83 protein-coding genes and 1 riboswitch are annotated in these 86,185 nt (G+C 67.0%); of the genes, 52 read left to right on the top strand and 31 right to left on the bottom strand.

Annotated features, from left to right (window positions below; genetic code table 11):
- Positions 1-303 precede the first annotated feature (303 nt).
- The 3 genes from HYG95_RS17080 to HYG95_RS25190 all read left to right on the top strand — a co-directional run bounded on the left by HYG95_RS17080 (position 304) and on the right by HYG95_RS25190 (position 3,520).
- Positions 304-1,608 carry a hypothetical protein gene (locus HYG95_RS17080; RefSeq protein WP_181698919.1) on the top strand — a complete coding sequence of 435 codons (1,305 nt, stop codon included), beginning with the start codon at positions 304-306 and terminating at the stop codon, positions 1,606-1,608.
- Positions 1,605-2,933 carry a PQQ-binding-like beta-propeller repeat protein gene (locus HYG95_RS17075; protein WP_181698918.1) on the top strand — a complete coding sequence of 443 codons (1,329 nt, stop codon included), beginning with the start codon at positions 1,605-1,607 and terminating at the stop codon, positions 2,931-2,933. Before HYG95_RS17080 ends, HYG95_RS17075 begins: the two co-directional genes overlap by 4 nt.
- Positions 2,934-3,178: 245 nt before the next feature.
- On the top strand, positions 3,179-3,520 hold the full coding sequence (locus HYG95_RS25190; protein WP_370465828.1) for a DUF2510 domain-containing protein: 342 nt from the start codon (positions 3,179-3,181) through the stop codon (positions 3,518-3,520).
- Positions 3,521-3,751: 231 nt separating this feature from the next.
- Here HYG95_RS25190 and HYG95_RS17065 read toward each other — a convergent pair whose 3' ends face one another.
- Positions 3,752-4,330, bottom strand: a complete 579-nt coding sequence (locus HYG95_RS17065; RefSeq protein WP_181698917.1) for a GNAT family N-acetyltransferase — start codon at positions 4,328-4,330, stop codon at positions 3,752-3,754.
- A gap of 113 nt (positions 4,331-4,443) precedes the next feature.
- On the opposite strand from HYG95_RS17065, the gene HYG95_RS17060 reads away from it, so the two are divergent.
- The 3 genes from HYG95_RS17060 (at position 4,444) to HYG95_RS17050 (ending at position 7,100) form a co-directional block, all read left to right on the top strand.
- A complete protein-coding gene (locus HYG95_RS17060; RefSeq protein ID WP_181698916.1) occupies positions 4,444-5,004 on the top strand; it encodes a TetR/AcrR family transcriptional regulator in 561 nt (186 codons plus the stop codon).
- 304 nt (positions 5,005-5,308) lie between these two features.
- Entirely contained in the window at positions 5,309-6,403 is a 1,095-nt protein-coding gene (locus tag HYG95_RS17055) for an asparaginase (RefSeq protein WP_181698915.1), read from the top strand.
- A 211-nt stretch (positions 6,404-6,614) separates the two neighbouring features.
- Positions 6,615-7,100 carry a hypothetical protein gene (locus HYG95_RS17050; RefSeq protein ID WP_181698914.1) on the top strand — a complete coding sequence of 162 codons (486 nt, stop codon included), beginning with the start codon at positions 6,615-6,617 and terminating at the stop codon, positions 7,098-7,100.
- 160 nt (positions 7,101-7,260) lie between these two features.
- Here the strand turns inward: HYG95_RS17050 and HYG95_RS17045 are convergent, their stop codons facing one another.
- Positions 7,261-7,827: a TetR/AcrR family transcriptional regulator gene (locus HYG95_RS17045; RefSeq protein WP_181698913.1), complete on the bottom strand. Its 567-nt coding sequence runs from the start codon at positions 7,825-7,827 to the stop codon at positions 7,261-7,263.
- Between the two features lie 39 nt (positions 7,828-7,866).
- Between HYG95_RS17045 and HYG95_RS17040 the strand changes: the two genes are divergently transcribed.
- The 3 genes from HYG95_RS17040 to HYG95_RS17030 all read left to right on the top strand — a co-directional run bounded on the left by HYG95_RS17040 (position 7,867) and on the right by HYG95_RS17030 (position 10,792).
- Positions 7,867-9,111: a KasA/KasB family beta-ketoacyl-ACP synthase gene (locus HYG95_RS17040; RefSeq protein WP_181698912.1), complete on the top strand. Its 1,245-nt coding sequence runs from the start codon at positions 7,867-7,869 to the stop codon at positions 9,109-9,111.
- 245 nt (positions 9,112-9,356) lie between these two features.
- Positions 9,357-10,523, top strand: coding sequence for a hypothetical protein (locus HYG95_RS17035; RefSeq protein ID WP_181698911.1), 1,167 nt, complete (start codon positions 9,357-9,359; stop codon positions 10,521-10,523).
- Positions 10,520-10,792, top strand: a complete 273-nt coding sequence (locus HYG95_RS17030; RefSeq protein ID WP_181698910.1) for a hypothetical protein — start codon at positions 10,520-10,522, stop codon at positions 10,790-10,792. Before HYG95_RS17035 ends, HYG95_RS17030 begins: the two co-directional genes overlap by 4 nt.
- A gap of 4 nt (positions 10,793-10,796) precedes the next feature.
- Here HYG95_RS17030 and HYG95_RS17025 read toward each other — a convergent pair whose 3' ends face one another.
- Positions 10,797-11,441 carry a VanZ family protein gene (locus tag HYG95_RS17025; protein ID WP_220139519.1) on the bottom strand — a complete coding sequence of 215 codons (645 nt, stop codon included), beginning with the start codon at positions 11,439-11,441 and terminating at the stop codon, positions 10,797-10,799.
- Positions 11,442-11,565: 124 nt separating this feature from the next.
- Here HYG95_RS17025 and HYG95_RS17020 point away from each other — a divergent pair, with 124 nt between their 5' ends.
- Together HYG95_RS17020 and HYG95_RS17015 are read left to right on the top strand one after the other, a co-directional pair.
- Positions 11,566-11,739, top strand: coding sequence for a CsbD family protein (locus HYG95_RS17020; RefSeq protein ID WP_181698909.1), 174 nt, complete (start codon positions 11,566-11,568; stop codon positions 11,737-11,739).
- Between the two features lie 86 nt (positions 11,740-11,825).
- Positions 11,826-12,662, top strand: a complete 837-nt coding sequence (locus HYG95_RS17015; protein ID WP_181698908.1) for a DUF1206 domain-containing protein — start codon at positions 11,826-11,828, stop codon at positions 12,660-12,662.
- Between the two features lie 174 nt (positions 12,663-12,836).
- On the opposite strand, the gene HYG95_RS17010 is transcribed toward HYG95_RS17015, so the two are convergent.
- Entirely contained in the window at positions 12,837-13,529 is a 693-nt protein-coding gene (locus HYG95_RS17010) for an NAD(P)-dependent oxidoreductase (RefSeq protein WP_181698907.1), read from the bottom strand.
- Between the two features lie 151 nt (positions 13,530-13,680).
- Positions 13,681-14,493, bottom strand: a complete 813-nt coding sequence (locus HYG95_RS17005) for an SDR family oxidoreductase (RefSeq protein WP_370465827.1) — start codon at positions 14,491-14,493, stop codon at positions 13,681-13,683.
- A gap of 584 nt (positions 14,494-15,077) precedes the next feature.
- On the opposite strand from HYG95_RS17005, the gene HYG95_RS17000 reads away from it, so the two are divergent.
- Positions 15,078-15,470, top strand: coding sequence for a VOC family protein (locus HYG95_RS17000; RefSeq protein WP_181698906.1), 393 nt, complete (start codon positions 15,078-15,080; stop codon positions 15,468-15,470).
- Positions 15,471-15,681: 211 nt separating this feature from the next.
- Here HYG95_RS17000 and HYG95_RS16995 read toward each other — a convergent pair whose 3' ends face one another.
- From HYG95_RS16995 to HYG95_RS16985, 3 genes are all read right to left on the bottom strand, one after another.
- Positions 15,682-16,848, bottom strand: coding sequence for an MFS transporter (locus HYG95_RS16995; RefSeq protein WP_181698905.1), 1,167 nt, complete (start codon positions 16,846-16,848; stop codon positions 15,682-15,684).
- A gap of 58 nt (positions 16,849-16,906) precedes the next feature.
- On the bottom strand, positions 16,907-17,359 hold the full coding sequence (locus HYG95_RS16990; RefSeq protein ID WP_255495439.1) for an Rrf2 family transcriptional regulator: 453 nt from the start codon (positions 17,357-17,359) through the stop codon (positions 16,907-16,909).
- 270 nt (positions 17,360-17,629) lie between these two features.
- Complete coding sequence (locus HYG95_RS16985; RefSeq protein WP_370465826.1) at positions 17,630-19,216, bottom strand: DHA2 family efflux MFS transporter permease subunit; 1,587 nt, start codon at positions 19,214-19,216, stop codon at positions 17,630-17,632.
- Positions 19,217-19,300: 84 nt separating this feature from the next.
- Here HYG95_RS16985 and HYG95_RS16980 point away from each other — a divergent pair, with 84 nt between their 5' ends.
- Complete coding sequence (locus HYG95_RS16980) at positions 19,301-19,771, top strand: MarR family winged helix-turn-helix transcriptional regulator (RefSeq protein WP_181698904.1); 471 nt, start codon at positions 19,301-19,303, stop codon at positions 19,769-19,771.
- A gap of 64 nt (positions 19,772-19,835) precedes the next feature.
- Here the strand turns inward: HYG95_RS16980 and HYG95_RS16975 are convergent, their stop codons facing one another.
- Positions 19,836-20,315, bottom strand: a complete 480-nt coding sequence (locus tag HYG95_RS16975; RefSeq protein WP_181698903.1) for a MarR family winged helix-turn-helix transcriptional regulator — start codon at positions 20,313-20,315, stop codon at positions 19,836-19,838.
- Between the two features lie 101 nt (positions 20,316-20,416).
- Between HYG95_RS16975 and HYG95_RS16970 the strand changes: the two genes are divergently transcribed.
- Positions 20,417-20,842: a Rid family hydrolase gene (locus HYG95_RS16970; protein WP_181698902.1), complete on the top strand. Its 426-nt coding sequence runs from the start codon at positions 20,417-20,419 to the stop codon at positions 20,840-20,842.
- A gap of 133 nt (positions 20,843-20,975) precedes the next feature.
- Here the strand turns inward: HYG95_RS16970 and HYG95_RS16965 are convergent, their stop codons facing one another.
- Entirely contained in the window at positions 20,976-21,368 is a 393-nt protein-coding gene (locus HYG95_RS16965) for a MerR family transcriptional regulator (protein ID WP_220139517.1), read from the bottom strand.
- Positions 21,369-21,415: 47 nt separating this feature from the next.
- Here HYG95_RS16965 and HYG95_RS16960 point away from each other — a divergent pair, with 47 nt between their 5' ends.
- The gene (locus HYG95_RS16960) at positions 21,416-22,504 is read left to right on the top strand and encodes an alkene reductase (RefSeq protein WP_181698901.1); all 1,089 of its coding nucleotides are present in this window, start codon (positions 21,416-21,418) and stop codon (positions 22,502-22,504) included.
- Positions 22,505-22,588: 84 nt separating this feature from the next.
- On the opposite strand, the gene HYG95_RS16955 is transcribed toward HYG95_RS16960, so the two are convergent.
- From HYG95_RS16955 to HYG95_RS16945, 3 genes are all read right to left on the bottom strand, one after another.
- Complete coding sequence (locus HYG95_RS16955) at positions 22,589-23,077, bottom strand: STAS domain-containing protein (RefSeq protein WP_181698900.1); 489 nt, start codon at positions 23,075-23,077, stop codon at positions 22,589-22,591.
- A gap of 293 nt (positions 23,078-23,370) precedes the next feature.
- Positions 23,371-24,963: an MFS transporter gene (locus HYG95_RS16950; RefSeq protein ID WP_181698899.1), complete on the bottom strand. Its 1,593-nt coding sequence runs from the start codon at positions 24,961-24,963 to the stop codon at positions 23,371-23,373.
- A 133-nt stretch (positions 24,964-25,096) separates the two neighbouring features.
- Complete coding sequence (locus HYG95_RS16945; protein WP_181698898.1) at positions 25,097-26,110, bottom strand: NAD(P)/FAD-dependent oxidoreductase; 1,014 nt, start codon at positions 26,108-26,110, stop codon at positions 25,097-25,099.
- Positions 26,111-26,202: 92 nt separating this feature from the next.
- On the opposite strand from HYG95_RS16945, the gene HYG95_RS16940 reads away from it, so the two are divergent.
- Together HYG95_RS16940 and HYG95_RS16935 are read left to right on the top strand one after the other, a co-directional pair.
- A complete protein-coding gene (locus HYG95_RS16940) occupies positions 26,203-26,814 on the top strand; it encodes a helix-turn-helix domain-containing protein (RefSeq protein WP_181698897.1) in 612 nt (203 codons plus the stop codon).
- A gap of 467 nt (positions 26,815-27,281) precedes the next feature.
- Positions 27,282-27,926, top strand: a complete 645-nt coding sequence (locus HYG95_RS16935) for an HD domain-containing protein (protein WP_181698896.1) — start codon at positions 27,282-27,284, stop codon at positions 27,924-27,926.
- Here the strand turns inward: HYG95_RS16935 and HYG95_RS16930 are convergent.
- On the bottom strand, positions 27,914-28,381 hold the full coding sequence (locus HYG95_RS16930; RefSeq protein ID WP_181698895.1) for an NUDIX hydrolase: 468 nt from the start codon (positions 28,379-28,381) through the stop codon (positions 27,914-27,916). The two genes, HYG95_RS16935 and HYG95_RS16930, sit on opposite strands and share 13 nt — an antisense overlap.
- A gap of 10 nt (positions 28,382-28,391) precedes the next feature.
- Positions 28,392-29,162 carry a hypothetical protein gene (locus HYG95_RS16925; RefSeq protein WP_220139516.1) on the bottom strand — a complete coding sequence of 257 codons (771 nt, stop codon included), beginning with the start codon at positions 29,160-29,162 and terminating at the stop codon, positions 28,392-28,394.
- 124 nt (positions 29,163-29,286) lie between these two features.
- On the opposite strand from HYG95_RS16925, the gene HYG95_RS16920 reads away from it, so the two are divergent.
- The 5 genes from HYG95_RS16920 (at position 29,287) to HYG95_RS16900 (ending at position 33,254) form a co-directional block, all read left to right on the top strand.
- The gene (locus HYG95_RS16920; protein WP_181698894.1) at positions 29,287-30,180 is read left to right on the top strand and encodes a radical SAM protein; all 894 of its coding nucleotides are present in this window, start codon (positions 29,287-29,289) and stop codon (positions 30,178-30,180) included.
- A complete protein-coding gene (locus HYG95_RS16915) occupies positions 30,173-30,742 on the top strand; it encodes an AAA family ATPase (protein ID WP_181698893.1) in 570 nt (189 codons plus the stop codon). The genes HYG95_RS16920 and HYG95_RS16915 overlap by 8 nt, the downstream gene beginning before the upstream one ends.
- Positions 30,729-31,400, top strand: a complete 672-nt coding sequence (locus tag HYG95_RS16910) for a bifunctional 2-polyprenyl-6-hydroxyphenol methylase/3-demethylubiquinol 3-O-methyltransferase UbiG (protein WP_181698892.1) — start codon at positions 30,729-30,731, stop codon at positions 31,398-31,400. Before HYG95_RS16915 ends, HYG95_RS16910 begins: the two co-directional genes overlap by 14 nt.
- Complete coding sequence (locus HYG95_RS16905; RefSeq protein ID WP_181698891.1) at positions 31,400-31,954, top strand: class IV adenylate cyclase; 555 nt, start codon at positions 31,400-31,402, stop codon at positions 31,952-31,954. Before HYG95_RS16910 ends, HYG95_RS16905 begins: the two co-directional genes overlap by 1 nt.
- 325 nt (positions 31,955-32,279) lie before the next feature.
- Positions 32,280-33,254, top strand: coding sequence for a hypothetical protein (locus tag HYG95_RS16900; RefSeq protein WP_220139515.1), 975 nt, complete (start codon positions 32,280-32,282; stop codon positions 33,252-33,254).
- Positions 33,255-33,561: 307 nt separating this feature from the next.
- Here the strand turns inward: HYG95_RS16900 and HYG95_RS16895 are convergent, their stop codons facing one another.
- Positions 33,562-34,476 (bottom strand): helix-turn-helix transcriptional regulator, encoded by a 915-nt coding sequence (locus HYG95_RS16895; protein WP_181698889.1) that lies wholly within the window; start codon positions 34,474-34,476, stop codon positions 33,562-33,564.
- Positions 34,477-34,638: 162 nt separating this feature from the next.
- Between HYG95_RS16895 and HYG95_RS16890 the strand changes: the two genes are divergently transcribed.
- From HYG95_RS16890 to HYG95_RS16870, 5 genes are read left to right on the top strand one after another with little or no spacing between them, the layout of a single operon-like run.
- On the top strand, positions 34,639-35,889 hold the full coding sequence (locus tag HYG95_RS16890) for an MFS transporter (protein WP_181698888.1): 1,251 nt from the start codon (positions 34,639-34,641) through the stop codon (positions 35,887-35,889).
- Positions 35,890-35,930: 41 nt separating this feature from the next.
- Entirely contained in the window at positions 35,931-36,431 is a 501-nt protein-coding gene (locus tag HYG95_RS16885) for a cyclophilin-like fold protein (protein WP_370465825.1), read from the top strand.
- 34 nt (positions 36,432-36,465) lie between these two features.
- Entirely contained in the window at positions 36,466-36,654 is a 189-nt protein-coding gene (locus tag HYG95_RS16880; protein ID WP_220139514.1) for an SDR family NAD(P)-dependent oxidoreductase, read from the top strand.
- Between the two features lie 23 nt (positions 36,655-36,677).
- Positions 36,678-37,703, top strand: a complete 1,026-nt coding sequence (locus HYG95_RS16875) for a zinc-dependent alcohol dehydrogenase family protein (RefSeq protein ID WP_181698886.1) — start codon at positions 36,678-36,680, stop codon at positions 37,701-37,703.
- 31 nt (positions 37,704-37,734) lie between these two features.
- Positions 37,735-38,853: an alpha/beta hydrolase gene (locus HYG95_RS16870; RefSeq protein ID WP_181698885.1), complete on the top strand. Its 1,119-nt coding sequence runs from the start codon at positions 37,735-37,737 to the stop codon at positions 38,851-38,853.
- A 137-nt stretch (positions 38,854-38,990) separates the two neighbouring features.
- On the opposite strand, the gene HYG95_RS16865 is transcribed toward HYG95_RS16870, so the two are convergent.
- A complete protein-coding gene (locus HYG95_RS16865) occupies positions 38,991-41,168 on the bottom strand; it encodes a malate synthase G (RefSeq protein ID WP_181698884.1) in 2,178 nt (725 codons plus the stop codon).
- Positions 41,169-41,433: 265 nt separating this feature from the next.
- Between HYG95_RS16865 and betT the strand changes: the two genes are divergently transcribed.
- Genes betT through HYG95_RS16850 form a run of 3 tightly spaced genes read left to right on the top strand, consistent with a single transcriptional unit; the run spans position 41,434 to position 46,635 of the window.
- Positions 41,434-43,560, top strand: a complete 2,127-nt coding sequence (gene betT / locus HYG95_RS16860) for a choline BCCT transporter BetT (protein WP_181698883.1) — start codon at positions 41,434-41,436, stop codon at positions 43,558-43,560.
- Between the two features lie 10 nt (positions 43,561-43,570).
- Entirely contained in the window at positions 43,571-45,085 is a 1,515-nt protein-coding gene (locus HYG95_RS16855; protein WP_181698882.1) for an aldehyde dehydrogenase family protein, read from the top strand.
- A complete protein-coding gene (locus tag HYG95_RS16850) occupies positions 45,082-46,635 on the top strand; it encodes a GMC family oxidoreductase N-terminal domain-containing protein (RefSeq protein ID WP_181698881.1) in 1,554 nt (517 codons plus the stop codon). Before HYG95_RS16855 ends, HYG95_RS16850 begins: the two co-directional genes overlap by 4 nt.
- Before the next feature lies 1 nt (position 46,636).
- Here HYG95_RS16850 and HYG95_RS16845 read toward each other — a convergent pair whose 3' ends face one another.
- Positions 46,637-47,095 (bottom strand): helix-turn-helix domain-containing protein, encoded by a 459-nt coding sequence (locus HYG95_RS16845; protein ID WP_181698880.1) that lies wholly within the window; start codon positions 47,093-47,095, stop codon positions 46,637-46,639.
- An 84-nt stretch (positions 47,096-47,179) separates the two neighbouring features.
- On the opposite strand from HYG95_RS16845, the gene HYG95_RS16840 reads away from it, so the two are divergent.
- The 4 genes from HYG95_RS16840 (at position 47,180) to HYG95_RS16825 (ending at position 51,231) form a co-directional block, all read left to right on the top strand.
- Entirely contained in the window at positions 47,180-48,409 is a 1,230-nt protein-coding gene (locus HYG95_RS16840; protein ID WP_370465824.1) for an MFS transporter, read from the top strand.
- Positions 48,410-48,665: 256 nt separating this feature from the next.
- Entirely contained in the window at positions 48,666-49,208 is a 543-nt protein-coding gene (locus HYG95_RS16835) for an HNH endonuclease (protein WP_067489111.1), read from the top strand.
- A complete protein-coding gene (locus HYG95_RS16830; RefSeq protein WP_067488664.1) occupies positions 49,205-49,450 on the top strand; it encodes a WhiB family transcriptional regulator in 246 nt (81 codons plus the stop codon). Before HYG95_RS16835 ends, HYG95_RS16830 begins: the two co-directional genes overlap by 4 nt.
- A gap of 113 nt (positions 49,451-49,563) precedes the next feature.
- Positions 49,564-51,231: a substrate-binding domain-containing protein gene (locus HYG95_RS16825; RefSeq protein ID WP_181698879.1), complete on the top strand. Its 1,668-nt coding sequence runs from the start codon at positions 49,564-49,566 to the stop codon at positions 51,229-51,231.
- Here HYG95_RS16825 and HYG95_RS16820 read toward each other — a convergent pair whose 3' ends face one another.
- The gene (locus HYG95_RS16820) at positions 51,232-51,813 is read right to left on the bottom strand and encodes a TetR/AcrR family transcriptional regulator (protein ID WP_181698878.1); all 582 of its coding nucleotides are present in this window, start codon (positions 51,811-51,813) and stop codon (positions 51,232-51,234) included.
- A 122-nt stretch (positions 51,814-51,935) separates the two neighbouring features.
- On the opposite strand from HYG95_RS16820, the gene HYG95_RS16815 reads away from it, so the two are divergent.
- Positions 51,936-53,693, top strand: coding sequence for an ABC transporter ATP-binding protein (locus tag HYG95_RS16815; protein WP_181698877.1), 1,758 nt, complete (start codon positions 51,936-51,938; stop codon positions 53,691-53,693).
- Positions 53,690-55,405 carry an ABC transporter ATP-binding protein gene (locus tag HYG95_RS16810; RefSeq protein ID WP_181698876.1) on the top strand — a complete coding sequence of 572 codons (1,716 nt, stop codon included), beginning with the start codon at positions 53,690-53,692 and terminating at the stop codon, positions 55,403-55,405. Before HYG95_RS16815 ends, HYG95_RS16810 begins: the two co-directional genes overlap by 4 nt.
- 48 nt (positions 55,406-55,453) lie before the next feature.
- Here the strand turns inward: HYG95_RS16810 and HYG95_RS16805 are convergent, their stop codons facing one another.
- On the bottom strand, positions 55,454-56,305 hold the full coding sequence (locus HYG95_RS16805) for a virginiamycin B lyase (protein WP_220139513.1): 852 nt from the start codon (positions 56,303-56,305) through the stop codon (positions 55,454-55,456).
- A gap of 156 nt (positions 56,306-56,461) precedes the next feature.
- A complete protein-coding gene (gene gcvP, locus HYG95_RS16800; protein WP_181698875.1) occupies positions 56,462-59,272 on the bottom strand; it encodes an aminomethyl-transferring glycine dehydrogenase in 2,811 nt (936 codons plus the stop codon).
- Positions 59,273-59,424: 152 nt separating this feature from the next.
- Positions 59,425-59,524: riboswitch (glycine riboswitch) on the bottom strand.
- A 158-nt stretch (positions 59,525-59,682) separates the two neighbouring features.
- Here gcvP and HYG95_RS16795 point away from each other — a divergent pair.
- From HYG95_RS16795 to HYG95_RS16775, 5 genes are all read left to right on the top strand, one after another.
- Positions 59,683-60,900, top strand: a complete 1,218-nt coding sequence (locus HYG95_RS16795) for an acyl-CoA dehydrogenase family protein (RefSeq protein ID WP_181698874.1) — start codon at positions 59,683-59,685, stop codon at positions 60,898-60,900.
- Complete coding sequence (locus HYG95_RS16790; protein WP_181698873.1) at positions 60,897-62,333, top strand: LLM class flavin-dependent oxidoreductase; 1,437 nt, start codon at positions 60,897-60,899, stop codon at positions 62,331-62,333. Before HYG95_RS16795 ends, HYG95_RS16790 begins: the two co-directional genes overlap by 4 nt.
- A 61-nt stretch (positions 62,334-62,394) precedes the next feature.
- A complete protein-coding gene (locus HYG95_RS16785) occupies positions 62,395-63,777 on the top strand; it encodes a styrene monooxygenase/indole monooxygenase family protein (RefSeq protein ID WP_181698872.1) in 1,383 nt (460 codons plus the stop codon).
- Positions 63,778-63,817: 40 nt separating this feature from the next.
- A complete protein-coding gene (sfnG, locus tag HYG95_RS16780; RefSeq protein WP_181698871.1) occupies positions 63,818-64,933 on the top strand; it encodes a dimethylsulfone monooxygenase SfnG in 1,116 nt (371 codons plus the stop codon).
- On the top strand, positions 64,933-66,162 hold the full coding sequence (locus tag HYG95_RS16775) for an SfnB family sulfur acquisition oxidoreductase (RefSeq protein WP_181698870.1): 1,230 nt from the start codon (positions 64,933-64,935) through the stop codon (positions 66,160-66,162). Before sfnG ends, HYG95_RS16775 begins: the two co-directional genes overlap by 1 nt.
- A 94-nt stretch (positions 66,163-66,256) precedes the next feature.
- Here HYG95_RS16775 and HYG95_RS16770 read toward each other — a convergent pair whose 3' ends face one another.
- The 6 genes from HYG95_RS16770 to HYG95_RS16745 form a co-directional block, all read right to left on the bottom strand.
- On the bottom strand, positions 66,257-66,814 hold the full coding sequence (locus tag HYG95_RS16770; RefSeq protein WP_181698869.1) for a MerR family transcriptional regulator: 558 nt from the start codon (positions 66,812-66,814) through the stop codon (positions 66,257-66,259).
- Positions 66,815-66,981: 167 nt separating this feature from the next.
- Positions 66,982-67,455 (bottom strand): bifunctional nuclease family protein, encoded by a 474-nt coding sequence (locus HYG95_RS16765; RefSeq protein ID WP_067488679.1) that lies wholly within the window; start codon positions 67,453-67,455, stop codon positions 66,982-66,984.
- 173 nt (positions 67,456-67,628) lie between these two features.
- The gene (locus tag HYG95_RS16760; protein ID WP_084476286.1) at positions 67,629-68,384 is read right to left on the bottom strand and encodes a MerR family transcriptional regulator; all 756 of its coding nucleotides are present in this window, start codon (positions 68,382-68,384) and stop codon (positions 67,629-67,631) included.
- Between the two features lie 70 nt (positions 68,385-68,454).
- On the bottom strand, positions 68,455-68,940 hold the full coding sequence (locus HYG95_RS16755) for an FHA domain-containing protein (protein WP_067488683.1): 486 nt from the start codon (positions 68,938-68,940) through the stop codon (positions 68,455-68,457).
- Between the two features lie 108 nt (positions 68,941-69,048).
- Positions 69,049-69,447, bottom strand: a complete 399-nt coding sequence (gene gcvH / locus HYG95_RS16750; protein WP_067488684.1) for a glycine cleavage system protein GcvH — start codon at positions 69,445-69,447, stop codon at positions 69,049-69,051.
- A gap of 42 nt (positions 69,448-69,489) precedes the next feature.
- Positions 69,490-70,125 (bottom strand): CDP-alcohol phosphatidyltransferase family protein, encoded by a 636-nt coding sequence (locus tag HYG95_RS16745; protein ID WP_181698868.1) that lies wholly within the window; start codon positions 70,123-70,125, stop codon positions 69,490-69,492.
- A gap of 123 nt (positions 70,126-70,248) precedes the next feature.
- Between HYG95_RS16745 and HYG95_RS16740 the strand changes: the two genes are divergently transcribed.
- From HYG95_RS16740 to HYG95_RS16730, 3 genes are all read left to right on the top strand, one after another.
- Positions 70,249-71,646 carry a DUF2252 domain-containing protein gene (locus HYG95_RS16740; RefSeq protein WP_181698867.1) on the top strand — a complete coding sequence of 466 codons (1,398 nt, stop codon included), beginning with the start codon at positions 70,249-70,251 and terminating at the stop codon, positions 71,644-71,646.
- Positions 71,647-71,778: 132 nt separating this feature from the next.
- Entirely contained in the window at positions 71,779-72,660 is an 882-nt protein-coding gene (locus HYG95_RS16735) for a nuclease-related domain-containing protein (RefSeq protein WP_243749953.1), read from the top strand.
- A 22-nt stretch (positions 72,661-72,682) separates the two neighbouring features.
- Positions 72,683-73,333 carry a phosphatase PAP2 family protein gene (locus HYG95_RS16730; RefSeq protein ID WP_356983194.1) on the top strand — a complete coding sequence of 217 codons (651 nt, stop codon included), beginning with the start codon at positions 72,683-72,685 and terminating at the stop codon, positions 73,331-73,333.
- Here the strand turns inward: HYG95_RS16730 and HYG95_RS16725 are convergent.
- Positions 73,248-75,179, bottom strand: coding sequence for an acyl-CoA dehydrogenase (locus tag HYG95_RS16725; RefSeq protein WP_181698865.1), 1,932 nt, complete (start codon positions 75,177-75,179; stop codon positions 73,248-73,250). The genes HYG95_RS16730 and HYG95_RS16725 overlap by 86 nt on opposite strands.
- Before the next feature lie 101 nt (positions 75,180-75,280).
- On the opposite strand from HYG95_RS16725, the gene HYG95_RS16720 reads away from it, so the two are divergent.
- From HYG95_RS16720 to HYG95_RS16710, 3 genes are read left to right on the top strand one after another with little or no spacing between them, the layout of a single operon-like run.
- A complete protein-coding gene (locus HYG95_RS16720; RefSeq protein WP_181698864.1) occupies positions 75,281-75,928 on the top strand; it encodes a TetR/AcrR family transcriptional regulator in 648 nt (215 codons plus the stop codon).
- Positions 75,929-75,930: 2 nt separating this feature from the next.
- Positions 75,931-76,848: an ABC transporter ATP-binding protein gene (locus HYG95_RS16715; protein WP_181698863.1), complete on the top strand. Its 918-nt coding sequence runs from the start codon at positions 75,931-75,933 to the stop codon at positions 76,846-76,848.
- Entirely contained in the window at positions 76,845-78,476 is a 1,632-nt protein-coding gene (locus HYG95_RS16710) for an ABC transporter permease (protein ID WP_181698862.1), read from the top strand. Before HYG95_RS16715 ends, HYG95_RS16710 begins: the two co-directional genes overlap by 4 nt.
- A 35-nt stretch (positions 78,477-78,511) precedes the next feature.
- Here the strand turns inward: HYG95_RS16710 and HYG95_RS16705 are convergent, their stop codons facing one another.
- A complete protein-coding gene (locus HYG95_RS16705; protein ID WP_181698861.1) occupies positions 78,512-80,008 on the bottom strand; it encodes a sugar transferase in 1,497 nt (498 codons plus the stop codon).
- Positions 80,009-80,494: 486 nt separating this feature from the next.
- On the opposite strand from HYG95_RS16705, the gene HYG95_RS16700 reads away from it, so the two are divergent.
- From HYG95_RS16700 to HYG95_RS16685, 4 genes are read left to right on the top strand one after another with little or no spacing between them, the layout of a single operon-like run.
- Positions 80,495-81,736: a class I SAM-dependent methyltransferase gene (locus tag HYG95_RS16700; protein ID WP_181698922.1), complete on the top strand. Its 1,242-nt coding sequence runs from the start codon at positions 80,495-80,497 to the stop codon at positions 81,734-81,736.
- A complete protein-coding gene (locus tag HYG95_RS16695; protein WP_181698860.1) occupies positions 81,733-82,509 on the top strand; it encodes a glucose-1-phosphate cytidylyltransferase in 777 nt (258 codons plus the stop codon). The genes HYG95_RS16700 and HYG95_RS16695 overlap by 4 nt, the downstream gene beginning before the upstream one ends.
- Positions 82,506-83,156, top strand: a complete 651-nt coding sequence (locus tag HYG95_RS16690; RefSeq protein ID WP_370465823.1) for a PIG-L deacetylase family protein — start codon at positions 82,506-82,508, stop codon at positions 83,154-83,156. Before HYG95_RS16695 ends, HYG95_RS16690 begins: the two co-directional genes overlap by 4 nt.
- Before the next feature lie 2 nt (positions 83,157-83,158).
- Positions 83,159-84,193, top strand: a complete 1,035-nt coding sequence (locus HYG95_RS16685; protein ID WP_181698920.1) for an NAD(P)-dependent oxidoreductase — start codon at positions 83,159-83,161, stop codon at positions 84,191-84,193.
- On the opposite strand, the gene rfbC is transcribed toward HYG95_RS16685, so the two are convergent.
- The gene (gene rfbC, locus HYG95_RS16680; protein ID WP_181698859.1) at positions 84,171-84,734 is read right to left on the bottom strand and encodes a dTDP-4-dehydrorhamnose 3,5-epimerase; all 564 of its coding nucleotides are present in this window, start codon (positions 84,732-84,734) and stop codon (positions 84,171-84,173) included. The two genes, HYG95_RS16685 and rfbC, sit on opposite strands and share 23 nt — an antisense overlap.
- A gap of 14 nt (positions 84,735-84,748) precedes the next feature.
- Here rfbC and HYG95_RS16675 point away from each other — a divergent pair, with 14 nt between their 5' ends.
- Entirely contained in the window at positions 84,749-85,831 is a 1,083-nt protein-coding gene (locus tag HYG95_RS16675; protein WP_181698858.1) for a methyltransferase domain-containing protein, read from the top strand.
- 144 nt (positions 85,832-85,975) lie between these two features.
- Here the strand turns inward: HYG95_RS16675 and HYG95_RS16670 are convergent.
- Positions 85,976-86,185: hypothetical protein (locus HYG95_RS16670; RefSeq protein ID WP_181698857.1), on the bottom strand; the 210-nt coding region annotated here is incomplete at its 5' end.

Raw genomic sequence — 86,185 nt, 5'->3', positions numbered from 1 at the left:
GCTCCGACCCGCCCACCCTCGGACGGCCGCGCGAAATCCCATCCGGTGCCACCGAACTCCATTGCTCCCACCCAACCCAGGCTAGTGACGTCCACGACCACCTGGTCGGTCCACCCGATCGCCGATCCCCGCGACGGACTCCTAGCCGGCACCGCACAAGGCGGATGCGCAGTTGCCACAGACCTCGATCACCTGCGCCTGTACGAACTCCTGGGGCTCGGGCGGGAAGAACCGAGATCTTCTACGCTCTGAGCCATCCGGACAGCGCCCGCGTATTGTCCGAGCCGTTCCCGAGGAGGCCGGATGCCGGACAAGATGCCGACGCGCGCGATTACGGGGTGGACCGTCGCACTGTGGAGCTTCACGGCGGTGGCCGGTGGGGTGATCGTCGGAGGGCTTCTGCACGAGCCGGAACCCGAGCTCACCACCGCACCGCCAACCACCACCATTTCCGTCACGCCCGAGGCAGAGCCGCCGACGCCGGTCCGGGTTCGTCCGTCCGTGACGTTCCCGACGCAGATTCCCGGCTGTTCGAGCGTCGAAGCACCGTCGTCCGACGAGACGTATGGCGCAGTCTTCGGTCCCGGCGAATACGACAACCCGGCCTATCCGTGGTTCTCCGGAAGGAAGGCCGTCGCGATGTCGACGGCGCTGCGTGCCGCGCTACCGACCGATGTGACGCTCGAATTCGGGCCGCCCGACCGATCACTGCTGTTCACACCGATCCTCGGGGAACCCGACAGCCCGTTCGGTGGATACACCGATGCATGGGCGGACCTGCGGCGCGGCGCAGGTGCCGGGACGCTGTCGGTGACCGTCGAACAGTCCGCAGAACCGGTCCCGGCGTGCACGGCGGGTTGGCTCGACGAGCGCCGGACCATGCCGGACGGTTCGACCGTCGACCTGCACGACACCTGGGAGGAGCTCGACGGTTTTCGCACATTGTCACGCAGCGTCATGGCCTATCGCCCCGATGGCAGCCGGATAGTGGTCCGCTCCACCGATGCTCCGTCGGTGTCGATGCCGACCGGGACCGTGCCCCTCACCAGAGACGAGATGATCGCGATCGCACTCGCCGACGGGCTCGGTGTCGGCGATCCGATTCCGCCGGGCACCATCGAACCGCCGCCGCCTTGTCATGTGCGCGTGGACGCTTCGCCGACACTCGGCGAAGCGGTGGCAGCGCGGGTGAACGCGGCGCTGGCCGGCGCGCTCGACGGGGTGAGCACCGACCGCCCGCTCGGCGACGTACGACCCGACGATTTCGGTATGGGCCTGTGTCAGGCGGTTCGGGTCACGACGCCTGGGCAGCCGTCCACGCTGACCGTGTCGATCGCCGCAGGTCAGCCGATGCCGAACACTCAACCGAAGTATGGCGGTTCCGCACGGACCAGCGCCGACGGCACCCTGATCGAAACCCGCGAGGAATACCTCACCACCGCCGATCAATCCGGGCGCACCGCCGAAGAATTCATGCGGACCGTCGTTCTCACCAAACCCGACGGCACGCGTATCGACGTCACCTGTAGAGCGGAAATGCCGTCGTCACCGATGCCGTTCGAGCAACTCGAAAAGATCGCTCTTGCACCAGGTTCGGTGACGCCGTGACGACGCCGGGCCTACGTGGGCTGATCGTCGCCGCTGTCGCCGCGCTCGTCACCGGCGTCGGGGCGGTGGTGGTGTTGTCGCAACCGACCGACACCACTCGCAAGATCACCGGAACCAACAGGGCCGCACCGGGTCTGGCCTGGTCGGTGAGCGCGGCCGAGTTGTCCGGGTCGGCAGATGCGGTCTTCCGCTCGCCGGTATTCGGCACCGAATTCGATTCCGGTAGTTCCGGTTTCGTCGCGACCGACGAAATCCTGGTGACCGTGGTCGGCACCGGGGACGCCTCGACCCTGTACGGCATCGATGCATACGACGGGAGCATCCGCTGGCGTGCGCCCGCCGCCAATCTCGGTGGCTGCGCCGACGTGCCCGTCGACGGGCACCTGGTGTGCTTCACGGGGTTCAGCGCCGACGGTACGGCCGTTGTCGGCTACGACCTGTCCACGGGACAATCGACACGCACCCCGATCGACTGGTCTCCGTTCGCGATCGCGGCCACCGAGGACCGGGTGTATCTGGTGGAGGGCAATGCGGAAGACGATGACGTGCGCGTGCGAGCGGGCACGCTGCAGGACCCGGATCGGTTCTGGACCACGCAGTTCGCGCTGGGCGGCGCCTGGGAGGACGTGCTGATGGACATCATCATCGACGTCACGCACGGCCAGGGCGTGCTCGCGCTCAGCAGTGACCTGGCAGGCTTCGCCCTCGACACCGGTGCACCCACCTGGACCGCCACCCGCACGGGCTGTGGCTGGTCGAGCGCCCTCGCGGGGGCGCTGGTGCGGCGTGTCTCCTGTGACACCGGCACCGACATCCTCGACCGCACCGGCAAGCCACTGGCGACGACCGAAACCCCCGGCCGCACCCTGCTCGATCAGCCCGCCGACGACACGATTCCCGTCGTCCTCGGCAACCACGCCTACGACCGCCGCACGGGCGCCACCGTGTGGACCTCCCCCGACCTGGAGGCCACTTCCACCTCGACCCTCGTGGCCGTCGTCGATGACACTGCCCTCCTGGCCGACCCGGAAGCCCAAACGCTGACAGCCCTCGACATGCACACCGGCCACCGCCGCTGGCAACACCCCCAGTACACCCTCATCGAAACCGTCGCCACCACCACCGACTCGATCGTCATCACCCACCCCAGCGGCCTCACCGCCCTCGACCCCACCACCGGCGAACCACTCTGGGACATCCCCTTCCGCGCCGTCCACCCAGACCCCCACGCCCTCACCGCGGACGGCACGCCACTCCCCCAGCCCGACGACCGCCTCGTCTACGTCAGCGCCCGAACAGCCATCGGCCTACGCCCACTGCCCTGACAACACAGATCCGAAGCGAGCAGGGTCGCGGGTGGTTGCAGCTGTCGGGTCACGCCGCGCCCGATCAGTCGCCGGGTCGCGCCGAAGGACGAAACGCGGGCATGGTTATGAATTCAGCAGGTTTGCGCCAACTCGTTCCCGGGTGCAGTCGAAATCCGTATGCTGGCCGCCTGCCGTAAGCCGGGTCATACAAGGGGCCAACCATGTTCGAGCAAGGACCACAGCCGCCCACGCACCCGCGATATGTGTCAGCACCACCCAACGCACCGAACCGGAATCCCTGGTGGGCGGCCGTACTCATCGGTATGTTCGCCATCTTCGTGCTCACCCGCGACGGCAGCAGTACGAGCGGCGCGCTGACCGCAATGCTCATACTCGGTGTCCCACTCGTCCTTGTGGTGCTGATCGTGCGCGCGCTGTATCGAGTAGGCGAACCACGGCCTGCACCAATTACTTTCGTCACACCCTCCGTGCCACCGGGCACCCGGTCCGCACCGCCGCCGGGTTGGTACAACAACCCGGACGGTGCCGACGAACGCTGGTGGGACGGGCGCGACTGGACCGCACACACACGTCGGCCGAACTAGGGCGACCTCGGCAGGGACGACCCGAACTCTGCGCCGCGGATTTCCATGACAGATGAATCACTAGAACTCGGAGGCCTTCCTCGGCTACCTCCCGGCCGCGACAGCAGGGGACGTCGGCGACACCATCCCGCGCCGAGCCGCCCTATCGGCGGGTCGTCGCCCAAGCGAGCTTGGTTCCGCTCGGCATGCCGCGATCCGTATTACGACGTCGGCCGCGCCTGACACGGCTCGCTAGGTCTCGCGGCGGTGCATTCGCCATACGGACAGGCCACCGTCGAGCGTGATGTGGTCGACCACCGAGAACCCGAACCGTTGGTACAGCGGGAGGTTTCGTTCGGTCGAGGTATCCAGCCAACAGGCGTGCCGGGCTCGATCGAGTTCGGTCAGGCCATGTTTCATCAGCGCCGTGCCGAGGCCGGTTCCCCTGGATTGTGGTGTGGTACCGATGGTGGCCAGCAGCCAGGCGCCGTCGGGCACCGGCAGCGTCGACAGTCGTTCCTCGGCCACCATCAGGTGATCCAGGCGGTCGCCGTGCAGGTCCGCGATTTCGGCCGACACCGATGCGCTCGGCGCTGGGGTGTCGGGCGGTAGGAAAGCGATCACGCCGTGGCCGGTGCTGTCGATGTAGGCCCTCCCGTGCGGAAGCGCCATGTGCTCGAGATAGATGCGCTGTAGCGATGAGATGCGTTGTAGGTGATCATCTTTCGCGACGCACCAATTCGTCCAGGGATAGTCGACGAAGGCCTCGCCGAGTACTTGCGCGGCACGGTCGAGGTCTGGGGTGGACAAGGTTCGGATTGCAGTGGGCACAGTCAATTTGTACCCATGTACAAATTGGCTGTCCAGTCTATTTCCCGCACGCGTACGATCGCACCTTGGCGTTCGGTGTCCGAGGCCGAACGAAACGTGCGTTGGAGAGATCGATGGCTTATCTGGCCCGCGCCGCGCGCCGTCATTCGATCGTCGAGGCGGCAGCCACGGTGGTGGCACGAGACGGACTGAGCGCGGTGACGGCGCGCACCGTCGCGAGCGAGCTCGGCGGCTCACAAGGACAGATTCACCATCACTTCTCCTCGACCGATGAACTCGCCGCCGATGCGTGGCGGCAGTACGCGGCCCGCGAGATAGCCACCTACCAGCACGCGGCCCTCGACCTCGAGCCGGCGGCCGCGCTTGCACTGTTCTTCTCCGACCTGGTCGGCGACGGCGAGGGGCACGCACTGGCTCGTTGGGCCGAGGCCGGCGCGCACGCCCAACTGCGCGGCCCGGTCGCGAGCAGCTATGTCGAAACCCTCACGCAATTGACCGACGTCCTCACAGCCGTGATGTCCCGTGCCGTCGCCGATGCGACCCAGGCGCGCGCGGCTGCCGCTCGCCTGTTGATGCTCGGTGTCGGCCTCGCCGGAATTACCCGGATCACCGATGACCCGCCAGTGCCGATCCGGACGGTCATGGCTTCCGCGATTCGCGCCGAAATCCCCTGACGGATACCTCGAGGCGTCGCCGTTAGGGGCTCCTGTCCGTCGCGAGTTGATGTGACGCAGTGACTTGGTCGTTGAACTGGGATGCGTCAGGTTTGTGGCAGCTATTGCCGTCGGCGTTCTGCCAGATTGCTGGCGGTTGGTCCCGTCGATGCGGTGGTAGCGCCCAGTAGTCCTTCACGGACGAATCCGCAAGCGTTGCAGACGGTTTGAGAGACTGTGTTGCCGAGGCCGTACCTCGGTATCGGATCGAGGTACCACCGGGGGATGATGCGCTCGCGGACGGGGCGTTCGTAGCCTGACTCGCATGTCCACAGTCTCGAGGATCGCCGCGGTGATCGCTCTCGTCGGAGCCGTCACCGGCACCGGCATCGTGCTCGGCTCAGCAGGTTACGCGCCCGCGCAGACAATGCAGCGGGTAGCGGTGATCGGTCTCGGCGGCACCATCGCCGGTACTTCCGAGCGGCGCACGGATTTCGAAACCTATCGGCCCGGCACCCGCCCGATCGCCGAGCTCGTCGACTCGCTCCGTCCCGAGGTCGGCGATCTCGCAATGCTGTCGACCGAGGATTTCGGCCAGAAGGGGTCCGGCGACTACACCGTGGGCGACCTCTACGATCTGGCGCGGCTGGTCGAACGCCGTCTCGGAGATCACGACTCCGCCGTAATCAGCACCGGTTCGGCCACCATGGAGGAACTGAGCTACTTCCTCGACCTGACCGTCCGCAGCACGAAACCGGTCGTGGTGACCGGCGCGATGCGCCCCTGGTCCGCGCTCGGTAGCGACGGTCCGGCCAACCTGTACAACGCGATTCGCCTGGCGGCGAGCAACCGGACCACCTGTTTCGGCACGGTCGTCACCCTCAACGATCAGATCTTCCCGGCCCGCGACGCCACGAAGACCGATTCGGCGCGGGTGAACACCTTCACCACCCGCGAGTACGGCGACCTCGGCACCATCGACCAAGCGGGTATCCGCCTGCAACGCGCCCCGGCCCGCGTCCGACACTGCGCCGATCCCGCCGACTGGGCCACGCCGTTCGACCTGACCATGATGGACGGCGACACCCTCCCCCGTGTCGATATCGCCCACAGCTATCTCGGTGCTCCCGCCGCACCCATCACCGCGGCCGTCGCGGCGGGCGCCAAGGGCATCGTCTTCGCGGGCACGCCCGCACCCGACCAGGCGACCGCTGCGATGGCGACCCAGGGCGTCGCTTTGGTCGCCACCAACGCCTACGGCTCCGGCGCGGTCACCGTCGACCCGACGCTCGGCGTCGTCAGCGGTGGCGACCTCGCCCCCAAAAAGGCGCGCGTACTGCTCCTGCTGATCCTGGCCAGGACTGCCGACCACGACCAGATCACGGCCTGGTTCCACGCGTACGGCAACCAACAGTTCTGAGCGCCTCCGGGAATGGAGTTCCTCGGTCGGTCGCTACCTGGTTCCGGAGGACGCCTAATCACCTGTCGGCTCGGTTCGGTGACCGGCTTTGTCGGTCGTCGTCACCAGCGGCAAAAATTGACGTCATAGCGCATCTGGTCTCGGCCCCGTAGGCCCGTGTGGGACACGAAATCAAGCTGCGTTTCGATGAGCCGGCTGACAGGATGCCAGGATGGCGGATCTGCAGTGGGACGAAGTCAAGAACTTCTTCGACCCGCACCTGATGGGGACACTTCCGGACGTGTCCGTCGCTTCCACCTCGGCCGAGGATTGGCAGGCGGTGTTCGACATGGTCCGGTCGGAGGGCTGGGCCTGGGAGTACTCCGAGGGCGATATTGCGCGGCGGTTGCCGTCCGGCGCTGAACTCTTATCGCGCCCTGCTGATGCGGAGATAGCCCAACTGCGTGTCTGGCCCACCCCAGATGTGCTGGTGATCTTTCGTCCGTGGTCTGCGACGGAGATCGACTTCGACGTCGACCTCCGCCAGCTGCAGGGCCAGACGGGAGTGGACACCCTGTGTGGCTTCCTGTGCGCGGTCGGCCGGCGACTGGGCAAACCGGTGTTGATGAGCGCAGAGGGCGGCTCCCCACCTCCGGTGCCCGGTTTCGACCCGGCCGCCGATCGCGTAGTACTGCTGGCCGATCCAGAGTTCACCTGAACTTCGTTCTGCACGAACCGGGTTCACGCACACGAATCAGTTCACCGCAACAGAGATTCCGACGTCAGCATTTCATCGATCAGTGACGTCGCAGATTACCGACCACCCGGTTCTGGCGGCGCTCGTGGTGGCAGATGTGGTGGTCACCGCAACCCACGACCTATCGGTCGGACGGCAAGACCGCGTTGATCAGGGCGCGGGCTGCGTGGCCAGTGCGTTCCCGGTCGCCCGTGATCACACGGTCTTGAATGATGCCCCGCAGTCCCGAGACCAGAAGCGTCGCCACCACTTCAGGCTCTCGAGCCAATCCGGTCCTGCGCAGCGCCGCTGCGAGTTCGCCGACAAAGGTCGCGATCGCGGAATTCGCATAGTCCTGGTACGGCGATTCCGGCGCACACGCGGCACCGAGCACCTGCAACAGCACCCGCACGCTGTCTGCCTCCGCGCCGTCGGAATTCAGGTCGAAGAAGCCGACGAGCCGATCGCGTAGCTGCGCGGGTTCGACCACATCGGCGAATACCGCGGCCAGGTCTGGTCGCTGTGTGGCCAGAGCCTGGACCAGTAATTCTTCCTTGGTGTCGAAGTAGTAGATCAGCATCCGCGAACTGGTCCCGAGCGCGGCGGCCAGCGGGCGCAGGGACAGTTCGGTCAAACCGTGCGAAGCGATATACGCGACGACACCGGCCAACAGCTCAGCGCGTTTGCGGTGGTCGAGGGGGCGGGCCATAGGTTGACTGTACCGACTGCTACAGGTATTCATGACAGCATGAATGTACCGATCGCTTCAGAAACCGCGGAAGGCGTGGTGGTGACCGCGTATGCGGCAACCACCGCACTCGCCGACACCATGGACGAGACCTGGTCACGTCTGCTGCGCGGCGAGAGCGGAATCCGTGCACTGCCTGCGGAGTTCCTCACCGAGCACGATCTGCCGGTGCGGATCGGCGGACCACTGGTCACCTCACCCGATACCGAGCTGACGCGAATCGAACAGCGTAGGAATTCCTACGTCGAACGCATGGCTCTCGTCCTAGGAAGGCAGGTCTGGCAGGCAGCGGGCGCCCCGGAAGTCGACCGCGAGCGCCTCGCTGTCGCCATCGGCACCGGCCTCGGCGGCGGTGACGCGCTGATCGATGCCGTCGACGCGATGCGGGCTGGCGGCTACCGCAAGGTCTCTCCGCTGGCCGTACCGATGGTGATGCCCAACGGTCCTGCCGCCACCGTCGGGCTCGAAATAGGCGCGCAGGGTGGTGTTTTCGCACCGGTCTCAGCCTGCTCGTCGGGATCGGAAGCGATCGCGCACGCATGGCGGCTGATCCGCACCGGTGAGGCCGACGTGGTGGTCACCGGTGGCGTCGAAGGACACATCGACCCTGTCCCCATCGCGGGCTTCGCGATGATGCGGGCGATGAGTACCCGCAACAACGAGCCCGAGTGCGCCTCCCGGCCCTTCGACCGCGACCGTGACGGCTTCGTCTTCGGCGAAGCGGGCGCGCTGCTCGTGCTCGAATCCGAGCGGCACGCGAAAGCACGAGGCGCGCAGATCCATGCCAAGGTGCTCGGTGCCGGCATCACCTCCGACGCCTTCCACATCGTCGCCTCCGACCCGGCAGGCACCGGAGCCGCACGGGCGATGCGCAAAGCGATTCACTCTGCCGGACTGCGTGTTTCCGATATCGACCACGTGAACGCGCACGCGACGTCGACACCGATCGGTGACGCCTCCGAAGCAGCCGCTATCACCGCCGTCACTCCTGATGCGTCGGTGTATGCACCGAAATCAGCGCTAGGGCATTCGATCGGCGCGGTCGGCGCGCTCGAATCGGTCCTCACGATCCTGACCTTGCGTGAACAGATCGTCCCGGCCACCCTGAACTTCGAAAATTCCGACCCGGCGATCGATCTCGACATCGTCGCGGGCGCGCCACGACCGCAGCGAATCGACTACGCACTCAACAACTCATTCGGCTTCGGCGGCCACAACGTCGCGCTCGCATTCGGCAAACCATAGTGGAAGTGGGCGTGGTGGCTGCGCCGCCCAGCGTCGTGTCGATGTCGCGCAGCCTTTCGACCGTGCTGACCGAGTAGATGATCTGTTCGAGCCGGACCATTCCGCGGCGGTCTCGCGTCGGACCGGAGTGCGGGTGCGCTATCGCTGTCAGGCGAGCCGTCGACCGATGGCGTGCAAGCTGACCCGGGAAGTCAGGGAAACCCGGTTCCAAGTGAATGTTCTTGCCGCGCATGTACCTTCGGGGCATGGGGAGTAAAGCCGGAGCGGTGCGCCGGTTACGCGGTCCGCTCACGGTGGTGATCGCGACGGTGGTCGCGATTTCGGTGGTGTGTGTGCTGCCGGGATGGTGGTGCGGCAGGGACGCGGACGGGTGGTATCGAGGTGACACCGCGTTGCTGCGCGGACTCGCCGAGGAGATGGTGGCGTTCGAAGCCGCCGACGATCATCGGCGAGCCTCCGGCGGAGGGGACGGGATCGCCGGCATGTGGGGGTTGCTCGCCCATCAGATGACGGCACAGGGTTTGGCACAAGCGTGTCTGGAACATCCCGAATGGCGGGAGCGGTATGCCCCGGTCATCACTCGCGCTGCGGTCAAAAGCCTTTTGCCCCAGATGCGTTCGGAGTTCACGTCGGCATGGCACGGCCGCGACGGACTCGCCGATCTCGACAGCGCCGACGGTCACGCCTATCTCTCCTATCCGGCCCTCGCGCTCGGGATGGCCCGGTGGATCGATCCAGCCTTTCCTGCCGACCTTGCCGTTCAGCACGATGCACTGATCACCGCCCTCGAGCGGCGGCTGCTCGCTTCGCCGACCGGGCTGCTCGACACCTTTCCCGGCAGGGCGTATCCCACCGATGTCGCGGCGGTCGCGGCGGCGATCGCGGTGCACGGCAGGGTGACGGGCGTCGATCACACGGCGGTCATCGCGCATTGGGCGCGCCAGGTGCGCACGGTTCAGATCGATCGGGACACCGGACTGGTGATCCAGCGTATGGGCACCGACGGCCGGGCCCAGGACGCACCACGCGCTTCGGGAACCGGTTTGGCGGCCTATTTCGCCGGCTTCGCGGACCGGTCGCTCGCCCAAGAATTGGCAGCAGGGCTGTTCGGGCAGGAAAGAACTGTCCTCGGATTCAGCGCGATCGATGAGTACGGCGATGGCTACAGCGGCCCCGGCGACATGGACAGTGGCCCCTTGATACTCGGAATATCGGTGTCGGCCACCGGTTTCGCCCTCGCTCCCGCCCGCGCCTTCGGCCACCGCGAGACCTTCACCCGCCTGTTCCGCACAGCCGACCTCTTCGGACTATCGCTACAGAGCGGAACCCGCACGCGATTCGCGACCGGCGGCGTGATCGGCAACGCGCTCATGCTCGCGTTCCTGTCTTCGGGACCGGAGCTGGCCCGATGAAGGTCCCGCACGCAGTGTCGACCGTGTGGCGCCTGTTCCGCATTCCGCTGGTCCTGGCGGTGGTCTACCCCCCTCTGCATGCGGCTCTGGCGGCGTCGTCGGCTCGGCACGGGTATGGGTCACCCGATGGCCTCGGCGCAGACTTCGTAGCCCTCGCCGTCGTCGTGGTAGCGCTGCGCTTCGTGCTGATCATCGTCGTCCCAGCGGTTCTCGCCTACCGCGTCGTGACACTGGTCCTGGCAGAGATCCAGCCACTCGACACGCGATAGGTGGCTACGGGGTCCTTCGCCAGGATCTCGAAGCGACGTCATCATCCGTTGCGACAACCCCTGCCTCTGTCAGCGGGTTGTCCGCCGGATCGGGTCGGTGCGGCGGCAGCACGAGGGACCGAACGCTCCACGATTTTCTGCCCAGCGTCAGCAGATGCGCACCGATGCCGGCGCCGACCGCGTTCATCAGCACATCGTCGACTGATGACACCCGTCCGATATTCAGGACATATTGGGCGAGTTCGAGTGTCGCCGACAGCGCGGCACCGAGTACGAGCATCCGCCCTATGCCGGTGAAGCGGGGAAATCGCAAGGGCAGCAGGAAACCCAGTGGGATGAATATCGCGGTGTTCGCGCCGATCTGCACGATGGTGTCGAAGGAGAGCTCGCTCAGCGTCGCGGCGAGATCGCGCAGCGGAACCACGCTGACCGTCCTGGTGCCGCCGGTCGGTGTCAGGATCATCCACACCCAGGGCAGCGTCCCGGCGACAATCCCCACTTCGGCCAGGCTGCGCAGCAACGCGATCGGCCGTTCGATTCCCGCACGGGCCCGCCACCGCAGCAGCAGCGCCACGATGAGGGGAATCGCTGTGACACCGATCCCCCATGCCACCAGCACCGGCCCCCAGGCCTCCCATACTCGCCCCACACACGAAACTTACGTGGTTGCCATGGTCTCGCCTCGGCCGCCTAGATCTCCATATCGAAGATCAACATCGTTGACACCTGCGGGACTACGGCGTTGACTTGGTTCATACAGCGAGGAAACTGCCATGAGTACGAGTAAGAAGATCGCGAATTCCGTCGAGGCCACCAAGGGGCGGATGAAGAAGGTGATCGGGCGGGCTACGGGTAACCGGCGGCTCGAGGCGCAAGGGCGGGCCGAGCAGGTCAAGGGGAACCTGAAGCAGTCCGGTGCCAAGATCAGGGACGCCTTCAAGAACTAGTTGCGCCGAACGAGACCTCGCAGTAGATCCTGCGCCGACCGTCGCGGAACGACCTCGACGGATCAACGACACGCAGGGTGATCAGCATGCCGAACCACACCGACTCATCGTCGTACGAGAATTCGTCCACTGCCGTGGCCCGGGTGGCCCAGAACAGTATCTTCGAACGATTCGCCCGCGCGGGGTTGGTGATGAGCGGCATCGTGCACCTGATCATCGGCTACATCGCCATCCGGCTCGCCCTCGGTGGCGGGGCGGGTACGGCCGATCAATCGGGTGCTATGACCGAACTGGCTGCCAAGCCGGGCGGTGTTTTCGCGCTCTGGGCCGGCGTCGTCGCGTTCACGCTGATGGCGTTGTGGCGGCTGGCCGAAGCGGCGCTCGGCAGCTCGTCCCAACCTGACTCCGAGAGCAAGAAGTCGGAGGCCGTCAACAGAGTGAAGGCGTTCTCGTTGGCGGTGGTCTATCTCGCTTTCGCCATCTCCGCCTTCGGATTCGCGCGGGGCGCAGGCACATCCAGTAGCGCACAGAGCACCGGGATCACAGCTGAGATGATGCAATCCACCGTGGGCACGGTTGCTCTCGTCATCGCCGGGCTGATCATCATCGCGATCGGCGGCTATCACATCTACAAGGGGGCGACCCAGCGCTTCCTCGCCGACCTGCATGGCGACACGAGCACCCTGGTCCGCAGGTTGGGCACCGTGGGTTACGTCGCGAAGGGGTTGGCCGTCGCGGCAATCGGATTGCTGGTCATACTCGCGGTCGGCCGATCCGATCCCGGCGAAGCCACCGGACTCGACGGTGCGTTCAAAACCCTTGGGGAACAGCCCTTCGGAGCCGCCTTGTTGATCGCGGCGGGCGCGGGCATCATCGCTTACGGTCTCTACAGTTTCGCCATGGCGCGATACACCAAGATGTAGCCGACCTCGGCATCATCACGGTCTTCGCCAGGCCCGACCGCCTGAACGCACCCCTTCGACCACCGGAATGGCCTTGGCACGAGGCCCGGACCCGGCCCCACGTCTACGGCGAAGACGCCCGGGCGATCCACGACCTGGCGTTGGCCGGACACGCCGGTCTCGGAGGTGATGGTCTCATTTGTTGAATGCTTCCCGTCGCAGCAGTTGCGCCATACTCGGATTGTCGGTGACGGTGACAACCGATACGACTTCACGCACGAATTGCTCCTCCTCGGCCAAGCGCAACAGGCTTGCCGCAAGATCGACACGAGCTGTGAACCGTCGGTCTATATGCCCCGCCGCCATCGTGTAGTCGGTGACGGTCGGCAAGTCGTACAGCCCACTCGGTCGCACGATGGTCCAGTCCAGATCGCTGCCCTCGACCAGGGTTTCCATCCGCCGCATGTCGTCATACAGGGTTCGGCCGAGCACCCGCGCCACGTAGGGCTGAAGGATCCGGTTGAACAGGATTCCGCCGTCGGAGTAGGGCTTCGGGTCGACCGCGCTCGAGGAGACCACCACGAGGCGGCGCACGCCGTGCCGGTGCATGGCGGCCAGGATGTTGGCCGATCCCGCCGAGTAGGTGGTGATCTCGCGCTTGCCGAAAGGTACTCCGAGTGTGGACAGCACAGCATCCGCGCCCGCGACCGCGGAGTCGACCGAGCCCGGTCGCAACACATCGCCTTCGAAGACCGTCAGGCGGTCATGTGCGAGCGGGAATTCAAAGGGCTTGCGGGTGACGGCGACGACGTCGTGCCCGTGGCCGAGAGCTTGCTCCGTGAGCAGGCGGCCCGTGGGACCGTTGGCCCCGAAAACGATGATGCGCATGACTTCCTCGAGGTGTCGTTCCGGCACCAACCCTTCCGGGTGCCGTATGTTACGAGAACAATATCATCTGTTTTGGAAGTCATACAATATGAATTCGGTAATCAATCAACGGCAGGTCGTCCACGGGGAAGGCCGCCATGACGCGGCAACGTCAGCGGGCGGCGGCTATCGTCGCGGCTACCCACTCCGCGAAGGACGGGCCGGCCAGTGTGGCGTGCGGGGACGGCAACAGGGTGCCGTTTTCGAATTGCTCGCGGTCGGGGTTGGCATCATCGGAGGTCTCGATGATCTGCAGGGCGTCGCCGCGAGCAGCTACCAGTGCCGCAGCGGCAGAAGCCATCGTTTCCGGCTGCGGACCCGCGATCTCGGGGAACGGGATATCCTCGGCGGCAATCGGATTCATCGCCAGATCGACCAACGCTTCGGCAACGGTCCGCGCGGCGACCAACTGGGTGCGCATGCCCTGGACGTAAGCAACATCGCCCTGGGTGCCCCACCCGACCATCACCTCGACGAGTTCATGGAACTGCGCCGCACGCAGAATCTGCACCGGCAGCGCGCCTTTGAGCAATTCCTGCTCGTGCGCGAGCTTGGCGGCGTTGTACCCGGCGAGCGAACCGTCGATCCCGATGATGGACACCACGACCAGCCGCTCGACCCCGGCACGCTCTCCCGCCGCGTGCAGGTTCCGCGCCGAAGCGGTGAAGAACTCCGTGGCCACCTGCTTATCGGCCGAAGGGGTGCTCGACGCGTCGATAACGATGTCGACCCCGGACAAAGCCTCATCGAGGCCGGCTCCGCTCTCGATGTCGACACCGTTGGCCCGGGAGAACGCGACAACCTCATGCCCACGCTCGACCAGCACATCCACCACGTGCCGCCCCAGCCGACCGGTCGCCCCAGCCACCGCAATCTTCTTCTGCTCCACCATGATCCGCTCCTTCATCGCGATTTTGGCGTTCACGGAGTCGACGGAGCAGCAAACCGAAGTGTGACATCGCCTGGTCAGGAGGTTTCGAGGCTCCCTCTCTCGACACGCCAATCCTGGCCGGCTGCTCGCACACGCTCTGCCTCCGCGACCTGCGATCGGCATCGTTCCGATGGGCCGATGACGGTGCCTCGGTTCCGGCGGGCCAACGTTGGACGGCGTCGCAGACCACTACGTTCGACGGCGTCGCAGACCGCTAGAAGAGAAAAATCAGGAACCCGAACCAGGCCACTCCTACACACAGGAGGACCAGCAACAAGGCAGCGATGAACACCGAGGAGCAGACGAGCACCCGGACAAGCCGAGACTTGCGATGCGCTTCTGGTCGAACCCCATTCCCTTGGCCGGGGGGGAACCTCTGTTCCCACGGCATCCACCGTGCTGCCCGCAATCCTCTCGAGGATCGCATCGGTTCCCGCACCATGCCCGACCTGGCCACGCTCGCCCACGCCACCAGAGTTCCACAGAGCAAGGACCCTGGCGCCTGACGTAATGGTGGGCTATTGCCACGCCACCACTGGATCAGCATGCTGATGGGTCGGGCTTCCTATGCTCAGATGATGCATCTGGAGCTGGTAGCGATCGTGGTCGAAGAGTATGACCCGGCGATCGAGTTCTTCGTCTCGGTGTTGGGGTTCGAACTGACCGAGGACGTGCCGGCGCTGACCGACGACGGCAGACCCAAGCGGTGGGTGGTGGTTCGCCCGCCGGGCGCGCAAACCGGGATTCTGCTGGCGCGGGCGGATGGTGAACGGCAGGCAGCTGTAATCGGTAGCCAGGTTGCCGGTCGCGTGGGATTCTTCCTGCGAGTCGATGACTTTCAGTCAGAATATGCCCGGTTGGTCGCAGCGGGCGTCGAATTCGTGACGCAACCGCGGTCCGAGCCGTATGGCTGCGTCGCGGTCTTTTTGGACATTGCCGGCAACCGGTGGGATCTACTGGGTCCTGCCTAGCCAGGCGTATGCGTGAATCGTGCGAGCGGGTGACGAGCACACCAAAGTTGCGGTAGCGCAGCCGCGAAATCAAGCGGGAGGCTTCCATGCCACCCGGCGTGCTTGGGGAAAGACTGGACCTCGAGAATCCGAGCGACTCGAATGTCGAGTGCCGCGAAATCCGTTGCAGCGGGGGCGGGTAGCTCGCGAGGCGCCGATGCCCTTCGAGCTGTCATCGGGCAACCTCCGAGTGGCGGGCCGTTGGCGACATCGTCCTGTTCCACAACAGGGCCGCCAGAGCCCCTGCCGCGGCAACCAGGCACATGACTGCGGTGCCTGCATCGAAGACGAGCGCGCCGAGGCTGTTGCCCAGGGCGATTCCCACGTACAGCGCTGAGGCGTTCGTTCCGATGGCGACAGAACCGATCGTCGGCATCGCATCGAGCAGGCGGTGCTGCTGCGGTGGCGTCTGCGCCCAACTGGCGGCACCCCAGATCGCGGCAGCGAGGACCAGCACTATCGCCGGTGGACCGACAGCCATTGCGAGGAAGGCTGCGGCCATGAGTGCGTAGGCGATGGTGAGGGTGCGGGTCGGGCCGAGTATGTCTGTCAGGCTCCCGCTGGTCAGCGATCCGACGACGGCCCCGATGCCGTAAGCGGTGAGGATCGCGACGAACCATCCGCTGTGCCCGTCCGGGGACAGCTTCGCAATGTAGGCGTACGGAACATACGCAGCGGCCATACCCAGCACGGTCAAGGCGAGAATGGACAAGGCGCGCGGTTCCGTCAGCGGGACCAGTCGGTCCGCGATGCGGTGAGGTGACCCCGCGGGTGGGTTCGGCGCCGTGGTGTGAATCAAGATCGCTGCGACGAGGGCCAGTCCCGCGATCGCGAACAGCGCCCCCCGCCAGCTCGTGGTGGCCGCCAGCACATGACCGACCGGCACACCGAGAGCGGTCGCGATGGTCAGCCCCGCGATCACCAGAGCAAGCGCGCGTCCGCGGTATCGTTCATCGGCGACACGCGCGGCGAGCACACCTGCGGCGGGGGTGACGACCGAGGCCGCAAGAGCGGCGAGGATCCGCCCCGCCAGAAACAGCGCGAACCCCGTACTCACGGCACAGACGACATTGGCCAGGGCGAGGATCAGCAAGGCGACCGCGATCACCACACGCGGCCGGGCCGAACTCGTCACCGCCGCCAGGACCGGCGCGCCGAGTGCGTATGAGGCTGCGAAAACTGTCACGGACAGGCCGGCCGTAGCGGTGGACACGCCCATGTCGGCGGCCAGTGCGGGCAGGAATCCGGCGACGACCCAGGTGTCGGTGCCCACCGCGATCGTCGCGGCCAGCAAAGGTAACAGCCGGGGCCACCATCGCCTCGAATTGTCGATATCCATTGTCCATAATCTTTCGATGATCGTATGCTTCAAACCGTTTCGGGATTTCAGAACTAACTCAGGTCAGCGCGTCGATGGTGCGGTCTCGCACGTCCGGCCCAGTTTCTTCGGCTAGGTCGCCGATGGTCTGCTCGGCCAGGGCGGACCGGTACGACAGCTCAGCGCGAGACATGGCGCGCGCGATGGCACACTGTCCTGAACGGGAACCGATTGCGCCGGACCGGCCGTCGAGACGAATTTCCTCGCAGCGAAACGCGGGCTCGCGCCCCTCGACAGCCGCTACGACATCCATGAGAGTGATCGACGAGGCGGGCCGTGCGAGCGTGAATCCGCCGGCCTGACCACGAACCGCCTCGACGATCCCATCCGACACCAGGCTTCGCAGGGTCTTCTGCAGGTATGCCGGTGGCAGACCGAAGAATTCGGCGAGCCGAGAAGACGTCACGGGCGCGCCGTCGAGCCAGTGCATCACCAAGCAGCAGTGAAGGGCCGCCTCGACTCCTTTACCCATTCTCATAGTGGATACAAAATATCCACTATGGCCGGATCGGTCAACACCTCCGAGGACCCGAAAGTCACCGGGATGGTCATCCGACGAACGTCCGTGCAGATCTTGCACCCTTGAAGTGTGTCGACTCCCCTTCTCGGATATGAGGATTCGAGTCATGACCACGTTCGATGGGCTGACGAAGTCCTCCGGCTCGAGCATCTACTCGTCGGCAGGTGACGGATGCAGCATGGCGGCCACGGGAGACCCCGTGGCCGCCATGCCGTGTGGGAACTATTGTGTCGCTGCTAGTTTCGCGGGTTTGACGAAGGCAGTTGTCGCCAGGGCGAGAACGAGAAGCCCGGCGCACAGGTAGCTCGCCACTTCGATCCCTGCCGCCATGGCCGCACGAGCTGCTGCCGCGACGGGGAGCGTCTCGGGGTTCTCGGCGAGGGCTGGAATCACCGAGCCCGCGCTGTCGGTGACGGTGGACGACAGCTGGTCGACCTCGGGTTCGGGCAGGCCCGCGTCGGTCAGGCGGTCGCCCAGGTCGGCGCCGAGGGTGCTGAAATACAGTGTGGTGAGGACGGCGATGCCGAGTGCCGATCCGAGTTCGCGTGCGGCGCTCTGAATTCCCGAGCCCTGTCCCACGCTTTCGCCGGGCACGTCGGCGAGCACCACATTGGTGACCTGGGCGGTCGCGAAGCCGACGCCGACGCCGTAGACGAACAGGGCGAGCGCGATCGACCACCAACCGCTGTCCGCCGCGGCGAACACACCGAGCATCGCCAAGCCGAGCGCTTCGAGGAGCAGGCCGATCCGCACCTGCCCCAAGGCCGAAACCGACGCTGTCAGTGAGAAACTCGCACCACTGGCGACGAAACTGCCGATCGCCAACGGCACCAACGCGAGTCCGGCCTGGAACGCGGTGTAGTCGAGGGCGAACTGCATCCACAGGGGCAGCACCGCGATGATCCCGAACTCGCCGAGCCCCACGATGAGCGTCACCACATTGCCCTTGCGGAACGAATCGATGGAGAACAACCGCACATCTACCAGGGGATCGCCACCGGCGCGGCCGAGCATCGCCTGTCTGCGCCAGAACAACCCGAGCGCGAGTGCGGCGGCGACGAACGCAACGAGAACCGGCGAAGGCCCACTGCGCCAAACGAATTCACCGACCTGCATCGGTTCGGTCACCATCAGCCAGCCGTAGTGTCGCCCCTCGATCGTGGCGAAGGAGAGCAGGCCGAGGCCGAGTGCGGACTGGGCGGCCCCGAGCCAATCGACACGACCGGTGGTGGTCGCGGCGGCGGGCAGGTAGACCAGCACGGCGACCATGATCAGAGCGACCGCGGGGATGTTGATGCCGAAGGCCCAGCGCCACGAGAAGTCGGCGAGCCACCCGCCGAGCAACGGGCCTACCGCCGCGGCCGCGCCGATCGTGGATCCCCAGATCGCGAAGGCCTGCCCGCGGGCCTTGCCGGTGAACGCCGCGTTCACCAGGGCGAGGGAGGTCGGCAGGATCATCGCCCCGCCGACGCCCTGGAGGAAGCGGGCCGCGATCAGCAGGGCGCCGTTCGGGGCGAGCGCGGCGAGCAGACTGGTGGCGCCGAACACGACCAACCCGATCAGGAACAACTTGCGCGCGCCGTAGAGATCGCTCAGTCGACCGGCGACCAAAAGCAGTGCCGCGAAAACGATCGCGTACGACTCCTGGATCCACTGGGCCTGGATCGAGGTGATCCCCAAGTCGTCGACGATCGGCGCCAGGATCACGTTCACGATCGTCAGGTCGACCACGATCAGGGCGACTCCGAGCGAGACGGCGATCAACCCCAACCACAAGCGCAGTGATGGAGTCTCGGTTTCTGTCCGCACTATACCTCCGCCATAAAGTTACTTTACGATGAAGGTAAATGTTGGGCGGTAAGTTGTCAATCGAGCGGTCGACGAGAGGACGAGATGGTGGAGCAGACATCCGATGTCGCGATGCGACGGCAGCGGCTCGCCGCGGGTCTCCTCGACTACGGCGCGAGCTTCACCGAGCTGGGCCGCCGGTTCGCCGAAACCCTCGGCGTGCACTCCACCGACGCCTTCGCGCTGATGGAGATCGCGGCCGCCGAACAGGCCGCCGAGCCGCTGTCGCCCGCGCTGTTGAGCAAGCGGGTCACGCTGACATCGGGCGCGATGACAACTCTGTTGAACCGACTGGAACAGGCCGGATACATCACCCGCAGCCGCGAGCACACCGATCGGCGGGTCGTGACACTGCGGTGCAGCGAGCACGCGCGACGGCTGGCCGAGGAGTTCTTCCACTCGGTCAATACCGAGCAGGACGCGATCCTGGCCGAGTACGAGCCCGCCCAGCTCGCGGAGTTCGAGCGGTTGCTCGGGAGGTTGCGCGGGGCGATGGACAGGGAAGGCGCCCCGTAGTCGGGACGCCCTCTGGTGTCAGGCCGCGCGTACCTCGCGACGGTCCCGACAGCCGGAACAACCGTCAGCCGAGGCCGTCTGGAACGATGCGCAGCTTGTGCGCGATGCGGGCGAGGGCTTTCTGATCCGTCGTGTTGAGCGAGTCGAGGACGATGCGGCGTACCGACTGCAGGTGTGTAGGTGCTGCCAGACGCACGACGTCGAAACCGGCGTCAGTGAGTTCGGCGAGGGTGTAGCGGCCGTCGGTCGGGTCGGGTGTTCGGACGATCCACCCGCGCTGCTCACAGCGTTTGGTGACGTTGGATAGGCGCGAGAGCGATCCACTGGCGAGGACAGCCAGTTCCCCCATGCGCAGCTTGCGTTCCGGCGCCTCGGAGAGGTGACTGAGCACGAGGTATTCGAACAGCGTGAGGTCGTGCTCCGCCCGCAGCGGTGACTCCAGCTTGCCCGGCAGCAGCAGCACCAGGGAGATCAATCCGGTCCACGCAGCCTTCTCCTGCTCGTCGAGCCAGCGGCCTTCTCCGTCGTTCTCGTCGTCGCTCATACGCATCTCCAAATGACTTCAAGGTTGAAATATTAACGCTCTGTAGTTAGTTTATGCGTGAAGTCATACATCGGGGAACTCCCTCCACAGGAATGAGCATCATGAGCACTGTCAGTTTCGGCATCACTCCGGGCTCCGGCGAGAAGCTCCACCAGGCACTCGGCTACAGCAGTGCGGTTCGCGTCGGCGACCGGGTCGAGACCTCCGGCCAGGCGGGAGTGGATGACGACCTGGTGATCCCCGACGCACTGGAAGACGAGATCGTCCAGGCCTTCGACAACGTGGAACGCACGCTCGCCACGGTCGGCGCCACCTGGAATGACGTCATCCACGTCAACTCCTACCACAAGGTCGAACCCGGAAACGACGCCATCGGCGACGATCACAACAGGGTCATGGCCGAGCAGTTCCGTCAGCGCCTCGGCGGTCGCGCGCCGATCTGGACCGAAACCGGAGTGACGGTGCTCGGCCTGGCCGCCATGCGCGTGGAGATCCGAGTTACCGCCATCGTCGGTTCCGGGAACTGAACGACACGATCAGTAGCCGGTAGTACCGAGCCAGCGGGAGCGCCAGCCGATCCGCGTAACCGCCTGCTCGTCACCAAGCATCCGAACCATCCGACGGGAACTGCTGGTTCAGGGTCGGCACACCGGAGTCGTGTCAGCCGACGTCGACCGAGTCGACCAATGTCTCGCGATGGCGGCGGTTGGTCATGACGACCGCGTCCAGGGCGTCACGCGCTTGGAGCAATTCCGTGATCTGTGCGTCGAGGCGTGCACGTTCCTCCAGCAAGCGCGCCCAGGTCTCGTCGGACTGCTCCGCACTGGGAGAATCGACGCACGGGAGCAGTTCGGCGATGGTGCGGCTCGACAGCCCCGCGGCATACAGGCGCCGCAGCAAACGGACCCGTTCCACAGCACCGTCGCGATAGGTCCGTTGACCACTGGGACTACGCGAACTGACCAGCAGTCCCTGTTCCTCGTAGTAGCGCAGCGAGCGGACACTCACACCTGCTTGTTCTGCCAGCTCACCGATCCGCACTGTGACCTCCATCGCAAACCCTTGCCCCTGACGTCAATGGTAGGTCTTACCGTCGAGGCATGACAAACCAGACAGCACTGTTCGACCCCTATGACCTTGCAGGACTTCGTCTTCCGAACCGGATCGCGATGGCACCCATGTCCCGCGTGCGATCCAACGCCGCCGGTTTGGCGACAGCGTCGATGGCCACGTACTACGCACAGCGTGCGAGCGCGGGGCTGATCATCTCCGAAGGCATCCAGCCCAGCCTCATCGGCCAGTCCAACCCGTCGACACCCGGGCTCCACACCGATGAGCAGGTCGAGTCCTGGCGACACGTCACCTCGGCAATCCATGCCAACGGCGGGCGAATCTACGCGCAGATCATGCACGGTGGCCGCATCAGCCACCCGGACACTACCGGCCACCAGCCGGTCGGCCCCTCCGCTGTCGCCGCGCGGGACGCTATGGTCTTCACCCCGACCGGCCCGCAACCAGCCCCGGTGCCCCGCGCACTCGAGACTGCCGAAGTCGCTGCCGAGGCCCACTCGTACGCGACTGCGGCGAGCAGGGCGATCGAGGCAGGTTTCGACGGCGTCGAGTTGCACGGCGCCAACGGATACCTGATCGGGCAATTCCTCTCCAGCAACGCCAACCAGCGAACCGACCGATACGGCGGCTCGATCACCGGCCGGATCCGCTTCGCCGTCGAGGCGGTCGAAGCCGCCGTAGCCGCGATCGGCGGCAACCGGGTCGGCATTCGACTCAGCCCCGGCGCGGGAATCTGGGACGCGATCGAGGAAGACGTCCCCCAGCTTTACAGCGCGCTCCTGGCCGAGCTCGCCCGAAACGACCTGGCTTACGTGCACCTGGAGGCAACTACCGACGAGGAGATCCTGGTCGGGCTCCGCCGAGAATGGCCCGGCACCATGATCGTCAACCCCTCGAACCCCATGGGCGCCACCCCTACCGACCGCAAGGCAGCCGACCACTGGCTAGACCTCGGGGCAGACTTGATCAGCTTCGGACGGGCGTTCCTGGCCAACCCTGACCTGGTCGAGCGCCTGCGGGCCGACCTGCCCCTCGACGAGGCCGACGAAGCCACGTATTACACCGGCGGCGACAAGGGGTACATCGATTACTCCACCTACCGGCACCACATGGGATGAGTCGGCACTTGTGCGCGAAGCCTTCCGATCACCGTCGCGGCGAACCGATTCCGCCGAACGAAGGCGGCGTCATAGATATTCGGCCTAGGCGTCACCGGACTCGCCCACGGCGCCGATGACGGCTTCGGCTCCCGCCAACAGAAGATCGGAATGAGCCGCAGTCAACGCACCGAGCAGGTCGGGGTACACCGGTAGCAATTCGGCCAAGCCGGTGACCCCCATGACTCGACCCGTCACCGCGTACGGTCTCGCCTCGACCACGCTGATCGCTACACCGCGCCGACAGCCTTGCCGGGCCAGTTCTGCCAGCGTGAAGATCGTGCGAAGGGACAGGAAATCGACCTCGGTGAGGTCGATGATCAGGTGCCGGCCGCCATCCATCGCGGTCGTGCCGAGCGCCGATTCCAGCACCCACTGCCACCGGGTGAGTGTGTAAGCGTCGACGATGCCGCGCACATGCAGGATCGAGGCCCGGCCGTAGGGCTCGAACTCGGCGAGAAGGAGTCGAGTCGGGTCGGGCTGCTCGAGTGTGGCGGTGTTCGTCCAGTGCCGGGTTCGGCTAGTGGTGTTCATCGAGTACTTCCATTCCTCGGCACCTGCAGAACAGTTGTCCCTCCCCCGAATCCGAGCTACTCACATGACCGGTCGGCTGAACCCATTCCAACACAGGGTTCGATGACCTCGACTTATCGTGATCTACCTGTTGTCGTCTGTGACCAAACAGCGTGCCCCCACAGACGCGAAGGCCATTCTCGAAGAGGCACCGGATTCGATATTCAGGCCGTCTGGGGCAGCTATTCGATCGGCACCACGCTGTGGGTGCGCGATTCCTGATCTGATCAGCGACGTTCGCGCACCCACCGCCGCTATCGGGAGGCGACGGGCTCGACCATCTCGGCGTCGTCTCCCCTCGCGGGGTCCTGGCTCTTCGGGCCGCGGAGGGCGACGTAGATGAACAGAACGCCCATGACGGCGACGCTTGCCCACATGGCCTGCTGCCAACCTGCGACGAAGGACTGCTGGGCGGCGTGGACCAGGTCTTGTGCGTGCGAGCCTGCGCTGTCCGCTGTCTCGATGGCGTTGGCGATGCCTTCGCGCGCGGTGTCGGCGGTGTCTTGCGGGATGCCGTCGAGCTTGTTGTCGATGGTGTTGCGGTAGCCGGCCGCGACGAGCGCGCCGAGCAGGGCGACACCGAGTGCGGTGCCGAACTCTCGGGTGACATCGTTGAGTGCGGAAGCGACGCCCTGCTTCTCGCGTGGCAGGGACCTGGTGATCGCTTCGGTGGAGGGTGTCATCGACAGCCCCATACCGATGCCCATGGCGACCATGCCGGGCAGAACGGACAGGTAGCCACCGTCGACGGAGACGATCGCGGCCAGCAGCGCAAGACCGGCGCCGGTCAGAAGAATGCCGGTGGCCATAGTCGCTCGGGCGCCGATACGTGCGGCCAGCAGTGGAGCGAGTCCGGAGGTCGCCATCATCATCACGGCCATCGGCATCATCGCCACCGTGGACAACAGTCCCGACCAGCCGAGCACGGCCTGGAAGAACGGGAACAGGACCACCCCGATACCCGCCTGCACACCGAAGACCACCAACAGCGTGAGTGAGCCGCCGGCCAAGCCGGGCTCACGGAACAGTCGCACATCCAGCAGCGATGCGTCTCGGCGGTGCAGCTCCCAGCCCACGAAACCGACGGTGGCGAGGAAACCGACAATAAGGCTGATCAGTATCGCGGGCGCGGTCCAGCCGCGCTCCGGTCCCTCCTGCAGGACGAAGATGAGCCCGACCACCGCGACGGTCGATACCAACGCGCCGACGGAGTCGAAGGAGTGAGCGGCCCGCTCGCGGGAGTTGGGAACCGACTTCAGCGTCAAGGCCAGGGCTACGACGACCAGGACCACGGGCAGGGCGAACAGCCAGCGCCAGTCCGCGACGTCGACGAGGAGGGCGGAGAGGAACATGCCGAGGATCCCGCCGCCGCCGGCGACACCTGTCCACACACCGATCGCCTTTCCGCGCTGCTCTTCGGGGAAGGTGGAGGTGATGACAGCAAGAGTGATGGGCATGATCATCGCCGCGCCGATGCCGCTTGCCACCCGTGCCGACAGCATTACCGCAACCGACGGGGCCAGCGCCGCCGCGACATTCGAGGTGCCGAAGATGACCAGCCCGGCAATCAGCATGGGCTTGCGGCCCAGGCGGTCACCGATAGCGCCGAGCGGCAGCAGTAGCGCGGCCAGGGCGAGGGTGTAGATATTGATGATCCACAGCACTGCGTTCTGTGAGGCGCTGAACTCGACGGCCATATGAGTCTGGGCGACGTTCAGACCGGAAACCGAAGCGATGACGGCCATCAGCGCGATGGAGACGGCGATCAGGATCGTGCGCAGCTCACGCGCATCCGGAACACCCCCGCCGCCGTCGGCGGCCGCCACCTGTGAAAGCTGGTTGGTCATGGATTCCTCTCGAAAATGGGCATGGAGAATCAGCGCCGGAACATCGCCGGTCGCTGAGTGAACGGATGGGCCGGAGGCCCGGCGACTACACACTCCGCCAGCGGGCGGGCAGTGGACCGGTGTGGTCTGGACGTCAGGCGGTAGGGGTTTCGCCCCGTGCCGCGGCCAGGGCCGCGTCGGTGTCCGCGGTGGCCAGGAGGGCGTTGATGTGGGCACCGGCAAGGGCGCCTGCCGCAGCCGAGGCACCGACCTGGGCGCTCAGGTCGGTAGCGTTGCCTGCGACCCACACGCCCGGCACCTCGGTGGTGCCCGCCATGCCGGAGGCGAAGCGGCGACCCATGTTGTCGGGCAGGTCTTCCATCGGCAGTTTCAGCCCATCCAGCCCCTCGGTGCGGGCCTGCATGTGCGTGGAGACCGCGAGAACGCGGCGAGCGATGAGCCGCCCGTCGGCCAAACGCACACCTGCGAGGGTGCCGTCGTCGGCAGTGACGATCTGGTCTACCGGGGTGTCGATGACGCGGATTCCTCGGGCGGCGAAGCGCGCGCGGGTGGCTTCATTCAGCTCGGTGTCGCGGGTGAAATAGATCAAATCGTCGGCCAACTGACGGAACAGCAGCGCGTGGTGGATCGAGTTGGGGCCGCTGGCGAGGACACCGATCGGTTCATCGCGCACCTCCCAACCGTGGCAATACGGGCAGTGCACCACAGCGTGCCCCCAGTGCCGCGCCAAGCCGGGCACGTCGGGCAACACATCGCGCAGGCCGGTGGCCACCAGCACACGGCGTGCTGTCAGGGTGCGGCCGTCGACGAGGGTGACGGTGAAACGCAGGTCTCCTTCGACTACCGAGCCCGCGGGCTCGGCGGAGGCCACCGCACCGACGACGACCCGTCCGCCGTAGTCGCGGACCTGTGCCCGGCCCCGCTCGAGAAGTTCCGCGGGCGCCATGCCATCCAGCCCGATGAAGCCACGTACGGCCTCGGCGAGCGCGTTGCGGGGACTGCCGCTGTCGATCACGACAACCGAGCGGCGGGAACGGGCGAGCATCAGCGCACCGTTCAAACCCGCAGCTCCCCCGCCGATCACCACGACGTCGACGGTCTCGTCGGGCAGTGTGTCGGTCGCGTACACGGGAATCGGCTCAGCCATATCCTCATAGCCCTTCGTGAGTAGCCCAGCCGTTCTGGACACCTGTCGGCGACCATAACCCCGTCTTGCATCACTGGCATATAATCTTGCCTATGACGCAAACAGATGGCGAGTTGGACAGCCTCGTACGCAAACGCATCCGAGCCCTACGCGTGGCACAAGGCTGGTCCCTGGAGGAGCTGGCAACCCGTGCTCATGTCTCTCAGTCCACCCTCTCGCGTATCGAGAACGGTCAACGCCGCCTCGCGCTCGATCAGCTGGTCACTCTCGCTCGCGCTCTGGACACATCCCTGGACCAGCTGGTGGAGACCGCCGCCGACGATGTCGTCATCAGCCCGATGATCGACGCGGCGCACGGGCTGATGCGCTGGCCGATGAAGGGCGAGCCCGGAATGAGCGTCGTGCGCCAGCGGATGACCGAACCGCCACCGGACAACCCCGCGCGCATGCGCGCACACCCCGGCCGGGAGTGGCTCGTCGTCCTGTCCGGTACCGCAATCCTCATGTTGGGCCACCGACGCTTCCGCGTCGAGACGAACCAGGCCGCCGAGTTCCCCACCATGCTCCCGCACGCCATCGGCGCCGAGGGCGGCCCGTGCGAAATCTTGGGCATCTTCGACCGCGACGCCCAACGCGGCCACCGGCGCGACAACAGCAGCGTGCCTGCCGAATGCGACTACATGTCGGATGGCGCCTGCACGTGACCCGCCGCCGCCTCCACGCCGAGTGAATCAGGTGCTGGCACAGCCTATTTCAACCTCAGGTGGCGTTTAGTTCCATGTCGCGATGCCCATTCGGCGCGTTCGGCAGGAGGTCCCGTTCCGTACGAGGATCACGGTATGACTGGCCTGCGATGCGAAGATGTCCCGCTGAGATGCAGGTCTGGATCGACGTGCAGAGAAAGCACTTCACTACTGCAGATCTCGAACCGGCGGTCCGGTTGATGCGTCAGTACGCGCTGGATCGCCGTCGCACGGCGGTGTCCCGACAACGCCACGTCTAGGTCTAGCGTCGGCGGTCAGCAAGCCGTCGTGTCAGCGTCAGCAGCGAGGCGCAGGACGACGCCACGCTGATTACGGGACCCATCCGGGGACAAATATTCTCGAGGAGAGCGACTGCTGTGTCGACTCGCTGCTCGTCGAGGTCTTGAACCTTCCGATGTAGCAACACGATGTGCCCGTCTGAATCCGCTACCGCGCAGCCCGTGGGCTCTCGTCCTGGCGGTTGTCTTGGTAGCTTCCAGGGTGTGGGTGGTGTTGTTGACATCGAGTGGGCCAGGTCCGTCGCCCGGGCAGAGTTGAGCCGCGTTCTGCCACGTCGTTGGTCGCACACCCAAGGGGTTGAGAAAGCCGCCGTAAATCTCAGCGGTGGATTGCCTGAGGACGCTGCAGTGCTGCTTCGGGCGGCGGCGGTCCTACACGACATCGGCTACGCCCCCAAGCTGGCGCGAACGGGGTTTCATCCGCTGGACGGTGCCCGGTTCCTGCGCGACGAACACGAGGCTGATGAGCGGTTGACGCGTTTGGTGGCCAACCATAGCTGCGCATTGCTGGAGGCAGAGGAGCGCGGACTCCGCAGCGAGTTGGAGACCGAGTTCCCATTGCCCGACAACCGACTGCTCGTCGATGCGTTGATCTACGCCGACATGACTACAACGCCGGACGGGCAGCCGACGACTCCGTCTGCGCGGATCTCAGAAATTGTCGGCCGCTATGGCCCGGAGACGTTGGTGGGTAGGTTCATTCAGCGGGCGACGCCTGAGATCATGGCCGCATCAGCCAGGGTCGAGCTGGCGTTGCTGAATCAGCCGAGGTAGGGGTAGCTGCCGGACAGGTAGTCTCCGATTTGCTGGCGCATGCTGGGGTGGATGTCGAATTTGTCCAGGTCGTCGGGCGCAACGAACTGGACACCGTCTGCTTCGTCGTTGATCGTCGGTGACCCGGATACCGGTTGCCCGATGTAGGTGTTCTCGTACTGTTGGCGCACTTCGCCATCGGTGTAAGCGACGATGTGGTGAGGGTTGCTGTAGACGCCTAGGAAACCCGTGATTTCGGCGGTGATCCCTGTTTCTTCGCGGCATTCCCGGATCGCGCATTCGGCCGCGGTCTCGCCGAAGTCCATTGCGCCACCCGGCAACGCCCACTGGCCGGTGTCACGACGACGTTGGAGCAGAATTGCGCCGGACTCGTCGGTGACGAGGAGATTGCAGGCCACCACAAGCGAATTCGGTTTAGGCGCCTTCGGATCGTGGTAGTACTCGATTCTGCCCATGGTCGGCCTTTCAGTCCGGAATCCAGGGCTGCGCGTCAGCCCAGATCGCGTCGAAACTCTCGGCATAGTTGTCGAACCAGCCGACTTCGTTGACCCGCTTGAGCAGGAAAACGGGGTTTGCACTCGCCGGCTGTCCCCAGATGTGCGGATTCACCAGCAACGTGTCGTCGTAGCGGAACATCGAGTTGTAGAGGGTCGTGCCGTGCAGCCGGACCTCGCACCGCTGTGCGGTAACGAGCGAGCGGTAGTAGGTGAGAGAGGCACGGATCTTCGCGGCCAACGTGTCGGGGCCGAGCCCCTCTTCGATCCCGCGTTCGAGGACCGCCCTGCAGCCGGGGTCGCCGAAACACAACCGAACTCGGGCGCCCTGGCGTGCTCGTTCGATCAGGGTCTGAGCGACACGGGGATTGGATTGAGCGAAGAACGTCCCGGAGAATACGAGCACGTCGATCTGCTCGGTTGCGTTGCCCAACAGGGTCAGCCACGTTTCCCGAGGCACTTCGGCGCGATTGTGATAGGTGGCGACCAGTTCGACGTTCGTTGACGCTGTGTCGTCCACCGCAGGTGGCCAGAGGAATCCCTCCTCGACCCGCAGGTGATGCGCGACCCGTCGACGGTGGCGCGGGTGCGGAACCCTGCCGCCGAGCCAGCGTCCGACAGTCTTCGGGTCGACCTCACAGACATCGGCCAACGACTCAGGCTCGATCCCCCGCTGATGAAGCACAGTCTGAAGCCGGACATTCACGCCACCAATAGAAGCCGACACGACCGGTCCAAGCAAGCACACCCGCGAACCCAGTAGCGAAAACGTCCCGGGACGTCCTGGGCAACGTCCCAAACGCGGTTACCCGGTCCAAGCACCGGCGGCCACGATGTTGACCTCACCAAAATCCAAGGCGGCCAACATGATCACCGAACGCACCAGCATCCACACCATCCGAAGGCTCTACCTACAGCTGCTCTACCGCTGCAACTTCACCTGCAAACACTGCTTCCACGGCGAACGCCTCCAACACGCCGACACCTTCACCGCCGCGCAGGCCTGCAACCTCCTCGGCCGCATGCACCGTGAATACGCCACCGAGGCTGTCGTTCTCCTGGGTGGTGAGCCATTCGTGTACAAGGAGTTGCCGCGGGTGGTCCGCTATGCCAAACACACTCTGGGATTGAGCGTCGAGATCTGCACCAACGGCTACCGCATCGGCCCCCGACTGCGAGAGATCGCGCCGTGCATCGACCTGCTGCGGATCTCACTCGAAGGTGCCGGGGCCACCAACGATCGAATACGGCGCGATGGAAGCTACAGCGCCGCAATCGAATCCATCGAGCTCGCACGCAATCTCGGCGTAGCGACCGGCGCTACACTCACCGTGAACCGATACAACATCGACGAAGTCGTGGAACTGGCGCAAAGACTCCAAACGCTCGGAGTATCGCAACTCAAACTGCACCAACTGCGAGCTGTCGGCAACGCCGCACAGCATCCCGACATGCTGATCACCGATGACACCGCCTACACCGACCTCCGGTATCGGCTGAGTCAGGCTCGTCTGGAGATCGAGGTGATCCTCGACGACGACCTCAGCGAAGCACCGGCATGCTCACCCGCGACTGGCACCGAAACGATCGACCGGATCGAGGCAGACCCCCGCGGAGCACTCACCATGTCCTGCAAGGCCGTTGGCCGTGACTCGCACGCCTTCTGGTACGACAAGGACCGCGACCGCATCGAGTACCGGCCCTCCGCGCACGACGAGATCGCACTCGGCATCCCCGACGTGGTGTACGGCCGTGTCTGAGCCCGCGCTGTTCGAGAGCGTCGAAGGACTCGCGGGCACCGGCAAAACCACGGTGGCGCCGCTATTGGCCGAGGCCCGTCACGCGGTGTTGGTCGCGACAGTCCCGGCGAACTACCAGCCGCTGCGGCGGGAGCTGGACAACTCGACCAACGCCGACGCACGCATGTGCCTGTTTCTGTCCGCACTCCTGACCGCCACAGAACAGATCGTCGACCACCTCGAAGCAGGAACCCCCGTCGTTGTCGAAAGCTATTTCGCCCGCTGCCTCACCACCCATCGCGAATTCGGCGCCCGACTCGGCATCACCCTGCCCGCGGACCTGCCCCAGCCGGTGACCTACCAACTGACCTGCTCGAACCACGAACGTCTGCGCCGTATGGCACAACGCGACAAGCCAGTCACCCGATGGGACGTCCTGGCCGAACAACACACCGACAGTCTCACCGCCGCTATCGGCAACTGGGCCACCCACAGCATCGACACCACAACCAGCAGCCCCGCCGAGGTTGTTGAAACGATCCTGTCCCTCAACCCAAGTAGGACCGACCATGCAAACCACTAGCCTCTGGGAACAGACCCTGACCTTCTTCCCGCAGTACCTGCGTGAACTCAACGACCGCTACTCACCAGGCGCGACCGTGACCGTCGTCGGCGCCAGCGACGGCAAGTTCGTTCTGCCACTCGCCGCGGCCGGCTACGAAGTCATCGCCGTCGAGAACGACCCACAAGCGCTCTACGGCGGCGAGATTCTCCTACCCGACTCCGGCCTCGCCCACGCCCCCAGCCTCGCCCAACGTATCCACGCAGCCGGTCTCACCAGTCGGGTGCAGATCCAACCACACGACTTCTTCCACGCCGAGCTGTCAGAACTACAAGCCGACGCCGTATGGACCAGTTGCTCCTGGCACTACAGCGCCAACCACCGCCGTCCACTCGCCGAATTCATCGGACGGATGAAAGACCTACTCGCATCAGGCGGCCTATTCGGCGCCGAATTCATGATGCCCGTCGAGGACCACCACCACCTCATCGAGCACTACACCACCCCCGACAAACTGTTCCGCCACTTCCCCTCCGACACATGGGAAGTGCTGCTCACCCTGAGAACAGACCCCTTCACCGAACGACCACACGTAGGCCAACCCCACAACCACACACACCGCATGGGTGTACTTTTCGCCACAAAGCCCGAACACCTCAACCAAGGGACCCGCGCCTGATGAAGCACGAATACGAAGCCACCTTCTTGGCCGTCGATGTCGAAGCGATCAGGGCAAGACTCACAGCACTCGGCGCCACCATGTCATTTCCCCGAACCTTGCTGACCCGCAAGATCTTCGACGGACAAGACTTGCCAGAAGGAGCCTGGGTGCGGCTGCGACACGAGGGCACCCGAACGACGTTGACGCTCAAACGCGTCACCGACTCCACCACCATCGACGGCACAACCGAGATCGAGACCGTAGTCGACGACCTGGACGCGATGGCCGAGATCCTCACCACGATCGGACTCACACAGACCCGATACCAAGAGAACTACCGAGAAGAATGGCGCCTCGGCGACATCGTCTTCGACCTGGATACCTGGCCCGACCTGCCCACCTTCCTAGAAATCGAGGGACCCGACGAGCTCTCGGTTCGCCGCGCCGCAGCAGACCTCGGCCTCGACTACGCACAAGCGAAGTTCGGCAGCGTCGACACCATCTACCAATCAGAAAGCGGTCGAGACATTCTCGCTGAACCAACCCTGCTGTTCCACCAGTCCACAAGATAGCTGGCACAACCGGATCGCCGCAGAAGTCCGCGCGGCCGATCACCTTCGATACCGAAGGAAGCCCTGGATGAACAACCGCCCAACCCACAGAAAGAACGCGGATATTCGGGTAACGTCCTCCCGTAGGCAAGGAGTTCGGGATTGCGCCTGAACCACCGCCGATTTCAACTCTCTGCGGCATGGAGCGCCGGATCGCGCCTGCGCCACCGCCGTATTCCCATTTACTTATCCCAGGCCGGCGAGTCCAGCGGGCACGCCGACTGAGAAGGGCTAGTTCGCGATGACTATCTACTCCCAGCATTCACAACGTGGGAAGGTTCAGATCTTGGCGAGCTACCTCGCACCAGGCGGCGTGGTGTCTTCAACCGTGACCAGTGTCGAGTCCACTGCGACGGCGGCGCCGATCGTTGACGCCCTGAACCGGATCTCGGCCAGCGCGTCGGTTCCGGTGAGCGTGTACGACATGCGTGGTCGCGGCTTCAACGACTACCCGCAGAAACACCTCGCTGCGCTCACCGATCGCAATATGCGAGCTGACCTGCTCGAAGGCACGCACAGCCTGTGGTACGAGCAGGCGATGTGGCTGCTTCACGAGGCGTTGAGGGACCTTGATATCGCGACAGCGTCTGTACCGACACCGATTCGCACGGCGGTAGATTCGGAGCTGGAAACCGAGGCTCGCTGGCTTCGCGCCGCGCTTGCCGAATACGCGGAGGGATCCGAGGTTCCTGAAAACGAAAATCGACGCATCTGGGACTTCGGGGACCCGTTCGTTGGTTTCGACGGCGGATTGGTCGGCCTGGGCCAACGAGACCGCGACCTGATGGACCGCCTCGAAGCAGACGCCACTGGTGAAGAACTCCAGGAAGCCGTCATCGACCTGCGGACCCTACTCGACGTCGAAGCGCAGATCGATATCGGAGACACCCAACTCCAGCTGGATCCCCTGTCTATCACCGCAGAACCAGGCGATACCGATGGCTATTTCCTCAACGTCGAGGCTCCCCTGCCTGGCGGCAAGTACAACCGTGTGCATTGGACTGTGGCGGTCTACCGGTGGGAGGTAGACGTAAGGGATGAGGAGGGCTACCCAACAGGTTCACACGGTGAGCCGGTAGTCCACTGCACGATCGCCGAGCGGCCGAGTATCACCGATATAGTCGCACTCCTGGAGCTCGCCACGAGTCAGGCGCAGCTCGCTGCCTGGACGCAAACCCCGATCGGCGAGAAATTGGCCAACACAGCCTTTGTCGTAACCAAGCGTTATAGCGACACGGAATACCCCGGCTGCCCGGAGTGACTGGCCGTTTCATCTGGCCACCCACGCCGCCAAGGCGTGGAAACGACCAACTGCCCAGCTGTGCGGTTCACGCTTCTCGAGCAGTCGGTCATAACTATCAGCGTGGGGTTTAGCGTCGCAGGTTCGATCCGTGTGGGAACCGTAGGTCGTTCAGGTTGATTTTCGCCGCGAACGTGCAGGTGGACCCGCTTCCGGTACGAACCGTCAGCAGACAAATGGCAGGGAAACCGGGGCGACACCGGATTCCAGCACGGATCGGTATCGCCACGCCCCTGCCACCGCCTCGACCTGCGCAGCGCTGGTATTTCTAGTCACCCACGTTGAGGGCTGGGTCCGCGTGTGCTGGTGGGTGGATGTTGGTGGCGGCCCATGCGCCGAGTAGTGCCATCGCGTCGGCTGAGGGGGTGGCGGGTTGCACGGTGTAGAAGGTGAGGACCAGGCCGGGGTCGGCGGGCAGGGGCATGGTTTCGTAGTCGATGGCGAGGTCGCCGACGACGGGGTGGTGGAAGTTCTTGGTTCCGGTGTAGTGCAGGCGCACATTGTGTTTGGCCCAGCGGGTGCGGAATTCCTCGCTGCGGGTGGACAGTTCGCCGACCAGGTCGGAGATGCCACGGTCGTAGGGGTCGCGTCCGGCGTCGGTGCGCAGCAGGTTGACCGAGTTGTCGGCCATGTGGTCCCAGTCGGGGTAGAAGTCGTGGGCGCGGGGGTCCAGGAAGCAGAACCGGACGAAGTTCACCGGTTTGGCGACCTCGGGTGCGAGAGGGTCGGGGTAGAGCGGGCTGTAGAAGGCGTAGCCGAGCCGGTTGGCTGCGACGAGGTCGTGGCGGGCGTTGCGGACGAACGCGGGCCCGTGATAGCTGTCGAGCAGGGCCTGCACGCCGGGTCGAACCGCTTTGGCGGCGCGGCGGGGGCGTCGTTGTGGGCTGATCAGGGCGTTGCGGTGCAGGTCGAACAGATGTGAGCGTTCGGCGTCGTCGAGTTCGAGGGCGCGGGCGATGGCGTCGATGACCGATTCGGAGACGCTGTTGACCTTGCCGCGTTCGATCTGGGTGTAGTAGTCGACCGAGAGTCCGGCCAGGGTGGCGACCTCTTGGCGGCGAAGGCCCGGGACGCGGCGTTTGGCGGCGTCGTAGACCGGCAGCCCGACCTGGTCGGGGGTGATCTTGGCGCGGCGTGAGGCCAGGAACTGGCCGATCTCGGCGGCTCGGTTGCTCGACTCCATGGGTTCGAGGCTAGGCCGCCTGCCTGCGTGTTTGCCAGGTGCCGCCAAGAGGGGTGCTGCCAGCACCCCCCTGATCCTCACCTCCCACAACCCCTGTTCAGGGCGTTGCATGGATTGCGGAGCCACCAGCTCCAGCGATTCCTTCGACATCGATGAGGTGAGATGAGCACGTCGCGGATCGACCGGCCCGGGCCTCGATTGCCGGTACTGGTGTATGTGCTGGCCGCCGGGATCTTCCTGATGGGCACGACCGAGTTCATGATCGCCGGTCTCCTGCCGGATGTGGCCGCCGACCTCGGTGTCGACATCGCCCGAGCAGGACTGTTGGTGACCGCATTCGCGGTCGGCATGATCCTCGGGCCGCCGGTGATGGCGCTGGCCACGCTACGGCTTCCCGCTCGGGCCACTCTGATCGGTGCGCTGGCGGTCTTCGCCGCCGGGCACGTAGTGGCCGCGTTGAGTGACTCGTTCACCGTCGTCACGGTCTCGCGGGTGGTGACGGCGCTGGCGACCGGCACGTTCTGGGCGACCGGTGCTGTGGTCGCGGCGGCGATCGCCGGGCCGGGTGCGAGCGCTCGGGCGCTGGCGGTGATGTCGGGCGGGTTGAGCCTGGCTGTTGTCGCGGGCGTGCCGCTGGGTACCTTCGCCGGACAGTTCACCGGCTGGCGCGGCCCGTTCTGGATACTGGCCGCCCTGGCAGTACCCGCCATCGCCGCCGTGCTGCGCTTCACCCCGCCCTCGGTCAGTAGCGATGAGAACCCGGTGTCGGCGCGTGCCGAAATGGCCGCGGTCCGGCCGTGGCGCGTGTGGGCGGTACTGGCCGCGATCACTCTGGCCCAAGCCGGGTTCCTGGGCGCCTACAGCTTCATCAGCCCGCTGCTGACCGACCGCGCCGCAATACCGAGCGCGCTCGTCCCTCTGGTCCTGGTCGGGTTCGGCATCGGCGCTCTCGCCGGAACCGCCCTGGGTGGCCGGATCGGTGACCGGTGGCCATTGGGCACCATCGCCATCGCGATCACGGCCACCTCGATCCTGCTGCTCGTCCTCGCCGCCACCGCCGCCCATTCGACGATCGTCGTCGCCGTAGTCGTCGTGCTCGGCGCCACGGGTCTGGGCGCGAACCCGGTCCTGATCGCCCAGACCATGCGTTTCGCCGGGGCGGGTTCGCGGCTGGCGTCATCGCTGGCCACCGCGGCGTTCAACCTCGGCACCGCCGCCGGGTCCGCGCTGGCCGCGACCACCTTGTCCACCACGCTCGGCCTCACCGGACCCGCCGTGCTCGGCGCCTTCCTCACCGCCACCGCCCTGATTCCGATCGCGGTCCTTGCCTGCACCCGCCGCCGCAGGGAGGACGACAACACACCGACGCGACCCGACCATCAACCCGAGCCCGTCCTGACCGGAGTGAGCTGAGAGCCATGGCCAGCTCGAACAGAACCCAACGGAGAACCCGCGTGCGAGCGCTCGCCACCCTGATCGCGCTGACCACCACCACGGCGGCTGTGACGGTCGCGGCCTGCACCGCCGCCCCATCCGCACCGGCACCGAGCACTTCGACCACCGAGCAGACAACGACGTCACCGGCACAGGAGGACACCTATATGCAGATCCGGCTCAGCAACGCGGCCGGCGAGGTCACCGCCCGCCTCTACGACAATCCCACCGCCCGCGACTTCGCGTCCCTGCTGCCGCTGACCCTGACCGTCCACGACCTCGGCGGCCGGGAGAAGGCCGCCACTCTGCCCCGCGAACTCGCCGACGGACGAGGCCGATCCGATTACCGCGCAGGACAACTCGGCTACTGGGCACCCAGCCACGACCTGGCCGTCTACTACTTCGAAGACGGCTTCCGCATCCCGTCGCCCGGGATCGTGATGATCGGCGAGATCGAGACCGACCTGGCAGCGATCACCGCCGAATCCGCCGGGACCACCCTCACCATCACCGCCGCCTGACCACCGACCCGAAAGGACTCGCCAACTCGCCCAGATGCGTGAACAGGCCTCCGGAGTGATCGTGCACTGCTCCTCACTCGGCGGGCTGGTCGGACTACCTGGACGCGCGGCCAACCACGGCGTCATCGGCCTGACTCGTTCAGCCGCACTGGAATACGCCCCACGCGGTATCCGCATCAACGCCATCTGCCCCGGCACCACCGAAACCCCTACCGCCCGCTGATCCAAAAACCGAGAGGACATCCCATGCGTGGAGTAGTCATGTTCGCCCCCGGCGATGTGCGCGTCGTCGAGCGTGAAGACCCGAAGATCGTCGAACCAACCGACGCGATCATCCGACTCACCGCCACCTGCATTTGCGGCTCGGACCTGTGGCCCTACCGAGGCATCGAACCAGTCGAGCACACCCTCATGGGCCACGAATACGTCGGCGTTGTCGAAGAAATCGGCGCCGACGTGCACACCCTGAAGGTCGGGGACTTCGTCGTCGGCTCGTTCTGCATCTCCGACAACACTTGCGAGATCTGCCGCTCCGGCTTCCAATCACGTTGCGTGCATGGCTCTTTCGTCGCCGGAGCGATCGGCACCCAATCCGAACTCGCGCGAATCCCCTATGCCGACGGCACTCTCGTCGCGACGCCGGGGATGCCCGAGCCCGCGTTGGTCCCGTCGCTGCTGGCCGCCTCCGACGTGCTCGGCACCGGCTGGTTCGCCGCCGACGCCGCAGCGGCCGGACCCGGCAAGACGATCGCCGTCGTCGGTGACGGTGCCGTCGGGTTGATGGGTGTGCTCGCCGCGAGAGAACTCGGCGCCGAACGCATCATCGCCATGTCCCGCCACACCGACCGTCAAGCCCTCGCCCGCGAATTCGGCGCCACCGACATCGTCGACACCCGCGGCGAGGAAGGCGTCGCCGCGATCAAGGACCTCACGAACGGGCTCGGCGCCCATGGCGTCATCGAAGCCGTCGGCACCCAAGAATCGATGATGCAGGCCATCAACTCCACCCGCCCCGGCGGGCACGTCGGGTACGTCGGCGTCGCCCACGACGGTGTCACTCTGCCGGCCGATCAGCTGTTCTTCGCCGAAGTCCACCTCCTCGGTGGACCCGCACCGGTTCGCCGGTTCCTGCCCGACCTCATCGACCGCATCTGGAACCGCAGCATCGACCCCGGCAAGGTCTTCGACCTCATCCTGCCCCTCGACCAGGCCGCCGAAGGCTACCGAACCATGGACGAACGCCGCGCCGTCAAAACTCTGCTCACCCTCTGACCTCTCCGAACACCACACCAGGAGCACCACCATGAACACGACGACCGATCCGCATCGCTTGGCCCGCATCACCGGAGCCGGTATCGCCACTCTCGCTGTGCTGGCAGCCTCGGCCTGCTCCGGCGCCGATACCACCACCGCAGCCGCGCCGGTCGCTCCCATCGCGGGCCTGGACGCCGGGGACCTGTCTCACGGTGCGGACAACTTCTACACCAGCGACCAGGTCACCATGACCCCCGTGACGTTCAAGAACCAATACCAGATGGACGTCTCCGGAAACCTGTTCGTCCCGAAGAATCTCACCCCCGAGACCCGCGCCGCCGCCATGGTCGTCGGGCATCCCATGGGCGCGGTCAAGGAACAATCGGCCAACCTCTACGCCACCAAGATGGCCGAACAAGGCTTCGTCACCCTCGCCCTGGACACCGCGTTCTGGGGCGGCAGCGACGGCAACCCGCGCAACGCCGTCGCCCCCGACATCTACACCGAAACCTTCTCCGCCGGAGTCGACTACCTGCGAACCCAAACCACCGTCGACCCCGAACGCATCGGCGCCCTTGGCATTTGCGGCAGCGGCAGCTTCGTCATCTCCGCCGCGAAGATCGACCCTCGCATCAAAGCCGTCGCCACCGTCAGCATGTACGACATGGGCGCGGCCAACCGAAACGGGCTGGGCCGCTCCGTCACTCCCGAACAGCGTCAGCAGATCATCGCCCAGGCCGCCGCCCAGCGCGACGTCGAATTCCGGGGCGGGCCGGTCGAATACACCGGCGGTACCGTGCACGAACTGACCTCGAACTCCACCCCGGTCGAGCGCGAGTTCTACGACTTCTACCGCACCCAGCGCGGCGCGGTCACCCCCGAGGGCGCCACCGCCGACACCACCACCCACCCGACCCTGTCGAGCAACACCAAATTCATGAACTTCTACCCGTTCAACGACATCGAGACCATCTCCCCACGCCCGATGCTGTTCATCACCGGCGAGAACGCCCACTCCCGCGAATTCAGCGAAGAGGCATACCACCTCGCTGGTGACCGCAAGGAACTGCTCATCGTGCCCGACGCCGGACACGTCGACCTCTACGACCGCACCGAACTCATCCCCTTCGACAAGCTCGCCTCGTTCTACACCCAGAACCTGGCCTGACCTCCCGGCCCAGTCGCATCGTCACTCTTCCTGATTACCAGTCCAGTGACGACAGCGGCCCCGCATCGGATGTCTCCGATGCGGGGCCGCAAGCGAAAAGCACTGCTACAAGCTACTTTCCGACCACTCGACACACACTACTTCTGCGCAGCCTTGAACTCACGACGGCGCCGGTGCAGGATCGGCTCGGTGTAGCCGTTGGGCTGCTTGGTGCCTTCCAGGACCAGTTCCTTGGCGGCCTGGAAAGCGATCGAGGCGTCGAAGTTCGGCGCCATCGGGCGGTAGTTCTTGTCGCCGGCGTTCTGGCGGTCGACCACGGGGGCCATCCGCTCGAGGCTGGCGATCACGTCGGCTTCGGAGACGATGCCGTGGCGCAGCCAGTTGGCGACCAGCTGGCTCGAGATGCGCAGGGTGGCACGGTCTTCCATCAGGCCGATGTCGTTGATGTCGGGCACCTTGGAGCAGCCGACGCCGTGGTCGATCCAGCGCACGACGTAGCCCAGGATGCCCTGGGAGTTGTTGTCGAGCTCCTGGCGCTTCTCCTCGTCGGACCAGTCGGTGGACTGGGCCAGCGGGATCTCGAGGATCTGGTCGACGGTGGCGCGGGGGCCGCCCTTGGCGATCTCGGACTGGCGCTTGAACACGTCCACCTGGTGGTAGTGGGTGGCGTGCAGGGTGGCGGCGGTCGGCGAGGGCACCCATGCGGTGTTGGCGCCTGCCTTGGGGTGGCCGATCTTCTGCTCGAGCATGCCTGCCATCAGGTCGGGCATGGCCCACATGCCCTTGCCGATCTGCGCCTTGCCGGTCAGGCCCTTGGCCAGGCCGGTGTCGACGTTCCAGTCCTCGTAGGAGGTGATCCAGGTCTGGGTCTTCATCTCGGCCTTGCGGACCATCGGCCCGGCCTCCATGGAGGTGTGGATCTCGTCGCCGGTCCGGTCCAGGAAGCCGGTGTTGATGAACACCACGCGGTCCTTGGCGGCCTCGATCGACGCGGCGAGGTTGACCGTGGTGCGGCGCTCCTCGTCCATGATGCCGACCTTGAGGGTGTTGCGGGTCAGACCGAGGACGTCCTCGATGCGGCCGAACAGCTCGTTGGTGAACGCGGCCTCGTCGGGGCCGTGCATCTTCGGCTTCACGATGTAGACCGAGCCGGTGCGGGTGTTGGCCAGCTCGGCGGTGCCGTTGAGGGAGTGCACGGCGATCAGCGAGGTGATCAGGCCGTCCATGATGCCCTCGGGCACTTCGTTGCCCTCGGCGTCGATGATGGCGTCGGAGGTCATCAGGTGGCCGACGTTGCGCACGAACAGCAGCGAACGACCGTGCAGCACCAGCTCGGAACCGTCGAGCGCGGTGAACACGCGGTCGGGGTTCATGGTGCGGGTGAAGGTCTTGCCGTTCTTGGTGACCTCTTCGGCGAGGGTGCCCTTCATCAGGCCCAGCCAGTTGCGGTAACAGACGACCTTGTCCTCGGCGTCGACCGCGGCGACCGAGTCCTCGAAGTCCATGATCGTGGTGAGCGCCGACTCGAGCACGATGTCCTTGACGCCCGCGGAGTCGGTGGAACCGATGGGCGAGTTCGGATCGATCTGAATCTCGATGTGCAGGCCGTTGTGCTTGAGCAGCACCGAGGTCGGCGCCTCGGGGTCACCGAGGTAGCCCACCAGCTGCGAGGGGTCGGCCAGGCCGATGTCGGTGCCGTCTTCCAGTCCGACCTCGAGCTCACCGTCGACGATCTTGTAGTACGACGAACCGATGTGCGAACCGGTGATGAGGGTGACGGCGTCGTCGAGGAAGTTACGGCCCCACTCGATGACCTTGTCGCCGCGCACGCGGTTGTAACCGGTGCCCTTCTCGGCGCCGTTGGCCTCGGAGATGGCGTCGGTGCCGTAGAGCGCGTCGTAGAGCGAACCCCAGCGCGCGTTGGCGGCGTTGATCGCGAAACGCGCGTTCATCACCGGAACCACCAGCTGCGGGCCTGCGGTGGTGGCGATCTCGGCGTCGACGTTGCCGGTGCCGATCTGGAACGGCGCGGGCTCGGGGCGCAGGTACCCGATCTCGGCGAGGAACTTCTTGTAGGCGGCCTTGTCGTAGCCTGCGCCGGGGTTCTCGCCGTGCCAGGCGTCGAGCTTGCCCTGGATCTCGTCGCGTTCGGCCAGCAGGGCACGGTTGCGCGGCGCGAGGTCGTTGATGACCTGTTCGGCGCCTGCCCAGAACGCGGCGGAATCTACGCCGGTACCGGGAAGCGCCTCGTTCTCGATGAAATCGTGGAGAACGCTCGCCACCTGGAGCCCGCCGACCTGAATCCGCTCTGTCATCTACTGCCTCACTTCGGTTGAAAACCGGCTGGAAAAAGTCGATGTCATGTTACCCGTGGGTATTGCCGACATCGCGTGTGGGTGGAACGCCCGGCGGGCGTCACGCATTCCGCCACGCCGAATCGTCGGGTGCCGACGGCTGGGCGTGGCGAACCACTTCTCGATTGTAGGTTCCCGTCGACGGCCGTCGTACGGGCTCGAACACGGGCGCAGCAACCACCGGATGTCCACGAAAGGACGAGGTGGAGGAACTAGCCTTCGTCACATGGGTGCCCCCAGCAATCCCGACGACAACAGCACACCTGTCGGGGCGACGCAGGTGCCGTTGCACCCGGTGGCCGACAAGCGTTCGGTGAACAAGCCGGTGTTCCTCACCGCCGCCGGGCTCGTGCTGGCCTTCGCGGTCTGGGCGCTGGCCTCGCCGGCGAGTGCCGAAAGCGTCGTCGGCGAGGTGAAGACCTTCATCTCCACCTGGTTCGGCTGGTGGTATTTCGTGCTGGCCACCGTGATCCTCGGGCTCGTCGTGTTCCTCGGTGCGGGCCGCTACGGCCGGTATCGCCTCGGCCCGGAGGAGTCGCGCCCGGAATACAGCCTGTTCTCCTGGACGTCGATGTTGTTCGCCGCGGGTATCGGCATCGACCTGATGTTCTTCTCGGTCGCCGAACCGGTCTACAACTACCTGCACCCGCCGGAGGGACCCGCCCAGACCGATCACACCGCCCGCGAAGCGGTCACCTGGACGATCTTTCACTACGGCATCACCGGGTGGGCGATGTACGCGCTGATGGGCGGGGCGCTGGCGTATTTCGCGTTCCGGCACAACCTGCCGCTGACGATCCGCGCCGCTCTCTACCCGATCTTCGGCAAGCGGGTGCACGGGCGCTGGGGTGACGCCATCGATGTGGCCGCGGTGCTCGGCACCATCTTCGGTATCGCCACCTCGCTCGGCATCGGCATCGTCCAGCTCAACTACGGTCTGCACGAACTGTTCGGCGTCCCGCAGGGCAAGGCGGCCCAGATCGGTTTGATCGCGTTGTCGGTGGCCATCACCACCATTTCCGCGACCACCGGGGTCGACAAGGGCATCCGGCGGTTGTCCGAACTCAATGTCATCATGGCCATCGCCCTGCTGATCTACATCCTGGTGGCCGGTCGCACGTCGTTCCTGCTCAACGGGCTCACCCAGAACGCGGGCGACTACCTGTCGACGTTTCTGGACCGCACGCTGAACACCTTTGCCTGGGAACGCAATCCGGAGACAGCGAATCAGCCCTCGACGTGGCTCGACAGCTGGACACTGTTCTTCTGGGCGTGGTGGGTGGCATGGGCGCCGTTCGTCGGACTGTTCCTCGCGCGCATTTCGCGCGGACGCACCCTGCGCCAGTTCATCTTCGGTGTGCTCGTCGTGCCGTTCAGCTTCACCCTGCTGTGGATCTCGGTGTTCGGCAACAGCGCCTTGCAGGTGGCGCGCGACGACCAGCAGTTCGCCGAACAGACCGCGGCCCGAGCCGAATTGGGTTTCTACTCCCTGCTCGAGCAGTACCCCGGGGCCACTTTCCTGCTCGGCATCGCCACCATCACCGGGCTGCTGTTCTACGTGACCAGCGCCGATTCCGGTTCGCTCGTGATGGGCAACTTCACCTCGAAACTGCCCGATCCGATGGCGGATTGCGCGCGCGGCACCCGGATCTTCTGGTCGGCGGCGATCGGCCTGCTCACGCTGTCGATGCTGTTCGCGGGGGCGGGCGGATCGATCATCACCCTGCAGAACGCGACGATCATCATGGGCCTGCCGTTCTCGTTCGTGCTGGCGCTGATCGGGATCGCCATGCTGCGCGCGGTGCGCAACGAGTCGTTCAAGATCGACAGCTACCGGGCGGCGCTGCCCAATGCCATCGCCGCCGGGCGCGGACCGAGCGAGCACGGCAGCTGGCGGCGCAGGCTGCTGGCCACCGTCCACTATCCCGGCCCGGCCTCGACCCGGAAGTTCTTGAACAACACCGTGATTCCGGCCATGCGTGAGGTTTCCGAGGAGCTGGCCAGGATGGGACTCACCGCGCACGTCGACGAATCGGGCACCCACGAGGGGCTGCCGTATCCGAGGCTGATCGTCGATCAGGGCACCGAGACCGGCTTCGAATACGGCGTGTGGCCGGTCTCGGCGCCCGCGCCCTCCTACGCGGTCTTGGCCCAGCGCTCCGGTGACCGCTATTTCCGCTGCGAGGTGTATCTGGCCGAGGGCTCGCAGGGGTACGCCCTCAACGGATACAGCCGTGAACAGGTGATCGGCGACATCCTCGACCAGTACGAACGTCACCTCGGCTATCTCTACCTGCGCCGCTCCGCCACCGATCACCACGAACCCGAAGCCGTCGACACCGACGAATCGTGAAGGGACAACCATGAGCCAGACCCTCTACATCGATGGCACCTGGCGCGCGGCCGCGTCCGGGCTGACCCGCGAGATCCGCTGTCCGGCGGACAATTCCGTGGTCGGCACCGTCGCCGAGGCGGGCGCGGAGGACACCGAGGCCGCCATCGCCGCCGCCCGGCGCGCCTTCGACGACGGACCGTGGCGCAGCACCACTGCCGGTGAACGCGGCGATCTGCTGCTCGACATCGCCGACGCGATCGAGGGCAGACGCGAGCAGTTCGTGGGCGCCGAGACCTTGGACACTGGCAAACGGCCCTACGAGTCCGAGATCGACATGACCGACATCGAGAACTGCTTCCGGTACTTCGGCAAGCTCGCCGCCGAGGATGCGGGCCGGGTGGTCGACGCGGGCAATGCCGATATCGACTCGCGCATCGTCTACGAACCGGTCGGGGTGTGCGGGCTCATCACGCCGTGGAACTATCCGCTGCTGCAGGCCGCGTGGAAGGTGGCACCGGCGCTGGCCGCGGGCAACACCTTCGTGCTCAAGCCCGCCGAACTCACCCCGCACACCGCGATCCTGCTGATGACCGTCCTCGACGACCTCGGGGTGCCGCCTGGCGTGGCCAATCTCGTTCTCGGCGCCGGTCCGACCGCGGGCGCTCCCCTGTCGGCCCATCCCGATGTGGACCTCGTCTCCTTCACCGGCGGGCTGTCCACGGGCCGGGTCATTGCCCGCGAGGCCGCGGCGACGGTGAAGAAAGTGGCCCTCGAGCTGGGCGGCAAGAACCCCAACATCATCTTCGACGACGCCTGCGACACCGACGAACGCCTCAGTGCCAGCGTCGACAACGCCCTCAACGCCGCGTTCCTGCACTCCGGCCAGGTGTGCTCGGCCGGGGCGCGGCTGGTGATCGAGGAGTCTGCGCACGACCGGTTCGTCGACGAACTCGTCCGCCGCGCCCGCCGGATCCGCCTCGGGCTGCCGTTCGCCGACGGCACCGAGACCGGTCCGCTGATCTCGTCGGCGCACCGCGACAAGGTGCACGCCTATGTGGAACAGGCCCGCGCGGATGGGGCCGATATCCGCACCGGCGGTACCTTCGCCGTCGGCGACCAGGGCTCCGGCAATCTCGACGACGGCTGGTTCTATCTGCCGACCGTCATCGATCGCGCGAACCGCACCATGGCGTGCGTGCACGACGAGGCATTCGGCCCGACGGTCACGGTCGAGACGTTCACCACCGAGGAAGAGGCGATCTCCATCGCCAACGACACCGAGTACGGCCTGGCGGGCGCGGTGTGGTCCAGCGATTCCGCGCGGGCGCGGCGAGTGGCGGCCCGGGTGCGCGCGGGGACGGTGTGGGTCAACGACTTCGGGCCGTATCTGCCGCAGGCGGAGTGGGGCGGGTTCGGCCGCTCAGGTGTCGGCCGTGAACTCGGTCCGTCCGGGTTGCACGAGTATCGCGAGGCCAAGCACGTGTACGAGAACCTCCGGCCGGCGGTCACCGGCTGGTTCGAGCTGCGGGAGGACCAGCGGTGAATTCCTACGACTATGTGATCGTCGGCGCCGGTTCGGCGGGCGCGGCGGTGGCCGCACGTCTCTCTGAGGATCCGTCGGTGACGGTGTGCCTGCTCGAGGCAGGTCCGTCCGATGTGGACGACCCGGCGATCCTTCGCCTGGATCGCTGGATGGAACTGCTGGAATCGGGTTACGACTGGGACTATCCGATCGAGCCGCAGGAGAACGGCAATTCGTTCATGCGCCATGCCAGGGCCAAGGTGCTCGGTGGCTGTTCGTCGCACAACAGCTGCATCGCGTTCTGGGCGCCGCGCGAGGACCTGGACAGCTGGGAGCGCGAGCACGGCGCGACCGGTTGGGGCGCGGACTCGGTGTACCGGCTCTACAGCCGGATCGAAACCAACGATGCCCCCGGCGAGCACCACGGGCGCAGCGGGCCGGTGAACATCATGACGGTGCCACCGAATGACCCCTGCGGTGTGGCGGTGCTCGACGCCTGCGCCGAGGTCGGGATTCCGCGTGCGGAGTTCAATGCTGATCGCACGGTTGTCAACGGCGCCAACTTCTTCCAGATCAACAGCCGCACCGACGGCACCCGTTCCTCGTCGTCGGTGAGCTACCTGCACCCGATCCTGGACCGGCCGAATCTCACCATCCGGACGGGTGCGTGGGCCAAGCGGATCCTCATCGAGGACGGGCGTGCGGTCGGTGTGGAGTACACCGACAACGCCTTCGGGCGAGCCACCCGGGTCACCGCCGAGCGGGAGGTGATCGTCTCGGCCGGGGCCATCGATTCGCCGAAGCTGCTGATGCTCTCGGGTATCGGTCCGGCGGATCACCTGCGCGAGAACGGAATCGACGTCGTGGTCGACTCCCCCGGCGTCGGTGCGCACCTGCAGGACCACCCCGAGGGGGTGATCGGGTTCGAGACGAAACAGCCGATGGTGCGCAGTTCGACGCAATGGTGGGAGGCGGGCATCTTCACCACCACCGTCGACGGGCTCGACCGGCCCGACCTGATGATGCACTACGGCAGCGTCCCCTTCGACATGCATACGCTGCGCCAGGGTTACCCGACGGCCGAGAACACCTTCTGCCTCACCCCCAATGTCACCCACGCCCGCTCGCGCGGCACCGTGCGGTTGCGCTCGCGCGACTTCCGCGACAAGCCGCGCGTGGACCCGCGCTACTTCACCGACGCCGAGGGCCACGACATGCGGGTGATGATCGCCGGCCTGCGCAAGGCCCGCGAGATCGCCTCCGCCGCAGCGCTTTCAGACTGGGTGGAACGCGAACTGTATCCGGGTCCACAGGCCGAGACCGATGCCGAACTGGCCGACTACATCCGGCGCACCCACAACACCGTGTACCACCCCGTCGGCACCGTGCGGATGGGCGCACCGGACGATCCGCTGAGCCCGCTCGACCCGGAACTGCGGGTCAAGGGCATCGAGGGACTGCGTGTGGCCGACGCGTCGGTGTTCCCGGCCCACACCACGGTGAATCCGAACATCACCGTCATGCTGGTCGGCGAACGCTGCGCGGAGCTGGTGGCCGCCGACCGAAAGTAGTTCACCCGCAGTCCACTCGCCGCACTTCGGTGGTTGCGGCGGTGACGACCGCGCCCGCCCGATTGCGCGGGCGTAGTTCGGCGAGTGGCCGGCCGTCACGGTCCACGAGCGTCGAGCGGGGCTCGTCCTCGGCGAAGGCATGACTCTCCCCCCACTGCCGCAGCGCGACGACGACGGTGAACAGGTCCTGCCCCGCCGGCGTCAACTCGTAGACGTACCGTTTGCCGCTCGCGGTCGCGCTGGTACCGAGGATGCCCTCGTCGACGAGTCGGCGGAGGCGGTCGGCCAGGATATTGCGCGCGATCCCGAGCCGCTGCCGCAACTCGGTGAACGACGCCGGCCCGTCCATGGCGTCCCGCACGATGAGCAGACTCCACCGATCACCCACCAGGTCGACAGTCCGCGCCACCGGGCAGGTGGCATCGGTCCATTCGCGGTCGACACGCACCGTCGAAGCCATGGGCCACCTCCTAATAGGTTGCAATTCGAAACCATTATTGCCTACCTTTGATTTGGTTTCGTTTTGCTACTCTTTGGAGGTCCGGTGGGTACACGACTGACGCGAGCACAACGGGTGATGCTGGCGGTGGTGTGCGCCGCGGCGGTCTCCACGATCTACGCGATCCAGCCGGTTCTCGCCGTGGCGGGTGCGGAATTGGGGCTGTCGCCGCAGTCGTCGGGCGTCCTCATCGCCGCCGGGCAGATCGGGTATTTCGCCGGACTGATTCTGCTGGTCCCACTCGGTGACCTGGTGAACCGCCGTCGGCTCATCGGCGGCATGCTCGCGCTCACCTCGGTCGGGGCCGCGATCACCGCCGTCGCGCCCACCGGTGTCGTCGCGGTCGCCGGGCTCGCGGTCGCCGGGGTGTTCGCGGTCGTCGTCCAGGTGACCGTGGCATACGTCGCCGCCGTTTCCGCACCCTGTGAACGGGGCCGCAATATCGGCGCCGTCACCTCCGGTGTGGTGATCGGCATCCTCGGGGTCCGTGTCGTCGCGGGTCTGCTGGGTGACACGCTCGGCTGGCGGGCGGCCTATGCGGCGCTCGCGGTGCTCTGCGCGACGCTCGCCGTCCTCACCCGGAAGGTTTTGAGTCCGGACATCAGAACCCGCGATGCTCGGTACACCCAGGTGCTGCGGTCCACGGGACGGCTGGTGACCACGGACCGGCTGTTTCTGAGCCGGGGCTCGATCACCTTCTTCCTCTTCGCGTCCTTCGGATCGCTGTGGAGCGGCCTCGCGCTCCCCCTCGCCGCGCACCCTTGGTCGTTGGGCACCACCGAAATCGGGCTGTTCGGGTTGTTCGGTCTCGCGGGCGCCCTCGGCGCGGGCCGGGCCGGCCGGTGGGCCGATTCCGGTCACGCGCAGCGGGTCACCGGCTCGGCCCTGCTGGTGCTCGCCGTGTCCTGGTTGTTCATCGCGCGGACCGGGACAGCGGTACTGCTCGTCGTCGGCATCGTGCTGCTCGATTTCGCCGTCCAGGCTGTGCACGTGAGCAGTCAGCATGTGCTGACCACCGCACATCCCGACCGCGCGGGCAGCGTCATCGGTGCCTACATGGCCTTCTACTCACTGGGCTCCGCGCTCGGCGCGGTCACCACGACGTGGGCTTACACCGTGTGGGGATGGTGGGCGTCCTGCCTGTTCGGCGCGCTCTACGCCCTGGCCGGGTTCGCCGTGTGGGCGGCGGCCCAGCTCTCACGCGTCGGCGGCCCAGCCACCACGCCGGAATCACCCAGGGCGCCGGTGGGGTGCGCTATCGCCGACCGAAAATAAATCACCCGACATTCCGGACACGGTGTGTCACCATGATTCACACGAGGCCGACATCGCGCCAGACGAGACCGGCAGAGCACGTAGAGAGGAGGAGACGACCGTGAAACCATCTGTACGACAGCATGATTCGAAGCCCGGATACCAGAGCACCGGCCACCGCGGCGCCGAGATGCGCGAAGCCGGTCGTCTCCCCATCGCGCACTGAGCGCACCCCACCTCTCCCTTCCGCTCGCTTCTTCGAAACATGGTGATTCCGATGATGATTCGTCATGCCGTCGTCCCGACGGCTCCCGCCGCCGACAACTGGATACACAGCCGCGTGCTGGTGCTCAATGCCAGCTACGAGGCGCTCGACGAGATCACCGCCGATCGGGCGGTGACACTGCTGCTCAGCGGCGCCGCCGAATCGGTCATCGACCGGGTGCCGCGCTTCCCGATCCGCTCCCAGCGGCTCGAGGTGGCGTTGCCCGAGACGATCCGGTTGCTGCGCTACGTGTACCTGGCGCATGTGCGGCCGGTCGGCGAGGACAGCCGCGCCACCCTGGCCGGTGTGCTGCGTCGCGACAAGCACCGCTGCGGCTACTGCGCGAACTGGGCGGCCACCGTCGACCACATTCGCCCGCGCAGCCGGGGCGGCCCCAACACCTGGGGCAACCTCGTCGCCTGCTGCGCACCCTGCAATACGACCAAGGCCGACCGCACCCCCGAAGAGGCGGGGATGCGGTTGCTGTGGGAGCCCAAGGCACCCGACCCCCTCGCCCGCACACAGCGCCGGATCTGGAAGGAGTACGCGCCGTGACCACCGCATTGACCGACCTACTCACCCTGTCCGATTCCGGTCGGTGGCATCGCGCCGCCTGCCGGGGCGACCCCAACCACGAGGCGTGGTTTCCGTACCCGTCGCAGGATTTCGACTACGCCCGCCGCATCTGCGCCGGTTGCCCGTTGCTCGCGGGGTGCACCGAGTACGCGGCGCGGACCGGTCAGTCCGGGGTGTGGGGTGGTCGTGAATACGACCGCGGCCGCGTGATCCGCGAATGACCGACCGGCGGCCGGGCGTCGACCACGACGCCCGGCCGCCGGCTGTGAGCTGCGACGATGCGCCGGGGGATGCGCGGTGCGCCGCCCCGGCAACGAGTCCTTAAACTTGCCGCGTGGGTACACATCGCAGCGGGACCAGATCTCGACGTATCAGCAAAGGTCCGGTTATCGCGGCATCGGTGCTCGTGCTCGTACTCGTGGCCGTGTTCGCCTGGTTCCAGCTGCGCGATCGTGCCGCCGAATCCGATGTGGCCGCCGCGGCGGAATGTGTGGAGGGGCCCGCCGCCCTCGATGTCACCGTCGACCCGGCCGTGGCCGGTCCGGTGCGTGCCGCCGCGGAACGCTTCAACGCGACCAAGCCACGCGTGCGTGACCACTGCGCGCGCGTCGAGGTGACGGCCCGGCCCTCGGCGGCGCTCGGCGGCGCGCTCGCCGACACCAGTACCTGGGAACCCGGTCTCGGCCCGAAGCCCGGGCTGTGGATCGCCGACTCGAGCCGCTCGATCGAGCTGGTCCGGGTGCCCGGCTTGATCGAGGGCACCCCGGCCTCCATCGCGACCAGTCCCATCGTGCTCGCGGTGCCCGATCCGCTGCGGCAGGCACTCGAACAGCACCAGATCACCTGGGCCGACCTGCCCCGATTGCAGCAGGGTTCGCTCGACGAGATCGGGTTGACCGGCTGGGGTGGGCTGCGGATGGCGCTGCCCCCGGGTGACGCGACCACCGCGGCCGCCGCCGCGATCGGGTCTGCGGTGTCGGGCACCGACCCGCTCACCGAGCAGGCCGCCGCGTCCGGACAGGTGGTCGCCGCCATTTCGGGACTCGCCGCCGCCGCCGAGAAACCGGCCGACCTGACTACGGCGATGGCCGCGATCAGCGCGGATCCGGCCGCGAACGATATCCACGCGGTGGCCGCTACCGCTCAGCAACTGGGGACCGGTGGGCTCACCGCGTTCCGTCCGGCGGGCACCGCGCCGCTGGCGGACTACCCGGCGGCGGTGCTGTCGGGTCCGTGGGTCGACAAGATCCAGAACCTCATCGCCTCGCGCTTCATCGACTTCCTGCGGGCTCCCGAGCAGGCGGCCGCTTTCGCCGCCGACGGTTTCGGCCCGGCCATCGGTTCCGCGCCCGCCAATCCTGGCAAGGCGGCGCTCGAGAAGGTGCGCGCCACCATCGACAATCCGGTGCTCGGCGTGAATGCGACTGTGCTGCTCGATGTCTCGTCGTCGATGGGCACCACCGACGGCTCGATGACGCGCCTCGCCACGTCGGGCGCCGCGCTCGCCTCGACCCTGCAGGTGATGCCGCCCGACTTCGGGCTCGGCCTGTGGACGTTCGGCAAGAATCTCGACGGAACCAATCCGTACCAGGTGAACGTGGCTACCGGCCTGCTCACCGACACCCAGCGCAATGCCGTGGGATCGGCGGTGACCTCACTGAAGCCGAGCACGGTGAGTACCGACCAGGCTTATCCGAGTCTGCTCGCCGCCTATCGCGCGGCGGTGGCGAACTACTCCCCCGGCCGCACCAATTCGATTCTGCTCATCACCGACGGACCGGACGACGATTCCTCGCTGACCGGCGCCGACCTGCTCGCCCAGATCGCGGCGGCCAACCAGTCCGGGAAGCCGGTGCGGGTGGACGTCATCGTGGTGGGCGGCGAAGGCACCCAGACCTTGCAGGAGCTGTCCGCGCAGACGGGCGGCACCTATACCCGGATGCCGACCAGCAACGATATCGGCTTCGGAACGGCCGTGGTCAAGGCGTTGACCACCCCGTAGTCAGTCGCCCCAGACCGCCCGTAATGGGTCGAGTGCCTCGTCGACATAGGCGGCGACGGGTCGGTCACCGCCGTCGAGGAACCACTGTTCCAAGGCGGCGAGGTAGCCGAAGATGAGCGCGTTGGTCGCCACCTTGGCCTGCGCCTCGGAGAAACGGCCGGTCGAGGCGAGCAGGGGTGACAGCCGTTGGCTCGTGCGGTCGGCCGAGGCGTAGGCCGCGCGCCGAACCGACGGTTCGGTGAAGTGATAGCGCAGGCTGCGCCGCCACGGACCCGGTTCGGAGCCCGATTCGTTCGTGCCCGTGTCGTACTCGCGCACGGATCGGATGAGGCTGCCGATCGGATCGTGCGGGTCGACCACCTTCGCGAGCTGTTCGTCGCTGAGGTTGTCGAACTCGTCGGCGACGATGATGCCCTCCTTGGTGCCGAAGAGCCGGTAGACCGTCGAGGGTGAGACCTCGGCCGCGGCGGCGATCTCCTCGATGGTGACCGCGGCGAAGCCCTTCGCGTCGAACAGGTCGAGCGCGCGTTCCTGAACGGTGTGCATGGCGTTGAGCCGCCAGCGTTCGCGTAGTCCAGCCATGCGGCCAGGTTATCAGGAAGCCACTATCTGCTGACTGCCACTTTCACTCAGACATTGACTGTCTGTAAGGACGCTCGTACAGTCGCCGTCTAGAGACAGTGACTTTCTGAATCGAGTGTGCGATGACGATGACAATCGAACGGGGCGGGGCGGAGCCGCCGCCGAGCCTGGCGAGTTCGGTCCGCCCCTATGTCCCCGGGTTCGCCGCCGTGATGATCGCGCAGGTCATCGGCTCGCTCGCCGGGTTGGCGCCGTTGCTCGCGGTGGTCGAGGTGGGCCGGGTGCTCTTGTCGGCCGGGCCGGTGGATCACGACCGCGTGTGGCTCGCGGTGCTGGTCGGGGCGGTCGGTCTGCTGGTGCGGCTGGTGTTCACCGGTACGGCGGCCGGGCTCGGCCATGTTCTCGACGGCCGGGTACAGCTGGGGTTCCGGCGCCGGCTCGCCGCCCAGCTGGGGCGCGTGCCGATCGGCTGGTTCTCGGGCCGCCGAACCGGTGAGCTTGCCAAGGTGGTCGGCGACGACGTGAGCGCGGTGCATCCGGTGCTCGCGCACGCGCCGGGTGAGCTGGTGTCGGCGTTCGTGGTGCCATTGGTGTCACTGGCGTATCTGTGCACGGTGGACTGGCGGCTCACGCTCATCACGCTCGTCCCGGTGCTGCTCGCGCTGCTGCACGTGCCGCTGCTCCTGCTGCCGGCGAGGGAACGCGAACAGCGGGAGTTCGACGCCGCGATGGGTCGCATCGCCGATGCGGTGGTGGAGTTCGTGCAGGGCATCGCGGTGGTCAAGGCCTTCGGCGGTGGCGATCGGGCACATCGGCGATTCCGCACGGCCGCAGACGAATTCGCCGATACGTTCCTGCGTTTCGTCCGCGGTCTCGCCCCGGTGGCAGCCGGGATGCAGCTGGCGTTGTCGCCGCCGTTCGTGCTGCTGGTGATTCTGAGCGGTGGCACCTTCCTGCTGACCCGTGGCGAGCTGACCGCCGCCGATCTGCTGCCGTTCCTGCTGCTCGGGCTCGGTTTGACCGCTCCGGTCGCGGCGCTGCAACACGGTTTCGACGATCTGCAGGCGGCCGGTCACGCGATCGGCCGGATCAACGAGGTACTCGCCGTGCGGCCACTGCCCGAACCCGCGCAACCCGTGGCACCGCGCGGGCACCGAGTCGAGTTGCGAGACGTGCGATTCGGCTACGACGACCGGGAGGTGCTGCGGGGGATCGATCTGGTCCTCGAGCCGGGTACCGTCACCGCACTGGTCGGACCGTCGGGCAGCGGCAAATCGACACTGGCGCAACTACTTCTGCGATTCTTCGACCCGAGTCACGGCAGCGTCGTCCTCGGTGGTGCCGATCTGCGTGACATCGGCAGCGATCGACTCTGCCGGTCGGTGTCGTTCGTCTTCCAGGATGTGCGACTGCTGCGCGCCTCGGTGGCCGACAATATCGCGCTCGCCGTGCCGCACGCCGACCGCGAACGGGTGATCGAGGCCGCCCGCCTGGCCGGGATCCACGAACGAATCCTCGACCTGCCGCACGGGTACGACACCGTTCTCGGCGAACAGGCCGGGCTCTCCGGCGGTGAGGCACAACGGCTTTCGCTCGCCCGTGCCCTGCTGGCCGACACCCCGGTACTGGTGCTCGACGAGGCGACTGCCTTCGCCGACCCGCAGACCGAGCGGGCGTTACGCCAGGCCATGGCGAACCTGCGCGGTGACCGCACGGTGCTCGTCATCGCCCATCGACACGAAACCATCGCCGACGCCGACACGGTCGTCCTGCTGCGGGACGGCGTGATCGTCGAGCGCGGCGCACCCACCCGACTGCTGGCCGAGGGCGGCGCGTTCGCCGCGTTCTGGCGGGCCGAACAAGGAAGCGAGCTGTCATGATCCGCACACTGTTACGGGTGCTCGGTCATCAGTACGCGGGCCCGGTTCGCCGGACCGTGGTGTTGATGAGTGTCACCGCCGTGCTCGAAGGGTTGTCCTATCTGCTGCTCGTTCCCGTGTTGCGTGAGCTGTTCGGCAGCGAACCCGCGCGGGCCTGGCCGTGGCTGATCGGGTTCGGTTGCGCGGTCGCGGTGTACGCCGTGTTGCGTTATGTCAGCGATCTGTCGGGTTTCCGGTCGGGCACCACACTGCTGCGCGGGACCTACCACCGCATCGGCGACCACCTCGCGCGGTTGCCGGTCGGCTGGTTCGGGCCGGACCGGGTGGGTGAGGTGTCGGTGCTGGCCAGCCGGGGTGTGCTCGAGGCGATGGGCGTGATCGCGCATCTGCTCAGCCCCTTCATCACCGCGACGCTGACGCCGGCGACCATCGTGGTGGTGATCGCGGTCTTCGATTGGCGGCTCGGACTGGCCGCGCTGGTCGCCGTCCCCCTGGTGGCCGTGGTGCAGATCCGGGCGAGTCGTGCACTGGCGGCCACCGATGCCGACCGGCACGCCCGCGACCACGAGGCAGCGGGCCGCGTGATCGAATATCTGCGGGCCCAGCCCGTGTTGCGCGCCGGTGGCCGAAGCACCGAACGGTTCGGTCTGCTCGACGACGCCCTGCGCGAGTTGCAGCGAGCCACTCATCGGTCGGTGCGCACCGCGCTGCCGGGGATGGTCGGTCTCACGCTCGTCGTCCAGACCGCATTCACCGTGCTGCTAGCGTTCGGCGCCTACCTCGCGCTCGGCGGCCGCATCGGCGCCGCCGAACTGCTGGCGATCTTGGTGCTCGCCGCCCGTTGCGCCGAACCGTTGCTGTCACTGGCCGATCTGGGTGGCAAGCTGCGCAGCGCGCATTCCCAGCTCACCCGGCTGGACGACCTGCTCAGCACCGAACCGCTACCCGAACCGCGCGATCCGGTGCGCCCGAGTCGCCACGATCTGGAATTCGACGCCGTCAGCTTCGCGCGCGACGGCCGCACAGTGCTGGACAGGCTGACATTCCAGGTGCCGCAGGGTCAGCGGTTCGCGATCGTCGGCCCCTCCGGCGCCGGGAAATCCACGGTGCTTCAATTGCTCGCCCGGTTCCACGATGTCGACGCGGGCGCGGTGCGTATCGGCGGTGTCGATGTACGCGACATCGACACCGCGACCCTGATGTCGTCCCTCGCGATCGTCTTCCAGGATGTGTACCTGTTCGACGGCACGATCGAGGACAACATTCGCCTCGGCCGACCCGACGCCACCGACACCGAGGTGCGGGCGGCGGCGACCGCGGCCGGGCTGGACGAGGTGGTCGACCGGTTGCCCGGTGGCTGGTCGGCCGCCGTCGGCGAGGGTGGTGCGCTGCTGTCCGGTGGTGAGCGCCAACGTGTTTCGATCGCCCGCGCCCTCCTGAAGGACGCACCGATCGTGCTGCTCGACGAAGTCACCTCGGCGCTCGACCCCACCAACGAAGCAGCCGTCCACCGTGGCATCGAACGCCTGATGGCCGGGCGAACAGTCATCGTCGTCGCCCACCGCCTGCGCACGGTCCGAACCGCCGACCGCGTCCTCTTCCTCGACAAGGGAAGTGTCGTAGAGCAGGGCACCCACCACGAACTCGTCGAAAAGGGCGGGCGCTACGCAGATTTCGTGGAAATCACCGACGCTGCGGTCACCACCAGTTGATGACCGCAGCAGTACCCACCACCTGGCGTGGCAGAGGTGCCCCAGAGGTCAGCCTGGTGAAACCTCGACCAGTGCACCGGATTCCATGGCCACCCAGAGATGGCCGGTGGAGTCCACGGTGAGTCCGTGGGGCTCGGCGCCGGGGAGGGTGAGGTGGTCGATCTTGCCGTCGGTGTCGATCCGGCCCAGGTTCCCGCTGGCCCATTCGGTGAACCAGAGCGCGCCGTCGGGGCCCGTGACGATTGCGTGTGGGCGTGAATCACGGTCCGGCAGGGCGTATTCGGTGACGGTGCCCGCGCTGTCGATCCGGCCGATCGCGCCCACGCCGATCTCGGTGAACCACACCGCACCGTCCGGCCCGGAGGTGATGCCGACCGGTGCCGCCTCCTGGGTGGGCAGGGGGTGCAGGGTCACCGTGAGGTCGGTGTCGATGCGGCCGATCGCGTTGCCCTGGTTCACCGTGAACCACACCGCACCGTCGGAGCCCGCGGTGATCATCGACGGCATGCCCTCGACCGCGACCCCCTCGATCTTGCCGTCGCCCGCGATCCGGCCGACCCGACCGGCCTGCAATTCGGTGAACCACATACCGCCGGGCCCAGCGCACACACCGTAGGGCCCGTCCATCGGCAGACTGCTCACCGCACCGTCGAGGGTGATCCGGCCCAGCCGGCCACCGTGGAACTCGGTGAACCACAAAGCGTTGTCGTTCCCCGCCACGATCACCGTGGGTTGGCCACCGACGGCGTCGAGGGCAAAGGTGTCGACCTGCCCCTCGGCATACCGCCCGATGGCACCCTGGGTCACCAAGGTGAACCACAACGCACCGTCCGGTCCGACGGTGACCCCGTACGGTGCTCCGGCTACCTCGATCTCGCGCACTATCTCGCCGATACTCAACGATTCGATCCCCTCCTGGTCATGGGAACATCCCGCCCCATCCGCCACCGTACCGACCGCGCCCACGCCGGGCAGCCCACCGGGTGCCCGAATTCCGGGCCGTGAACGAATCCGGGCCCCGCCGAACAGCATCGGCGGGGCCCGGATCAGCGGGGATCAGTCCTGGTACGCGTCGAGCGGCGGGCAGGAGCACACGAGATTGCGGTCGCCGAACGCGCCATCGATGCGCCGCACGGCAGGCCAGATCTTCGGCCGGGCATGTCCCACACCGCGCGGGTAGACGGCGGTTTCCCGGCTGTAGGGGTGGTCCCACTCGCCGACGAGGCAGGCCGCGGTGTGCGGTGCGCCGCGCAGTGGGTTGTCGGTGACGGGCCAGACACCGGCGGCGACCTGGTCGATCTCACCGCGGATGGCGATCATGGCGTCGATGAAGGCGTCGAGTTCCTCGAGATTCTCGCTCTCGGTCGGCTCGACCATCAGCGTGCCGGCGACCGGGAAACTCATGGTCGGCGCGTGGAAACCGTAGTCCGCCAGTCGCTTTGCCACATCGTCGACGGTGACACCGGTCTGCTTGGTGATCTCGCGCAGATCCAGGATGCACTCGTGGGCGACCATCCCGTTCTCGCCGGTGTAGAGCACCGGGAAGGAGGCGTCGAGGCGGCGGGCGATGTAGTTGGCCGACGCGATGGCCGTCAGCGTGGCCGCGCGCAACCCCTCGGCGCCCATCATCCGGATGTAGGCCCAGGTGATCGGCAGGATCGAGGCCGAACCGTAGTTGGCGGCCGACACCGCGTGCGAACCGTTCTCGAGCGGATCACCCGGCAGGTACTGCGCCAGGTGCGAGCGCACCGCCACGGGGCCGACGCCCGGACCGCCACCACCGTGCGGGATGCAGAAGGTCTTGTGCAGGTTCAGGTGGCTCACGTCGCCGCCGAACCGGCCCGGACGGGCAAGTCCGACAAGGGCATTCAGGTTCGCGCCGTCCACGTACACCTGACCGCCCGCGTCGTGCACCAGCGCGCACAGCTCGGCGACCTCGTGCTCGTACACGCCGTGGGTGGACGGGTAGGTGATCATGATGCAGGCCAGCCGCTCGGCGTGGTCGGCGATCTTGGCGCGCAGGTCGTCGAGGTCGATGTCGCCGTTCTCCCGGCACTTCACCACCTCGACCCGCATGCCGACCATGGCCGCCGAGGCGGCGTTGGTGCCGTGCGCGCTCGACGGGATCAGGCAGGTGTCGCGGTGGTCGTCGCCGCGGTCCAGGTGGTAGCGGCGGATCGCGAGCAGTCCCGCGTACTCGCCCTGGCTACCGGCGTTGGGCTGCAGGCTCACCGCGTCGTAGCCGGTGATCTCGCACAGCCACTGCTCGAGGTCGGCCACGAGCTTGCGGATGCCGGGCGAGTCCTCGGTGGGAGCGAAGGGGTGCAGCCGGGCGAAACCGGGCCAGGTGATGGCCTCCATCTCGGCGGTCGCGTTGAGCTTCATGGTGCACGAACCGAGCGGGATCATGCTGCGGTCCAGGGCGATGTCCTTGTCCGACAGCGAACGCAGGTAGCGCAGCATGGCGGTCTCGGTGTGGTGGCGGGTGAACGCCGGGTGCGTCAGGTACTCCGAGGTGCGGGTCTCGATGCCGACCGGTTCGGCGCCGGCGCCGGACTCGGGCGTCAGTGCGGTGCCGAACGATTCGACGACGGCGGCGACATGGGCTTCGGTGGTCGCCTCGTCGCAGGCGATGGAGACGTGGTCGGCGTCGACCAGTCGCAGGTTGATCCCCTTCGACTTCGCCTTGGCGACAACGGCTTCCGCACCACCGGGCACGTGCGCGCGCACCGTGTCGAAGAAGGCGCCGTGCACCACCGCACCGCCGAGACCGGTCGCGACCGCGGCGGCGTGCTCGTGCACCCGGCGCGCGATGGCCCGCAGCCCGTTGGCACCGTGGTAGCTCGCGTACATGGCGGCGACGATGGCCAGCAGCACCTGGGCGGTACAGATATTGGAGGTGGCCTTCTCGCGGCGGATGTGCTGCTCACGGGTCTGCAGCGCCAGGCGGTAGGCCGGGGCGCCGTCGGCGTCGACCGACACACCGACCAGGCGGCCCGGCAGCTGACGGGCGAACGCGGTGCGCACGGCGAGGTACCCGGCGTGCGGGCCACCGAAGCCCATGGGGACACCGAAACGCTGGGTGGTCCCGAAGCACACGTCGGCGCCCTGTTCACCGGGCGGGGTCACCAGGGTCATCGCCAGCAGGTCGGCACCGGCGGCGACCAGCGCGCCGCGCTCGTGGGCGGCGGTGAACACCTCGGTCCAGTCGACGATGCGACCCGACGCGCCGGGGGTCTGCACGATCACGCCGAAGAAGTCGCCCTCGGGCAGCACCCCGGTGGACAGGTCGGCCTCGACGAGTTCGATGCCGAGCGGCTCGGCGCGGGTGCCGATGATGGTCTTGGTCTGCGGGAACAGATCGGTGTCGAGCAGCAGCCGGTTCGACTTGGACTTGCCCGCGCGGCGCAGCAACGTCATCGCCTCGGCCGCGGCGGTCGCCTCGTCCAGCATCGAGGCGTTGGCCACGTCCATCCCGGTCAGATCCGACACCATGGTCTGGAAGTTGAGCAGCGCCTCGAGCCTGCCCTGGCTGATCTCGGGCTGGTACGGGGTGTAGGCGGTGTACCAGGCGGGATTCTCGAGCAGGTTGCGCACCAGCACGGGCGGGGTGAGCGTGTCGTAGTAGCCGAGCCCGATCATCGAGGTGGCGACGGTGTTGGCCTGGGCCAGGCCGGCCAGCTCGGCGAGTACCTCGTGTTCGCTCGCGGGCGCGGGCAGCGCGGCGAGGCCGGACTCGTCGAGGATGGTGGCGGGCAACGCCGTGGTCGCGAGCGCGTCGACGGACTCGACGCCGATGGTCGCGAGGATCCGGGCGAGTTCGTCGGAATCGGGTCCGATGTGGCGGTCGGCGAACGAACGGGTCACGGCAGCTCCAGGTCGGGCGGGTCGGCCTCGTGGCCGACGGGTACCAGCCCTCCCCCTCTGTCTGTGCGCCTGAGAGATTCGGTAGCCGGTCGAAACCGTGCCCCTTTCCCCGTGGGCGGGCAGCCGGATGCCACCGCTTTCCAGAGGCGTCGAATCACCGCGCGGTCCCTGTTGCCTGAGAGATTGACGGGGAGGTGCTGCTCCTTCGGCGCCCGGACTCTTGCGATCCCAGGACTCTCCCGCACGACGGCGACGCACCCCCGAGTCTAGAGGCAGCAAACCCCCGGTCGCGCCACCAGGGGCCCGCCGGGGGTGTAGTGCTCGTCACTCCCCCACCGTGCCGGGGAGACGTTTCGATCCCCCTGCGCGCAACCGGTGAATCCGGCAGCCCGCTGCGCGATCGTTGGGGCATGACTTCCACCACCGCGTCCGCGATCACAGATTCCGCGCTCGATGCCGTCTTCGCCCCGATCTTCGACCGGATCGCCGCCGGTGCGGTGGCGAGAGAGGTCGACCGCAGATTGCCCTTCGACGAGGTCACCTGGCTGAAGGAGGCCCGGTTCGGTGCCCTGCGGGTACCGGTCGAGTTCGGCGGCTACGGTGCGAGCGTACGCCAGCTGTTCCGGCTGCTCATCGACCTGGCGGCCGCCGAGTCGAACCTGCCCCAGGCGCTGCGGGTGCACTGGTCGTTCGTGGAGGATCAGCGGCTGGCCGAGCCGGGCCCGCAGCGGGAGCGGTGGTTGCGGGCGGTGGCCGCGGGCACCCTGGTCGGCAATGCGATCACCGAACCCGGGGTGGGCGCCGTCGACCGGTATCGCACCAGGCTGACCGAGGACGGCGACCGGCTGCTCCTCAACGGGGTGAAGTACTACAGCACCGGCTCGCTGTTCGCCGATCACATCCTGGTCGCCGCCGATCGTGACGGTGAGCGCCTCGGTGTGCTGGTCGACGCGAACGCCGAGGGTGTGGTGCAGCACGACGACTGGGACGGTTTCGGGCAGCGGCTCACCGCGAGCGGTACCACCGAGTTCACCGATGTCGTGGTGGCGCCCGATCGCGTCCTCGGGCCCGGCTACGGTGTCGCAGGCCCCACCTACGGCACCGCCTACCTGCAGTTGGTGCAGCTCGCGGTGCTCGCCGGGATCGCCGCCCGCGCCGAGCGCGACGCCAGGGAATGGGTGAGCGCGCGCACCCGCACCTACACGCACGCCTCGGCAGACCTGCCGCGCGAGGACCCCCTCGTCCAGCAGGTGATCGGCAAGTTGTCGGCGGCGGCGTTCACCGCTCGCGCGACCGTCCTGGCCGTCGCGGACATTCTCGACCGCGTCCTCGACGCCGGGGCGAAGGACCACGGCGACCTAGCCGCCGCCGAGCTGGCCGCCGCGCAAGCACAACTCGCGGTGATCGATATCGTCCTCGCCGCCACCACTCAGCTGTTCGACCTCGGTGGCGCGTCCATCGTGTCCGAACAGCTGCGCCTGGACCGGCACTGGCGCAACGCGCGCACCGTCTCCGTGCACAACCCGGCGATCTTCAAAGCCCGGGCCGTCGGTGACTACCTGCTCAACGGCACCGAGTTGCCGTTCGGTTGGAGCGCGGGCGAGCGCCGCACGGAGGTTGCGCGATGAGCAGGCCGATCCGCTTCAACGCGTTCGACATGAACTGCGTGGCCCACCAGTCACCGGGACTGTGGCGTCATCCACTCGACCAGTCCCACCGCTACACCGATATCGGCTACTGGACCGAGCTGGCGAAACTGCTGGAACGCGGACGGTTCGACGGCATCTTCATCGCCGATGTCCTCGGCACCTACGACGTGTACGGCGGCGACGACACCGCCGCGCTGCGCCAGGGTGCGCAGACACCCGTCGCCGACCCGCTGCTGCTGGTGTCGGCGATGGCGGCGGTGACCGAGCATCTGGGCTTCGGCATCACCACCGGCACCGGGTTCGAGCATCCGTTTCCGTTCGCGCGCCGCATGTCGACCCTCGACCACCTCACTCGCGGGCGCCTCGGCTGGAATGTGGTGACGGGTTATCTGCCTTCGGCGGCAAGGAATTTCGGTGACGCCGATCAGCTCGATCACGACGAACGCTACGACCGGGCCGACGAGTACCTCGAGGTGCTCTACAAGCTCTGGGAGGGTTCGTGGGAGGACGACGCGGTGGTCCGTGACGCCGACCGCGGTATCTACACCGACCCGGTGAAGGTGCACCACATCGGTCACTACGGCAAGCACTACACCGTGCCCGGAATCCACGTGTCGGAGCCGTCACCGCAGCGCACGCCGGTGATCTATCAGGCGGGCGCCTCACCGCGCGGAGTACAGTTCGCGGCCGAGAACGCCGAAGCGATCTTCATCGCCGGCCCGTCCAAACGCGTACTGGCGCAGACTGTTTCGCGGGTTCGTGACGCGTTGGAGGCGGCGGGGCGTGGGCGGTACGCGGCCAGGATCTACGCGCTGGCCACCATCATCACCGACGAGACGGACGAGGCGGCACGGGCCAAACACGAGGAATACCTGTCCTACGCGAGCGTCGAGGGCGGGCTGGTGTTCATGTCGGGCTGGATGGGAATCGACCTGTCGCGATACGACCTCGACGACCCGATCGGTGAGGTACACAGCAACGCCATCCAGTCCGCGGTGGCGGCATTCCAGGAATTCGACGACGACGGCCGCGAATGGACGGTGCGCGACATCGGGCGCTGGGCGGGCATCGGCGGCATGGGGCCGGTGTTCACCGGTTCCGGCGAAACCGTCGCCGACCTGCTGCAGGAGTGGGTCGCCGATACCGATCTCGACGGATTCAACCTCGCCTACGCCATCACCCCCGGCACGTTCGAGGACATCGTGAACCATGTCGTTCCGGTGTTGACCGAACGCGGTGTGTACCGCACCGAATACGAGCCGGGGACCTTGCGCAACGCCCTCTTCGGGGCCGGAGATCGGCTGCCCGCCCACCATCGTGGTGCCGGATATCGCGTCGGTGGTCCGCGTTCCACCGTGCTGCCGCACGCGGTGTCACGGCCTGGATCGGTGAACGAACCGGCGGGCGCGTAGGAATGAATTCGCGCTGATCGCAACACTCTTCATCGGGTGCAGGTCAGCGCAGTATTCCGGTATGACATCGCAGACTCCCGCTTCCCGCTCCACTCGTTCGGCCGCGGTAATCGGCGCCGGCCAAACCGGCGTCACTGCGGCGCTAGGACTACTCGACGCCGGTTTCACCGTCACCCTCTACAGCGACCGAGATCAACGCGCACTGCGCGACGAGGTGCCCGCCACCGGCACCGCCCTCGAATTCGGCGAAACCCAGCAGGCCGAAGCCGCGCTCGGGCTCGACAGCTACACCGGCCGCGCACCCCGCCACACCGGACTCAGTGTCCGCATCGCCGGACCGGAGAACGCCGAACTGATCGCCTTCGACGGCACCTTCGACGGGTATGTCGGGGTCGCGGTCGACACCCGGCTCAAGGCCGACGAACGACTCACCGCCTTCCGTGCGCGCGGCGGCGAGTTCGTCGTCGACAATGTCACCCCGCAGTCGCTGGACGCGATCGCCGCCGCCAACGACCTCACCCTGGTCGCCACCGGTCGCGGCGGGTTGTCCGATCTCTTCCCGATCGATACCACCCGCACCGTCTACGACAAGCCGCAGCGCTCGCTGCTCACCGTCACAGTGACCGGTCTCGGCTACGACTCCGGTGTGTTCGCACACCGGAGCCCGGCAGGCGGTGCGCACAGCCTGTTCTCCATCCTGGCCGAACAGGGCGAAGCGTGGTGGGGCCCGTACCTGCACAAGGATGTGGGCCCGAGCTGGGCGTTCCTCGGCTGGGCGCGTCCCGGTAGCGACTGGGAGACCCGATTCGCCGCGGCCGATTCCGCCGAGTCGGCGTTGCGCATCGTGAAGGACCTCTACCGCGACTACATCGACTGGGACCTGCCGGAGGTCCAAGCCACCCAGGTGATCGCCGAAGACCCGCACTCCTGGCTCAAAGGCGCGGTGCGCCCGGTCGTGCGGGCGGGTGTGGGACGCACCGAGGGTGGCCACCCGGTCGCCGCCCTCGGCGACACCGCGGTCGCCTACGACCCGGTCGCCGGGCAGGGCGCCCAGAGCGGGTTGATCCAGGCCCAGCGCCTGGTCGCGGCCGCCGCCGTGCACGACGGGCCCTTCGACGAGCAGTGGATCGGCGAGCAGTACGCCGCGTTCCTGGCCGCCCGCAGCGATGCCGCCGCCAAGGTGACCCGGCTGTTCCTCAGCGACCCCGAGTTCGCCGACATCGGCGGCCAGTTCTTCGCCACCGCCGCCGTCGACCCGCGCTTCGCCTCGGCGCTGGTCGCGCTGCTGCACCGGCCGCAACCGTTCCTCGCCATCGACACTCCCGAGGACGCCGCCGCCTATATCACCCAGGTCACCGGCGTGGACGCGGGCGAACTGCTGGCGAAGTTCGCACCCGCGGGCCGTTTCGCACGCTCGACCTTCGCACCGGTCGCCGTCGGATAGCGACAGCCAACCCACTCCCGCACGAACCTCTGGAGCAGCTATGACAACCGAGCGGATCACCGATCAGATCCAGTTCGCCTACTGGGTGCCGAATGTGAGCGGTGGCCTCGTCACCAGCGATATCGAACAGCGCACCAGCTGGGATTACGAGTACAACAAGAAGCTCGCGCAGACCGCGGAACGCAACGGCTTCGACTACGCCCTTTCGCAGGTGCGCTACACCGCCTCCTACGGTGCCGAATTCCAGCACGAATCCACGTCCTTCAGCCTGGCATTGTTGCTGGCCACCGAACGGTTGAAGGTGATCGCCGCCATTCATCCGGGGTTGTGGCATCCGGCGGTGCTCGCGAAGTTCGGCGCGACTGCCGATCATCTCTCGAACGGCCGGTTCGCGATCAATGTGGTGTCGGGCTGGTTCGCGGGTGAATTCCAAGCTCTCGGCGAACCCTGGCTCGAGCACGACGAACGGTATCGGCGCAGCGGCGAATTCCTCGAGGTGATCCGCAAGATCTGGACCGAGGACGAGGTGAACTACGGCGGCGATTTCTACCGCATTCGTGATTTCACTCTGAAGCCGAAACCTCTGAACACCCCGGAGCGACCCAATCCCGAACTGTTCCAGGGTGGCAACTCGACGGCAGCCCGGCGCAACGGCGGCCGCTACGCCGACTGGTATTTCTCCAACGGCAAGGACTTCGACGGCGTCACCGAACAGCTCGACGATCTGCGAGCCGTCGCCCGGGAGAACGACCGCGAGGTGAAATTCGGGCTCAACGGGTTCATCATCGCCCGCGACACCGAGAAGGAAGCGCGCGATACGTTGCGCGAGATCATCGAGAAGGCGAACAAGCCCGCGGTCGAGGGTTTCCGCGACGCGGTGCAGCAGGCGGGTGCGTCCACCAGCGACCGCAAGGGTATGTGGGCGGATTCGTCGTTCGAAGATCTCGTGCAGTACAACGACGGATTCCGCACGCAGCTGATCGGCACCCCCGAGCAGGTGGCCGAGCGGATCGTCGCCTATCGCGATCTTGGGGTGGACCTGATTCTCGGTGGATTCCTGCATTTCCAGGAGGACATCGAGTATTTCGGGGCGAAGGTGCTGCCGTTGGTCCGTGAACTCGAGGCGGCCCGGGTTCCCGCGACGGTGGTCGGCTGATGACCGCGGCCACCGCCCAGCTCATCACCTCCGCCGACCAGGCCGTGTCCGTCGCGGCCGAGCTCGCCCGCGAGTTCGCGCCCGGCGCCGCCGCCCGTGATCGCGACCGCGAACTGCCGTACGCGCAGCTGGATCGGCTGGCGTCCTCGGGTCTGCTCGCGATCACGGTTCCCGCCGAATTCGGTGGGGCCGATCTGGCGCCGAGCGTGGTCACGGAAGTGGTGCGGCTGCTGGCGGTGGCCGATCCGAACATCGCGCAGATCCCGCACAGTCATTTCGTCTATCTGAACTTGTTGCGCCTGGCCGGCACGGACGGACAGCGACGCGAATACTTTCGAGCGGTCCTCGCCGGTGCGCGCATCGCCAATGCCCAATCCGAACGCGGCGGCCGGACCATCACCGACATCTCGACCACGCTGCGTCCGGTGGACGACGAATTCCGGATCGACGGCACGAAATACTATTGCACCGGCTCGCTGTTCGCGGATCTGCTGGCCGTGCTGACCCGGCTCGACGACCCGGACGCGCGCAGCGGCCTGCCCGCGGGCGAGTACATCGCCTACCTACCTGCCCGATCGCCGGGCGTCCGGATCGTGGACGACTGGAACGGCCTCGGTCAGCGCACCACCGGCAGCGGCACCGTCGAGTTGGACGATGTGCGGGTGCGCGCCGAGCAGCTCGTCCCCCGGGGGAAAGCCCTCGCCGGGCCCACCGCCTACGGCGCGTACGCCCAGCTTCTGCACGCCGCGATAGACACGGGTATCGCACGCGGAGCCCTCACCGCCGCAACGGAATTCGTGCGGAGCCAGGCCCGGCCGTGGTTCGAGGCCGGTGTCGATCGTGCCATCGACGACCCGCTGCTGATCCAGCGATTCGGCGAGTTGGTGGTGACGGTGGCGACGGCCGAAGCGACGCTGACTGCCGCGGCGACCGCCGTCGATTCGGCGATCCGGGGCACGCTGCCGGGCACCGACGAACAGACCGCCGCCGGTCAGGCATCCCTGGCCGTCGCGACGGCCAAGATCGTCGCCGACCGCGCGGCCGTCGACGTGTCGGCCGCACTGTTCGAGGTGAGCGGAACCCGCAGTGCCGCAGCGGATCTCAACCTGCACCACTTCTGGCGCAACGCGAGGACGCACACACTGCACGACCCGGTCCGCTGGAAATACCATCACCTCGGCCGTGCTCTACTCCACGGCACTCCGCCGCCCGCCCACGGCACCTTCTGACTGCTCGACCGACAGCTGAACGACACCCCGCACACGTGATCGCGAATCGCGCGTACACGGAGTCACCGTGTACGCGCGAGATCATCGCGCATCGCTAACCGGTCTTGCGGTTCTCCCTGACCTTGCGGCGGTAGGACAGCTCGTCCTCCGGGCGGTCGGTGATGGCGGTGGCTCGCTCGGCGGGGAAGTCGGCGATGGCGCCGGTCAGTTCCCGCATGGCACCGCTGACCGCGATTCCGAAGACGCCCTGCCCGCCCTGCAGTAAATCGACGACTTCCTCGGGTGAGGTGCATTCGTACACCGAGGTGCCGTCGGAGAACAGGGTGATCCCGGCCAGATCACCGACGCCACGACTGCGCAGGTGATCGACGGCGATCCGGATGTTCTGTAAAGAGATGCCCGCGTCCAGCAGGCGCTTCACGATCTTGAGGACAAGGATGTCCTTGAACGAGTACAGCCGCTGGCTCCCAGATCCCGCGGCGCCCCGGATCGACGGGACGACCAACCCGGTCCGCGCCCAGTAGTCGAGCTGACGGTAGGTGATTCCCGCGACCTGACACGCGCTCGGCACCCGGTAACCGACCAGATCATCCGGAACCGAGTCGTCCGGGAACAAGCCAGGCTGCACTACATCCTGCGTTTGCTCTTCCACTGACCGCTCCTTGCTCTGCCGACGTTCTCGAGTACCGGAGTCACGACGGATGTTGCCCGACTTTCGAGGTTACTCCTGTCATTGTCGGACCCATACGGTCATCGGACCAAGCACCGTGAGCGGCGATTCCCTCGACCTCTACTTCAGGGTCAGAAAAAAGTCCGGCCCTAGCTGTCGGTCGCCTTGAAGTCGTCGGGGGACACCGAGTCGAGGAACTCCTTGAACTTCTCGACCTCGTCCTCGCGCTCGTCGGGCATCACCAGCCCGGCCTCGGCGAGCACCGGCTCCTCGGCGAAGATCGGGCATCCCACGCGCAACGCGATGGCTACCGAGTCCGATGGTCTGGCCGAGACCCGCAGGTCGCCGTCGAAGACCAGATCGGCGTAGAAGGTGCCCTCCTGCAGATCGACGATCCGCACTTCCTTGAGGGTGTGTCCGAGTTCGGTGATGAGAATCTTGATCAGATCGTGAGTGAGCGGACGGATCGGGGTGACCCCTTCCTGCTCGAGCACGATCGCGGTGGCCTCGGCCTGCCCGATCCAAATCGGCAGATACCGCTCGCCCGCCGCCTCCCGCAGCAGCAGCACGGGCTGGTTCTGTGGCTGCTCGACACGGATGCCGATAACGCGCATCTCACTCATGCTGTTACACCTCGCATGCTCGGGCGGCCTCCGTGGTTACGCTCCGCTGCCGCCTCCGGCCGCTGACCTCTCATGCGTAGTCCTGCCTCCCATACTCGCCGCCGACGGCACGACCGCTGCCCCGCCCGGTATCACGAGTCTAGGCGAATCCGGCCACCCGGCGCTCGCGCGCGTCAGCTACCCAACGCGTTGCGCACTGCGGCTTTCACCAGTGCCGCATGCAGGTTCAGTGACAACGCGGCCAATTCGCGAACTGTTTCCTCGGCGCGGGCCCGCGCGTCGGCGTCGCGGCTCTTCGCGATCGGTGCGGCGATCTGGGCGACCAGCGCCGCCTCACGGTCGGCGGCCAGCTTGAACGCGCGCAGATGCCGTGCCTCCAAACCGAATTCGGCCATCGCCTTGGCCGCGCGCGCCAGCGTCACCGCATCGGCTTCGAAGAACCCACCCGCGCCAGGGACGATGAGTCCGGCGCGGAGCAGGTCGTCGAGGAAACGCTCCTCGATGCCCGCCTTGGCGAGCAGATCGGCGCGGGTGAGCCGCACCGCGACATCGAACCGTAATTCTTCGGGCGTGATCTCCCCCGGAACGACACCGAGGCGGCGCGGCGCGGCGGGCGCGTCGTCCTCGGTGTACTCCTTGACGCCACGCAGGGAGTGCGCGCGGGCTCGCGCCTCACGCACACCCAACGTCGCGGCACCGCTGTCGATCGCTTCCAACTGCTCCTTGATCACCTTCAACGGCAGGTACTGATCGCGCTGTGCGGTGAGCACGAAACGCAGCCGTTCGTAGTCGGCCACCGAGAACCGCCGGTATCCCGACGGTGTCCGTTCCGGCCGGATCAGGCCCTCCGATTCGAGGAACCTGATCTTGGAGATGGTGATGTCGGGAAAATCTGGTCGCAGCAGGTCGAGCACGGAGCCGATCGACATCCCTCCGCGCGCCCACTGCGCCGCCCCGGTCACAGCACTGCGCCCTTCGCGAGCACCAGCACCGGACGGGTCATCGCGAACCCGCGCCCGTCGACGACTCGGTGGCCTGCGCGCGCGGCCCCGTCAGGAAGACCAGCCGGAACTTGCCGATCTGGACTTCGTCGCCGTTCTGCAGCTCCGAGGAATCCACCGGCTCCCGGTTGACGTAGGTGCCGTTGAGGCTGCCCACATCCACCACCTGGAACGAGTCGTCGTCCTGCCGGAACTCGGCGTGCCGACGGCTGACGGTGACGTCGTCGAGAAAGATGTCACTGTCGGGGTGGCGACCGGCCGACGTGGTCGGCTGGTCGAGCAGAAAGCGCGAACCCGCGTTCGGGCCTCGCTTGACCACCAGGAGGGCGGCACCGACCGGCAGGCCCTCGACGCCCTGCACCGGCTGTTCGCCGGCCGGCTCTCCGGAGCGCGACGAATCGACCTCGTTGAGGAAATCCGCGCGGAAGACCGATGTCGTCTCGGCCGCGGTCTCCCCGTAACCCGGGTCCCTGTTCTCGCTCACCGTTTCTCTCCTCCTCGAACCTGATTATCCATGCAAGCAGGTGCTGTCTTCGGCATTGACCGTACCCTGCCGGGGCGTGCCCGTGCAGGGAGAACTGTGAAGGCTGCGTCAGCCCCCGATAACTCCTTGATAACCCGCCGCATCCAGCAGTTCGGCGAGCGCCGCGTCCAGGCTCGCCGCGTCGTCGAAGGCGAGCTCGAACAACCAGCCCGCCTCGTAGGGGTCGCTGTTGAGCGTCTCCGGGGCCTGGACCAGATCCTCGTTCACCGCAACGACTTTGCCGCTGAGCGGGGCGTAGATGTCGGACACGCTCTTGGTCGATTCGACCTCGGCGATGCTCTCGCCCGCCGTGACGTCGGCATCGGCGTCGGGCAGTTGGACGAACACCACGTCACCGAGCTGTGACTGGGCGTAGTCGGTGATACCGACACGGACCGCTGTGGGGCTGGTCCGCCGCACCCATTCGTGCTCCTCGGTGTAGTGCAGATCCTCAGGGGTCCGGGTCACAGGACGTCCTTTCGTCGTGAACGTTGCACGCAACAGTAACGGCTAGCTCCCTCGGTGCGGCACAGGCGGTATCGATCGTGCGACCGCGACCGCCAGCCCCGCGTAGAGCACGCCCGTCCACACGTACAGTGCGGTGCCCCAGATCAACAGTGCCCAACCGAAGGCCCAGCCGAAACCCGCCCCCGCCCAGTCCATTTCCCCGGTGAGCAGCCACGGCAGACCCGACATCAGCGCGAAGGTCGCCGCTTTGCCCAGGTAGATCACTTCCGGTGCGGGCAGCTCACGCCGTTTGTACACCGACAGGGTCACGGTGAGAACAAGGTCGCGAGCGATCAAGATCACTGCCAGCCACCACGGAATCAGGTCGCGCAGTACGAAGGCGGCCAGTGTCGTCAGCAGATACAAGCGGTCGACGAACGGGTCGAGCAGAGCGCCCAGACGCGAGGACTGATCGAGCAGTCTGGCCAGTTTGCCGTCCAGGAAATCGGTGAAGCCGCTGGCGATCAGCAGGGCGAAGGCCCAGCCGTCGGCATGTTCGACCAGCATCAACCACAGGAAGACGGGGATGCCGATGAGGCGGAGCACGCTCAGGGCGTTGGGCACGGTCAGGATGCGGTCGCTGAACACGCCACCGCCGTCGGTGTCGCTCGTGCCAGGCGTTCCCGATTCGGTTGCCACGCCCCTGCTTACCGCACCGACCCCCCGACGCGCCATCCGGCCACGCCGAAACCCGCGCCCATTTCGTGGCAGGTGATTCGGTCGTGGCACTGTCCGGCCGCCGAACCGCTAACCTCGACAGTCGTGTCCGACAGTGGTATCGATCTGCGCTCCTCCGTCTCCCCCGAGCAGGCCCGCGCCCGTGGCCGTGCCGCCGCCGCGAAGGTGCCGGTGACCGAGCGCGATCGCCCGGCCGAGAGTCCCGACCGACCGGGGGTGCTCGAGTTCGTCGAGGCCAGCAACCAGGGCAGGTTGCAACACCTGATCCCGTTGCGCATCGGCAGGATGGCGGCCTCGCCGTTCAGCTTCTTCCGCGGCGCGGCGGGCCTGATGGCCGCCGATCTCGCGGCCGGTCCGGACAGTGGTCTGCCCGCCCAGATCTGTGGCGACGCGCACGCCGCCAACTTCGGCCTCTACGGCACCCAGCGGGGCGAGATCGTGATGGATATCAACGATTTCGACGAGACGATTCTCGGGCCGTGGGAATGGGATCTCGAACGCCTCGCCGCGAGCCTCGTCCTGGCCGGACGCGAGAGCGGTGCCGACGCCGACGACTGCCTGCGCGCGGCCCGCGATGCCGCGGCCTCCTACCGACGGACCGTCGCCGGCCTCGCCGAGCTGCCGTTCCTGCAGTCCTGGACCGATCTGCACGACGAGTCGATTCTCACCAAGGCCAAGGCCCAGGACCTGCACGACGACTTCAAGAAGGCCGCCAAGAAGGCGCGCAAGAACACCAGTGCGAAGGTGGTCGCGAAACTGACCGAGCACATCGACGATCACGAGACCGGCATCCGCAAGCACTGCTTCATCAGTGATCCCCCGGTCCTCACCGCGGTCGACGAGCAGGTCCGGGAGGCGGTGATCGACGGGCTGGAACGCTACGCGGGCACCATCCGGGAGTCGCGGCGCACGCTGCTGTCGCGGTTCGCGGTCTCCGATGTCGCGTTCCGGATCGTCGGCACCGGCAGCGTGGGGCTGCACAGTTACGTGGTGCTGCTGCACGGCAACGACGGCGAGTCGCTGGTGCTGCAGGCCAAACAGGCCAAACCCTCGGCGCTCGCACCGTTCCTTCCCGCAACCACCCACCGGCACGAGGGTGAGCGCATCGTCGCCGGGGCGCGCAGCGTGCAGTCCGATACCGACATCCTGCTCGGCTGGACGACCATCGAGTTCGACACGCCACTGCCGTTCATCGTGCGTCAGTTCCGCAACTTCAAGGGCGCCATCGACCCGGCCGCGTTGTCCGCCGACGATCTCGACGACTACGGCAGGCTGGCGGGTGCCCTGCTGGCACGGGCGCACGCGCGCTCGCTCGACCCGCGCACGCTGGCCGGATACCTGGACGGCGACGGTGCCGACGACGACCGCTTCGAAGAGGCCGTGGCACGCTTCGCGGTGCGCTACGCCGACCGCACCGAAGCCGATCACGCGCAGCTCGTCGCCGCCGTCGAGGCGGGCAAGCTCGCCGCCGAGCCCAGCTGAGCCGCGCGGCGCCGACCAGGCACCGGCCGCATCCTGACCGGCATCGGCACGTCGGCGAGCTACGATGTACGCCAACGGTTCTCGGCTTGCGGCGCCACCGACCAAGAAGGGCGGACCTCCATGCTCGTGCGCGTGCAGAATGCGGCAGGCACCGATGCCGAGCGGGCACTGATCAATTGGCTGCGCACCTGGAAGGACCCGTCGAGTCCGCACGGTGTCGCCACCATCAACTGCAGCCTGTTCCACAACGATCGGCTGCACCAGTTCGACGCGGTGGTGTGGACGCCGACCAGCTGTGTGGTGATCGAGGCCGAAACGTTCACCGCCACCCAGCACGGTGTCCTCGAGATCCCGCTCAACGGCCCGTGGATGGTCTCCGGTGAACTCGCGCAGTTCGCCGGTGGTGAGAAGTCGACGCCGCTGGAACGTTCCAGGGAACACACCTTCGCGCTGCAGGACTACCTCGCCGCGCGTGGGCTCGGGCAGCGTGCGGTGCACGGGCTCGGCTTGATCGTGCCGCAGCCCGGCGCCGACATCGACATCCATCAGGGTTGGCACGACCCGAGTTTCGACGTGGTCGTCACCGACGATCCCTACCGGCTCGAGCAGTATTTCGAGGTGCTCGCCGAAAAGGAACACAACCGGTGGACGGCCAACGACATCGCCATCGCTTTCCGTGGCCTCGGCATCCTGCCGTACCTGCCTGCCCCGCAGGATCTGCTCAACGAGGGTTTCCTCGGGCCGATCGATGTGACGCTGTGGCACGGTGGGCCCACCCAGGCCCAGGCCGAGGCGTACGCGGAGGAGCAGGCACGGCTCGAGCAGGAGGCGCAGTCGCGGCGCGGTCTCGTCGCACCCTGGTACAGCCCGTGGAAGCTGTACCCCCGGGTCGGTGGTGATCTGGATTTCGGGCGCGCGTTCCTGCGGATCACCCTCGCCGTCGGCATGATCATCGCGATCGTGTGGGTGCTGTGGTTCGTGGTCACCGCTGTGCTCACCTATGGGCCGGCCTGAGCCGGACGCTATCGTCGGGGCCGTGATCCACCCCGGCCAGGCACTTCGCACAACCGTCCTCGCGGCCTGCGCGAGCGTCACCGCCCTGATCCCGCTTACGTTTCCGGCCGACGACGGGGCGACCGATATCGACCGGGCGATAGCCGAACCGGTGCAGCGTTCGGTCTCCCCCGAATGGGGCTCGATTCTGGTGTCGCCGAGCAACAGCGCGACCGTACTCATCGGGTTGCTGGGGTTTTGCTGCTGGTTCCTGGTGCGGCGCCAGTGGTGGCGCGCGGCGACGATGCTCGTCGTCCCGGAGGTCGCGGTGACGATCAATACGTGGTTGTTGAAGCCTTTGTGGGACAGGCAGTTACACGACTATCTGGCCTACCCGAGCGGCCACACCGTCCACTTGGTCGCGGTCGCAACGACATTCGCGTGTCTGGTGACGAGCGCCCGGGCGCGGCTCGTGGTCGTCGCGCTCACCGCCCTGGCGCTCGTCCCGGTCACCCTGGGGATGATCGAGCGGGGCTACCACCACGCCACCGATGTTCTCGGCGGCGCGGCGGCAGCGGTCACCCTAGCCGTCGCGGGGGTGTGGGCTGTCAGCTGCGGTCGAAAACGCTGGCGTCGTGCAGCATCTCGGCCCGCAGCATCGACTCCGGCACACCCATCGCCTCCACCAGCGTGAGCGCGTCGGGACGCAGCCGGTCGACGAGCTCGTTCACTCCGCGCCGAACCGCCTTGGCCCGTTCCACCGACATGAACCGGTGCATGATGTACCAGGCCAGGTTCTCCTCCAGCGAGGAATACACGTAGAGGTCGCAGACGGTTTCGGCCAGCGCCCTCGCATCGGGATCCTCGATGGCGGCGATCCCGTCGACGAATTCCTCCAGCACCAGCCGATCGATGTGGGCGGCGCCGGCGGCGAGAATGTGGTCCTGGGCGTTGTTGAACGCCTCGAACGGACCGGTGTCCTCGGCACGGGCCCGCAGCCGGTGCGCGGCGGTGCGCAGCAGGTAGTCCTCGCGGTCGGCGAACAACTGCAGCTGCACATCGCGCTTGGACAGGTCACCCTCGTCGACCGATTCGTCGTTGCGGTCGCGCAGCGTCTGAATGAGTTGGCGCACACCGGTATTGCGGCGGACCACGTCGCCCGCCATCGTCGCGGCGAAGCGCACCCAGCCGAGTGCGTCCAGGTCGCGGATCTCGTCGGCGTAGGCGGTGAGCAGTTCCTTGGCGACCAGCTGGGTGAGGACCACGTTGTCGCCCTCGAAGGTGGTGAACACGTCGGTGTCGGCCTTGAGCGTCACGAGACGATTCTCGGTGAGATACCCGGCGCCGCCGCAGGCTTCGCGGCATTCTTGGATGGCGCGGGTGGCATGCCGGGTCTGGGCGACCTTCAGACCCGCGGCGCGCTTCTCCAGCGAACGCTGCGCGCCGGGCTCGATCTCGGCGCCACGCTGGACGAGGTCCATCCGGCGCACCAGGTCGTTCTGCGCGAAGGCCAGCGCGAACGACTTCGCGACCAGCGGCAGCAGCCTGCGCTGGTGGCTGCGGTAGTCCAGCAGCAGGGTTTCCGCACCGGTGTCGGGGTCGGCGAACTGACGCCGGGCAAGGGCGTAGCGCACCGCGATGCTCAGCGCCACGCGCGCTCCCGCCGCAGCGGCGCCACCGACGCTCACCCGGCCGCGCACCAATGTGCCGAGTGTCGTGAAGAAGCGCCTGCTCGGGTTCTCGATCTCGGAGGTGTAGGTGCCGTCCGGCGCGACATCGGCGTAGCGGTTGAGCAGGTTCTCGCGCGGGATGCGCACGTTGTCGAACACGATGCGCCCGTTGTCGACACCGGGCAGACCACCCTTGCGGCCGTCGTCGGAGGTGGTGACGCCGGGCAGGTCGGCGCCGTTCTCGTCACGAATGGGCACCAGGAAGCAGTGCACGCCCTGGTTCTTGCCCCCGGTGACGAGCTGGGCGAACACCGCCGCCATCCGGGCGTGCTCGGCGGCGCCACCGATGTAGTCCTTGCGCGCCGACGGCGTCGGGGTGTCGACCACGAATTCCTGAGTGGCCGGGTCATAGGTGGCCGTGGTCTCGAGAACCGCCACATCGCTGCCGTGCCCGGACTCGGTCATCGCGAAACAGCCGAGCAGGTCGAGGGAGATGAGCCGCTTGATGTAGTCGCGGTGGCGCTCGGTGCCGAGGTTTTCCACCGCACCGCCGAAAAGGCCCCACTGGACGCCGGATTTCACCCACAGCGAGAGGTCGGCGTAGGCCAGCATCTCGAGACCGGTGACCGCGCCGCCCGGGTCGCCGGTGCCCCCGTTCTCGGGGCGGAACCCACGCTCGGGGTAACCCATTCCCGCGATGACCCGCATCTGCTCGAGCACCCGTGCGCGGGCGTCCTTCAGATCGAGGTCGGGATCGCCGGTGAAGCGGTCGTCGGCGAGCTGGGTGCGTGCCTGTTCCCTGACCGCGCGCCACGGTCCGTCCAGCGCTGCGCGGAGGTGTTCTGCCGTCGTCGATGTGCCGGTAGCCATGTCTTCGACCATAGCCCGGTCGGCGGCGTACCGGCGGCGGTGAAACTCCTTCCGGCTACCTCTTGTGGACGGATTGAACACTCGTTTAGTATATTGAACATGTGTTTAACCAACAGCCCGTTTCGCAAGGATCCCCCACCGACCTGAGCACCGCCGCGCGCATCCGTGACGCCGCGATCGACCTGTTCGGAGAGCAGGGATTCGGTGTCGGCGTGCGTGCCATCGCCACCGCCGCCGGGGTGTCACCGGGCTTGGTCAATCACCACTTCGGGTCCAAGGACGGCCTGCGCGCGGCGTGCGACGAACGAGTGATCGAGATCATCCGCGACGAGAAGTTGCGGGCCATCCGCGCCACCGGTCCGACCGGGATGCTCGACGCGTTGGCCGAGATCGAGATCTATGCACCCTTGGTGGCCTACATGCTCCGCAGCTTCCAGGCCGGCGGACCGCTTGCCGAGTCGCTGCTCGAGCACATGATCGACGACGCCGTGCAGTACACCCAGACCGCCGTCGACGAAGGCCGCATCAAACCGAGCCACGATCCCGTGGCCCGTGCCCGCTATCTGGTGCTCTGCCATGTCGGAGCCATGAACCTCTATCTGCAGATGCGTAGTCAGCGCGAGGGAAAACTCGACTACCGCAAGGCGATTCGCGAGCTGTCCACCGAACTCACCTTCCCGGCCGTCGAGCTCTACACCCAGGGCATGCTGACCGACCCGTCTCTGCTCGACTCTCTCCTCGAGGAGTAGCAATGCCGTCCCCCACCCAGCAGGTCGTCGAAACCCAGGGCCTGCGCAAAACTTTCGGCCGCTTCACCGCTCTCGACGGGCTGGACCTCCAGGTCGGACCCGGTGAGATCCACGGGTTCCTCGGACCCAACGGTGCGGGCAAGTCCACCACCATCCGCATTCTGCTCGGCGTGCTGCGAGCCACCGACGGTTCGGCCCTGCTGTTCGGCCGCGATCCATGGGCCGACGCGGTGTCGCTGCACGAGCGGATCGCTTATGTGCCAGGCGATGTCACGCTGTGGCCGTCGCTGTCGGGCGGGGAGACCATCGACCTGCTCGCCCGCATGCGCGGTGGGCTCGATCAGGCACGCCGGGCCGAGTTGATCGAGCGCTTCGAACTCGACCCGACCAAGAAGGCACGCACCTACTCCAAGGGCAACCGGCAGAAGGTGGCGCTGGTCTCGGCGTTCTCCGCCGAGGCCGACCTGCTCATCCTCGACGAACCGACCTCGGGCCTGGATCCGTTGATGGAGCAGGTCTTTCAGGAATGTGTGCGGGACGCTGCCGCGCGCGGCGCGACGGTGCTGCTGTCGAGCCACATCCTCTCGGAGGTGGAGCACCTGTGCGACCGGGTGACCATCATCCGGGCGGGGCGCACCGTCGAGTCCGGTTCGCTGAGCGAACTGCGGCACCTGAGCCGCACCGCGATCACGGCCGAATTGATCGGCGACCCAGGCGATCTGAGCACGCTGGCCGGCGTCGAGGACGTGGAGCGTGACGGTTCGACCCTGCGCTGCCAGGTCGACGCCGACAACCTGGGCGCGCTCATCCGGGTACTCGGCGACGCCGGTGTCCGAAGCCTGACCAGCACTCCCCCGACGCTGGAAGACCTGTTCCTGCGCCACTACCACGTCGATCTGCCCGAGAAGGTGCGCGCATGAGCACGCTCGCCGCCACCGGTCGATTCACCGGAACATCCCGCGCCGCAGACGAATTCACCGGCACGGGGCAAATGCTGCGGCTTGCGCTGCGCCGTGACCGGGTGGTCGCCCCACTGTGGGCATTGCTGATCGGGCTGATGCCGGCGATCCAGGTGGTGTCGATCAAGGATCTCTACACGACACAGGAACAGCTCGACAGTTTCGCCACGACGACGGCCGCCAGCCCGGCGCTGGTCGCCATGTACGGCCCGGTGTTCAGTTCGGCCCTCGGCTCGATCGGCACCTGGAAGGCCGGGGCCATGTACGCACTCATCGCGATCGCGGCCGTGCTCACCGTGATCCGGCATACCCGGGTCGAGGAGGAGACCGGGCGCGCGGAACTGGTCGGCGCGACGAGCATCGGCCGGTTCGCCGGCCTCACCGGCGCGCTCCTGCTCACCAACGGCGCGTCGGCGATCGCCGGAATCGCCTGTGCGGCTTCACTGCTCGCGACAGACCTGCCCCTCGCCGGGTCGGTCGCGTTCGGTGCGGCACTGGCCGGCTCCGGTGTCGTCTGGGGCGCGGTGGCCGCGGTCGCCGCGCAGTTGAGCACGGGTGCAAGGATCGCGCGTGGCATCGCCCTGGGATCTCTGGGTGCGGCGTTCGCCGTGCGTGCCGTCGGTGACGCGGGAAACGGTGTGCTGTCGTGGTTTTCGCCGGTGGGCTGGTGCCTGCAGATCCGGCCGTTCGCCCAGGAGCGCTGGTGGGTGCTCGTGCCGCTGCTAGTCCTCGGCGCCGGTGCGACGCTGCTCGCCTACCAGCTGCTGCGTACCCGTGACCTCGGCGCAGGCCTGTTGGCCGACCGACCGGGGCCGGCTACCGCGGGCGCCGGGCTTTCGGGGCCCTTCGGACTGGCCTGGCGGCTACAACGCGGGTCACTGCTCGCGTGGACAACCGGTTTCGCCCTCTACGGTCTGCTCATCGGTGGCGCGGTGACCGGCATCGGCGACATGCTCGACGGCAGTGAATCGCTGCGCGATGTGATCACCTCGCTCGGCGGATCGGACGATCTGGAGAAGTCGTTCATCGCCTACGCGATCGCGATGCTCGCGGCCGCCGCGGCGGCCTACTCGGTGTCGGCCGTGCTGCGACTGCACGAGGAGGAGAACACCGGTCGCACCGAAAGCGTGCTTGCGGCCGCTGTCGGCCGGATCCGGTATGCGGGCAGCCATCTGCTGTTCGCCCTCGGCGGTCCGGCGGTGGGCCTGCTGGCCGCCGGGCTGGCGATCGGTGTGGTCTGGGGCGCGACCGGTGGCGACCCGGCAAGCAAGATCGGCCAGGCGCTCGCGGCGGCGGCCGTGCAACTGCCCGCCGTGTGGGTGGTCACCGCCGTCGCGGTGCTGCTCGTCGGCGCCCTGCCCCGATTCGCGCCGCTGAGCTGGGGTGTGTTGAGCGCGATGGTCGTCGGGTTCCTGCTCGGCGCACTGGGCAGCTTCCCGCAGTGGGTGCTCGATCTGGTGCCATTCGTGCATCCGCCGAAGCTGCCGGGCGCGGAGTTCACCGCCACCCCGATCGTCTGGTTGCTCGCGGTCGCGGGAACCGGCATCGCGGTGGGCTTGTTCGCCTACCGTCGCCGCGATCTGCGCTGAAAGGGACTGGGCCGGTGCGTGTTCGGCGCACCGGCTCAGTACGCGCCCTCGCCCCGGGTGACCACCCCGATGGTTCGTGCGATGAGGGCGACATCCAGCACCATCGACCAGTTCTCCACGTACGACAGGTCCAGGCGCACCGAATCCTCCGGTGACAGGTCCGAGCGGCCACTCACCTGCCACAGCCCGGTGAGCCCCGGCTTCACCAGCAGCCGCCTGCGCATCTCGCCGTCGTAGGTGTCGACCTCACGCTGCACCTGCGGCCTCGGCCCGACCACGCTCATCTCACCGCGCAGCACATTGAAGAACTGCGGCAGCTCGTCGAGACTGTATTTGCGCAGGAAGCGGCCGACCGGCGTCACCCGTGGATCGTCTTTGACCTTGAAGAACACCGGGTTTCCGCCGTGCTCGGCGATGAGTTCGTCGACGGCGGTGTCGGCATCCGGGCGCATACTGCGGAACTTGATCATCCGGAACGGCACGCCGTCGCGGCCGATCCGCTCCGACAGGTAGAACACCGGGCCGGGGCTGCTCAGCTTCACCGCCAGCGCGATGGCGAGCAGCACCGGTGCGCTGAGCAGCACCACCATGGCCGCGAAACAGAAGTCGAACAGCGCCTTGCGGGTGGACTTGGCCCGTCCGTAGCGCGGCCGGTCGATGTGCAGCATCGGCATCCCGGCCACCAGCCGGTGATTGAGGCGCACACCGGCGATGTCCACCACACCCGGTGCCACGATCAGATCGACGCCGAGCGGGTCGAGTTCCCAGGCCATGCGCCGCAATTCGGCCGGGCCGAGATGGTCGGTCGCGGCCACGGCCACCGAGCCGGCCCCGCTGCGGCGCACGGCGTCGAGTACGGAGCGGTCGTCACCGAGAACCGATGCGCCACCGAGAGTTTCGACGCGCTCCCCCGGTCCGGTAGGCACGCACACCCCGACCACCCGGTATCCGGAGGCCGGGTCGTCGGTGAACGCCGTAGCCATGGCGTGGGCGGCTTCGGGCGAGCCGACGACGAGCACCGCGGTGTGGCAGCGGCCTTCGGCCCGCAGGCTGCGCAACTGCCTGCGCCAGGCCAGTCGTCCGGCGATCAGGCCGAAGAGTCCGGCGGGCAGGGCGATGGCCAGGTAGCCGCGGGCGAATTCGATGCGGAACAGCAGCGCGAGGATGGCGAGGACACCGAACAGGCGCAGGCTCGCCGACACCAGCCTGCGGAATTCCTCGCTGCCGGTGCCGATCACCTGGGGTGCGCGGGTGCCGTACCCGTGCAGTAGCGCGAGCCAGCCGAGCGCGAGGGCGAGCGACACCGCGGAGTAGCCGATGTCGTACGGCAAGGGCCAGGCCAGCGTCGAGTCGACGGGTCCGTCGAAACGCAGCGCCTGCGCGGTACCGACGGCACCCACGACAGCGACGGCATCGGTGACGATCAGGCGCCGCACGAATGCGGTCTGCCAGCTTTCCCGTCGCAAGTCGCGCACCGCGTGCACGCCGGTGACGGCATCCATCTCGCCACTACTGGTGAGCTCGTAGCTCATGAACCGACACACCTCCCCTATCGGGAGTCGAACCCTTCCGATCGCCGGCGACCAGAACGCGACCAATGCGATGGCCGCTACGCCCCTCGATTCGAAACCCGTGGGACGATCGTTACACATCGCCGAAATTCCTCCACATCGAAGCGCAAGCGCCACAACGCGATCCAGAGATTAGCTCAGCAAGGTGGCGAGCGGTGGACGAGATCACGGAAAGTCCATTGCATTTCGACATGAAAGCAGGACAACCGATTTCTCGAGTGGGTGACATCACATTCATCGCAGGAATGGTCGTCTTCGCCGAAAATTAGCCGATCGCGGTTTCACCTGGCCTGATCCCCGATATGGGCACCGCGGTGTTTTCCGGGTCGCAACATTTTCCGGCGGCTATGGTCCGGGCCGCGCTGTAACGTCTCGTCCCGCAGGACCGACGTCCGGCATGTCCGGCATCGGCCGCGACAATTCTCGCGTCTGATGAAGGTGGACCCGTTGCAATGTCGGCTGTGTGATTCCGGGCAGCTCACGAGCGTGCTCGACCTGGGCGCCACCCCGGCGTGTGAGAGCTTCCTCGACAGCGAGCGGCTCGAGTCACCCGAAATGACCTATCCGCTGCATCTGCGACTGTGTGAACAATGCCTGCTGTTGCAGATCCCGGCACTGATCACCCCCGAGGACACCTTCACCGAGTACGCCTATTTCTCGTCGTTCTCCGACAGCTGGGTGCGTCATGCCGAGGACTTCGTCGACACCGCGGTGCGGCGTCTGGGACTCGGGGCCGAATCGTTTGTCGTCGAGGTGGCGAGCAACGACGGGTATCTGCTGCGGCACGCGGTGGCGCGCGGTATCCCGTGTCTCGGCATCGAGCCGTCGGTCAATGTCGGTGCCGCCGCCCGCGCGGTCGGTGTGCCGACGGAAACCGCGTTCCTGCACGAGGATTCGGCCGCGCAGGTGCGAGCCGAGCACGGACCGGCCGATCTGGTCGTCGCCAACAACGTCTATGCCCACATCCCCGATCTGCGCGGTTTCACCCGGGCGCTGCGCACCCTGCTCAGTGACGACGGCTGGCTCAGCATCGAGGTGCATCACGCGCTGAACCTGGTGCGCCACGGCCAGTTCGACACCATCTATCACGAGCACTTCCAGTACTACACCGTGCACTCGGCGCAGCGCGCGCTCGCGGTGGGCGGCCTGACGATCGTGGACGTGGAGTTGCTCGACACCCATGGCGGTTCGCTGCGGCTGTGGGCGCGCCCGGACGCCGTCGCCGAGCCCGGTCCGCGGGTCGCCGAGGTGCTCGACCTCGAACGCGAAGCCGGGCTGCACACCCCCGTCGGATATCTGGACCTGGCGCCGCGCGCGGAGGCGGTGCGCCAGGAGTTGCTGCGCTTCCTGCTCGACTGCCGTGCGCAGGGCAAGCGGGTCGTCGGCTACGGTGCTCCCGGCAAGGGCAACACCCTGCTCAACTACTGCGGCATCCGACCCGACCTGCTCGAGTACACCGTCGACCGCAACCCCTACAAACACGGGCGCTACACCCCTGGCACCCGTATCCCGATCCATCCGCCGGAGCGCATCGACGCGGACCGGCCCGACGTGGTGCTCGTGCTGCCCTGGAATCTCGAAACCGAGATCAGCGCACAGCTGCGCCACGTGGGCGAATGGGGCGGCGAACTGGTTTACCCGCTGCCGGTGCTGCACCGCGGCGAGCTGGAAACGAGAGTGAATCGATGAAGGTCGTGTTGTTCTGCGGCGGGTACGGCATGCGCATGCGCGGCGGGTCCGACGACATCGTGCCCAAGCCGATGCAGCTGGTCGGTCCGCGACCGCTGCTGTGGCACGTGATGCGGTACTACGCGCACTTCGGGCACAAAGAGTTCATCCTGTGCCTCGGCTACGGCGCCGAACACATCAAGAACTTCTTCTTGACCTACCAGGAGACAGCGTCCAACGACTTCGTCATCCGCGACGGAAAGGTCGAACTGCTCGGCACCGATATCAGCGACTGGTCGATCACCTTCGTCGACACCGGGGTGGAGTCGGCGATCGGCGAGCGGTTGCGCCGGGTGCGCGAGCATCTCGACGGTGACGAGTTCTTCCTGGCCAATTACGCCGACGTGCTCACCGACGCACCGCTCGACACCATGATCGAGCGTTTCCACGCCTCGGGGGCGGCCGCGTCGATGATGGTCGTTCCCCCGCAGTCCTCGTTCCACTGTGTGGACATCACCGACAGCGGCGAGGTGAAGGACATCATGCCGGTGGCGCGGATGCCGCTGTGGGAGAACGGCGGGTTCTTCGTGCTCAGCCAGGAGATCTTCGATCTGTTGCCGCCCGGGGGCGATCTGGTGGCCGACGCGTGCGGCACGCTGGCCGGGCAGGGCCGCCTGTTCGGGTACCGGCACCTGGGTTTCTGGAAGCCCGCCGACACGTTCAAGGAGCGCGCCGAACTCGACGATGCCTACCGCAACGGTTCGCGGCCGTGGATGGTGTGGGAGTCGGCGTGATCGGTTTGTTCACCCGTCCGCCGAAGCGGATCGCGGTGCTCGGCGCGCACTGTGACGATATCGCCATCGGCATGGGTGCCACCCTGCTCGCGCTCACCGCCGCCGACCCCGAGGTCGAGGTGCGGGCACTGGTGCTCTCCGGTGGCGGCACCGCGCGCGAGGACGAGGAACGCGCGGCGCTCACCGCCTTCTGCTCCGGGACGAAACCCGAGCTCGAGGTGCTCGACGTGCCGGACGGGCGCGCGCCCGCGCACTGGGACCGGATCAAGGACGCGCTCGCCGCGTTCCGCCGCGGCGGTGAACCGGAGGTGGTGTTCGCGCCGCATCGCGGTGACGCTCACCAGGATCACCGGTTGCTCGCCGAGCTGGTGCCCACCGAGTTCCGTGACCACCTGACCCTCGGCTACGAGATCCTCAAGTGGGAGACCGACACTCCGGCGCCCACGCTGTACCACCCGATGGATGCCGAACTGCTGCACCGCAAGTCGCGGTTGCTGCACGAGCACTATCCGTCGCAGACGGGCCGTGACTGGTTCGACGAACAGGCCTTCCTCGGGCTGGCCCGGATGCGTGGCGTGCAGTGTCACGCGCCGTATGCCGAGGCGTTCGTGCTCGACAAAGCGATCATCAGATGGGAACAGACGTGAACATGCGGGTACTTGTCACCGGGCATCAAGGGTACCTCGGCACAGTGATGGTCCCGATGCTCCAGGCGGCGGGCCACGAGGTCACGGGTCTGGACATCGGGTACTTCGCCGAGTGTGTGCTCGGCGAATTCGCCGGTGACCCAGCGGGTCTCGCCGTGGATCTGCGGGAGGTGACGGTCGAGCAGTTGCGCGGATTCGACGCGGTGATCCACCTGGCGGCCCTGTCGAACGATCCGCTCGGCGCGCTGGCGCCCGAGATCACCTACGACATCAACCATTACGCCTCGGTCCGGTTGGCACGCCTGGCCAAGGAAGCAGGGGTGCGCCGGTTCCTGTACGCCTCCACGTGTTCGGTGTACGGCGCGGCGGGCGAGGAGCTGGTCACCGAACAGGCACCGCTGCGCCCGATCACGCCGTACGCCGAGAGCAAGGTGCGGGTCGAAGACGATGTGGCGGCGCTGGCCGACGACGACTTCGTCCCGGTATTCCTGCGCAACGCAACGGCTTTCGGGTTCTCGCCGCGACTGCGTGCCGATATCGTGCTCAACAACCTGGTCGGGTACGCGGTGCTCACCGGTGAGGTGAAGGTGCTCTCCGACGGCACGCCGTGGCGCCCGCTGGTGCACGCCGCCGATATCGCGACCGCGTTCGCGATGTGCCTGACCGCGCCGGCGGCCGACGTCTCGTGCCGCGCGTTCAATATCGGTACCGAGGTCAACAACCTCACTGTCGCCGAGATCGCGGGGGCCGTGGTGGACGCGGTGCCGGGTTCGCGGTTGGTGATCACCGGTGAGAGCGGTGCCGATCCGCGCTCGTATCGGGTCGACTTCTCGGCCGCGCGCGAGATTCTCGGCTTCGAGGCTGCGTGGACGGTGCCCGCCGGTGCCGAGGAGCTGTTCACCGAATACACCACGCGCGGACTCACGTCCGAGGCGTTCTTCCAGCGTTTCACCCGACTGCCGCACCTGCGTGGGCTGTGCGAGGCGGGTGTTCTCGACGAGCGGTTGCGCCGGATCAGTGCGCGGGCGTCAGCGTAGCGCGCAGCCGCGCCCAGCTGCCCGCGCGCGCGTCGCGCTCGGAGACCACGGTCACCGGCAGCGGCCAGTCGATGTCCAGGTCGGGGTCGTCGTAGGCGACCCCGAGGTCTTCGGCGGGGTCGTGTGGGCGGTCGATGCGGTAGCACACGTCGGCGACCTCGGTGAGCGCCTGGAAGCCGTGCAGGAAGCCCGGCGGCACGTACAGGTGGTGGAACAGCTCGTCGTCGAGGCGGAAGGCTTGCCGCGCACCGAAAGTGGGCGAACCGGGGCGGATGTCGACGAGTACGTCGTGCACCGCGCCGTGCGCGCAACGCACCAGTTTGGCCTCGCCACGACCGCCGCGCCCGTGCATGCCCCTGACCACCCCGCGCTTGGACCGCGACTGCGAGTCCTGTACGAATCTCGCTGCGGCACCGTCGATTCCGAGATGGGCATCGAATTCTTGGGCGTCGAAGGTGCGGGTGAACAGGCCGCGGTCGTCGCGGAACGGCTCGGGGACGAGCACAACCACGTCGGCCAGTTCGGTCGCTTCGATACGCACGAGGACATCCTGCCATGACCCGCCGCTGCCGAGGTTGCGGTGACACCGCGCTGCGCACCCTGCTCGACCTGGGCACGGTGCCCGCCGCCGACCACTTCCCATCTCGGGATTCCCCGGTCCAGCCTGCCGAGTCCGGGCATCCGCTGCGGATGGACCGGTGCACGGCGTGCGGTCTGGCGCAGCTCGCCGACGACGACACAGTCACCGCCGAACCGCGCGGGATCGAACCGCAGGCGCTGCGCGATCAGGCGGCCGACGCGATCGACCGGGTGCGGGCGGCCGGTCTGCTCGCCGGCGCGACCGTGACCGAGTTCGGCAGTCCGCACGGCGGTACCTGGTTGCCGCTGCCCGGTTTCACCGAAGCCACCGGGCCCGCCGATGTGGTCCTCGACTGTTTCGGCATCATGCACGAACCCGACCAGCGCGCCGCCTTCGCCGCCCGCGCCGCAGCGACCGCGCCCGCGGGCGTGCTGCTCGTGCAGTTCCACTCGCTGGCCGCGATCGTGGCGCAGGGGCAGTGGAATGCGTTGCGGCACGGCCATTTCGCCTACTACTCTCTCGCCTCCCTGCGTACCCTTCTCGCCGCGGCGGGGATGAGCGTCGTGACGGCATGGGAGTTCGACCTCTACGGCGGCACGGTGCTGGTCGCCGCGCGTCACGGTTCGCATCCCGCCGACCGGGCGGTCGAGGAGCTGCTGGCAGCCGAGGAGGTGGTGCTAGCGGCGGCCGGCGGACTGCAGCAGGTGGTGGATCGTCACGTCGACGCTCTCCACGATTGGCTGGAAGACCGTGCCGCCCAGGGTCTTCGGACTTTCGCCTACGGCGCCGCCTCCCGCGCTGTCGCCCTCCTGGCGATGGCGGGCGCGCACCGGGAACTCCTCGCCGGGGTGGCCGATGCCTCGCCCGGCAAACAGGGCCGACGCATGCCAGGAACCGACGTCCCCATCATCTCCCCCGCCGACCTGGTGGCGGCCGAACCCGACGCTGTCCTGCTCACGCTCCCCGACCTCCTCCGCGAAGTCCGAGCTTCCCTACCGCAACTCGACGGCCGCTGGTTCGTCGACGATCCCCTCCGCCCGCGAAAGGTCGACCGGTAGCCGATTCTCGGCAACTTGTCGTCCCCTATCCGCACGACCTGCCGGAAACCCGCTGGCCGAGCGCGCACGGCTGATGGGGTCCACCCATCGAAGGACGGCCGGTACGCCCGGACCACCCGACGTCCGACCTGCGCGCCCGAGGGTTCACGGTGAGCCCGGCGCTGCCGACGTCGAGTTCCCGGGCGGTGTCGACATCGCTCGGTCCCGGTCGCCGACCACCGTGTCGAACATGTGCGGGCGGGTCCGGGTGCGGTTGTGGCGGGTGGCGATCTTCGCGAGTCCCGCTTCGCGGAGCCGAGCGCGCAGGGCGTGATCCTCGGTGATCCGGCTCAGCGCCTCGCGCAGGGCGGGTGG

It is taken from the genome of Nocardia sp. GTS18, assembly GCF_013839555.1.
GTDB lineage: Bacteria > Actinomycetota > Actinomycetes > Mycobacteriales > Mycobacteriaceae > Nocardia > Nocardia rosealba.
The sequence above is the reverse complement of the archived record's forward strand: the minus strand, read 5'-3'. Positions and strand labels throughout refer to the sequence as shown.

Excerpts from the sequence above, each read along its gene's own strand:
- HYG95_RS16760 (WP_084476286.1), bottom strand. The coding sequence starts at position 68,384 with ATGTCGATCGGCTCCGTGCTCGACCTGCTGCGACCAGATTTTCCCGAC.
- HYG95_RS16705 (WP_181698861.1), bottom strand. The coding sequence starts at position 80,008 with ATGAGCTACGAGCTCACCAGTAGTGGCGAGATGGATGCCGTCACCGGC.
- HYG95_RS16710 (WP_181698862.1), top strand. The coding sequence starts at position 76,845 with ATGAGCACGCTCGCCGCCACCGGTCGATTCACCGGAACATCCCGCGCC.
- HYG95_RS16790 (WP_181698873.1), top strand. The coding sequence starts at position 60,897 with ATGAGCAGGCCGATCCGCTTCAACGCGTTCGACATGAACTGCGTGGCC.
- HYG95_RS17000 (WP_181698906.1), top strand. The coding sequence starts at position 15,078 with ATGCATCTGGAGCTGGTAGCGATCGTGGTCGAAGAGTATGACCCGGCG.
- HYG95_RS16695 (WP_181698860.1), top strand. The coding sequence starts at position 81,733 with ATGAAGGTCGTGTTGTTCTGCGGCGGGTACGGCATGCGCATGCGCGGC.
- HYG95_RS17045 (WP_181698913.1), bottom strand. The coding sequence starts at position 7,827 with ATGGCCCGCCCCCTCGACCACCGCAAACGCGCTGAGCTGTTGGCCGGT.
- HYG95_RS16765 (WP_067488679.1), bottom strand. The coding sequence starts at position 67,455 with ATGAGTGAGATGCGCGTTATCGGCATCCGTGTCGAGCAGCCACAGAAC.
- HYG95_RS17055 (WP_181698915.1), top strand. The coding sequence starts at position 5,309 with ATGTCCACAGTCTCGAGGATCGCCGCGGTGATCGCTCTCGTCGGAGCC.
- HYG95_RS16920 (WP_181698894.1), top strand. The coding sequence starts at position 29,287 with ATGATCACCGAACGCACCAGCATCCACACCATCCGAAGGCTCTACCTA.
- HYG95_RS17030 (WP_181698910.1), top strand. The coding sequence starts at position 10,520 with ATGAAGGTCCCGCACGCAGTGTCGACCGTGTGGCGCCTGTTCCGCATT.
- HYG95_RS16905 (WP_181698891.1), top strand. The coding sequence starts at position 31,400 with ATGAAGCACGAATACGAAGCCACCTTCTTGGCCGTCGATGTCGAAGCG.
- HYG95_RS16970 (WP_181698902.1), top strand. The coding sequence starts at position 20,417 with ATGAGCACTGTCAGTTTCGGCATCACTCCGGGCTCCGGCGAGAAGCTC.
- HYG95_RS17035 (WP_181698911.1), top strand. The coding sequence starts at position 9,357 with ATGGGGAGTAAAGCCGGAGCGGTGCGCCGGTTACGCGGTCCGCTCACG.
- HYG95_RS16725 (WP_181698865.1), bottom strand. The coding sequence starts at position 75,179 with ATGGCTACCGGCACATCGACGACGGCAGAACACCTCCGCGCAGCGCTG.
- HYG95_RS16975 (WP_181698903.1), bottom strand. The coding sequence starts at position 20,315 with ATGAGCGACGACGAGAACGACGGAGAAGGCCGCTGGCTCGACGAGCAG.
- HYG95_RS17040 (WP_181698912.1), top strand. The coding sequence starts at position 7,867 with ATGAATGTACCGATCGCTTCAGAAACCGCGGAAGGCGTGGTGGTGACC.
- HYG95_RS16685 (WP_181698920.1), top strand. The coding sequence starts at position 83,159 with ATGCGGGTACTTGTCACCGGGCATCAAGGGTACCTCGGCACAGTGATG.
- HYG95_RS16675 (WP_181698858.1), top strand. The coding sequence starts at position 84,749 with ATGACCCGCCGCTGCCGAGGTTGCGGTGACACCGCGCTGCGCACCCTG.
- HYG95_RS16815 (WP_181698877.1), top strand. The coding sequence starts at position 51,936 with ATGACGATGACAATCGAACGGGGCGGGGCGGAGCCGCCGCCGAGCCTG.
- HYG95_RS16965 (WP_220139517.1), bottom strand. The coding sequence starts at position 21,368 with ATGGAGGTCACAGTGCGGATCGGTGAGCTGGCAGAACAAGCAGGTGTG.
- HYG95_RS16785 (WP_181698872.1), top strand. The coding sequence starts at position 62,395 with ATGACATCGCAGACTCCCGCTTCCCGCTCCACTCGTTCGGCCGCGGTA.
- HYG95_RS16895 (WP_181698889.1), bottom strand. The coding sequence starts at position 34,476 with ATGGAGTCGAGCAACCGAGCCGCCGAGATCGGCCAGTTCCTGGCCTCA.
- HYG95_RS16990 (WP_255495439.1), bottom strand. The coding sequence starts at position 17,359 with ATGGGTAAAGGAGTCGAGGCGGCCCTTCACTGCTGCTTGGTGATGCAC.
- HYG95_RS16810 (WP_181698876.1), top strand. The coding sequence starts at position 53,690 with ATGATCCGCACACTGTTACGGGTGCTCGGTCATCAGTACGCGGGCCCG.
- HYG95_RS16835 (WP_067489111.1), top strand. The coding sequence starts at position 48,666 with ATGATGATTCGTCATGCCGTCGTCCCGACGGCTCCCGCCGCCGACAAC.
- betT (WP_181698883.1), top strand. The coding sequence starts at position 41,434 with ATGGGTGCCCCCAGCAATCCCGACGACAACAGCACACCTGTCGGGGCG.
- HYG95_RS17015 (WP_181698908.1), top strand. The coding sequence starts at position 11,826 with ATGCCGAACCACACCGACTCATCGTCGTACGAGAATTCGTCCACTGCC.
- HYG95_RS16820 (WP_181698878.1), bottom strand. The coding sequence starts at position 51,813 with ATGGCTGGACTACGCGAACGCTGGCGGCTCAACGCCATGCACACCGTT.
- HYG95_RS17020 (WP_181698909.1), top strand. The coding sequence starts at position 11,566 with ATGAGTACGAGTAAGAAGATCGCGAATTCCGTCGAGGCCACCAAGGGG.
- HYG95_RS16855 (WP_181698882.1), top strand. The coding sequence starts at position 43,571 with ATGAGCCAGACCCTCTACATCGATGGCACCTGGCGCGCGGCCGCGTCC.
- HYG95_RS16995 (WP_181698905.1), bottom strand. The coding sequence starts at position 16,848 with ATGGATATCGACAATTCGAGGCGATGGTGGCCCCGGCTGTTACCTTTG.
- HYG95_RS16795 (WP_181698874.1), top strand. The coding sequence starts at position 59,683 with ATGACTTCCACCACCGCGTCCGCGATCACAGATTCCGCGCTCGATGCC.
- HYG95_RS16875 (WP_181698886.1), top strand. The coding sequence starts at position 36,678 with ATGCGTGGAGTAGTCATGTTCGCCCCCGGCGATGTGCGCGTCGTCGAG.
- HYG95_RS17060 (WP_181698916.1), top strand. The coding sequence starts at position 4,444 with ATGGCTTATCTGGCCCGCGCCGCGCGCCGTCATTCGATCGTCGAGGCG.
- HYG95_RS16950 (WP_181698899.1), bottom strand. The coding sequence starts at position 24,963 with ATGACCAACCAGCTTTCACAGGTGGCGGCCGCCGACGGCGGCGGGGGT.
- HYG95_RS16945 (WP_181698898.1), bottom strand. The coding sequence starts at position 26,110 with ATGGCTGAGCCGATTCCCGTGTACGCGACCGACACACTGCCCGACGAG.
- HYG95_RS16775 (WP_181698870.1), top strand. The coding sequence starts at position 64,933 with ATGACCGCGGCCACCGCCCAGCTCATCACCTCCGCCGACCAGGCCGTG.
- HYG95_RS16955 (WP_181698900.1), bottom strand. The coding sequence starts at position 23,077 with ATGAACACCACTAGCCGAACCCGGCACTGGACGAACACCGCCACACTC.
- HYG95_RS16940 (WP_181698897.1), top strand. The coding sequence starts at position 26,203 with ATGACGCAAACAGATGGCGAGTTGGACAGCCTCGTACGCAAACGCATC.
- HYG95_RS16865 (WP_181698884.1), bottom strand. The coding sequence starts at position 41,168 with ATGACAGAGCGGATTCAGGTCGGCGGGCTCCAGGTGGCGAGCGTTCTC.
- HYG95_RS16890 (WP_181698888.1), top strand. The coding sequence starts at position 34,639 with ATGAGCACGTCGCGGATCGACCGGCCCGGGCCTCGATTGCCGGTACTG.
- HYG95_RS16870 (WP_181698885.1), top strand. The coding sequence starts at position 37,735 with ATGAACACGACGACCGATCCGCATCGCTTGGCCCGCATCACCGGAGCC.
- HYG95_RS17080 (WP_181698919.1), top strand. The coding sequence starts at position 304 with ATGCCGGACAAGATGCCGACGCGCGCGATTACGGGGTGGACCGTCGCA.
- sfnG (WP_181698871.1), top strand. The coding sequence starts at position 63,818 with ATGACAACCGAGCGGATCACCGATCAGATCCAGTTCGCCTACTGGGTG.
- HYG95_RS16715 (WP_181698863.1), top strand. The coding sequence starts at position 75,931 with ATGCCGTCCCCCACCCAGCAGGTCGTCGAAACCCAGGGCCTGCGCAAA.
- HYG95_RS16960 (WP_181698901.1), top strand. The coding sequence starts at position 21,416 with ATGACAAACCAGACAGCACTGTTCGACCCCTATGACCTTGCAGGACTT.
- HYG95_RS16935 (WP_181698896.1), top strand. The coding sequence starts at position 27,282 with ATGTGCCCGTCTGAATCCGCTACCGCGCAGCCCGTGGGCTCTCGTCCT.
- HYG95_RS16910 (WP_181698892.1), top strand. The coding sequence starts at position 30,729 with ATGCAAACCACTAGCCTCTGGGAACAGACCCTGACCTTCTTCCCGCAG.
- HYG95_RS16930 (WP_181698895.1), bottom strand. The coding sequence starts at position 28,381 with ATGGGCAGAATCGAGTACTACCACGATCCGAAGGCGCCTAAACCGAAT.
- HYG95_RS16980 (WP_181698904.1), top strand. The coding sequence starts at position 19,301 with ATGGTGGAGCAGACATCCGATGTCGCGATGCGACGGCAGCGGCTCGCC.
- HYG95_RS16845 (WP_181698880.1), bottom strand. The coding sequence starts at position 47,095 with ATGGCTTCGACGGTGCGTGTCGACCGCGAATGGACCGATGCCACCTGC.
- HYG95_RS17010 (WP_181698907.1), bottom strand. The coding sequence starts at position 13,529 with ATGCGCATCATCGTTTTCGGGGCCAACGGTCCCACGGGCCGCCTGCTC.
- HYG95_RS17050 (WP_181698914.1), top strand. The coding sequence starts at position 6,615 with ATGGCGGATCTGCAGTGGGACGAAGTCAAGAACTTCTTCGACCCGCAC.
- HYG95_RS16880 (WP_220139514.1), top strand. The coding sequence starts at position 36,466 with ATGCGTGAACAGGCCTCCGGAGTGATCGTGCACTGCTCCTCACTCGGC.